This is a genomic window from Pedobacter sp. BG31, assembly GCF_042464845.1.
Classification (GTDB): Bacteria; Bacteroidota; Bacteroidia; order Sphingobacteriales; family Sphingobacteriaceae; genus Pedobacter; species Pedobacter suwonensis.
Genome location: NZ_JBHNZK010000003.1, coordinates 1 through 115,343, shown reverse-complemented (window position 1 = coordinate 115,343; position 115,343 = coordinate 1). Strand labels below are relative to the sequence as shown.

The window sequence follows — 115,343 nt, the reverse complement described above, 5'->3', positions numbered from 1 at the left end:
CCCTGAAAGTAGCATTAAAATTAGGTGCGTTATTAAACGACGAAATGCCTGAAATTAAAGTCATTTTTACACGCAAAACCGATGTAGATGTTGATTTATACAAACGTGCAGAAATAGCTAATGAAGCCAATGCAGATCTTTTTATATCCATCCACTGTAATTCGATGCCGCCAGGCAACAAACATATCAAAGGGGTAGAAACACTTGTGGCGGGCTCTCACCGGTTAAAGGAACAAGATGCAGCCATCAGGGAAAATGCCGATATTAAATTGGAGAAGAATTACAAAAGTAAGTACGATGGTTATGATCCCAGTAACCCCAGCAGTTTTATTCTTTTTTCGCTTTTAAAAAATACCTTTAGAGACAAAAGCATTAAATTTGCCAAATTAATACAGAACAGTTACATCAAAAGGGATGAACGAATGAGCCGTGGGGTTAAAGAACAGGGAGTTTTAGTATTGCAACGCTGTGGTATGCCTGCCGTTTTAACAGAAGTAGGCTTTATTTCAAATACCGAGGAAGAAAAATATATTAACTCACAAAACGGGCAGAATGAGATTGCCAGTTCTATTTTAGAAGCCATAAAAACATACAAAAAAAATATTGAGGTTAAATAACTGGCATTATAAGTGATAGTTATCTTAACTTTGGAAAAATATAAAACAGATACCAAACAAATAGTGCCGCCTTTGTGTATTTATAGGGTTTGGTACAATAAAACATTTACGCTCTTGCAAGTGAAGAAGCGATACTTCAACACTTGTAACCATTAAATAAAACACTCATGAAGATTAAGAACGAAACCAAAGTAGGTATTTTAGCTGCATTTGCCATTGCTTTATTGATCATTGGATATAACTTTTTAAAAGGAAATTCAATTTTCTCAAATGAAACTACATTATTTGCAAAATACACAAGGGTTGATGGTTTAACGGTATCAAAACCTGTACTTATTAATGGTTATCAGATTGGCCGGGTAGCTAAACTGGAACTACAGGGAGATGGTAGCATTATTGCCACCTTAAGCATCAATAGCAAATATGAAATTCCTGAAAATAGTATTGCCCGTTTAGAAGGTACAGATTTGTTGGGAAGCAAAGCTATTGTAATGTCGTTAGGTGATTCGAAAAAAATGGCCGAAGACGGATACACTTTAAATGCCAATGTTGAAAAAGGCCTGATGGAACAGGTTCAACCGGTTCAAAAGAAAGCGGAGTTAATTATTGGTAAGATGGACTCTATTTTAAGTAGTGTGAATTCTATCCTAAATCCTAACTTCCAAAAAAATGTTGATAGAAGCTTTAATAGCATAGCGGGTACATTAGCATCTTTAGAAACAACTTCTAAAAAAGTTGATGGTTTGGTTGGTTCGGAAAGCGCCCGTATTGAAGCCATCTTCAAAAACGTTGAAGGTATTACGGCCAACTTAAATAACAACAATCAAAAAATAAGTGATATCTTAACGAATATCAATACCGTTACTGATAAGTTTGCAGCAGCTAACTTTAAACAGACTTTAGATAATGCAAATAATGCAATTGCTGATTTACAAAGCGTAATATCGGGAATTAAAAGTGGAAAAGGCAGTTTAGGCTTGTTATTGAATGACGATAAAATGTATCAGAATTTAAATAATGCTTCAAAAAATCTGGATGAACTGATGATCGATTTAAAAGCTAATCCTAAACGTTATGTTCACTTCTCTGTATTTGGTGGTGGTAATAAAAAAGACAAGTAATTTAATTTTATAATTCAGGAAGCCTTGCAGTGTAAATTGCGAGGCTTTTTTGTAGTTGAAATATATTATAGTTTACTCTTTTTTACCACAGCGTACACCAAGAATAAGCACAGCGTACAAGTGAAGCGGAATGTTCATCTGTCATACTGAACGCACCGAAGGATCTTAAAAACTTGAAATAGAGGTTAATATATAGTTTCCTGTTTTTTACCACAGAGCACATTGAGAATAACTACAGCGTGCCTCCCCTTTTTGTACGCTGTGGTTGAAAAATGCTTACAGCTGAAAAGTCCTGCCCTCAACAGCTAGCTCTGTATTTTCAAAAACAGATTGCGCTTCTTCAAAAAGCATTTGCAAAGTTTTATAACGTGAAGAAAAATGCCCGATGAGTAATTTCTTGGCTCCTGTAATTTTAGCAACCTCTCCTGCCTGTAAAGCAGTTGTGTGATGCGTTTCTTTAGCCCTTTCCAATAAATCGTGCATAAAAGTAGCCTCATGATACAAGGTATTGCAATCTTTTATGGTAGCAAAATAACTTTCATCAAATAAGGTGTCTGAACAGTAAGCATAGCAACGTGGTGCATCCGCTTCTGTCGTATAATCTTCACTACGTAAGATATCGCCATTTGGCAGCTCAACATCCATTCCTTTTTTTAAGGCCGTATAATAAGCCATCGGCACCTGATCAGTCTTCTCTTTTATCAACTTACGCTGACGCTTCTTTTGCTGAAATATAAAACCGGTAGTTGGAATGCGGTGGTTTAAAACAATCGTTTTAACTGTCAGATCACTGTTTTCGAATATCTGAATAGATTGATCAGCTTCAATTGGAAAAAATTCAATCGGGTACCTAAGTACGGTATCGGAGTATTTGAACTGGATTTCCAAAATCTCTAATAAAGGCTTAGGACCAAATATCTTTATCGGTTTTATCCGGCCGTTTAAATGTAAACTGGATAACAGTCCGATTAAACCAAAGTAATGATCACCATGCAAGTGACTGATGAAAATGTAATCTATACGCGCCGCTTTAAGATTATATTTAGCCAGTTGTTGTTGTGTGCCTTCACCACAATCTATCAGGTAATATTTTTCATTACAATTTAAAAGCTGTGCGGAGGGATTCCTGTTAAATACAGGTGTGGCGGAACTGCTTCCTAAAATTGTAACTTCAAATTTCATCATGATAATATATAAAAAGCCCCGTAGATTTTAGAAACTACGAGGCCAGAATGTTATTTAAATATTTTGTTATCTATCTCCTCTAAACTCTTTCTCCAACTCCTCCATAAAGATAAAATCAGTAGCCTCGTCTATTGTATTAACAAACATTACAGATTGAAATATGTTTGATAATTCGACAATCGACGCCAGCTCATCGTTAATTCCAGTTACAATAAATAATCCGCCTGCCGATTTACAAAGCCTGTCGCCGGCAAGTAAACAGCTTAGATCCTGTGCATCATTACATTCGGTAACAGCACTTAAATCGACAACTATATTTTTAAATCCCTCTGCATTAAGCAAGTAGAATTCTGCTTTCAAACCCGGGGCATTATCATTTGTAAACTTATTTTCCTCTAACTTTAAGGTTACATATTTATCGTGTTTATCTACTGAAAATTTCATCGCTCTCTTCTCTTTATTTTACTAATGTATAAATTTCTTTCGGATTTAAAGTGTTTCCAAAGCCTTTAAAACGTTGGTTTCAATTCGGCTTGAGATTGCATCAGCATCAGCTTTTATAAAGTGCTCTCCTACAATTTTTTCATACAGTTCGATATAACGCTCCGAAATAGAATGCACAATTTCATTCGTCATTTCCGGAACTACCTGACCATCCTTACCTTGAAATCCGTTTTCAATTAACCACTTACGTACGAATTCTTTTGAAAGCTGTTTTTGTGGCTCATTCCGATCCTGACGTTCCTGATATCCTTCTGCATAGAAATAACGTGATGAATCAGGTGTATGAATTTCGTCAATCAGATAGATTACACCATCGGCCTTGCCAAATTCGTACTTCGTATCAACCAAAATCAGTCCGCTTTTTGCCGCGATTTCAGTTCCACGTTGGTAAAGCGCATAGGTGTATTGTTCTAACTGCTCATAATCTGCTACAGAAACAATTCCTTTTGCCAATATATCTTCCTTCGAAATATCTTCATCGTGGCCAACAGCAGCTTTGGTGGTCGGGGTAATAATGGGCTGAGGCAATTTATCATTTTCTTTTAATCCATCAGGTAAAGAAACACCACAAACAGACCGTTTTCCGGCACTGTATTCACGCCAGGCATGACCAGCTAGATAACCTCTGATGACCATTTCTACCTTAAACGGCTCACAGATACGGCCAATGGTAACCATTGGATCTGGCACTGACAAAACCCAATTTGGTACAATATCCTGTGTAGCGGCCAAAAACTTGGCTGCGATCTGATTTAAAACCTGTCCTTTAAATGGAATAGCTTCTGGCAATACCACATCAAATGCCGAGATCCGGTCTGATACTACCATTACCATAAACTGATCAGCTATGGTATACACATCGCGAACCTTACCTTTGTAAAAATTGCTCTGATTTGGGAAATTAAAATGGGTTTCTTTAAGTGCTTTCATGAGGCCGTAAAAATAGGAAAAAAGTAGGAAACTCCGAAGACCGGAATAGGACGACAAAAGTTGTAACAATAAAAAAGTCCGAAGTATTTCTAATGAAAGATTTAAACTTCGGACCCCAATTTCCAGACCTCTGACTTCCGGACCTAACTATTGGATATCACCGTAAGCTTTCAAAATATCTTTAACCAGTTTATGCCTTACTACGTCTTCCCCGCTTAAATAAATTATATCTATTCCTTTAATATCTTCTAAAATTCTTAAGCCATTAAACAAACCCGACATCTGCTTCTTAGGTAAGTCTACCTGGGTAACATCGCCGGTAACGATAAATTTAGCTGTTGGTCCCATACGGGTTAAAAACATCTTTAACTGCATATCGGTTGCGTTCTGCGCCTCGTCAAGTATCACAAAGCAATTATCAAGGGTACGCCCCCGCATAAATGCCAGCGGAGCAATTTCTATCGTACGGTTTTCAATGTAAAATTTCAGTTTTTCTGCCGGAATCATATCATCCAATGCATCGTAAAGGGGACGTAGATAAGGATCGATTTTCTCTTTTAAATCACCTGGTAAAAAACCAAGATTCTCCCCTGCTTCCACCGCAGGCCTGGTGAGAATAATCCGTTTAATTTCTTTATTTTTCAATGCCCTTACAGCTAAAGCTACTGCAGTATAGGTTTTTCCGGTACCCGCCGGACCAATGGCAAATAAAATATCGTTTTTAGCGATACTGTTTACCATTTTACGTTGATTTGCCGTTCTGGCTTTTACCAACAGACCGTTCGTACCGAAAACAATTACTTCCCCGCCCCCACCTAAAGGTTGTTCTGTATCTTTTTTTGCAACGCCCGAAGCCTTTGCTCCAAGTATGTTTTCTACATCATTATTGCTTAGCGAGCTGTATTTTTCGAGGTGCGCAACCAGTTGATTAAACTTCTCTTCGAAAGCCTTAAGTTCCTGTTCATCACCGAGAACCTTAACATCACTACCTCTCGCAACCAATTTTAACTTCGCGAAAGCACCTTTAATCATTTCGTAATTCTCATTGTTCGCCCCCCAAAAGTGAGCAGGATTTACGCTATCCAGGGTTAATTTTAATTCGTTCAAATTGTAGTATTTTAAAAAGTTATCGGGGTATATTAATTAAAATTTGAATATTTGCAGACGCTTAGGCCTGTACACAAGAATAAGCAATAATAATGAATTTTTAATGGGGATAATTACTTTAACAACAGATTTAGGTTCAAAAGACTTTTACCAGAGCGCCCTTAAAGGTAGTCTGTTGAGTCTGATGCCTAATGTTAATTTAGTTGATATTACCCACGAAGTACCCTCATTCAATATATCATACGCGGCCTTCGTTTTAAAAAATGCTTATCCCTACTTCCCAAAGAATACCGTACACCTGATCGGTATAGACTCAGTATATAGCGAAAACACCAAGTACATTGCCGTAAAACACAGTGATCACTTTTTTGTAGGTGCTGATAATGGAATCTTCTCACTTCTTTTCGATGAGGCTCCGGAGGATGTGGTGGAGCTGAACATTATGCAGGATTTGAAATACCTGCACTTCCCCCTGGTGGATATTTTTGTTAAGGCAGCAACGCATCTGGCCAAAGGTGGCAAACTGAAAGACATTGGTTTACCTGTAGCTGAGATTGAGCAAAAGATGCTTTTACATCCTGTTATTGAACAGAATATGATACGTGGGAGTGTAGTTTATATTGATACTTTTTGCAATGTGATTACCAACATCACCAAAGATCTTTTTACCAAAATACAGAAAAACAGGGACTTCACTTTATATTTTAGAAAAAGTGAAACGATCACGCAGTTAAGCTGGCATTATAACGAAGTGCAGGAAGGCGAAAAACTTTGCCTGTTCGGAATTAGTAACCATTTGGAGATCGCCATCAATAAGGGCAAAGCAAGTGGCTTGTTAGGCTTACATTTAGGCGATATTGTGAGGGTTGAGTTTCATTCTTAGCAAGCTGAAAGACCAAAGCGAAAATATAAAAGAAACAACTCAGATCAATAGACATTAAATTATAGTCATTTCGAGTTGAGCAAAGCGAGTGACGAGAGCCAAGTAAGTGCTCAGCGAAGCTTAATTTACTGCAGGAATTATTTTTAAATAGATTTTTAACCGCTTTTACGGGCAGGCATTCGTTTCATTCCAATCGAGATGACAAATATTTTTGGCGCTTTGTATCACCATTGAACAAATGGCTGGTGAACCATTGTACCAATCAAAACAACTTCTATCCTTTTCGCGTTTATAGCAAATGAAGAAATATGTTTACCTGCTCTCGGTTATCTTGTTTAGTCTGGAAGCTTTCGCCCAACAGGATTCTGCAGCTTATGCAGCGCAACGGGTTAAAGTAAATGCTTTGCTTCAAGAGCGAAGTACAAAATTTGGTCAATATGATGAAAGTTTAACACGACGATCAGGTATTTTTGGCTGGCAAACGAAGAAAGATATTAAAAATTCAAATGAAATTCTTCGACAAGTGGTATTGACCGATAATAATATTTTTAAGGAGTTAAAAATATTAATGGATTATAAAGACCTGCAGAATCAGCAAAAAGTGGCCGTCGCAGATCATTCTCAAGAGCGGATCGAGGCTTACATGCATACCATTAAAAAATTGCAGGATCAGAATGCACAGCTTAAAGAAGATTTAGCGAAAAATAATAAAGGTAGTCTATCAACCTACATCATTGCATTCCTGATTTTGGTAATGGCAGGCGGCTTTTATTTCTTCAACAAGAAACTACAGCGATATAAAAGGTATGAAAAAAGCACTGTTTAAAGCCCTTGTCAAAATCAACAATGCCATTTTGCCAGGTTTTTATAAAAAAGATTCAAATAAGTTAAGCAAATGGGAAAAGGCTATTATTGGTTATCGTTATTGGGTATTAACGAAAGCGTTAGATTAAAAAAGACCAATCCGAGATTGGTCTTTTTATAAGTTCGTCATGCTGATCAGATAGCTACCGGATTCATTTCAGCATCTGTTCTGAAAAGCCCCTGAACCAAGTTCAGGGTGACGGCAACAAGCTTTATTTCTTAAAATGTTCAATAATCAAAGTAGCCAGTTCTGTACCAATACGTTCCTGGGCTTCGTTTGTAGAGGCACCGATGTGCGGTGTTAACGAAATTTTTGGATGGGTTAGAATTTCAGCTAACGGCGTAGGTTCGTTATCAAAAACGTCTAAACCAGCAAAAGAAACCTGACCAGCATTAAGCGCTTCAATTAAAGCCGGCTCATCAATTGTTCCACCTCGGGAACAGTTTACAATACCAACGCCTTTTTTCATTTTAGCAAATTCTTCAGCACCTAAAATAGGCTTGTCAGCAAATGGCGTGTGCAAACTCAGGAAATCACTTCCGGTGATTACTTCCTCTAAAGAAACCGTCTTAATCGGGATACTTACTGACTTTCCACCTTGAAATTCTAATGTGATTTCTGATTCTGAAGGATATAAATCATAAGCCAGAACATTCATCCCCAGGCCTAAAGCTACTTTTGCAGTGGCACGGCCAATACGGCCAAAACCGATAATACCTATGGTTTTACCGCTTAACTCCGTTCCTTTAGCGTAAGCTTTTTTAAGGTTGTTAAACTGTGTTGCGCCTTCAACAGGCATTTTACGGTTGGCATCCTGTAAAAATCTGATACCGGTAAATAAGTGTGAGAATACTAATTCAGCAACTGACAAAGAAGAAGCAGCTGGTGTATTTACTACTGCAACACCTTTACTGCGTGCATATTCTACATCAATATTATCCATACCAACGCCACCTCTGCCAATTAATTTAATATTGGGTACGGCATCAATCAGTTCTTTTCTAACTTTTGTCGCACTGCGCACCGTAATGGCATCATAGTTTTTTAAAGCTTCAGCTAATTGATCTTGCGCAATGGTTTCCGTATCAACCTGAAAACCTGCCTTTTCTAATAATTCTTTTCCGATCGGATCAATTCCGTCGTTTGCTAATATTTTAATCATTTTATATATGATGGCACAGATTAAAACGATTACACCGATTGAATAATCATGGTAATCTTCTGCGGTTAAAATTTAAACTAATTTGCTTTTGCTTGTTTTTCTTCAAATGATTGCATGGCATCAATTAAAGCGTGTACGCTTGTAATTGGTAGGGCATTATACATTGATGCACGGAAACCACCCACACTTCTGTGGCCTTTAATACCCACAATTCCTTGCTCCTCGGCATACTTTAAAAATGGTTTTTCCAGCTCCGGATTTTCCATTACGAAACAAACATTCATTCTAGAGCGGTCTTCAACAGCACAAGTTCCTTTAAATAAGGAATTGCGGTCGATCTCCCTGTAAAGTGCTTCCGCTTTTTGTTTATTTTCTTTCTCAATTTCAGCTACACCACCTTTGGATTTTAACCAGCGTAAGTTTAATAAAGCAACGTAAATAGAAAAAACCGGAGGCGTATTGTACATCGAGGCATTATCAATATGTGATTGATAATTCAACATCGAAGGAATTTTACGGTCGATTTTACCTAAAACCTCATTTTTTACTATAGCAATGGTTAAGCCTGCCGGACCTACATTTTTTTGAGCACCTGCATAAATTAAATCAAATTTAGAAACATCGATTACGCGGCTCATGATATCAGAAGACATATCGCAAACCACTGGAATGTTTGTTTGAGGTACTTCAAAAAGCTCAGTTCCATAAATGGTATTGTTTGAGGTATAGTGGAAGTAAGCACTATCAGCAGGGATTTCAAAATCCTTTGGAATAAAGGTATAATTTGCATCCTTAGATGATGCCACTACATTTACATTACCGATAAATTTAGCTTCTTTCAATGCTTTGGTTGCCCAAACACCAGTATCTAAATAACTTGCTGTTTGTCCATCGCCCAATAAGTTCATCGGTACCATGGCAAACTGTAAACTTGCACCACCCTGTAAAAATAAAACGGAATAACCCGATGGCACATTTAATAATTCTTTTACCAACTTATCAGCTTCTGCAACAACTGCCTCAAATTCGGTTGTTCTGTGCGAAATCTCTAAAATCGATAATCCATCGTTAAAATCTAAAACAGCCTGAGCGGCTTGTTTAAACACTTCTTGAGGTAAAATACAAGGGCCTGCGCCAAAATTATGCTTCATCTTATTATATAATGTTTTATGGGCGTAAATGTAAAATTTTTAAAGCAGTTATGCTTATAAAATCGTTACCTAAAAAATTAAATTTTGTTAAAAAAAGCCTTCAAAACGATAGGTTTATTGCAGTTTTTACAATTAAACCGATTTATTTAAATTTTGCATATTTAGAGAGGTTTGACAGAAAAAATGTATCTCCGGCTTATAGAATTGAGCTTATAATTTCCCCGGCTAATTTTTTAATTTTACAATCAGCTTCAGGTTAAACTGCCTGCCTGTTAAATAATTTGGAATTGCATATTGAACATTATCTACATCTTTTAACCAAAGATACGATACTGTATTGTTAATATTCAGCATGTTAAAAACCTCGAAAAACAGAATTACGGCATTAAAATTTCTATCCAGAAATTTGGGTTTATGCAATGCTGCATCATCTAAAAAGTCTTTAGAAAAACCGATGTCTACCCGCTTGTAGGCAGGAACATAAAATTTATCCAAATACCTTGGTGTTTGCGACGGGCCTATTGGTAAACGTGAACCATAAACCGCATTGAGGTGAACTTTATAGGTTGGACTGTTCAAGAGCCTATCCTGAAAAAATATGGAGAAATTGACGCGTTGATCTGTTGGCCGTTTTAGATAACCTGGATAAATCGTGTTTCCATTCTGAACATAACTATCCCCGATAATATCTTCGTTTGCATGCATTACCGACATTCTGAAATAAGAAACCAGGTCTTTAACAAATTCGCCTCCAACGCTAAAATCAGCACCGTAAGCATAACCATGCGAAACTTCATTTGACAGGTATTTAATCCTTAAGTTATCTATTTTATATGGAATTAGCCGGTCAGAATATTTAAAATAAAACTCTGAAGTAAATTTCAACCGGGTTCCAAAACCGTCAAAAGCATAATCATAACCTATTGATGTATTATAAGAACGCTGCGCCTTTTGATTTATATTTAATATACCCGAAAAATCGCGGATGGTCCGGTACGACGGGGGCTGATGATAAATACCTGCAGTAAATCGTAATATTTTGTTGTTGGAATTTGGACGGTACGCAATTAACATTCTCGGACTGATCAGCAATTGTTTGCTTAAAGAGTTATAAGTAGCCCTGGCGCCCAATTGTAATTCCGCTAAACTGGAAAGGGAATAACTGTCCTGAATATAAGTGCTGTAATTTTTTATATCAATATTGTTTTTAACGTTAATGACAGTCTGTACAGTAATATCTTTCGAATAATTAGGCAAAATATATCCTGCAGAATCCGTATAGTTATACTCATTTAACTGATCGCCATACCTGGACTGGTCAAATTTCAGCCCCCATGAAAAAACATGACTGTTAAAATTCTGGTCAACTTTTATTTCAGAAGCAAAAACCTGAGTATTTAAACTGTTTCGGCCATAATTATAGTAACTGCCTATACCTCTGCTTTTGCTAACCTGTCCAAAGTTTTCACCATAAAAATTCTTATCTACCTCGGCAAAAACATAGCTTCCGTTAATATCGAAACGCTCGCGTTCAATGGTATTAAAATAACTGTTTATAAATTTAACCACTAAATTGGGTTTGGGCGAATAAGCAGCTGTAATGGCATTTCCAAAAGTTTGGTAATCGTCTATTTCCTGCCCGGTATAATCAACATCCAATTTCAGCGTGGTACTTAGCGTACCAAACTGTGTTTCGCGATTGGTAGGCAATAACTTAAACTGACCAATATTGAAATTGCTTAAAAAGCTGATGCTGAATTCAGGGGAAAAATCGTATTGATAAAGCACCTGCGCATCGGCATAATCAGGATTATAGCTTCCCTTTTCATCCTGCTTAATTAAAACACTGGTGTTATTCTTGTACCGCAAACCCGCCAATAGAAAACTGCGTTTAAATACCCGCTTAGTACTTAATGACGTATTTAATAAACTTGTACTCAATATGGTTTGATTACTATCTGGCTTTTCATACCGGATATCCAGAACAGAGGAAAGTTTGTCTCCATATTTTGCTTCGAAACCACCTGCTGAAAATCTCGCTTTACTCACCAGATCAGCATTGATAAAGCTTAACCCTTCCTGCTGCCCGTTACGGATCAATACAGGTCGGTTGATTTCCACATCATTAATATAAATCAGATTTTCATCAAAATTACCTCCGCGAACACTGTACTGAGCACTTAATTCATTATTTGTAGATACACCGGGCAGGGTTTTAAGCATGGTTTCAAAATTTCCGGAAACCAATGGAATGGAAGAGACATCGCCTATATTAATTGTAGTGGTATTGCTTAACTGGTTCTGTTTATTGGCAATATTGACCTGCTCCAATTCATTAATATTGGCAATTAAGCTAACCTGCCTGATAATTCGCGCACCGGAGCGCTCACTAAACTCAATTATTTGAGGCTGGTAGCCTAAAAGCGAATATTTGATACTAAATGTTTTCGATTTTGAATAAATCGTATAAACGCCAAATTCATCTGTAACGGTAGATTGTGCTTGCCCCACCACCGTTACAGTAACTTGTGCCAGGGGCAACTTTTCGTCACTATAAACTATTCCTGATACCCTAACCAAAGGTTGGGCTACAACAAAACTGCAACCGGTAACTAAAAGGAATAGAATAAGCCGAAATTTGAGCATTTTTAGTATCAAGCCGTAAGCGTATCGAGATAGAAGTATGAAGTATCAAGATAATAGTATCAAGTATCGAGATAATAGTATCGAGATAAAAGTATTAAGTATCAAGATAACTAAACCTCTTATCATTTGAACAATTTAGCAATTAAATGTTTATGCTAGTAATTAACTGTTGTTTCATTTCAGCAATCGTTTCTGTCGGATCATCTGTGGCAAAAATTGCATTTCCAGCTACAAAAGCATTGGCTCCTGCCGATACCAGTGCAGCAATATTCTGTAAGCCCACGCCACCATCAACCTCTATAATCAAGTTTTCATTTACACCCTGGATTAAAGTTTTTAAGTCCTTTATCTTTTTATAGGTATTGTGAATGAAGGCCTGTCCGCCAAATCCGGGATTAACCGACATAATTAACACCAGATCAAGATCTTCAATTACATCCTGAAGTAGTGTAACCGGTGTATGCGGATTTAAAGCTACACCTGCTTTACAACCTGAAGACCTAATTAACTGTATGGTTCTATGTAAATGCGTGCAGGCCTCATAATGAACCGTAATTCTATCCGCACCTGCCTTGGCAAATTCCTCAATGTATTTATCCGGCTCTACAATCATTAAATGTACATCCAATGGTTTAATGGCATGTTTTTTTACAGCCGCCATTACCGGAAAACCAAAAGAGATATTCGGAACGAAAACACCGTCCATTACATCAACATGAAACCAATCGGCATCACTTTGATTAATCATTTCAATGTCGCGCTGCAAATTGCCAAAATCTGCAGAAAGTATGGATGGGGCTATGATGTATTTCATTTAATCGTTTCTTAATTTTTTAATATTTTCTAATTCAATTATATCAATATGGTCTTTTGGGCGATTTGCAGCTTTCTTCGAATTAATTAATTGATTAATACGCAGAAAAGGAATTTCCAATTCATAAATTGTTGCTATAGATACATATTCTAAACACTTATCAAAACCAAATTCCTCCAAACCTTTCACAGTAGTCATGATATCCATCCGTAAACTATTATCCAAATAAAAATCCATCCAACCTGGAATAAAAACTAAAGTTTCTAAATTTTTGAAATCTCCCAAACCATACTCTTAAAATGCAGCTCGTAAATTCTGTCTGTTCTCAAGATTATCTTTAATCCAAATATCTATACGTCTGTTGTTCTATGGAAGCCATGCAAATTTGTTGCAACACCACCAATCATAATAAAACGAACATTATTATTCAGCAATGAACGCCACAATTTTAAAATCTCATCATCAAAAACATCCATTTATTATTCGATTTTTTTATGAGTAATTTTTGCAGATTTTAATATCATATTTAGCTTCATCAATCTTGCCATGGTGTGAAAACGCTCTGTATAAGTACTTGATAAGCCTTTTTTCAGTAAATCTTCTTCAGCCTTTTTATAATCAGCAATAGGCTCTTCAACGATGTGAATATCTTTTTTCATCTGTAATGCAAGTTACAAAATCATTGTTAAACAAAATAGCCATCAACAAAAAACCCTTTCAGTAACCTGAAAGGGCTTGTATTTGAGCTGCTGAAACAAGTTCAGCAAGCCGATTACCAATTAAGCTTTTGGCGCAGCTGGTTTTTCTGGTCTTGGCAATAAAACTTTACGTGAAAGTTTCATTTTACCTTGTTTATCGATGTCTAACAATTTAACTTCGATTTTATCACCTTCTTTCAATACACCGTCCATAGTTTCTAACCGCTCCCATGAAATTTCGGAGATGTGTAATAAACCATCTTTACCTGGCATTACTTCAACAAATGCACCAAACGGCATAATTGATTTTACTTTACCCTGGTAAATTTCACCTATTTCCGGTTTGGCAACAATATTACGGATACGGGTAACTGCTGCATCAATTGCCGCTTTGTTATCGGCAAATACTTCAACGATACCTTTACCGTCAACTTCTTCAATTGAGATGGTAGCTCCGGTTTCGCGTTGCATTTCCTGGATAATTTTACCTCCAGGGCCAATAATTGCACCAATGAATTCTTTATCAATAGTTAAAGAAACAATACGAGGTGCATGCGGTTTGTAATCCTCATTAGGCTGACTGATGGTTTTCTTCATCTCGTTTAAGATGTGTAAACGACCTTCTTTAGCCTGTAATAACGCTTTGGTTAATACTTCGTAAGATAAACCATTGATTTTTAAATCCATCTGGCAGGCAACAATACCATTTTCGGTACCGGTTACTTTAAAATCCATATCACCTAAGTGATCTTCATCACCTAAAATATCAGAAAGGATAGCATATTTACCCGTTTTTTCATCGGTAATCAAACCCATCGCGATACCAGAAACCGGTGCTTTTATTTTAATACCTGCATCCATCAGTGCCAATGTACCTGCACAAACAGTTGCCATTGATGATGAACCATTAGATTCTAAAATATCAGATACGACACGGATGGTGTAAGGATTTGCCTCGCCTTGAGGTAATACCTTTTTCAACGAACGCTGAGCGAGGTTACCGTGACCAATCTCGCGACGGCCAGCGCCTCTGTTTGGTCTGACTTCGCCAGTAGAGAAACCCGGGAAATTATAGTGTAACAAGAACTTCTGGTAGCCATTAAAGAAAGCACCATCAATCATTTGCTCATCATCTTTACCACCCAAAGTAACCGAAGTTAACGATTGGGTTTCTCCCCGCGTAAATACAGCTGAACCGTGTGCAGCAGGCAAATAACCCACTTCACTCCAGATCGGACGGATTTCGGTAGTCTTACGGCCATCTAAACGGATGCCTTCATCCAACAACAGGTTTCTGATCGCATCATACTGAACATCATGGTAATAATGTTTAGCCAATGCTTTGGTCAAATCGGCAGTATCTTCAGGCATGGCCTCAAAGAACTCGTTGATGATCGCTGTGAAACCTTCTTTACGCACATCCTTATTACCGCCAGCTTTAGCCACGGCATAAACTTTATCATAAGTATCAGCGTAAACCTTTGCTTTTAAATCAGCATCATGGTCTTCATGATTGTATTCACGTTTAACGGTTTTACCGGTTGCTTCGGTTAATTCAACCTGAATAGCGCATTGAACTTTAATCGCATCGTGTGCAAATTTTAAAGCTTCCACCATTTCATCCTCCTGAATTTCGTCGCATTCACCTTCCACCATACAGATGTCGTTGGCAGAACCTGCCACCATAAATTCAAGTGTTGCACGCTCTAAATCGCTGGCAAATGGATTGATTACCAGTTTACCATCAATTTTAGCCACACGTACTTCAGAAATTGGACCGTTGAAAGGAATATCAGAAACGGATAATGCAGCCGATGCGGCTAAACCCGCCAAACAATCTGGCATGATATTTTTATCAGCAGAGATTAAAGAAATCATTACCTGTGTATCGGCATGATAATCTGAAGGGAACTGTGGACGTAAGGCCCTGTCTACCAAACGGGAAATTAACACCTCATAATCAGATAATCTTGCCTCACGACGTAAAAAGCCACCTGGAATACGGCCGGTTGCCGCATATTTTTCCTGATAATCAACCGATAACGGTAAAAAATCAGTACCTGGTTTAGCACCAACAGTAGATACAACTGTTGCCAGTAACATGGTATCGCCCATTTTTACTACAACCGAACCATCTGCCTGTTTAGCCAGTTTACCTGTTTCAATTTCTACAATTCTACCATCGCCCAAATCGAACGATTTTTTTATTACATTCATTTAAAAATTATTGTGATCTGTTTTTCCTCTTTCGAACAGATCGGGTTTATATATTCGAATTTATTTATTATTTCTTAGTAAAATAGCCCCGGCGATTGCGCAAAGTCCAAAAAATGTACCTGCTCCATCGTTAATGTGAATACCTGTAAATGGTATGGATAGATATAATACAAAAAATAAAATCGCTGGTAAAAATAAAATTATTGCAATAATTTTAAGTAATCTATTTATGATCATTTTCAAATAACGTAAGAACGAAAAAAAGCCATTCCTTAAAGAATGGCTTTCGTTGATAAAATTCGCTTATTTTTGTTTAATGATATCACGAAGCGATAAAGCTTTGATGATAGCACGATAGCGCTCAATATCTTTTTTGTATAGGTAAGCCAAAATACCGCGGCGTTTACCTACCAATTTTTGAAGTGACAACTGTGTAGAGAAATCTTTGCGATTTTTCTTTAAGTGTTCTGTTAGGTGCGCAATACGGTATGTAAATAACGCTACCTGACCTTCTGCAGAACCAGTATTTGTTTCTACTTCGCCGTGTTGTTTAAAGATTTCGGCTTTCTTTTCTGAACTTAAATACATTCTTGAATAATATTAAAGCAATAAATTAATTAATTGTGGCGCAAAGATAATGCTATTTTTAATGATAAGCAAGCATGTTGTGCCAGAAATATTTATCTTTCTAAAATCCTTTTTTTTTATTTTAGATCGAATTTTAAAAACAGCTTAGCGATGCATAAACCTAAAACCCAAAATAATAATAAAATTTCACTTGATATAATTGTTGGTCTGTGCGCTATCGTAACCGGTATTTTTGCCATTATTATCACTTTATACCAAACAAGACTGCAAAAAAAACGCTGTTCAGGGGTATTGGCTTAAATAAATAGCCTCACGCTCCTCGATGATGGTTCGCATGGAATATTAATATTATATAACTTAAGCTTTCCCATTCTTCTGAAATATACAAAAAGCAAGTAATACTTGACATTGCAAATATTAAATCCCTTAATTTGCACAAAACTTCAACCTTTGGAAAAGAATCAATACAGCATATTTGAAAGCGAATTACGTGTCCGTCCGGATGATATAGACATGTTTAACCATGTACATAATAGCAAATACCTCGATTATGTACTGGCTGCCCGTTATGAGCAGATGGAAAAGTTTTACAACATGCCCTGGGAGCATTTTACCCAGCAAGGTTTGGGCTGGGTGGTCAGCCATGTGGATATCAATTTCAAGCGCCCCTTATTAATGAATGATTTAATGTTGATCCGGACAGGGATTTTAATGATGCACGATAAAGGCTGCTCGGTTCAATTCGAAATCATCAACAAAAAAACCGGAAAGGTAGCTTCGGATGGGATTTTTGATTATGTACTTATCGATTTAAATACAGGCAGAGGAACCAAAGTTAGCGAAGAAATGATTGTAGCATATAGCATATAACTTTATTAAGCCGTCCTTTCGAGCTAAGCCGGAAAATCTTTATTGTGGACTGCGCTTCAGTCGAAAGGATGAAATTCGCGAGTTCTGTGTTTCTGGTGCAAAAATCTGAAAATAAGTACTCAAAATTTGACAATAAAAATTTTTACTTATCTTTGCCAAATCAAAACGACCAGAACCATGATAGTATCTGCAATCCGTTTGAGGTTCTAAGCAACCAAGGATTCCCTCCCATTTTAGTTTAGATATGTACGCTTAATGGCGTATCATTGGTTTATACACTATTCATTATTATAATTATATGTCACAGTCTACAAAGACACCGGGCAAACTATCGGCTTTTTTCGATATTCTCGTTCAGTCTTTAAAAGGTCATGAGGTTGACTTAACTTCAATCAGCATTAAACGCGCCATTATTTTACTGGCCATTCCAATGATGTTGGAAATGGCTATGGAATCGGTTTTTGCTTTGGTGGATCTTTATTTTGTTGGCCACCTGGAAAACAGCAGTCATGCTATCCAAACAGTGGGATTAACAGAATCGGTTTTAACCATTATCTATTCATTAGCCATTGGTTTAAGTATGGCTGCAACTGCCGTAGTTGCACGGAGAATCGGCGAGAAGAATCCGGAAGCAGCATCAAAAGCTGGTATTCAGACCATTTTGATAGCCGTTTTTGTCAACATTATCATCAGTATCCTTGGTTTAATTTACGCCAAAGATATCCTGTTGCTTATGGGAGCTTCAACAGAAACAGCCGGGCAAGGTGTTGCATTCGTTCGTATTATGATGGGCGGAAGCATCATTATCGTTCTGCTATTCTTAATTAACGGGATTTTCCGTGGAGCAGGTAATGCGGCAATTGCTATGCGCAGTTTATGGATCGCCAACATTGCTAACATTGTCCTCTGCCCTGTTTTGATCAATGGTTTAGGCCCTATACCGGCATTGGGTTTAACAGGTGCAGCCATTACCACTACCATTGGTCGTGGTTTAGGCGTTACCTATCAGGTATATCATCTGTTTAATGGTAAAAATGCTTTAAAAATCCACCTTAGCCACTTTATTCCTGATTTGGAACAGGTTAAAGCCATTATAAAAATTGCTGCTCCAGCTATTTTTCAATTCGTTATTGCCAGCTGCAGCTGGGTATTTCTGGCCGAACTGGTTGCTACCACAGGTGGAGATACCGGCTCGGCAGGTTATCAAACTGCACTGCGCCTGATGATGTTTTTTATGCTACCAGCATGGGGTTTAAGTAATGCGGCTGCTACTTTGGTTGGGCAGAATTTAGGTGCGGGCCACCTAGACCGCGCAGAAAAATCGGTATTCCAGACCTTAAAATACATCGTGATTTTTATGGGCGTGGTAACTGTATTGTTCTTAACCTGTGGACATTTGTTCGCAGCATTTTTTACTGCAGATGAAAATGTGATTGCCGTTGCAGGTGAGGCTTTAAAAATTCTAAGTATCGGCTTTGTGATTTATGGAGCCGCAATGGTATTTAATAGCGCATTTAACGGTGCCGGAGATACCTGGACGCCTACCAAAATTAATGTATTCGCCTTTTGGCTCTTCCAGATTCCATTGGCATATTTTTTAGCAAAGTATTTAGAAATGGGTCCGACAGGCGTTTTCATTGCCATCCCTGCAGCCGAAGCAGGTATTGCGGTAGCGGCATTTATTTTGTTTAAAAAAGGAAAGTGGAAGAAAACGGTTGTGTAGACAGTGAAAGAATATTCGGAGATCAGATATTGTTTTCACAGGGAAACCGACCTAAAAACCACTGTCTGCAGGTTAATAAACCTGACTACAGCGACATCCTTTTTGGCAAGGTAATTTTGATAACTTTGATCTCATTTCACCAAAAAGATATAGCGAAAGGCAGGACTGACTGATGCGAAAAGCAGCTGCCTTTGTTTTTCGGATCGAACAAAAACATCTCCGCTTTAAACCGTATAAAAATTCAGGAATATCACTTTCAGTAACAACTTACAATTTCCATTAAAAAACATATCTTTGCGCAAAGATGAAGCATATACGTAATTTTTGCATTATTGCACATATTGACCATGGTAAAAGTACCCTGGCTGATAGGTTATTAGAATATACAGCGACGATTTCGCAGCGTGAAGCGCAGGCGCAATTGCTCGATAATATGGATTTGGAGCGCGAGCGGGGCATTACCATTAAAAGTCATGCCATACAAATGAACTATAAAGTTGGTGGTGAAGAATATGTTTTTAACTTAATTGACACTCCTGGACACGTAGATTTTTCGTACGAGGTTTCGCGATCAATAGCGGCCTGCGAGGGTGCTTTACTCATTGTAGATGCTTCGCAAGGTATTCAGGCACAAACCATTTCGAATTTATACCTGGCTTTAGAGCACGACCTGGAGATTATCCCGATCCTGAATAAAATGGACCTGCCAGGCGCCATGCCAGAGGAAGTTAAAGACCAGATTATTGATTTAATCGGCTGTGACCGTGACGATATTATTCCCGCTTCAGGTAAAACAGGAATGGGAATACCCGATATTTTACAGGCGATTGTTGATCGTGTTCCGGCTCCGGTTGGCGACACCGAAGCGCCATTACAGGCATTGATTTTCGACTCAGTTTTTAATTCATTCAGGGGCATTATTGCTTATTTCAAAGTGGTAAATGGCGAAATTAAAAAGGGAGACAAAGTAAAATTCATCAATACCGGCAAGGAATACCTGGCTGACGAAGTTGGTATTTTAAAACTGGATATGGCTCCGCGCAACGTGGTTAAAACCGGTGATGTAGGCTATATTATTTCAGGAATTAAGGAAGCACGCGAGGTAAAGGTTGGTGATACCATCACAACCGTTGGCAGGCCGGCAGACAGTGCAATTCAAGGTTTTGAAGAGGTTAAGCCAATGGTATTTGCCGGTATTTACCCGGTTGATACAGAGGATTTCGAAGAATTACGCGAAGCCATGCACAAGTTGCAGTTAAATGATGCCTCTATCGTTTTTGAACCTGAAAGTTCTGCTGCTTTAGGCTTCGGTTTCCGTTGCGGTTTCCTGGGCATGTTGCACATGGAAATTATTCAGGAGCGTTTGGAACGCGAATTCGACATGACCGTAATCACGACGGTACCCAACGTATCGTATGTTGCACACACCACCAAAGGTGTCGAAATTACGGTAAACAATCCGTCTGATTTACCAGATCCAAGTAAACTGGATTCGGTTGAAGAGCCTTTTATCAAAGCCAATATTATTACCAAAGCAGAATTTGTTGGTCCGGTAATGTCACTTTGTATTCAAAAAAGGGGGATTATTGTCAATCAATCCTATCTGACTTCTGATCGGGTTGAACTGGTTTTTGAAATGCCAATGGGCGAAATTGTATTTGATTTTTATGATAAATTAAAAACCATTTCTAAAGGTTATGCCTCTTTCGATTACCATCAGGTTGGTTACCGTAAATCGGATTTGGTTCGTTTAGATATGCTTATTAATGAAGAACCTGTTGATGCCTTATCTTCATTGATTCACCGCAGTAATGCCTACGATTTCGGGAAGAAAATTTGCGAGAAGTTAAAAGAACTGATTCCGCGTCAGCAATTTGAAATAAAAATTCAGGCTTCGATCGGAGCTAAAGTTATTGCCCGCGAAACATTGAGTGCCCTACGTAAAGATGTAACGGCAAAATGTTATGGTGGTGATATTTCCCGTAAACGTAAGTTGTTGGAGAAACAGAAAAAAGGTAAAAAACGCATGCGCCAGGTGGGTAACGTAGAGATTCCACAATCTGCATTTATGGCGGTTTTGAAATTAGATTAATATAGATTTGAGATGTTAGATTTGAGATTTGAGACAAAACCGTTAATCTCAAATCTAACATCTCGTATCTCACATCTCATAAATATGAAATTATTAGACGGTAAATACGTATCAGAAAAAGTTAAAGTTCAGATTGCTGAAGAGGCAGCTGAGTTTTTGAATAAAACCGGTCGCAAACCACACCTTGTAGCCATTTTGGTTGGTAATGATGGTGGCAGTGAAACTTATGTGGCCAGTAAGATGAAAAACTGCGAAAAAGTTGGTTTTAAGTCTTCACTACACCGTTATGATAACTCGGTTACCGAAGCCGAATTACTGGAGAAAATAGAGGAAATTAATCAGGACGCTGATGTAGATGGTTTAATTGTACAATTGCCGTTACCTAAACACATTGATCCCGAAAAAGTGACCGAAAAGATTGATTATCGCAAGGACGTAGATGGTTTCCATCCGGTAAACCTGGGAAGGATGATGCGTAACCTGCCTTGCTTTATTCCCGCAACTCCTTACGGCATCTTGTTAATGTTGCAGGAATACAATATCGATACTACAGGAAAACATTGCGTGGTAGTAGGCCGAAGTAATATTGTGGGCAGTCCGATGAGTATTTTAATGGCTCGTAATGCCAATCCGGGCAACTGTACGGTAACACTCACCCACTCACGTACAAAAGATTTAAAAGAGCAGGTTTTGCAGGGAGATATTGTAATAGCGGCAATTGGTAAAAAGAACTTTGTTACCGCTGATATGGTTAAACCTGGTGCCATTATCATTGATGTAGGCATTAACCGTGAAAATTCTACCGAAACCAAATCGGGTTTTAAATTGTATGGAGATGTAGATTTTGAAAATGTTGCACCAATATCATCGTACATTACTCCGGTACCGGGTGGTGTGGGTTTAATGACGATAGTTGGTTTATTGAAGAATACACTGGCTTCTGCAAGGAAAGAAATATACGTTTAAAGGTAGAGGGTGGTACGGTGGAAGGTTAAAGGTAGACCTCCCAACTGAAAAATATAGAAAGCAATTCGTTTTTGGATTGCTTTTTTTATTTAAAGACATAAAGGGTAGAAGGCGGGAAGGCGGAAGGTTAAAGGTAAACCCCACGACTAAAAAATATAGAAAGCAATTCTTTTTTGGATTGCTTTTTTATTTAAAGACATAAAAGGTAGAAAGGCGGAAGGTTAAAGGTAAACCCCACAACTGAAAAATATAGAAAGCAATTCCGTTTTGGATTGCTTTTTTTATTTAAAGACATAAAGGGTAGAAGGCGGGAAGGCGGAAGGTTAAAGGTAAACCCCACGACTAAAAAATATAGAAAGCAATTCTTTTTTGGATTGCTTTTTTTATTTAAAGACATTAAAGGTAGAAAGGCGGAAGGTTAAAGGTAAACCCCACAACTGAAAAATATAGAAAGTAATTCCTTTTTGGATTGCTTTTTTTTATTTAAAGACATAAAAGGTAGAAGGCAGGAAGGCGGAAGGTTAAGTAAACACCACGACTGAAAATATAGGAAAGCGTAGGGCGCTTTAAGATTAGATCAGCAAATTGATGTTGTTCTTCAATGCGTTAGCTAGTTTTTTTTACGTATAAAATCTTAAATTTATACGTAAATATGTAAATTTGTTTTTATAACGATAAGATAATGGATGCAAAACTCACCTTAAGCTTTAATCAGGATGTTGTTGCCAAAGCGAAAAAGTATGCAGCAGACAATAACATTAGTTTATCGCGTTTAGTAGAACACCTGTTAACTCAGGTTACCGCTAAAAAATATAAATCTTTAGAAGATTTCCCGGTTGCTGATTGGGTAAGCATGGTGGCTGAAGGTGAGGTAACATATAAAAAACCTTCAAAAAAAACGGCTAAGCAATCCAAAGATGAATTTTTTAATGCTCAGAAATAATTGATGAGGGTATTTTTGGATGCAAATGTGTTGGTTTCTGTACTAAATAAGGAATATCCTGTTTTCACTTACTCTTCGAGGATTTTAAGCCTGGCAACACATCCAAAATTTGAAATTTATACTTCCCCGATGTGTCTGTCGATTGCTTTTTATTTTGCTGAGAAAAAACATAAAACACAGTTGGCCAAACAAAAAATCGATTTGCTTTGCCAATATCTGAAGATCGCCGGCAATTCATCAAAAGGTGTATTGGATACATTATCGAATAAGAAAATACATGACTTTGAAGATGGTCTGGAATACTATGCTGCACAATCTGTTGATTGTAAATGCATCATTACAGATGATGTGGAGGATTTTTATTTCTCTGACATTGAGGTATTAAGCTGTCAGGCGTTTTTTAAAAGATATTTGCTTAATTAACATTAATCATCAAGTTCGTTACCAGAATTGTCATCCTGAATGTAATGAAGGATCTTTATAGATGATAGATTTCTCTCCCGAACGTTCGGGACTGCGCTTCAGTCGAAAGGACGAGTTTTCTTTCCCCATAAAAGTAAGAAGGCACAAAATTTATTTTTACATCTGCTAAGAAGACCTAATTTCCCTGTATACCAATGACAAATGAACTAATGAACCTGACTATCCCCACAATTTACTCCACCAACTTTCTTCAAAGCCAATATACAGGCCATCTTCACGTAATGCTGTTGGATAGATATTGATATAATCGCCCTGCCCCTCTGCTCCCCTTCCTGTTTTCAAACTGTATTCGTAACGATGAATCGGGCAAACCAGGTTTCCGTTTTTACACCAGCCACCACTAAAATGGCCACCCGCATGCGGACAATGTGATTGCGTAGCGATAATTTTATCCTCATGATGAAGTACACAAATCTGTTTGCCATTAACAGAAATGGTTTTAATGTCATCAGGATTTGGAATTTGATTGTTGTTCAAGGCTTTAAACCACTTCATACAGCTAAATAAGGGAAACAAATATCAGTATTATTTCATCTTTCTGCTAAATTTAGAAATAGAAACTGCTTCCCCATATTTTTTTTGGATATTTGCATCCTCAAAAATGAAACAGGCAATACCAGAAGACGGCACATTACTTCCTTTGATGGAAGAATTTTACACCATACAGGGGGAAGGATTTAACACAGGTAAAGCAGCCTATTTTATCCGCTTGGGCGGTTGCGATGTGGGTTGCCACTGGTGCGATGTTAAAGAAAGCTGGGATGCCGAAATGCATCCGCTTACTGCTTCGGATGTTATTGTGGAAAATGCGAGTCAATTTCCTGGTAAGGCAGTTGTAATTACCGGTGGTGAACCTTTAATTTATAACCTTGATTACCTGACCAATAAACTTAAAGAAAGAGGAATACTCACGTTTATTGAAACATCAGGTGCCTATCCCCTTTCAGGCAACTGGGATTGGATCTGCCTATCGCCTAAAAAGTTTAAAGCACCAAGGCCAGATATCACGCCTTTCGCTAACGAGTTAAAAGTAATTGTTTTTAATAAAAGTGATTTTAAGTGGGCTGAGGAATATGCGGCAATGGTATCTCCAAATTGCAAACTATATCTTCAACCTGAATGGTCCAAATCAAAAGAAATTACACCGTTGATTATTGAGTATGTAATGGCTAACCCTAAATGGGAGATCTCTTTACAAACACACAAATTTTTAAATATTCCTTAAATTAGTTTACATTAGCTTTGATACCAATGTTAATGTAATGAAATTTTGTTTAATCCTCTCCTTTAGCATACTAAGCTTTTATTGTTTTGGACAAAGTTCTCCAAATAAAAAAGCGCAGGTCTATTTTGAAAAAGCAGGTCCGTTTATTGATAAATTTGATTACTCCTCTGCTGAGCAACTATTAAATAATGCGGTAGAATCAGACCCGCTATTTCAGAATGCCTATATATTACTTGCTGGTGTTTATAAAGCTCAAAAAAAATACCAGGAAGCCAGAATGGCTTACGAAAAGGCGATATTAATTAATAAAACGGTTGCTCCCGACGTAATTTATGGACTCGCAGAAACTGTATTTGCTACGCAGGATTATATAAAAGCAAAACAACATTTTACTGAGTTTTTGGTACTGGATTCTTCATCTGAAAAAGCGAGAAGAGCAAAGAAATACCTCCTGGATTGCGATTTTGCCGATTTGGCAATAAAGAAGCCTGTAAAGTATAACCCCATAAATTTAGGTGAAGGCGTGAATACGCCTGATGCTGAATACTTTCCTGCGATAACTGCTGATGGTGAAACATTGGTTTTTACCCGCCAGGTAAATGGTAATGAAGACTTTTGGACCGCGCAGTTTAAAAATAATGCTTGGGGCCTTGCTACACCATTATCCAACAAGATAAATACAGAAAAATATAATGAAGGTGCACAAACCATTTCTCCTGATGGAAAGTATTTGTTTTTTACCGGATGTAACCGACCTGATGGCTTAGGCAGATGTGATATTTATGTTTCTCACCGTGAAGGAAAAGATTGGGGTGAACCCTATAATGTTGGTCAGCCGGTTAATTCGGAATTCTGGGAATCGCAGCCGGCTATAAGTCCTGATGGACGTACATTGTATTTTATCAGCAACAGACCTGGCGGGTTCGGGGGGTATGATATCTGGAAAAGCACCATTACCGATGATGCAAAATGGGGACCAGCCATTAATCTGGGACCTGAGATCAACACCCCTTTTGATGAAAATACTCCTTTTCTGCATGTAGATGGTAAAACACTATATTTTTCATCAAATGGTTGGCCAGGGTTTGGGAATAAAGATATTTATTTTAGCAGACTGGGTAATGATGGCCAATGGCAAAGGCCAATCAATATTGGCTATCCGATCAATTCTTTTGAAGATGAAAGCGGCTTAATAGTAAGTGCTGATGGAAATTTGGGGTTGTTCTCTTCAAATTTAAAAGTTGGTTACGGCATGCAGGACATTTATAGCTTCGGCATTCCAGAAACGGCCAGACCTTTAAAAGTTTCTTACGTAAAAGGAATTGTAAGAGACCGTGATACCAAAAAAACAATCGAAAGCAATGTGCAGGTAATAGATCTGAAAACCAATAAAACTGTTTTTGATGATTACACCGATCCCGAAACCGGTCAATTTTTAGCAGTAATGCCCATAGGGAGTAACTATCTGTTTAATGTAAATGCCGAAGGTTACCTATTTTACTCAGAAAACTTCGAACTTAAAAGTGGCGATATTAATAAACCTTACCAAATTGAAGTCTACATTGAAAAAATAAAACAAGGCGGAAACGTAACCTTAAAAAATATCTTCTTCGACACCAATAAATTTAATCTTTTACCTGCTTCTATCCGCGAACTCGACCTGCTGATCGCCTTTTTGCATCAAAATGAACACGTACAGATTGAGATTCAAGGCCATACAGATAACGTCGGTGATGATCAGTTGAATGAAAAATTATCTTTTAATCGGGCTAATGCTGTTTACGAATACCTGGTTAAAAACAGTATAGATTCAAAACGGCTTACTTTTAAGGGTTTTGGAGCCAGTAAACCCATTGCAGATAATAAAACTGAAGCAGGGAGAAAGATTAACAGAAGAACATCATTTGTAATTACGAAAATATAGCGTACTGTGAAAGGCTGTTATATTAAATGCAGGTGACCGGTAAGTAAACCGGTGTGAAAATATTCAAAGTGCAGCAGTTGTGAGGCACTTTAAAAATGGGCTTAAATTTCAAAAAAACAAAAAGAAGTAATAGAATTTAATCATTAAATATGTCTCAAAACTACGAAAACCATAAAAGATTTTATCCGCCGTTCCATTTCTTCGCGGTACCGCTAACAGTTATAGGACTGTGTTTTTCCATATATTCCTGTATTGCCATCCCTACCATCATTACGGGCTTGTTGGTGCTTGCATTTTTCCTCATTGCAATTATAGCGGTAATGGCCAGGATGTTTGCACTTAAAGCCCAGGACAGAGCAGCAAGGGCTGAAGAGAATCTACGTTATTATATTCTGGCCGGCAGTGCACTTCCAAATAAACTAAGCATCAGCCAGATCCTCGCTTTACGTTTTGCAGGAGATGAAGAATTTTTAACTTTGGTTGATCAAGCTGTGAACAATAAATTGTCTCCAAATGAGATCAAAAAAAGCATAAAAAACTGGCGGGGTGATTATCACCGGATATAATTACCCGCCTGGGATCAGGAACTACCGAAACTTCGCTTCTGATATCTTCAATATCTGATAAAAACTGCTTTTGGATTAGCTTACTGAAATCTTATTTCAATAGGTGATTTTACTCCTCTACATCAACATTTTTTACCATTAAATGCACAGCAAACAGCTTCTTACAAAATAATTTTCAAAATGTTCCGCCAATTGATACTTTTATAATATGGATAATGTAAAACCCCTACCCGATTTATCAGCAGAAGAACAGCGAGTTTTAGGCGCCTTAATAGAAAAAAGCCGCACCACACCTGATTATTACCCAATGACATTGAATAGTTTAACTGCAGCGTGCAACCAAAAAAGTTCAAGAAATCCGGTAGTAAATTACGATGAGGAAACCGTAACCTTAACATTAAACCAACTTAAAATTAAAGGTTTAATCGCTACAGCTACAGGCGGATCAAGCCGGGCAACTAAATACAAACATAATTTAGCAATAGTTTATCCGCTACTGCCTTCAGAGTTAGCAATAATCTGCCTTTTGCTACTACGCGGCCCTTTAACGCCTGGAGAAATTAACAGTAATTCAGGAAGGTTATATGAATTTGAAAGTATAGAAGAGGTTTTAGAACAACTCCAAAAACTATCGAATGATGAACCTGCCTTTGTAAAACAATTGACAAAGAAAGCAGGTCAGAAAGAGGCACGTTTTACCCATCTTTTAGGCGAACAGGCTGAAATCACCGTCGAAACAGAAACATTTACAGCACCACAAATCGATACCACTGCATTGGAAAATCGCATTGAAAAGCTGGAGTTGGAAGTGGAAGAACTTAAAGAACTGGTAAATTTGTTGATGGACAAGTAGATTAGCTTGTTCATTTGCATTAGTTTAATGGTTTTCTACCATTAGCTTTAACTAAAGTGCTTGCAGATCTTAGCGTAATCGAAGAACCTAAAAATTAATTTTCCGTACTCCTATATTTCTTTGGCAAAAATTAGGTCTTAGCGAGACGCTAAGACCAGTATCAGATTTTTTTTGAGACAATTAAGCTTCATACTTTTTAAAAATAGTACTCGCCGTGTGACCACCGAAACCAAAAGTATTGTTTAATACATAATTGATTTCCTTTTTAATCGGCTCACCCAAAACAATATTTAATCCCTTTGGAATATTTTCGTCCAGATTTTTGGTATTAATGGTAGGTGGAATGATATTATCTCTGATCGCAAGGATACTGATTACACTTTCAATTGCACCTGCCGCCCCCAGTAAATGCCCGGTCATCGATTTGGTAGCCCCAATAATTACGGGCAAACCATTAAAAACAGTATGAATACCCTGCAACTCACTTAAATCACCTAATCCGGTTGATGTAGCGTGTGCATTAATATAATCAATTTTATCCGCAGTTATTCCGGCATCTTTCAATGCTTTCGTCATACCTAAGGCCGCACCAATCCCATCGGGAGGTGTTCCGGTAAGGTGATAGGCATCCGCAGCCATTCCACCACCAACAATTTCGGCATAGATATTTGCGCCACGTGCTAAAGCATGTTCCAACTCTTCCAAAACCAAAGCACCTGCGCCTTCGCTCATCACAAAACCATCCCTATCTTTATCAAAAGGTTTAGATGCACCCTGAGGATCATCGTTGTTTTTTGATAAAGCCTGAGCGGCGTTAAATCCGCCGACAGATGACTTTGTTAGCGCTGCTTCTGAACCGCCTGCTATCATGATGTTAGCTTTGCCTAAACGGATGGTATCAAAAGCATTTACGATTGCGGTATTGGACGACGCACAGGCCGAAACCGTACAGTAATTTGGCCCACGCAACTTATGACGGATAGAAATGGCACCGGCAGCAATATCAACAATCATTTTTGGAATAAAATATGGGTTAAATCTCGGCGTTCCGTCGCCGGCATGAAACTCTTCCAACTGTGCTTCGAAAGTACCAATACCACCATTTCCAGTTGCCCAGATAACGCCGACTTCTGCCAATTCCACATCATTCATTGTTGTGAAATTCAATTCTGCATCTTTTATCGCCTGATCGCTCGAAGCAATAGCATACTGCGTAAAAAGGTCGTATTTTTTTATTTCCTTTTTCTCCAGGTATTCTTCCGGATTAAAATCTTTTACTTCACCTGCAAACTGCGTTTTAAATTTACCGGAATCAAATTTGGTAATGGGTCCAATTCCACTTTTTCCGGCCAATATCTTTTGCCAAAATTCCTCAACAGTATTGCCAAGCGGGGTTATGGCACCTAAACCAGTTACTACTACTCTTTTCATTTTTAATATTTTTTAGTCAATTCCCTTGGATAAAATCAACTGTTAATTATCCAAGAGATATTTAATATAGCAGGAAGAGCTAAACACAACCTATCGTTTTATTAAAGTTGATGTAAACCCAGGATTTACACTTAATGCCGCGAAAGTAACAATTCCAACATGGAAATCTGTCATCTAAATGGAAACAACAAGTTCTTTTGTTTTCCAACTATATCATTTTAGTGCTCAACAGCATCTATCCGGGCTTTTCGATTGGCGTTCATTACGTTTAAAGCATCAACCGGCGACTGTCTGAACAATTCGTAAATCTTGGCGGTATCACCTACCCTGATTTCAAACTCATCATTGGCTAAAGCCGCCAGGAGCTCATCGGCCACAACTGATGGCTTAATCCCATTATGGCCACCGATTTCTTTAGAAAATTCAGTATCAACCAATGGAGGCATTAATTCAAAAACCTTAACAGCAGTTTCTTCCAGACTCAATCTTAACGATGTGCTGTATGAGTGTAATGCTGCCTTACTAGCTGCGTAAGTAGGCAATGTAATACCTGGAACATAAGCTACTATAGATGAAACGTTTACGATAGCTGATATTTCCTGTTGTTTTAACACAGGCAATAACTTTTGATTAATCCTGACGATAGACAGGTAATTGGTCAGCATTTCATCCGCTGCATTTGCAAATGCATCCTGTTTTGAATCGGCTAAATTATAGAGCAGTGCCCTTCCTGCGTTGTTGATCACTATGTTTAATTGAGGAAATTCCGATTTAATTTTCTCTACCAAAAGATCTACATCATCAGCCTTACTCACGTCAGACACCACAGCGGTTACATTAGGTAATGATGCAGCTGCTGCATTTAGCCTTTCCTGGTTCCTACCTGTAATAATTACGTGGTTATCCAAAGCGGTTAACTGTTTTGCGATTTCTAAACCTATACCAGCTGTTCCGCCGATCAATAAAACGGTATTTTTTGAAGTTTTCATTTTTTATATTATTTAAATTTTTAAGATTAACAATTGCTATTTAAACCTGACAAATACCGATCGGTATATTTTAATTCAAAATTTTTTAGCCGAGGCTATTGACGTATTTTTTTAATGAATCCATGATTAAATTCCAATATGCAGGTTTCGCAGTCAATCTGGAGATCATAATTCCCCCTTCTATCATGGCAATAATGGTAAGTGCAATCTGCTCCGGATTGTGGTCTGTGTTAATTTCTTTGGAAGCAATACCTGCTTCAACCAGCTCCATAATCCTGTTCTTCCAACCAGACACCGCTTTCAGCGCCCGTGCCTTCAATTCAGGGTGGGTATCATCCGCATCAATGGCCGTATTTAAAATCGGACACCCTCCTTCTGCTACCACACCGCTAAGAAGATGTTGGTAAATATTAATATAAACCAATAATTTACCTTTTACCTCTTTTTGTCTGTTTATTTCCTTTTCTACTCTGGATACAATATTGTGTAGGTTATAATCGAAAGCAGCTAATGCTACTTCATCTTTATTGGAAAAGTTGCCATAAATACTGCCTTTGGTTAAACCTGTAGCGGCAGTAATATCATTTAAAGAAGTACCTGCATAACCCTTCATATTGAAAATGGGTGCTGTCTTCTCTACGATAAAATTTCTTGTCTTCTCTGCCTTGGTCATACTCTTTAAATTGCTGATGCAAATATATACCAATCGGTATATTAATTACAACTACTTTTATCATAGTAATCTCCTTTTACTTTATCAGAAGCTTTCCTTCAGTTCATTAATTTGCTTTAAGTTTGAATTTTGTAACTTTGACTTATGAACAAGCCAGAAACCATTGAAGATTTTTACCAAAACAAATTCAAGTTCCTACCTGATAACCTCCAGAATGGCGTAGGCCATTTTAACGTTTTCAAACTGGAAGATTGTTTAAGGAATGATCACAAACCAATGAGTTACAACCGCAGGGATTATTACAAAATCTGCCTGACGCGTGGCCATAACGTTTACCACTATGCGGACAGGAGTATTGAGATTAATGGTACGGCTTTAATCTTTTTTAATCCGCTCGTACCTTATACCTGGGAACTGGGCAGTGGCAAGCAGAATGAGGTAACGGGTTATTTTTGCATTTTTACGGAAGCCTTTTTTACCGAAAAGATTCGTGGAAACATTGGCGATCTACCTATGTTTACTCATGGAGGAAAACCAGCATATATTTTAAATGAACAGCAAGACAGGTATATCGAAGCTATTTTTGCTAAAATGTTTGAAGAAATCAATTCAGATTATGTTTACAAATATGATCTGCTTCGCAATTACATTACAGAAATTACTCATTTCGCTTTGAAAACCGAGCCTTCCGAAAATTTATTCAAGCATATAGATGCGAATTCCAGGATTACTGCTGTTTTTACGGAGTTATTAGAGCGACAGTTTCCCATTGAAACCACTACCCAAAGGTTTACCATGCGCTCCGCAAAAGACTATGCATCACAACTTTCGGTACATGTAAACCATTTAAACCGTGCGATAAAGGAAACTACGGGTAAAACCACCACCCACTACATTACAGAGCGTTTATTGAGAGAAGCTAAGGCTTTATTAAAACATACAGACTGGAATATTTCAGAAATTGGTTATTGCCTGGGATTTGAAGAACCTACCCATTTCAACAATTTTTTTAAAAAATTAACCAACCATACCCCAACTTCTTATAGGATTGTTTGAATTTCGTAATAATCAGTTTGATTAACGTAACAGCTTAAATTCATTTGCACCGTAATTTTGTCTTAACAAAAGGGATAAAACTATGGGCATGAAAAAAGTTTGGTTTATTACCGGAGCCTCAAAGGGCCTGGGATTAAGTTTAGTTCATCAACTATTGAAAGCTGGCCAATCCGTTGCGGCCACTTCAAGAAATATAAATGAACTTAAAAAAGCAGTAAATAACAATACGGAAAAATTTTTTCCGCTGGCCGTTAACCTGGCTGACGAAAAAAGTGTAGAGGAGGCGATAAAAGCAACGATTGTAAAATTTGAAAGAGTTGATGTGGTGATCAATAATGCTGGTTATGGCATTGGGGGCAGCATAGAGGAACTGACTGATGCGGAAACACGAAACAGTTTTGACGTAAATGTTTTCGGAACAATAAATGTTATCAGAGCCGTTTCACCTTATTTAAGAGCTCAACGGGCTGGCCACATCATCAATATCGCATCAATTGCGGGCATTGCCGGCGCAACCGGCTGGGCGGTATATTCAGCAGCAAAAGCGGCAGTGATTGCGTTGTCTGAGGTATCTGCAGACGACCTTAAAGAATTCGGAGTAAAGGTGACCGTGGTTGCTCCTGGTGCATTCAGAACAAGTTTTTTAACCCCCGATTCATTGATTTTGGCAACCAATCCAATTGCCGAATATGAAGAAGTGCGGGCAATACACCAAAAATACCTTAAAATGGACGGTCAGCAGATCGGCGACCCTGAAAAGGCCGCAGCAGCCATGATCTCATTGGCCAGTATGCCCAATCCACCGGTTCATTTACTCCTGGGAAAAGATGCTTTTCAAAGAGCCAACAGCAAAATTGACGCATTAATAAAAGAGTTTAACGACTGGAAAGCCATTACAATTTCTACAGATTTCGGCAATTAATCAAATGTTAATGGTGAATTAGCAATTCAAAAAGAGGCTGTATGATAACACAATTTCTCTAGAATTTGTCACGTTGAGCCTGTCGAAACGGCTTAAAAATCTTACGGATGGTCCTTCGACAGGCTCAGGATGACAATGTAATCATAATACAACCCAATTAATTTATTTCATTCTAAAAACAATATCATGGAAAATCAAAAAGTTTGGTTTGTAACAGGCGCGTCCAAAGGTCTGGGATTAACCTTAGTCAAAACATTATTAAACAACGGCCTTAATGTTGCCGCCACTTCAAGAAATTTAAGCGATTTAACAAAAGCCGTAGGTGAACACGAGAACTTTTTACCTTTGGCAGTTAACCTGACCGACGAAAGCAGTGTGGAAACTGCAGTTAGCCAAACCATCAGCAAATTTGGCCGTGTAGATATTGTGGTAAACAATGCAGGCTACGGTATGCTTGGTGCATTGGAAGAACTAAGCGATAAGGAATCGCGCCAAAACTTCGATGTGAATGTTTTCGGTTCTTTAAATGTGATCAGAAAGGTACTGCCACAGTTGCGGAAACAACAATCAGGACATATTTTTAATATTTCTTCCATAGGAGGTTTTTCTGGTAACTTCCCGGGCTTTGGGATTTATTGTGCCACCAAATTTGCAGTAGTCGGATTTACTGAATCGCTGGCTGCAGAAGTAAAATCAATGGGGATAAAAGCAACTGTTGTAGAACCTGGTTATTTCAGGACTGAATTTCTTACCACAGGCTCTTTAGCAGTGCCAGGTTCTCCTATCGATGCCTATAAAGAGGTACGTGATTCGCAGGCGGCACACCAAAACGACATCAACAACCAACAGCCAGGGGATCCGGCCAAGGCAGTTGAGGTAATTATTGAAACTTCGAAAAGCGAAAATCCACCACTTCATTTGTTCTTAGGCCCCGACGCCTATCAGATAGCCGATGCAAAAATTGCGGATGTACAAAGGGATATGGCCAACTGGAAATATTTAGCCACAGCTACCAACTTTGATCAGAAATGATTGAGAGTAGCACCTAATTGAAACAAACCTCACCGAGGATCGTCAATCCTGAGCCTGTCGAAGCATCCCTTTGGGAAGTTTCAAGAGCGTTTCGACAGGCTCATCTTGACACTGGAGATGAAAGACAGCCTATGCTGCACAGGCCGTCTTTATACCGGATGATAAAAAATTATTTTTTAGGTTTTGAACTCATGTAAAAAGTAAGCTTTCCACCGTTGGTGATATCAGCATGTTTAATCTTATGATCGGTTATCTCTTTGCCGTTCAATAAAACTTTTTCTACGTATACATTTTTCTCACTTTGTTTAATGGCCTCAACCGTAAAGGTTTTACCATTCTCCAGATTGATTACCGCCTGGTTTACCAATGGACTACCTAAGGAATATACATCGGAACCTGGTGCTACCGGGTAAAAGCCTAGCGAAGAAAACATGTACCAGGCGCTCATCTGCCCGCAATCATCATTTCCACCCAAACCATCAGCAGTAGGTTTGTATTGCATATTCAGGATGTGACGAACCTGTGCCTGTGTTTTCCATGGCTGATCGGCCCAGTTATAAAGGTATACAATATGGTGTGCCGGTTCGTTTCCGTGCACATAGCCACCAATAATACCCTCGCGGGTAATATCTTCTGTGTGTGCGAAAAACTCATCAGGCAGATGCATGGTAAACAAAGTATCTAAACGGGTAGCAAATTTCTTTTTACCACCCATCATTTCAATCAATGTAGCAGGATCCTGTGGCACAAAAAAGCTATAGTTCCAGCTATTGCCTTCAATAAAACCTTGTCCTTCGGTATCTTTCGGATCAAATTCTTTCTTAAAGGTTCCATCGGCCAGTTTCGGACGCATAAAACCCGTTGCACTATCATAATTATTTTTCCAGTTGTTAGATCGTTTGATAAACTCATTATAGACATCCATTCTATTTAATTTCTTAGCCAATTGTGCAATCGACCAGTCATCGTAAGAATATTCCAGATTATTGGAAACCGAAATGCCTGATTTTTCTGCAGGGATATAACCTTTATCCATATAATAGCCAATCCCTTCATAATCGCGGTGTTTCGCTGTGGCCACACAGGCATCTAAAGCTTTGTTTGCATCTCCGCTGTAAGTACCTTTAATAATGGCATCAGCAATTACCGAAACACTGTGGTAACCACTCATACACCAGTTATCATTGGCGTAATGTGACCAGATCGGCAACATATGCAAACTGCTCTGATCGTAATGTGCCAACATCGATTTTACCATATCGTTACTTCGCGCAGGCTGGGTGATATTGAAAAATGGATGTAAAGCACGGTATGTATCCCAAAGAGAAAAGGTCGTATAATTGGTAAACCCTTCCGCTTTGTGCACGCCCTGATCTAAACCTTTATATTCTCCATTTATATCAGTATAAGTGGTCGGGTTGATATAAGCATGATATAAAGCAGTATAGAAGTTAGTTTTATTGTCGCTGGATGTATTTACCTGGATTTTGTTTAACTCCTTATTCCAGGCGGCTTGTGCCTGTGCTTTTACTTTTTCAAAATCCCAGCCCGAAATTTCCGCCCGCATATTTTGCAGGGCATTTTCCTGGCTAACCGGCGATAAAGCGAATTTAATTTTAATCTTCTCTCCTTCACGGGTATCGAAATCGAAAAACATTTTTAACTTTTTGCCTGCAATTTCAGGGAAATTTTGTTCCTGGTTGAACTTGCCCCAGAACCCCCTGTAAGCCTGTTTAGCATCATAGCTTTTACGTCCATAGCTTTTAAAAGGTTTGGAAAAGCTCATTGCAAAATATACGGTTCGTGTTCTGGCCCATCCATTGGTTTGACGGTAACCGGTAACCAGGGTATCGTTTACCACACGAACATAGGTCCACACCGTTTTTTCATCATAATTATAAATACCAGCCATCAGATCCAAAATAATATGTGATTGATCTGATTTTGGAAAAGTATACTGGTGCATCCCTACCCTGGTGGTTGAAGTGAGTTCTGCCATAATGTTATCATCATCGAGTTTTACTTTGTAGTAACCCGCTTCAGCAACCTCATTATTGTGTGAATAGGCAGAACGGTAACCTCCTTTAGGATTTGAAGCCACACCCGGGTTTAACTGCAGCTTCCCTTGTGTAGGCATAATGAGAAAATCGCCCAGATCAGAGTGACCGGTACCGCTAAAATGGGTATGACTAAATCCCGTGATGGTTTTATCTTCGTACTTGTAGCCTGCACAATATTTGTATACATCGCCATTGTATTTTCCGTTTACTTCATAGGATAGGGTATCTGTTTCAGGACTTAACTGCACCGCTCCAAAGGGAACAGTTGCCCCGGGATACGTATGCCCCATTTTTGATGTGCCTATAATGGGTTTAACATACTGCACCAGGTTTTGCTGTGCGGATGCCATCATTGATGAAAGCAAGAAACAAGGCAGGATAACGCTTTTAGTCATATCTTTTTAAGATTAGCTTGTTGATTAAAATTCTAAGGTATAAATTTATCTCCAAATATGCATAAAGCAGACACTAAAACGTTTAAGTAAATAAAAAAATACAATCTAAGCCCGGGAAATAACCTATCCTGGCGTTAAACATGATATCCGTAAATTGCGCAGGTTTATTGTTGAACGAACAGACGCTATATGTAAAAGTGATAAAAGGGAAAGCACGTGGCGAGGAAATGTTTAGTCGCCGCTTTTTACAAGTAACTGACTTCCTCTAAATAATTTCAGCTAAATAAACCTTATTTTTGCATCCTTATATTTTTTAAGATGAGTAAACACGGTAGAATTCTGGTGGCCATGAGTGGCGGGGTTGATAGTTCGGTAGCAGCTGTGATGTTGCATGAACAGGGTTATGAGGTTATTGGATTAACCATGAAGACCTGGGATTATGCCACCTCTGGCGGTAGCAGCAAGGAAACTGGTTGTTGTTCATTAGATAGTATTAATGATGCCCGTACGCTTGCCGTAAATTATGGATTCCCACATTATATTCTGGATATAAGGGATGAATTTGGCGATTATGTGATTGATAACTTTGTGGACGAATATCTTGCCGGAAGAACCCCAAATCCTTGCGTTTTATGTAATACGCATATTAAATGGGAAGCACTTTTAAAACGGGCTAATAAACTGGATTGTGAATTTATTGCAACGGGGCATTACGCCAATATCCGCCAGCAGGATAGTGGTCGTTATGTGATTTCGAAAGGTAAAGACGAAAATAAAGATCAATCTTATGTACTCTGGGGTGTGTCTCAAGAGAACCTTTCACGTACTAAATTCCCATTGGGCAGTTTTGCAAAGTCTGAAATCAGGCAGATGGCGCTGGATATGGGACAGGAAGAACTGGCCAAAAAATCAGAAAGTTATGAAATCTGTTTTGTACCCGATAACGATTATCGATCTTTCTTAAGGCATAAAGTAGCCGATTTAGAAGATCGGGTGGCTGGCGGAAATTTCATTTTGAGTAACGGAATGGTTGTTGGCCAACATAAAGGTTATCCTTTTTATACTATTGGTCAGCGTAAGGGATTAGGTGTTGCCTTTGGAGAGCCTATGTTTGTAACACAGATCCTGCCAGAAAGCAATACAGTGGTTTTAGGTAGGGCTCATGAGCTTGAACGTGGTGAAGCTATGGTACGCAATATTAATTTAATTAAATATGCAAGCATTGAAGAACCAATGAGTGATGTGATTACCAAAATCCGTTACAAAGATGCGGGCATGTTGAGTACAATTGTTCAGGAAAAAGACAAAATGCGTGTCGTTTTCGATCATCATGTATCGGCAATTGCCCCTGGTCAATCGGCTGTATTTTATGAAGGCAATGATTTATTGGGTGGAGGTTTTTTAGTTTAATAGGTTGTCAGTTCTTCTTATTGAGCATTAATATAATAAAGTTACTCCACATCTAAACGGTCGTCATTTCTAGCGGAGTGCAACGCAGTCGAGAACCCGAAGGCTCAGCGAAGCTAAATCTGCCTAAATAGCTCTCTCTATTCCGCTGCACTTCAGTCGAGATGACGATCTTTTCTATAACGTATTTTATAACTATTCACTTCCCTTAAAAATATTAATCGATGCAGTTTTCCAGTGAATGTAACCTAAATTGCCGCAGGTTTGGGCTACAAAGTTTTCTACGTCTTCTGGCACGTCATTAACTACACGCCACCTGATTTTATATTTTGGATTATAACTGATATAAACCACTAAATCATCACTGCGTTGCCCAACGGCATGCAAAGGTTGTAAATGAATATCCTGCAGATCTGCAGCAGCATTCCTTAGTCTTTCATTCATAATTCTACCTAATGAAAGATCCGGTTTAAAATCTGTTTCGAGTATGGCTAAAACGGTAACGGTCATAGAAAAAATAAATATATCAGCAAACTAACCAGGAAAGAAGCCTTTTGTTTAAAATCATCCATTATTACATCGAATAACTGCGATGATTTTTTCTTTATCCTGTCTCTCCAAAAGCAAATCTATACTAAAAAAATTAGTATCAAAATTTATTTTTATCTTTTTTTTAGCCAATGTAATAATTATAGAAACGCATGACATGAATTAAATCGCGGTTAGTCAGTCATAGACTGCGTAAAACGACTTAAACACCTGATAGTTAGAATCCTTGACATATACCTACATTAAGCACATAAAAATTGTGTCTATGCAACGGGAAGAACTGATCAAATAAGAGAGAATTCATAGCGTTTTATTAATTGAAGACTCTTGCTAACTCGCCGCATTTCCTGAAGGAAACATGCTGGAAATCTTCAATGCTTTAAAACGAAATATTAAAACATGTCTGCCAATGCTGATATTGGCTAATAATGCGATGCGGAAGGTTTCATTAACAAACCTGCTGACCTAAACGCGTTCGCCAGCAGGTAATTAGGTATCTGGCAGCTCAGTTCAATAAAAAGTCATTAGTCCACAAATTAGTCTTTAAGTCCTAAAGCATAAAGCCCTTAGTTAAAGTTTTCATTAGCATGAAAGACTTCTATTTAATGGCGGTGGAAGTAGTGACGATAGACCGATGATCAGTGAACTAATGACTAATGCACTATCTAAATGGCTATACTTTCGATTGCTTTATCTAAAGCTAAATCCTTTAGACCGGGAATGCTTACGCCTTCTGCACGATATACAGTTACATCAGTCATACCCATAAAACCTAGAACCGCCCTAAGATAAGATTCTGTAAAATCATAAGGTTTCATCGGCCCTTCTGAATAAACACCACCAGAAGAAATAGCCAAATACACTTTTTTGTTTTTCACCAAGCCTTCAGGACCATTTTCGGAGTACCTGAATGTTTTACCAGCACGTGCAATATGATCGATCCATGCTTTTAGCGTTGATGCAATACCAAAATTATACATTGGGACACCGATTACAATCACATCTGAATCTTCAAGTTCGGCAATAGCCTCGTCAGAATGTTTTATAGCTGCTGTTAATTCTGCAGTATGATTTTCTTTAGGTGTAAAAAAAGAATTGATGTGCACCTCTTCCAAATGTGGAAACGGGGTATTGGTAAGATCGTGTACGGTTAAAGTGTTTCCGGGATTTGCTTCCTGTAACTTTTCTACAATGGCATTTCCCAATTTAATACTGAAAGATGCTTCGCCCCTGGGGCTGGATATTAGATGTAATATTTTCATTTTTTTTGCCTTTTAAATGTCTGGCAAAATTATAGATACACCGTATCAAAAAGCTATTACTATACTAAAGGATAGTGCTATCCTTTAGCATAGCTGTTTATTTTTTTTAGAAAATAAAACCTATTTACCCTGTTTACCAGATAAGGCATTGACCTGCTTTAAATGTTTTTTAAGGACGGGTAAATACTTTCCTGCATATTTTTTAACATCAATATCAGAAGATTGAGCAGCTTTTTCAAACAATGCAACAGCTTGTTGATGATCGGAAACCATCATCTCTACATAAGCTTTATCAAATGCGCCTCCACTCAGGCTGTTCAACCGGCTGATCGCATGGGTCACTTCCGCTTCTGCGTTACCTGTTTTTGGGGCTAAGCCTGTGTTACCTGCTTCGCCTCCGGCGTTCCTGGTACGGGAAGTGTCTTTCAAGTTTTCAGGAGCAGAGTCAACTCTGCCATCAGGTCTTAAACCACCTTCCGGAGTGCTCATCGGCAAGGTTACTTTTTTAAGTTTAGCTAATGCTCTCAATTCCTCATTGGCCTGGTTATGGTCATCAACCATCATATGTCCAAATGCCTTAATTTTTTTGTCAGTTGCTTTATCTGCAGCAAGCTTTCCGGTTAAAACTTCCTTCATTCCGGCAATTGCAGCCTGCTGCAAAAATTGCTCGGTAGTAATGGTATCTTGCTGACGACTGTAAGCAGTTAAAGTTGCGTAATGCCAATCGGCATTTGCAGTTGCATTAAATGAAGTAGCTGAAATGATCATTCCCACTACGGCTATTTCCCGGGTTTTAAAACGTTTTTTCATAATAGATCAGTTAAGGTATAACGCACTAATAGAACCATACCGGTAATTAAAAAGTTTGAACAACCTTATTATTTAAAACCCTACAACAATATGGTTTAAGATTTTAAATTTCTACTAAACTTAATCCATTTTTATCCTGTTCTATTATAAAAAACATAAACTATGGAAAATCAAGAAAACAACCAACCCAAAGAAGAAATTCAAAATATCGAGCAGTTCCAGATTAACCGTTCGCAGGGAAATGCATCGGAAGGACATGCTACTCCCCAACCAGATGGCGATAATGACTACACAGAAGATGAGATACCATTTGCGGATGGTGAAGGGACACAATTAGATGAAGAAATTGAGAATCCCGAAGATGATGAAGAGCTGGAAGAAAAGGATGACTACAATGAATCTGACATAGAAGAATTGGATAACGATCCTAATGCCTATGATGAGGAAGATAGCGAAATGCTATAACACATTATTATTTTACAAAAGATGCCAGACTTGCAATAGCCTGGCATTTTTTATTTAACTACACTACCCTAAACACCTATTTCATAGAGCATTAACATGATGACCTTTATGTTCAAATAATTATCCATTCACCACTTCTCCGCCATTAACATGCATCACCTGTCCGGTAATAAATGAGGAATCATCTGAAGCCAGGAATACGTAAGACGGACCAAGCTCCGACGGCTGCCCTGCTCTTTCCATTGCGGTTTCAGACCCGAATGACTTAATCTTTTCTTCATCAAAGGTAGACACAATGAGCGGTGTCCAAACCGGGCCAGGTGCCACAGCATTTACACGGATACCGGTTTTGGCTAAATTTGTTGCCAGTGAACGGGTAAAAGATGTTATCGCTCCTTTCGTTGAAGAATAATCGATCAGGTTTGGAGAAGAACGGTAGGCGGTCACCGAGGTCGTATTGATAATGGTATCGCCCGCCTTCAAATGGTTCAATGCTTCGTGGGCGAAATAGAAATAGCCAAATATATTGGTCCGGAAAGTATCTTCTAATTGCTTGTCATCGATCCCTTTCGGATCTTTCTGCGGAACCTGCATCCCAGCATTATTTACTAAAATATTAATCTTTCCAAATTTTTTAACTGTTGTTTCCACAGCTTTTTTACAAAAAGCAGGTTTTTTGACATCTCCTTTAATCAACAGGCAGATTTTCCCTTCGGCTTCAACCATTTTCCGGGTTTCTTTTGCATCTATATCTTCATCCAGGTAAACAATGGCTACATCGGCTCCTTCTCTTGCAAAATGAACAGCTACCGAACGACCGATTCCACTATCTCCACCGGTAATCAATGCAACCTTATCAGCTAGTTTGCCCGATCCTTTATAATTTGCTTTAATCACTTCCGGCCTCGGATCCATCTCTGCCTCGATACCAGGCTGTTTGTTTTGTTTAGCAGGTGTTTTCTGTGTTTTCATCGCTTCTTATCTGATTAAATTTCACTTTAACCATTAAACAAGAACATCTTCTGCAAAGTTTTAAGAACCTCTCCCCTGTAATTAAATCCAGGCTTGAGCTAAAATGAACAAATTTTATTTTGATTTCTATTGCCTTTCTAAAGGTCATCATGAAATTAAAAGGAATTTATTGATACCCTTACACAGGCGAAAATGCTTTGATTTTATTGACTGAGAATAAATCTGAACAGGAAAAACTCTATCATTATCTTTCCATCGATGCTTACCTGTTGAAAAAAAGAAATTGCAGAAGAAGCGCCCAACATTGAAATGATCTTTGTTGGTTACAAAAATTAATAATATAAAATGACCTGGAGCTAAAATATATTCCTACATCAAGATGGCACTATGCTAATTAAAAGCTTACTAAACATATCGATAGTAACAAATGTTAAGCATATATGAAGTTTATTGTATTGTCACTGTGTTTTTTCCTGTATATGCTTAACTCTTACGCTCAATATACCGATAGCACCAATTACCACATGCTGCTTACATCAACTGGTTCTATTAACCGAACCAATAACGACCGCGCTTATTTATTGAATAATGCACTTAATTTTGGACTAAAAAAGAAGAGTTTTGTATTAAATTCCACCTCGGCATGGTTGTATGGAAAACAAAACAGCAATTTAACGAACAATGATTTTTCTACTACGTTAAACTTCAACCTCTATAAAACCTTTCCGCATTTTTATTATTGGGGTTTGGTGAATTATAACACCAGTTATTCGTTAAAGTTAAAAAATCAATTGCTTACCGGCGGCGGCATCGCCTACAGCATATTAGACAAACCAAACGCATACATTAACCTGAGCGACGGCGTATTATTTGACCAAAGTAGCCTGATTGTGGGCGATAGCTATCATACTTATCGGAATTCGCTCAGAATGCAGTATCATTTTGCTATAAAAGAACTCATTACGATTGACGGAAATCATTTCCTGCAAAATTCGTTTGACAGAAACGGGGATTATATTATCCGCTCTACCACTACACTCGGCTTGAAATTACGGAAATGGATTAGCCTCACCACCGCTTTGAATTATAACAGACTCAACATTACCCGCAGCGAAAACCTGAACCTGACCTACGGGTTAACGTTAGACAAGTATTTTTAAATCGTTTTCAGTTGATCAGTCAGTAATAAATATTGATTCTTAGTTTTTAATTATTCCCTTTTATTGTCATCCTCAAACAATGAAGGATCTTTATCTATTCGCAAAACTGCTTTAGCAAGCACATCGAATTATCAATCAATAGGCCTGGGGTTGAGTATTTACCGTGTTAATTGACAGCTGAAATAAATGTAGGCATAACAAATTCTTAGATACTTTACCATTGTTGATAATTTTATAAAAATAAAACCCACTGAAATAGAACACTTAGCGTTTTTTATGGTTACAAGCGACAAAAAGAAGTTCGAAGATATGCCATCAAATGATAATTTTGTGTTATGGCAAATATGAACGTTAGAAAATCGATCCAAAATAAAATCGAATCATTAGCTAAGGAAATTGAAACCTTACAGGCAGAATTAAAAAGGTGGGAAAAAATTGCAGCTGATTATGAGATCAATTCAGAGAGTATTGATCTGATTTTATCGATCCAATTACCTGAAAAACCTGAACCAAAAACTAAAAAGATAAAATCTTAAAACATTTAGAGCAGTGACTGTATCGTAATTGGTAATTTCACCAGATAATTCGTCGGTTTAAGCAGCCTGCTGAGCTTGAAGAAGTATCAAAACGAGCCTTTCTCAGAATGATTTTTTAGATTTTTCGCGGAATAATATTTCGAAAGGGCGTCATTCCCGTGAAAACGGGTATCTTAATGCGATAGAAAGGCAACTAAATAAGTCCATATCAAAGCATTAAGATGCCCATCGATAGATCAAGCTGGCATGACAAACGTCGCCAAATTTAATGTTCTCGCCATTACTGAATCTTTTATTTCGAGACAGGCTATCTTCAACAAACTCAGCATAACAAGTGCTGCTTAATATATTCCCTGACTTTCGGTTCCTTCGCTCACGGTTTGTTTCGATAGCTATCAAAAAGATATTGAAAAATTTCAGCATGATGGTTAAAAAAGATATTGCATTACCACCTCTTCTACCCTTTCAACGGAATTCTGGTATATGGTTTAAAATTACTCCATCGCTTTTCAGTTAAAACAGTTACTTTCTTCGCTGTTCCATCGTAAACTTCCCGACTTAAGAAAGATAGTTTTTTAAACAGCTGCTTGTTATACGATTTAGTTATTCTCAAAAGCTCAAAACCCTTTCCTGCCGGATCTTGTTATGCATATACAACAAAAACAATGTATATGAAAAAGTTTATTTATGTTATGGCTATTTCCGCCCTCGCCTTTCAGGCCTGTAATGGTGGGAACAAAGATGCCAAAGAAAGTGCTGATAGTTTAAATATGGCAAAAGACACGACTACCAATGCTGCCGCTACCGGAGGAATTGCAGTAGAAGAAGCTGATGCCAAATTTACAACAGAGGCAGCTGTTGGCGGAATGGCAGAAGTAGAATTGGGAAAAATGGCCCTCGAAAAAAGCAGTAATCCGCAAGTTAAAGAATTTGCAACAATGATGGTTAAAGATCATGGTATGGCAAATACAGAGTTAATGGCGATTGCAAAACAAAAAAACATTACCCTTCCTAGTACTGTAGATGATGAGCATAAGAAAAAAATGGAAGACCTGAGCAAAAAGACAGGTACTGATTTTGATAAGGCTTATGTAAGCGCCATGGTTGATGGACACAAGTCTACCTTAAAGTTAATGGAAGATGAATCAAAAGATGGTAAAGACGCAGATCTTAAAGCTTTTGCAACTAAGACCGCACCAATTGTTCAAAGCCACTTACAAATGATCAATAAAATTAACGATAGCATGAAATAACATGCTTTAAAAGTTATCATGGGAGAAGGAACGGTATGTCGCACCTTCTCTCCATGATGATTCCTTTAAAAAGTCTTCTAAACCGGCTGTAGTGAATTACTTAATAACTACTACTTTATTCTTCAGCTTATTTCTAATTTCCGTTACATCTTTCCAGTTTTATTTAAATTATTACTAGCTTGAGTTCGATCAATAATGTGCTTTAATTTGGGTTCATTGGTACTTTGCATGAACGTTCGTCACCCTGAACTTGTTTCAGGGTCATTATAGCAAGGCGTTTTAACGAAAAAGATGCTGAAATAAATTCAGCACGACGAAACGGCTAGCGATTTGTCCTAATAAAGTTCATTAATTTTTAAATATTAATCGAACTTAGGTTAATAAGCCCATTTTTAGGCTATTCTAATTTAGAAGATTTCTCGACTTCACTGCGTTTCGCTCGAAACGACGTCCTTTACACCCTTGAAAAGAATAATTTCACTACTACATCTACAAATTTCTAAAGCTCTGGTGGCGTATGCCAATCAATAAATGATTTTCTGCTCATCATTTTCAAATAAGGATAATTTCCATTCAATTGTTTTCGCTGTTTGAGCTCATATAAAAAATGTCCACCTAAATCAACAATGATCCTCGCAGTAGCAGCATACCATACACTATGAGGCTGTTTCCAACAAAAAGAATATAAATCGGAAGTAAGTTTAATTCCTTTCAGTTCGGGATGGTAAAAGTTAAGAATTTTTGGATTGGCCAAACCCTGCATAACCTCCGCTTTCCGAACCATTGAAAGGTGATCGGAATGACAAAATTCATATCCTGATAACTTGGGATCATCAACATCGGGAAGGTGCTTCAATATTTTAAAGCCCTTAAATTTCTTACCATTCAATACCCATATCAGATTTGGATAAAAAGACTCCCTGCTGTTCAGTTCTGCAAGTGTTAGTGGCGAATTTTGAAACTCGATGGTATAACCGGATGGAGTAAATATATCTGCCCGGTGAAGATCGGAATTGGCAGCATCATAAAAGGCAACTTCCCTAAATGATGGAGGAAAAGCCAGCTTCCAATCCCGGTGCCAGGCCGTTTCCTTTCTGTAATGCTCCTTTTTAACTAATGGAATACCCGGAACCACTTCATCAACAGAAATATCTCTTCTGATTGCATTATCCATTCTCTGCATTTACAATAAAAAATCAATTAGGGAAACACAAAGTTAAACTAAAATTTTTAGTACAACAAGCCTCATTTACGCTTTATTAAACCTCAACTTATAACGCGTAAGGGACCAAGCACACAGGCTTGAGCATTCGGAATCTGTATTTTGTTAAACCGCGAAGTACGCAAAGTAATACGCCGAGCGCACAAAGATTTGGATGCATATCTTTAAAAACCTTGATCGTCGGACCTCCGACACCAGACTTCGGACTTTCACTAACCACAAAGGACACAAAGTAAAGGCACAAAGCACACAAAGTTAGGTGCCTATTATCTGAAACCCTTTCTTCTGACCTCCGACACTCGACTTCAGACTTTTATCAACTACAAAGGACACACAGTAGGGGCACCGAGCACACAAAGTTGGGCGACTATTATCTGAAACCCTATCTTCGGACCTCCGACACCAGACTTCGGACTTTTATTAACCACAAAGAATACAAAGTAAAGGCACCGAGCACACAAAGTTGGGCAGCCATTATCTGAAACCCTATCCCCGGACCTCCGACACCGGACTTCTGACTTTTAGACTCCAAACTATTCGTTAACTTTGCAGTATGACCATCCAAGAAATACAGCAGTTAGAAGATTTTTTTGCCCAGGCAGGCAAGCAGCAGGTTCCTATTTATCTGAATGAGGCCACAGTAATTACCGATTATGATCATTTTTTGGAAAGCCATCTTATGCCGCTAAAGCTCAATCCCGATGCAAAAGTAAATCAACCGCTTATTCACAGACTGAAAATGCTAAAGTTGCTGATTGAATCTAATGTTTAGGGTAGTAAAACTAAAGTAAATCACTCAACAGAATTGTTAATCTCAATCCGCTTTTGGAACTTGTAACGGACGCCCGGCAGTCCAACGCATACGGAACAATAAATAACTTCACTTACTTTAGTTTTTAAAATAAATATTTCCAACTATATTGGGCATAATTCGTTATTGATATGCATTTGCGCCTTTATTATGACTAAAAATATATTCATTGCTTCAGCCGAACCCTATACAGGCAAATCAGTAATTGCTTTCGGCATGATTAACATGTTGCTGGCTAAAACCCAAAAAGTGGGTTATTTTAAACCCATTATTGCCCAGGATGATCCTAATAAAAAGGACGAGCATGTAAAAGCCATGTTAGATTATTTTTCACTCCCGGTAAACTATGAAGATGCTTTTGCTTTTACCCGCCAGGAAATGCTCCACCAAGCAGAAGACAGTGGAGGAATTATCAATACCATCATCAGTAAATATAAAAAGCTTGAAGATAATTACGATTTTACCGTAATTGAAGGAAGCGACTTTTTAGGTGAAGGTATGGCTTTTGAGTTTGAATCGAATGCGTTAATGGCCAAAAACTTAGGTGCGCCTGTGTTAATAGTCGTGTCTGGTAAAAATAAAACGGCAAGTCAACTTTTTAAATCAGCCATCAATATCTACCGTAACTTTTTATTGCGCGATGTGCAGGTATTAGGCGTCGTGGCGAATATGGTAAATCCGGAAGAGGCTGACCGTATTAAGCAAGCTTTAAGCAATCAATTACCGGCTGAATTATTGATTGCAGTAATTCCAACCGAAACTGGCCTGCAAAGTCCGACGATGAATGAAATTACAACTGCATTAGGTGGCGAGGTACTTTTCGGCACAGAACTGCTGGATAATCAGGTTGATAATTTTGTGACCGGTGCCATGATGTTACCAAATTTTTTACGACATATTAAAGACAATTTGCTTATTGTGACGCCTGGCGATCGTGGTGATATCATTATTGGGGCACTTCAGGCGAATTTGTCAGCCAATTACCCAAAAATTGCCGGCATTGTGCTAACCGCAGGAAGTTTGCCGGATGAACCAATTATTAAACTCATTGAAGGTTTACAGACCATTATTCCCATTATAGCCGTACAAAAAGGAACTTTTGAAACCACGACCACTATTGGGGGGATCCATTCAAAAATTACTATTGAAAACAAGAAAAAAATTACGCTGGCCATAGAGCTTTTTGAAAAGTATGTAGATATCAAAGCATTGGATGATAAAATCATCACTTTTAGCTACCAGGGTATCACCCCACATATGTTTCAATATCAACTCGTTAAATGGGCCAAACGCGATAAAAAACACATCGTTTTACCCGAAGGTAACGATGATCGGATTTTAAAAGCGGTCGAAAAACTCATCACGCAGGATATTGTAGACATTACCCTTTTAGGGGATCCTGTCGAAATAACCAACAACATCAAAAGGCTCGGATTAAACCTCGACATCAATAGCTTAAAGATACATAATCCTGCCCATTCAGTTCATTATGCCGATTATGTAAATACTTTACATGAATTGCGTAAAAACAAAAACGTAAACCTCGAAATGGCCAGAGATATGATGACAGATGTATCTTATTTCGGAACCATGATGGTTTATAAAGGTGATGCTGACGGGATGGTTTCGGGTGCCGTTCATACCACTCAGCATACCATCAGGCCCGCTTTACAATTTGTTAAAACAAAGCCGGGTGTATCCGTAGTTTCTTCTATTTTCTTTATGTGCCTGCCAGAACGCGTAGCCATATTCGGTGATTGCGCGGTTAATCCCAACCCTTCTGCACAACAACTGGCAGAGATAGCCATCTCATCAGCAGAAAGCAGTGCCAAATTCGGTATTGAGCCACGTATTGCCATGTTATCTTATTCTTCAGGCACATCAGGCGAAGGTGAAGATGTAGAACGCGTAAGAGAGGCCACCGCTATAGTTAAAGCGAGGCATCCTGAATTAAAAATTGAAGGGCCAATACAATATGATGCTGCTGTAGACCCGCTTGTGGGTAAACAAAAACTCCCTGGATCTGAAGTAGCAGGCAGAGCCAGTGTATTGATTTTCCCTGATTTAAACACAGGCAATAATACCTATAAAGCCGTGCAACGCGAAACCGGCGCATTGGCCATAGGCCCAATGTTGCAGGGCTTAAACAAACCGATAAACGATCTGAGTCGCGGTTGTACCGTAGACGATATTTTTAATACTGTTGTGATTACAGCAATTCAATGTCAAGACATTTAAATATGAACATTTTAGTCATCAATTCAGGAAGTAGTTCCTTAAAATACCAGCTCTTTAAAATGCCTGAAAAAGTGCCCGTTTGCAGTGGGCTGGCAGAACGTATTGGCATTGAGGGTTCTTTTATCAAACATACCGTTTACAACAAAGGCGAAAAACAAAGCATTGAAGCGCCTGTTTTTGTTGCCGATCATGGCGAAGCCTTAAAGCAGGTTTTAGCTTTATTAACCGAGGGAGATTATGCCGTAATTGCAAGTCCTGATGATATTGCAGCTGTGGGCCACCGGGTAGTACATGGCGGTGAACATTTTTCCGGCCCGACGATAATTACAGAAGAGGTAAAACATCAGATCAAAAAACTTTTTTCCCTTGCGCCATTGCACAACCCTGTGAACTATAAATGTATTGAAGTAGCAGAACAGACTTTTGTGAACGCAAAACAGATCGCGGTATTCGATACAGCTTTTCACCAAACTATACCCGAACAGGCTTACCGTTACGCCATTCCGGAATCGTATTACAAAGAAGATGGCATTAGGGTATATGGGTTTCATGGCACGAGCCATAAATATGTAAGTGAGCAGGCGGTTACTTGGCTGGGGCAAAAAGAAAGTAAAATCATCAGTATTCATTTAGGTAATGGTTGCAGCATCACAGCTATCAAAAATGGCCAATCAATAGACACCAGCATGGGTTTCGGCCCTTTAAGCGGGTTAATGATGGGTACACGGTCCGGAGATATTGATCCATCTGTTATTTTCCATTTAATGGAACATTCCGGATATACGTTATCACAATTGAGTACGCTGGTCAACAAACAGTCTGGCCTGCTGGGCGTAGGCGGCTCAAGCGATATGCGCGACATTAGAAAAATGGTAAATGAAGGCAAAAAAGCTGCTATTTTAGCCATTAAACTATATGCCTACCGGATTAAGAAATTTATCGGGGCTTATGCAGCTGTTTTAAATGGCATAGATGCTATCGTATTTACTGCAGGTGTTGGTGAAAATGACAGCCAGATGCGGGAAGCGGTATGCTCGGAACTCGAATATTTGGGCATTGAATTAGATCAGGAACTTAATGCAACTTATAAAGGTGAATTAAAAGAGATTAGCGCTGCAACCGCCAAGGTAAAGATATTGGTAATTCCAACTAACGAAGAATATGAAATTGCCCATCAATGTTTTGGGATCATGGGCTAACTACAAGACTTCCGAAGCTTATGCAATCGTTTTACGCTTTGCCGACTTCGGAAGTCTGGCTAACTCAGGTGTTTTGCAAAACAGACAAAATGTTACCTGACGGATCTCTGAACCAGGCAATAGCCGGTCCGCCGTTTCCACGAGAAATACCTTTTTGATCGGTTTTGATCGATTCCTGATGGTAAATCTCAAACTTAACTCCTTTGGCAATCAATTCGTCAACAGCCTGATCTATATTTTCGACCGGAAAGTTGAGCACTGTAAAAGTTGCCGGAACATGATTCGGTTTTGGATAAAGCAAGATATTTGAGGAACCGGAAACCACCACTTCAATCACTCCCATTGGGTTATCTTTAACTTCAAGGCCCAATACGTCCTGATAAAATTCTTTTGCTTTCTGTACATCATCTACAGAAAAGGAGCTGAATGCTTTTGAGTTTTGTAACATAACTTAATTGTTTAATTATTTTGAAGAACGGACGGATTATTTTATCAGATTATCATGCTAATATCAACTGATATAGAATACCAATTCACTATATTAATTTTTCCATGCTCCCAACAGGCGCCTGATGATGACGATTTCAGCAATATGATAAGCATTATGATCAGCAATCTGCAAAGCTTCAGTCAAAATACGCTGCCCATCACCATGTGGTATATGGCTGTATAGGTCTGACGAATCCAAAAGCGCTATAAATGCCTGCAGATCATCATCAATTTGCCTTAATGCGTTACTCCAGGTTGATTCATCTTTTGGCGCAAGTTCTTTTGGCCAATATCCATCAGGCCATTTTGGCGATTGATGGCTTCCGTCTCTGCTAAATTCCAGCATATCCCACTGGGCAATTCTAATATGTTCTACCAATTGCCAGATGCTGTATGGCAAATGATCGGGCTTTTCACCTAAAAGATTAAAAGGCAGACCAGCTACAGCATCCTTAAACCCTACATGTGCTCCGCCCCCTTGTAAAAGTTTTTTTAATTCAGTAATCAATATTGCGGTTTCATTTTCCATCATAATGCACTTCTTTAGAAAAAGAACAATTCTCATTCTCATAGGTTTGTATAAAAATTGATTTTGGATAACAGCATTTACTTTTTAATGCATAATTCCTTTAATTTGGGTCATGAAGCGATCATTCCCCATTTTAGAAAAGTATACTTATCTGAACACTGCCAATTCTGGTATTTTATCGGAAAGCTTAGCAGAATGGCGGGTAAAGCACGACGAAACGTTTATGGCTGATGGAAGCATTTTCAGAATGGAAAATCTTGCTGTTATCGCTAACCTCAAAAATAACATCGCTACACTTTTTGGATCAAAGCCCGAAAACACCTATCTGGTTCAAAATTTTTCAATAGGCTTCAATACACTACTTAACGGGTTGGATCGAACTCATCGTTTCTTGCTATTAGCAGACGAATATCCTTCGGTAGGTTATCCCATAATGAGTATGGGTTTTGATTATCATCAGGTAACCATTGATGAAAAATTAGAGGGGAATATCATAAATGCCATTGAAAAATTTAAACCAACCATTCTGGCTTTTAGCATGGTACAATACATCAGCGGTTTAAGAATGGATGAAGACTTTATCAAAAAAATAAAAACTGCCTATCCTGATCTGTTATTGATCGGAGATGGTACTCAGTTTTTAGGCACTACTGCCTTCAATTTTAAGAAATCGGGTTTAGATGCGTTGATTGGCAGTGGATACAAATGGCTTCTGGCCGGATATGGAAATGGTTATGTCATGTTATCCGATCAGATGAAAAATGTAATCTATATAAAAAATAAGGCAGTTAGCCTACCCTCAATGCCGTTTTTAAATGAAAAAGATCCTTTATCAATGTATTTTGAGCCTGGACACCTGGATACCTTAAACTTCGGCTCCTTAAATGAGAGTTTAAATGACCTATGTGCAGTGGGTTTCGACACTATTGAAAAAACCACGCAAGCGCTCAGTAATCAGGCAAGATTAGCATTAAATTCCAGAGGCTTAGTTCCCGATTGGATGCTTGACCGAAAGTATCAGTCTGCTATCATGAGTATGCCGCTGGATCAGGAAATGGTGGATAAATTGCTGTCAGCTAAAATTATTTGTTCTGCAAGGGGCGCCGGCACCAGAATTTCTTTCCATTATTATAATACGGAAGAAGATTTAAACCGGCTGCTTGAGGTTTTAGATGACGGGCATTAATCTACCCTCCAAATGGCATCCACAAAATAATGTTTCTGATCAAAAAAGCTTTGAAGCGGCTTAAAACCCGTTTTTACTGCCAATTTATGAATGTCTTCCAAGGAATACTTTTGTGAAATTTCCATATGTATGTATTCATTTTCCGAAAAATGAATCACCTGCCGACCTATGTTCACGATCTGATTTTGTAAACTGATCAGATAACTTTTACAGGCTCCTGATGCCGGATCGTAACTGGCGTAATGCTCGAATTGATCGACGTTAAAATCACCATCTAGTTCTTTATTGATGCGACGAAGCAGATTAAGATTGAAAGACCTGGTAATTCCACCTTTATCATTATAGGCCGCAAGGATTTGTTGTGGATTTTTTTTAAGGTCAAAGCCGATAATGACGAGGTCGTTTGGAGAAAGCAATTGCTTAAGCGAAAGACAGAAACTCTCAGCATCAGCAACAGTCATATTACCAATATTTGCCCCCATAAATAGCACTACTTTTCTACGGTCAGATAGTTCAGCAGCCTTTTTCAGCATGTCAAAATAATCGCCATTTAAGCCTGTAATATCCAATGCAGGAAGTTTTTTAGGCAGATTTTCTTCCAGATCCGAAATAACATGTTCCGAAATATCAATGGGGAAATAGCTGAATTCCATTTGAGCATCCAGCAGGGATTTTAACAAATGGATAGACTTAGTGGCATCGCCTGCACCCAATTCGATCAGATCGAAAGCTGTTCCATGCGCAGATATAGCTTCAGAAAGTTGTGCAGACTGATTTTGGAGAATCTCCATTTCGGCATTGGTTAGATAATACTCTTCCATTTCCATAATCTGCTGAAATATGCGGTCTCCGGTAGCATCATAAAAATACTTGGAAAGCATAAATTTAGGTTCAGATTTTAGCCCTGCCAGGGTTTCATGAAGAAATTGCGTTTTGTTGCTGGTTGGTATTTCAATGGTAGTTGTGCTCATAACATTTTTATTTTACCAGGCGTATGCCTGTATATTGCCATCTTAAATGGGGATGAAAAAAGTTTCTATACGTAATGCGTGAATGATTTTGAGGTGTAGCGATGGAAGCGCCACGAAGTACTTTTTGATTGACCATAAACTTGCCATTATATTCACCAATGGCACCTGGCGCCTTGCTGAAACCAGGATAAGCCAGGTAAGCGCTTTCGGTCCATTCCCACCTTTCACCCCAATTAAAATGTTTCGCTGCCACTTCCCATTCAAACTCGGTGGGCAAACGCAAGCATTTCCAACTGGCATAAGCATAAGACTCATAATAGCTGATATGGCTAACCGGCGCATTCAAATCAACGGGCAAAAGTCCGCCTAAAGTATAATTAAACCATTCGCCATCCACCAGATGCCAGTACATGGGTGAGGCGATGTGGTTACTTTTCACCCAATCCCAACCTTCTGAATGCCAATAGTTAAAATTTTCATAACCACCTGCATGGATAAATTCCAAAAATTCTGCGTTGGTTACCAATGTTTTACTGATGGCAAAATCGTGCAGATAAACCTGATGCCTGTTTAATTCATTGTCGAAACTGAAACCTGTTCCATCATAACCAATTTCGTAAACCCCTGCCGGAATGTCAATCCAGCCCTGCTCATTTTGGATCCCTGAAACTTCTTTTTTATCTTTAACATAAACCGGGAATAAAGGATTATTGCCTAAAATATATTTAATATCGGTTAACAGTAATTCCTGGTGCTGTTGCTCATGATTAAAACCCAAAACCAATAATTCTTTAACCTCGTCATTTAACGGGTTAGCTAAAAAATTTACCATGGCTTCATCTACATACGCCCGGTATTGATAAATTTCATTCACACCAGGGCGGCTTAAATTGCCACGATCGGTACGGATTACCCTATTGCCAACGGTTTCATAATAACTGTTGAAAACAAAATTATAATCATCACTATATACCTGATAATTAGACGAAAACGGTTTTAACATAAAGGTTTCGAAGAACCAGGTAGTGTGCCCTAAATGCCATTTGGGTGGACTCACATCTACAACAGGTTGTACTACATAATCTTCAGTTTGTAAGGGTTCACAAACCTGTTCGGAATATTTCCTAATCTGTAAGTATTCTTCTACTAGTGTCATTAATTTTTATCCAGGTAGTTTTTAAGGTCTGTGATGGTATTAACATTCAGCGCTGTGGATTGTTTTCTCCGCATCATTAAAGCGTAAGAATTATTGAAACCAATGGGCTTGAGCCATTTGATTTTAAACCTTTTTTCAAATTCTGCACTTACATAACGGTAAGTTTTCTCTTTATCATGGGCCATTTCCTTTGCAATTAGTGGATCTGGCTGCAATAACACCAAAAGGCCTGTACCCGTGTATTCTGGATAAAAATCGATCTGATTATTCATAAGTGCGTCGAAACAGATCTTCGTTCCGCCCAGACCGGTTTTGGTGGAAACATTGTAATCCGTATAGCCTTTAATCAGCATGCTGTATATTTCAGCAAGAATATACTGCTCACCGAAAATCTTCGAACCGATCCGCACAGTGCCCCTATTTCCATTTTTAGTTGTTTTATATAAGCCCTTGCTGATCAGGAAGTCTTTAGCCACCTGCTCAGGCTGTTGATGAAGATAATCAGTTCTATAGTTCAGATCGGTCATGACCGAATCGGTAATTTTACCGGAGAGCAGATTCAAAGTTTTTTCCAGTTCCGGAAATTGTTTTAGCGCCTCATTCCTGACAATGGGCGCAGCAAAATAAGGCGGAAAAATGTTTTTGTCGTCTTTTAAGATCCTCAGGTCAAATGCCTTTAAACGTCCGTCAGTAGAATAACCGCTGATGACATCAAGTTCTTTCGCGTAAGCGGCCTTATACATCACGGCATCGCTGATCACAATGGTACGGATTTTTAAGCCATAAGTTGATTTCAATCCGAGGTCTCCATCCTGCCTGCCCATAAATTCGGGTGTAAACCCAGCTGTTAAAGTTGATCCATAAGCTGAGGGTAACGCATAAAATGCGCCTAATGCCAAAATCACCACAGGAAAAATGTACAAAACTTTCCTTAATTTTCTGACATCCATTTTTTGAACAAGCGAAAGTAAAGCATCAAGTACAATCGCCAATAAGGCAGCCGGAATGGCTCCGCCCAAAATCATGTTGGTGTTATTGAGTGAGATGCCGCCAAAAATAAATTCACCCAGGCCTCCTGCAGCAATAAATGAAGCCAATGTAGCCACTCCTACATTAATTACAGTCGCGGTGCGGATACCTGCTAAAATAACGGGCATGGCGAGGGGTAACTCCACTTTTAACAAAACCTGGCTTTTACTCATCCCCATGGCCCTGGCTGCCTCTTTAACATGTAAATCGATACCGATAATGCCCGTATAAGTATTTCTGATAATCGGTAGCAAAGCATAAATCAGCAGGGCCACAATCGCTGGTTTGGCACCGATGCCCAAAACAGGAATCATAAACCCCAGAAGAGCAATACTCGGAATGGTTTGTAATATACCGGCAACACCCAAAACCATTCCTGAAAGTTTCCGCTTTCTCGCAATGAGTATGCCTAATGGTAAACCGACGGCAATAGCAAGGGTTAAAGAAATAAAAGTTAGCCCTACATGTTGTAAGGTTTGGCTGAACAATTTATCAGACTGCCCAGACATAAACTGCCATAAGGTCTGCTGTTGCTCATTCATGCTGTTGTGCGTTTCGATATTGGTTGAATGCCGTTGTTAACTGCCCGAAATTAACGGACTTGATCGTATTGCTCGCGTCTGATACAAACAACTCATCCCTATCCTTTTTCCGTAATAATTCCATAGCATCCCAGATACTTAAACCAGCGGTTTCACTTTTTCCTTCGTAAATTATTTCTTCAGGTAGATAACACCAAATATCCTGTATATTAACCACTTTAAATTCTAACACCAATCTTTGTCCGGCAAGAAAATTCTTTGCGATATCATTTATCGGCTGGAATAATAATTCTTTAGGTGTACCGACCTGAACCACCTCACCCTTATCCATCAAACAAATCCGGTCTGCAAGCTCAAAAGCTTCCAGTACATCATGTGTCACCATCACAATCGTTTTCCTTCTCAACTCTTCTAAAGCTTTAAATTCTTTTTGGATACTGGTTCGGGTAAGATTATCTAAGGCTCCAAATGGCTCATCCATCAACAATACCGGTGGATCGGCAATCAGCGCACGTGCCAGACCTACACGTTGTTGCTGTCCGCCACTTAATTCATGCGGATACATTGCTAAGGTACTTTCCGGAAGATGAAGTTTTTCAATGAGTTCCTGTGTGCGGCTTATAATTTTTGCCTTATCCCATTTCAGTAGCTTTGGTACAAGCGCAATGTTTTCGGCAATGGTATAGTGTGGAAAAAGGCCAATATTCTGCATCACGTAACCTATTCCTTTTCGCAACACGTCTGAATCCTGGTCGGTTACATTTTTACCATTGATCAGAATCTGTCCTGTGTCGGGTTCAATTAAACGATTGATCATTTTTAATGTTGTGGTTTTACCACAGCCGCTGGTACCCAGCAATACCAGGGTTTCTCCGCTGGCTACATTAAAAGAGACTTGCTTTACCGCCTGGGTATTGCCAAATTTCTTGCTTATCTCTTTTAATTCAATCATATTATCTATCGAGTTTCATAAATAGGTTATTCAGCGATTCGGTATACGTAGGATGAGCAAAAACGCAGTACCTGATCCTGTCATAAGTGATATCTCCTTCCATGGCCATTTGCAAAACAGACATGATTTCACCGCCTTCCGAAGCCAGAATAGCTGCTCCTAAAATCTTTTTCGTCTCCGGATCTACAACCGCTTTCATCAAGCCCAGTGTCTCGTTGGTTTCTATCCCGCGTGCCACCTGCGACATTGGAATCACCGCTACTTCGTAATTTAATTTCTTTTCTTTTGCTTCCTTTTCCGAAATGCCGATTCTACCCAATTGCGGGTCGGTGAACATGCAATACGGTACCGGGCGATCCCGAATAGAATATTTGGTCCCTTCAATCAGATTACGGTAAACAATGGTGTAATCGTTATAGGCAATATGCGTAAAGGCAGGCCCACCTTTTACGTCTCCTAGTGCGTAAATTCCTTTAATATTGGTTTCCAGTTTTTCATTCACCATTACATGGCCTTTATCATCCAATTTAACACCACAATTTTCGAGTCCCAGATCAGCGGTTTGAGGTACGCGTCCCGCTGCAACCAGCACATGACTTGCCATTATATCCTTTTTAGTTTTACCGGAACGGACTGTTATATGAAGCTGTTTTTTATCCTGATCGATTTTTTCAACCTTTACATCCGTAATAATTTCGATCTTCTCATCGGTTAAAATCTCTGTCAGTGCTGAAGAGATGTCTTCATCTTCTTTTGCCAGTATACCCGTTGACTTTTCGAGAATGGTAACTTTACTACCAAAACGGCTAAACATTTGCCCAAACTCCAATCCAATATAATTACCACCAATTACCACTAAATGCTCCGGAACCGTTTCCAAATCAAGGATTGTCGTTGAGGTAAGATAGTCAATTTGATCTAATCCTGCTATATCGGGTATGGCTGTTTTTGCACCGGTATTGATAAAAATCCAATCAGCAGTTACTTTTTCTTCTCCGCCTTCATTAAGGGTAATGGTTAATTCCTTTTCTGCACTGAATTTTGCCCTTCCGAAAATAAGCTTGAGTCCATTTGTTTCGGCAATTCCTTTTTCTGATGAAGACCTGAATTGTTCTACAATATCGTTTTTTCGTTGGACAATCTTCTTAAAGTCTATTTTAACAGATCCAATATCAACGCCTAAAGCTGAAGCTTTTTTAGCCTGGTGTACAGCCTTTGCAGAGGCAATCATTGCTTTGGTCGGTGTACAGCCATCATTGATACAGGTACCGCCAACCAATCTTTTTTCAATAAGAGCTGTTCTTTTACCGGCTTCGGCTAGTTTTTTAGCCAATGGTACACCGGCCTGCCCCGCCCCAATAATTATTGCGTCGTAATGTTTCATTGATGGAATTTGTTTTGTTGTAATAATAAACTACATAAACCAATCAATGTTTGCTAATTAATGATTTATTGTTGATTAACTATTGTAGATTATTTAAAAAAGTTACAAACTATCTTCGAAAATTAGCGTTAAATGAGGTAGGTAATTAAATTGACAAACGTAAAATCCCTAACTCATGCAAACACAAACAGCAGAAAATACAAACCTTACCGTTTTTATTCAGGATGATACTTCTATTGAAGATAAAAGAGAAATTTTATTGAATGGTTTATTGGAAGATCTGAATAGCCAGACCGAGTCTTTTAATTAAGTTAGAAATAGCAGCGTGTGCTGTATTCCTTAAAATAGTCTTTCATATTAATTATGGATTTATATCAAATATTGAAATAACACATTTATTTCAGTAATCATGAAACAAATGTGATTATTTCAGGATTAATGAAACAGTTTTATTTTACAAAAGAGGATTTGGAAATATTAATTTCAGCAAATTAATTAAATAATGAAAAGATCTTTAATGACAGAATTGAGATTAAAATAACCATTAAAAAAGAAAAGGGCAAACAAATGAATGCTTACCCTTTTCAAATCTAAATTAACGCTCTCGCCACAAATGTATAAATTCTTTTCGAATCTGTATACAACAAATTTAATTACATAAAGCCTGAAGGTTATTTCACGATATGTTGTGCCCGCCGAAGGTTATCGGTTGTTTGCAAAATCTTATCTTTTAGATTTGGATTGTAACCGGGATGAGATTTTAAAAAATCCTGTACCAATTGGTTTGCTTCTTTACTGTTATAAGCAGAAAATGATGCTGCTAACCAAGATTGCGGAAAAAAGATGTCTCCTGTTTTCTGTATTTCCGCCAATAAATCCAAACTTTCTTTCAGGTAACGAATAGATGTTTTTTGCCTGATGGGATGATGCAAATAGGATAAAGCAGTGGTTACCCAGGCTTCTTTCTGGCGGTTTTTTCTATCTTTTAAGCCATTAAAAAAAAGATCTCTTTCATTAACATCCAAAGATAATGCAGGCATTAAATACATCAGCCTGTTTTTTCTGTCTTCGTTCTTAGTACGTACCAACTGTTCTTTTAAGATGGTGTTTGCCGTATCTGTTTTAAGCGCCAGCGTTAAAGCAAGTGCGCTATAATCATCTTCTAACAATTTAACGCCATCTGGCGCTGTTTGCTTCTGCCAGATATCATACATTCTTTTTCCAGCCTCAGCACTTAAATAAATATTTTGATAAGCATTGAACAAAATCTTCTTATTGTTCGGCATTTGCTGTTGCTCCATTGCGTTCCATATGGTACTCTCCATACTTTCGTACATGCTATTCCGTACTTCACCATTAAGAAAAGTCCAATAAATATTCGTAAGATATCCGGTGATCAACCTTAGGTTCATTTCATTTTTCTCAACCGCTAATCCCTGCAGTAATAAGCCTAACAGTTCGTTTGGTTTATTGTCTTTGCCCGAAAGCATATTTTCATAGGCGTTGATATAAGCCGAGGCCCGTTCTAAAGGATCTTTGATGTGAAAGAGATTTGCCATCATCTCTTTCTCAATCGGGAAAAGGCCATATCCTGCACCATTTGCATTAAATAAAATATATTGGGGTTTAGGTAAACCTTTTGCATCCACTAAATCTGTTTTAGCAGTTTTGGCATTTACCACAAGAATCTTATCACCAGTTGGGTAAACCAGCTTTACCGTAAAAGATTGCGGCCATACCCTCGGCTGTCCCATCTCACTGTTTTGGCTCAGGCTAAAATGGCTTATTTTATCTTTCTCGTATTCAATATGATAACTAAAAACCGGTCTGCCAGGTTCGTTTACCCAAACTTTATTCCAACTCAAGAGATCACTTTTACTGTGTTTGCCTAAAATGGCAATCAGATCGTTCCAGGTAGCATTGCCATAACTATATTTTTTCAAATACTCCCTTATTCCCTTTTGAAAATCGTCTTTACCCATCAATAATTCCAACTGGCGCATCATAATCGGGGCTTTATGGTAAATGATATTTCCATACATGGATCCGGCTTCCTGTAAGTTATCCAGTTGCTGCCGAATGGGATTAGCCCCCAAAGTCCTGTCCACCCCATAAGCTGCCGGATAGTGATCCTGCAAAAACTTAAGGTCGAAGGTGTTTTTTCCCATTAACTTTTCAGTAACCTTATCAGCCATAAAATTGGCAAAAACCTCTTTCATCCAAACATCATTAAACCATTTCATGGTAACCAGATCGCCAAACCACATATGCGCCGTTTCATGCGAAATAAGATTAGAACGCGAAATAAACTGATCTTTAGTCGCACCCTGATCTAAAAACAATGAAGATGCTTTATATTGCACCTCACCCGGATGCTCCATTCCTCCAAACTGAAAATCAGGAATGCTTACAAAGCCAATTTTCTGAAAAGGATATTTAATTGCTGTCCAGTCTTCCAGAAAGTCAAGGGCATCACGGTGCGCGACGAAAACAGAATCTACACTGAATTTAATCTTTGCCGAATCGGTTTCACGGTGTAGAAATTCCATGTTGTGATTTTTCATTTTCCGATTGATGAGCGTGTATTTACCGGCTGTAAACGAAAACAAATAGGTGGGCAGTTTATCAGAGCGGTCAAAGTGGTAAGTAATTGCTTTTTCCTGTACCACAGAATCTTTTTTGACCGCATTAGCCATTACTTTCCAATCTGTTGGAACGGTTAATGAAAGTAAAAAATCAGCCTTTAAATCGGGTTGATCGAAACAGGGAAAGACCGTCCTTGCATGATCAGGTACAAAAAGGGCGTACAAAAAATCTTTGTTTCTATTTAATGATTCATTGCCAGCTATGAATGCGGTTTCAATACGGTTGTTCCCAATCTTTAAATACTCCTGTTTAATTACGATATGTTCTGCCTTAAAATCGATTGCGATGTTTTTTCCATTCACTGTTACCCGCTTGATATGATCTTCATTTTGCTTAAAGTCAACTTGCAGATGGAGTAACTTATTTAATTCAAAATCAATATTTTCAACTGCTTCAATTGAAGCTTTTTGTTCAGCTGGTATCGTTAAATGAAGCTTATAGCTAATGTTACTGATTGCAGCACTTCTGGCATTTGCCAATGCAAGCGATACCCCTGGTTCTACAACTACTGGTTTCGGCTGTTGCTGCGCAAAACAGGTTGCAGCCAACAATGGTAAAGCACAAAAATATTTGACTATTGTATTCATTTTATAAAATTTATTCTCCATTTATCATTTGTATAACCGTACCATAACTCATCCAAACCATGGTTAATACCACGGCCAGACCAGCCAAAGTTAACCATAACGGCTGCTTGTAACTTGAAATAATCCTGGTTTTGTAGGCTGCAATAAGCATAATTCCCAATGCGATGGGTAAAATAAAGCCATTTATGGCTCCTACGGTAAGCAGCGTTTTAACCGGTTTTCCAACAAGGAGAAAAATAATGCAGGAGATGGATATGAAGATGGTAATAATTTCCCTGTTAAACTTTAATATCAGCGGGTGAAAACTCTTGATAAAAGAAATGGAGGTATAGGCAGACCCTACCACAGAGGAAATCCCCGCAGCCCAGATAACCACACCAAAAATTTTATACCCTATCTGGCCACTGGCCAGTTTGAAAACTGAAGCGGCCGGATTGGCCGGATCCAGCGTAAAACCTTTGCTTACTACGCCCAAAGCTGCAATAAACAATAACAAGCGCATAATTGAGGCGATGCCGATGGCACTTAACGCTCCTTTATTTACAGCATCCAGATTTTCAATACCGGTTTGTCTCGCATCGAGTAAACGGTGAGCGCCCGAAAAAGTAATGTAGCCGCCAACAGTTCCACCAACGATGGTTAATACAGCGGCAAAACTAAACTGTGTAGGGTTTACAGCCCTTAATGCTGCTTCTGCCAATGGTGGTGAGCTGGTGTAAGCTATAATCAAAGCCAGTACAATTTTAATCAGTCCCATGGTTTTGGCAAAAACATCCATCGCTTTACCAGCTTCCTTGTAAATGAAGATTCCTATGGCCATAATTGCACTAATGACAGCGCCCTGCCCTACACCAATGCCGAATAGCACATTTAGTCCTAAGCCAGCGCCGGCAATATTGCCAATGTTAAAGGCCAAACCGCCTAAAAAAACCAGGAAAGAAATAAAATAGCCTAAACCAGGAAATACCTTGTTGGCGATATCCTGTGCAGGTCTATCGGCTACGGCGATAATCCGCCAGATGTTTAACTGTGCAATAGCATCTAAAATAATGGATAGCAGGATAACAAAGGCAAAACTTGCACCCAACTGCTGGGTAAAAACGGCGGTTTGTGTTAGAAATCCGGGGCCTATGGCAGATGAAGCCATTAAAAAAGCGGCACCTAAAAGTACACTCCAATTGTATTTTGGCTTCATATTAGTGGCGCTTTAATCATAATTCCTTCTTTTTTTAGCCTTCCGGCTATCAAGCTGGCAAACGCTACCGCATGTCCACCATCACCATGCAAACAAACCGTTTCTGCCTTAACGGTAATCAGGTTTCCATTCACACTACTTACTTGCTGTTTTAAAGCAAATCCCAACACCTGTTTAACAGCATCTTCATCATTGGTAATTAAAGCATGATCTGCACCGCGCGGGGTAAGTAAACCATTGTCCTGATAACTACGATCAGCAAAAACCTCTGATGCGGTTGCAATCCCAACTTTTTCCGCTTCTTCAATCATCTTGCTTCCTGCTAAGGCATATAGCATTAAACCCGGGTCGAAATCTAAAATGGCCTGTACAATCGCTTTTGCCAAAGCAGTATCCTTTGCGGCCATGTTATACAATGCGCCATGTACTTTAACATGATGCAACTTACTGCCTGCAGCTTTTACAAAACCAGCCAATGCACCCATTTGGTATAAAGTAAGCTGATAGACCTCATTTGGCGTAATTTTCATTTCTCTGCGACCAAAGCCCTGCAAATCCGGCAAACCAGGATGCGCACCTATGGCTACCCCATTTTTTATGGCTAAACTTACGGTTTGCTGCATTACCGCCGGATCGCCTGCATGGAAACCGCAGGCTATATTTGCAGATGAAATATATTCCATCAGTTTTTCATCATTTGGCATGGCATAACTTCCAAATGCTTCCCCAATATCACAATTAAGATCGATCGTTTTCATATTTGAGTATATTTAAGGTTTATTGCCTTAGTAATCAACAACAAATCATGCTCACGTTCAAGGTAAAGTTCTTCTGCCTCATCTCTTGAAATTTCAGCAAATTCAATGGTATCACCCGGCTTAAGCTGTGCACATAAAGGCAAATCGACCGCTGCAACCTGCGCAATGCGCGGATAACCACCTGTTGTCTGGCAATCGGCCATAAGCATAACCAGATCGCCACTTCCGGTTACCTGGATAGTCCCCGGAGTTACTGCCGTACTGAGCAATTCTTTTTTAACTTTCCTTACCAATGGCTTTCCGGTTAACTGGTAGCCCATTCGGTTACTTCTTAAGTTTACGGTATAAGTGTTCGTTAAAAATGAAAGAATAGATGTTGCATCGAACCAACAGATTTCACTGGCCGGTACAACCCTGATTTCTCGCTTTTTCACAGGTAGTAAACTATTGCGCGAAATGGACCAATTCGGATAGATTAACGATCCTTCAACCAATTGCTTTAAAATTTTATTGGATATTTCGTTCAGGTTAGGTCTGCTGACCAAAACATCTGCTTTTTGCAATGCCCTTCCTTTATAACCTCCAAAACCTGCGGTAAGATACGTGCTTTTGCTTTCCATTACATCAGGCACATTCCATCCACCGGCAATAGCCAGATAGGTACGTACCCCAATTGGATTGCGGATCAATTTGATTACCGAGCCTGCTGAAAAAAACAATGGCTTTTCTGCAGGCATCAATTCACCTTGATAAACTAGAAATGCACCATCGCCGGAGTAAGAAATGAGAATGGATGTTTCCGCTTTAAATGATGCATCAGCATAGGTAAATTCAATGGTAGCACAATGATCATCATTACCAACAGCTTTGTTGGCTAAACGATGTGCCAGCTCATCCATGGCACCAGAAACAGGTACAGCCTGCGATCGGTACCGGTACCTGCCCATATCCTGAACGGTACTTAGCAGGCCTGGTTTAATGATAGTGATTTTCATATTCTTGTTTCAACATTGCATTAAACTCTTCCTGATCAACAGCTTTGAAACTCACCCGATCTCCACCCTTTAAAAGAGATGGCTGTTTACGGTTTACATCAAACATCTTTAAGGGTGTTTGGCCGATAATCTGCCATCCGCCGGGGGTTTCCATAGGATATATACCAGTTTGATTACCTGCAATACCAACAGATCCCGCTGGAATTTTAGCAGCAGGCACCTCTTTTCTCGGTGTTGACAATATGTTATCCATCCCCCCATATAAGCAAAACCCGGCACAAAGCCGATCATAAAGACAGTATATTGGCCAGCGGTGTGAATGTCGATCACCTCGGTTTCAGTGAGGTTATTGGTTTTGGCTACAGTTAATAGATCCTGCCCAAAATCACCTCCATAACATACCGGGATAACCAGGTGATGGGCTATTACATTTAATTTTTCTATTATTATCGCGGCAATTTTATTTAGATGTTCAGATACCTTTTCAAAACAATTCTCGCCGGGAAGATTGGATAATTTTACTGTCAATGGATCATAAAAAACAGTTAAGGTAGTATAAGCCGGAACAGTGGTAATCAGGCCAGAAAAAGGATTTTCTAAGAGTAACTGGTTAAAAAAGGTAATCAGATCAAGCAAATCATTATCGATTGATGTCCCAAATGTTACGGTGAGCGATTTTTCGCTCAATCCATAAATTTTCAGGGGAATGTTTGTCCCAGAATATCTTTCCTCCTTAATCATACAAAACGGAAAGATCTATTCATTAATCATCTTCATCATACCGGTAAAATAATCAAACTACCGCTATAAAAATGGCTATATATTATCAAAATCACAACAATTTCGGCAATGAGATCGCTAAAAATTGTCTGTTTGCAAAAAAATTAATAGCCAAAGCCTAATATTAGGTCATTTTTCTTTCGGTGCAAGGCCTTTTATCAACTGTAAGAGTTCCTGCTGCTCCTCAGCTTCCAATTCAATCACATTGTTAAACATTTCAAAAATTTCATCGTGGAGATCAGCACGCATTAACAGATCAATCAGGCGTACAATGGTTTTCTTTTGATCGGTATTTAAGCTGCCAAATAATTTAGGTTCCAGTTCATACAAAGCTTTAATGAAATCAACCAATGCGGTCTTTCTTAATTCCTTTTCTCTTTCGCTGCTATAAACCGGAAATATTCCATCCTGCTCATACCCTTGAATCAAGTTATTGGCATATTCTTTTAAAAATGGTTTACGCTTGCTTTTGAGGTACTCTGTTAGTGCCTTAACCAAAAACCTGTACTCCGGCGAAGATTTGGCAGCACCAAATATGGCTACCTGCCCTTCATTTTCGAAGCTCTTAAAATCGAAATCACGAAAAAAATCACTTTCGATATATACGCTATGAAAATAATCGTCGCTCTTTTTGTTTAAGGTGGTGTAATCTTTATAAATTTCTTCTCCACCGGCCAAAAAGTAGTATTTAGACAGTTCTTTATGAAGATTTTCTTTCCAGTGCACATATTTGATCTTAAAAGTAACAGAAGTATCGGGATAAAAAAGCTTGAATTCTTCTATGCTTTTAATATTGCTGCTAAAATCCAATGCTTTGCCATTTACAATAACCGAATAATTTTTGTGTTTATTCAATTCGATAAACCAGCAGAATTCGTTGATTAGAAATGGAAGTACAATGGTTTCCAGGTCTTGCTGGCTGATCTTTAAATTGGAGAAAGATACAGTGGTACCAGTTGCTCCAGCCTGGCTGGTAACGGGAGAAAAATCGGAGCTGTAACTGTTTAAGCCACCTGTACTAATGCGGATCTCGCCATCGCGAAAGCCTTGTTCTGATTGATAGGTGGTATGCCAAACGGCGTCGTGCGCAAAGGTAAAAAAGGTTAGCCTACCTACCCCATTACGCCCATGCATTTTGGAAGTATGCTTTGGTGCTACAATCTGAACGGCTTTTTCTGATTCGAAAAAAGGATCGAATTTTTGTTGTAGGCGGTCGAAATTAATTCCATAACCATTATCAGCTATGGTTAAATGATTTAAAAGACCTAATGGATTGGCCTCATAATCTAAACGGATGGTATCTGCATTGGCATCAAAACCATTCCAAATATATTCGGCAATCGCCTGTCTTTCATTATAATTTTTAAGTACCTTTTGTATTCCCTTTGAAGTGATATTAACTTTTACCGACATATTTACTAATGTAATTAGCAAATATATTATAAAATCTGATCATTAGCCTTATAATTTTGGAAAGCGCCAGGGAAATTGCTTTCAAAGTATGTGTTAAATAATTGGCCACGGGAACACATAAATCACGGAGGAGATTGAAGTTTTTCCGTGTTTTTCATGCCCGGTGGCAAACATAATGCTCAGGCATGCGTAGAAAGATGAAGGTGATTTGGAAAAAGTTAAAGGGCATTTCTCCGTGGAAAGGCACCTTTGAGGTGTTCAAATTATTCAAAGGTGCTGCATGCTTGTGTCAAAATAGGGCCGGCAAGCTCAACGGATTATGTTCAACCGAATAGATCGCTGCTTAAGTAGCGGTCTCCCCGATCGCAGGCAATAAAAACAATAGTACCCTGATCTAATTCACCGGCAAGCTTCAGCGCAGCTGCGCACGCACCGCCAGAACTCATACCCGCAAACAAACCTTCTTCTTTAGCCATTCTCCTCGCCATTAGGGTCGCTTCTTCCTGTGCAATATCCATTACCCGATCTACCCTTTTGGGATCAAATATTTTGGGCAGATATTCTTCAGGCCAACGCCTGATACCCGGAATGGATGAGCCCTCTGTAGGCTGGCAGCCGACAATCTGAATATCAGCATTTTTTTCCTTGAAAAATCTCGAACAGCCCATAATCGTTCCGGTTGTTCCCATAGAACTTACAAAATGCGTAATCTGTCCATCAGTATCCCTCCATATTTCCGGTCCGGTTGTTTTGTAATGGGCCAGGTAATTATCCTGATTGGCAAATTGATTTAACAGATAATATCCTTTTGAAACCCCTTTTTCTTCTGCATAATCCCTGCAGGCTTCTATACTCTCCAACAAGGTTACTTTTGCGCCAAAGGCCTCCATGGTTACCTTTCTTTCGCGTGTAGAATTGGCAGGCATAACCAATTCAATATCTAAATTGTACAAACTTGCAATCATGGCCAGGGCAATTCCGGTATTGCCGCTTGTAGCCTCCACCAATTTAGTATCAGGAGTAACTTCGCCACGTTCAATTGCACTTCTGATCATATTGAGCGAAGCCCTGTCTTTAACGCTACCACCTGGATTGTTGCCTTCCAGTTTGGCAAATACGCGAACGCCGGGATTTACATTCAACTTTTGAAGTTCGGCCATTGGCGTGTTTCCGATCAAATCGATTATTAATGCCATATTGTACTGTATTAATGTGTTTCTTTATAATTTCTTATGGTTATGATGGGCGAATGATAAGCGGTGGAAAATGCCGGGATACTCTCGGTAAGCCATACGTTTCCTCCGATGATACTATCGTGCCCGATGACGGTTTCGCCACCTAATATGGTTGCGCCTGAATAGATCACCACCCTGTCTTCTACCGTAGGATGGCGCTTACTGCCCGCCAGTGTTTTTTTAACACTCAACGCACCAAGCGTTACCCCCTGGTAAAGTTTAACATAACGACCAATGGTGCTGGTTTCTCCGATAACAATCCCGGTTCCGTGGTCGATATAAAAATACTCGCCTATACTGGCAGCCGGATGAATATCAATACCTGTTTTAGAATGTGCATACTCTGTGAGGATCCTTGGCACAAGCGGTATCCCAAAATTGTAAAGCATATGGGCAATCCTGTAGAAACAAATGGCATAAAAACCAGGATAGGTCCTGATTACCTCGAACCTGCTCTGTGCCGCCGGATCGCCCTCGTAAATGGCCATGATGTCAGTATTTAGAATGCGATAAAGTTCCGGTAAACTTTTGAAAAACTGGCCTGCTGCGTCTTTGCATGCACTATTTTTAAGCTGACAGCTCGCTGATATGATGTCATAAAGCTCAAGCTCCAAAGCAGCCACGTAAACCTTTAGTTCGGCAATGGTTGAAAATACCTCAGCAGAATTTTCCGGAAAAAGTACCTGAATAAGCTTTTCTGCCCATAGCGATATGACTTCATTGGGTGGAATGTTTTGTTGTTCAAGAGGATTCTTGAAAATTTGTTCAAAAAAATGGTCTTCCATAACTGCTGGCCGATCTGCTCATCGACTAAATATATAGATTTAATGGCTAAATGTAGGTTTTGTTTTTTTAAACTGAAACTACAGCCCGGATTTTATAAATAAATATGGCGGGAAAATAACAAATTAGTCTGAAATCAGGAGTCCAGAGTATTTTATCGGTTAATGCTTTGGGAGAGTGGGTTTGATCTTGTTGTTATTTATGTTAACGATTTCACTTAGAATTAATCGAGATAAAAGCCCCTGAAACAAGTTCAGGGTGACGATTTCTTGGAATAAGAAAAACGTATTATTGAAATACATGTCGTTTTAAAGAAAACAGAAGTTGTACCATAAATTTAAATTCAATCGAATTTACCACATTGAGCCTGTCGAAACGCTTTTTAAGATTGGCATCATTTAAAAAAGTCGTCATTGCGAGAAGGAACGACGAAGCAATCTTTCATATACTAGTGAGCATTGCTATAAAGATTGCTTCCCCGTAGAGTCGGGGCAGGCTGTCGGCTGAAAAAGCCTTCTTATAATGACGATCTCTCAAGGAATTTCAGCTAGCAAAATTTATCCGTCTATCATATTGATTTTTATGCATAAATCATCACCAGGGTAAGGACCTTTGATATGATGTAAGAAACCTTTACTATAGGCCTGAATCTTCCCTAAAGACACATAGCGGAGATTCTATAAAAACAGAAAGCTCCGCTATGGCAGAAAAAGTTATTTAGAAATTGCTATTGTTTCTGTTCAGATAAGAAAGAAACTAAGGAAGCCAGCTCTTCATATGACAGGGAATTTGCCAAACCTTCCGGCATCATCGAAGTTTCCATTTCTTTTCTCGACAGGATATCGCCCGTTTTAATGGTAAAAACTTCACCGGCAATGTTACGGATTACCACTTTAGCGGCAGTTTCTTCTGTAATAAAGCCCATATAGGTGCGGTCGCCTTTGGCTGTAATCATTACCGAAGCAAAGCCCTGGGAAATGGAAGCATTGGGTTTTAATATCGATTCTGCAATTTGCTCACGATTCATAATAGAACCGATCTGTCCCATAAACGGGCCTTTCATTTTTTCGCTTTTGCTTAAGCTATGGCAGGCCACACAACCCTGGCTATTGAAAATATTTTTTCCTTTTAGCGGATCGCCCTGCAATTTATTGATGGCCAACAGTACATCTTCAATAGACGATTTACCCACCTGGCCTTTTTTATTTTTGATTTTATTCAAATCAATTTTTGGTTCTTCAACTGCTGCAACCTTTTCTTCTACGTTGAATTCAGGAATATCCATCCTTTGGCGCTCATTTAAATCAACATAAAACTGTTTACCCTTCGCTCCTGCTTTGGTAGCCTCTTCCTTTATAAATTTCTCGATGATCGGAGAACCTTCCCAAGAAACGGCTTTAAAATATGGCCCGTGAGAATCGGGACGTGTACCCCACCACCAACTGGCATCATAAGCAATTTCCTTTTTATACAAACGACCTAAGGTAACCAAAATCTGCTCTTTTAACTTTTCATCTGTGGCTTGTTTATAGTTCTCAATCAGCCCATTAACCGCTTTTTCGGTATGTATATAACGTAAAGCCCAGAGTGCAAGAGTAGAATTTTCGGTTTTAACCGCAGCAAGCAGTGCATCTTCTGCCTGAAGATCAACCAATGCCCTCACCGCTAAATGCGGTAAGATGATCGCTGAGTTTGGTGTTGCATGAGGTCCTTCAGTGCCTTTTGCAGGCGCGGTAAATGAAGCGGGAACTTTGGTTTGTAAAAGTACGTTGGCTACTTCAGCTCTGCCCAAACGGTTTAAGCCAATGATAGAAGCCGCCTGAACGCGAAGATCAGCATCTTTTAAGCCCTCTAAAAAAGGTTCAACTGGTACCTTATCTATATAAATTTTACGATCAGCCAGTGCCTTTAAAGCAAACTCTTTCATTGCTTTATCTTTGGTAAATTCAATCAGCTTTGCAATACCATTTTCTTTGGTCAGCTGTGCATAGGTGTACATAGCTGCTATACGTACATCAAGTGCTAAACCCTGATCAGAAGCAACTTCTAAAGCTGATGAAACGGCTTGTTTATTGTTACGCGAAATCAATTCTTGCGAAGCTGCCAATCGGCCTACTGCACTATTCGATTTAAGTAGCTCGATTAGTTTTTTAACAGAAGTCTTTTTAACATCCGGAAAAGCTTTGTAAGTCCAGTTGTTAGGTACTGCACGAACAACATAACCTTTATTCGGACTACCAGAATAACCTGCGCCATCCCAGGCCGAAAGGTATAACCTTCCTGATCCGTCTACGTCAAGATCTGTAATTTGCGGTAGTTTTATAAATTCTTCATCTTTCTGTGTAAAGGTTGGTCCGTCAGCAGTAACTCTATGAATATAAAGCATACTTCTGCCCCAATCTGCCATCATGGGCACATGGTTATATTGTTCAGGCCAGTTGGGTTCGTCCATAAATAAAGCTCCGGTACCCGATCCTCCACCTAAATCGGCAAGTGCCGGAATAATTTCTTCGGTAAAATTCTGAAATAAAACCGGGTAACCATATTCGCCAGATTGTATATGGTGCGAGAAACGAACATTCCAGCCTCCGCCATCATTGGTATTTTCCCTGGTAAAAACATTCATATAAGGATCAATAGCCACATCATAAACATTACGTGTACCATGGGTATATACTTCCATTTCGGTTCCATCCGGACGAACGCGCAAAATTCCTCCACCCAGCATGGTTAGTTTTTTACCTGAACGATCTACCGCATCGTGGAATCCAAAATCTCCTACAGAGATATAAATCCAACCGTCAATCCCCATCCTGATGCCATTGGTGGCATGATCAGTACCACGCTCGCGGATGTATTTGGCGTTACTGATATGCTCGATGAGCGGTTTTTCGGGGCCATCAGCCTTTCCGTCGCCATCTTTATCTTCAAAAACAACCAGATTCATGCCGGTAGCCTGTTTTGTTTCTTTCGAAAAAGTGGTATGCAATACATAAACCTGGCTACCCTGTACAATAATTCCGCGTGGATTATCCACTTCGGCAAAATCCACGTGTTCGTCCATTTTGCCATCATTGTCTTTGTCAATTAATTTAAGGATATGGCCTTTGCCAGGATCTTTACCTAAAGATCCGATCATATCAACACCCACGTACACTTCGCCGGTTGGCGCTACCGCCAAACAGGCCGGGCTTGGTGTAACATCTGGTCCTGCGAAATTTGTAATGGTTAATTCAGGGGGTGATACGTGCTGTATCTTTGGTTCGCTAAAAAAGTTTCTTAATCCAAAAAAAACTAGTGTAAAAGAAATTAAGCTTAAAGAAAATTTAATCATTTGTGTGTTATTAATTCTGGTTAGTTTGTGCCAGGTAAACTTACATAAAATATAAATTCCTTATTGCCACATTTTTGTGCTGTTTTGAGATATTTAATTACTTGTATGGTTAAAATGTAGGTAATTTCTCCATAGAAATCCCAAAGTGAACTTTCTTAACAGCAAAACCTTCTTAAATGCCTGAGATCACAAGCTAAATCAATAGAAAAACTGCCAAGCTAAGTAAGCTATGGACTATTTCAAACAAACTGTGAGCATTAACATCATGTTCCGGTAAATTATTTCTAAAACAATTCGTTTTTAACAAAAATTTCGTTATATTTACTCAATTCAACATTCATAAAATCAGTACGTTATGAAAAATATCCTTTATTTCTTCCTGACTGCCCTGATCTCCTCCATTGCGTTGTTAACGACAAGGGATTCTTTTGAACCCGAATTGGTGTATAGCACGGTGGTGTTAATATGGATTCTGTACATCTGGTACCATGTTTATGCTGCTGATAAGAGGAATTACAGTGAGTAGTCCTTAAATAGTCAATTTTAAAATCCCTGCTTTAAATGGTTCGGGACAAAGACTTCTTGTGTTTAATTTTGCGATACATAAAGCCACCTGAGCGATTACAATTAGTCGATTTAAAAAATTATCAGCTAAGCAGTTAAGATCTTCCAACTAAACGATCCACACCAAGTGACAATTTTATAGAAAAATTTACGAGGAACAACCTGTTCCGGCATACCGCAGAAATGGCGAAGGTATTTCCCTTATGATGGTGGAGTGGCTGGAGAAAGATATTTAAAAAACTAAGTTTCAGCTTTTCAGCACTGTGATCATAAAAAACCACTAATGAACCGATAAACCGGTACCTGATAACACAAACTTAACACACCACACATTTCTTCAAGAAGCAGATCTTTATATCTTTAGCGATATGTACTGGTACGAAGAAGAAGTTAAACAACTGGAAAGAGCGCATCGCCTGGACCTTGAAAATCCCGGCGTTATTTTTTATGGCAGCTCATCTATACGGTTATGGAATAGCCTGGAAGATGATTTCGATTACATGAAGGTAACTAATTTAGGCTTTGGAGGCGCTACATTAGCGGCCTGCGTATGGTTTTTTGAGCGGATTATGACAGATTATAAGCCAAAGGCACTGGTGGTGTATGCAGGTGATAACGACCTTGGCGATGGCCGAAACCCGGAAGAAATATTTATATTTTTCCAGCAGCTGATGGTTAAAGTGAACCAAAGGTTTGGCCAACTGCCCTGTTATTTTATTTCTTTGAAACCCAGTATTACCCGCTGGCAAATGGCCGATCAGTTCAGGTACACAAATAACCTTATTGAGAGCGAAATTATTAAACTGAACAGCCATTGGAAATTTATCGATGTTTTTAAGAAAATGCTGAATAAAGATGGGCAGCCAAATCCTGCACTTTATGATCACGACGGTCTTCATCTAAGTGAAGAAGGTTATCGACTGTGGGCCAGTACTGTTAAAGAGAAATTAGGTTAATTATCACGCTTAATTAATATTGCAATAACATAGACGCATTAATTTTCCCAAAAAGAATTAACGCGATGAAAAGGGAATATCACAAATGGTTCAGTCAAAATCTCCAGCGGGATATGGAGCTTCTCATTTTCGGCCATGCGGGAAGGGCAGTGATCTTTTTTCCCACTCGTATGGCGAGGTTTTATGATTACGAAAACTGGGGAATTATAGCATCCCTAAATGCGCAGATTGAACATGGTGAACTTCAGGTTTTCTGTGTGGATAGTATAGATGGAGAGAGTTTTTATAACGCTGATGTATTTCCCTCTGTACGGATAGACAGGCATTTACAATATGAAAAATACCTCCTTGAAGAAGTATTACCGCTTATCTATCAAAAAAACAATGGCGATTATGTTGAAACCGCCGGCTGCAGTATGGGCGCCTACCATGCCATAAATCTGGCCATGAAATATCCCTGGTTGTTTAAAAAGGCCGTTGGCATTAGTGGAAGGTACGACCTCACCTATAACATCGGCGATTTTAGAGACCTCCTGAACGGATTTCACAGTAATGAAGTTTATTTTAATATGCCTGCGCAATACATCGCGAACTTAAACGATGCCCGGTTGTTATCAGCAGTTAGAGAAATGGAAATTATTCTTGCAGTAGGCGAAACTGATCCTTTTTTAAGGGAAAATCAACACCTGAGCAATTTACTATGGGGGAAAAATATTCCCAACCAGTTTCATACCTGGGAAAGCAACGCGCACAGACCCCATTACTGGCGAAAAATGGTACCGATGTACATTTAGCAATTTTACAAGTGCCTAATTATTTTACCGCCAGGCTAAAATATTGTTTAATATGGATCGTATCTACCGGCGTTTTCGATTTTTCAGCTGCTAAAACAAGGTGGGCATCCAAAAGCCACTTTTCTGCCGAGTTATTGAGATCTGCAATCTTAACACCTTTAACCGTACCTGCGATAGGCAGTAAATTGAAATAGTCGCATGCAGGACATGAAAAGAGATATTTCACCTTTCCGGCCTGAATATCAGCATCTGTTAGCAGAAACCTATCATCATCCTGCATTGGCACCTGCATGTAGATACTCGTTTTACTGAAGCTATTACTCTTCGTAACTGAAAAAATCCGGTATTGCCCGGTCTTAACCGTGCCTCGCTCATCGGGCATTTCCGAATAATTCACATACTCAAACCGACAGTTTCCTTCTGTACAAGGAGTTAAATTTTGCGCATCAATAGAAAATTCCACCGGGTTGTTGGTTTTCTTTTTGCATGCACTCGCAATTGCTAATCCGATCAAAAAGATCGCGGTTAATTTAAAAGCGTTTCTCATTATCTATTTTTTCTACCAATACGATTAAAATCTGGCATACGCTACAGTTAGAATATTATTTTCTAAATAAAATCAGAAACAAATACTATTTAGACATAATGAACAAACTCATTGAATTTAGCATTGTTAGTCTTTGAAAATTTGTTCTACAATTTAATATAATTGAAGGCTTTTTCTCAGAACGTTAAACCATGAGCAACCGTTATTCCCAACGGGATTGGGAATCTTAATGCAAGCGCTTTAAGTTTCCTGTGTGCAGGAGAACGGTCTTTAATTACATCAGGATAAGTTTAAATCAAAACTGGTTGTATAAAACCTGGTCTTAACATTAATTGAACAAGAAAATATTAAGTTTGCAGATAAACGGATTAACTTTTAGCACATGAAACAAGGATTATTAATCGATATGGATGGGGTGATATACAGTGGTGAGGCACTCATCACCGGAGCGGACAAATTCATTAAAAAACTGATCGACGAAGCGATCCCCTTCGCGTTTATGACAAACAATAGCCAAAGAACCCCTTTGGAAGTGGTACGCAAATTAAAGGGTTTGGGAATAAAGGTTGAAGAAAGTCATGTATACACCAGCGCAATGGCTACAGGAAAATTTCTTTCCGATCAAAATCCGAATGGTACCGCTTATGTATTAGGTGAAGGCGGTTTATTAAGCAGTTTGCACGATCATGGCATTACTTTGGTGAATACCGACCCCGAATTTGTTGTATTGGGAGAAGGCAGAAACTTTACACTCGAAATGGTTCAGCGTGCGGTTGATATGATTTTGGCGGGCGCTAAATTTATCACCACCAACAGAGATCCATCGCCGAAAAAACCAGGATGGAATAACCTTGGGATTGCAGCCACCACCGCTATGATTGAGGAAGCAACTGGCAGAAAAGCCTTTGTTACCGGTAAACCGAGTCCGGTGATGATGCGTTCGGCACGTAAATTCTTGGGCTTGGAAACCAGTGAAACCACTGTTATCGGCGATACCATGGAAACTGATATACAGGGCGGCGTACAGATGGGTTACAAAACCATTCTGGTGCTCTCGGGCATATCAAGCAAGGATACCCTGGGACATTATGCCTTTAAGCCTGATATGATTGCAAGTTCAGTTGATGAGATAACATTTCCACTAAACTGGTGGGAGAATAAATAGTTTGGAGTTGGGAGTTTGGAACTCTTAGTCCGGAGTCCTCAGTCAAGAGTCTTTAGTCTTAAACTATTTGGTAGTGGTAAAGAAGGGAGCGGAATTGGGATGTACAGGCTTAAAAAAACTCAACCGATAGTCTGTTGAAGATACAAAAGGCGTCCGGTCAAACTTAGCAACTGCATCAGCCCGATCAAACCAGTGTGATTGGGCTGAATCAATTGCAACCTGCTTATGCACCGTTATGGCCGGCGTTTTTTTATCGTTAAATTTATTTGAATTGATTAACAGCCCGGTTGCTGGTATAACCATCAATAGCGCTACGCAGGAAATCAGTCTCATATCATTTTGCTTAAATCATCTTATTATTTGGTTTGCTCTGTTAAACAAATATGATATGATGTTATTAGCTGGATGATTAGCCAGCATTATGAAATTGTTAAAATTATAATGCAGTTTTAATTCATTATTAAGTATTTAAGCTATATAAGGTGAGATGATATTGGTTTTATAAAATGGTTCGTGTTGACACGAACCATTACGATACGAACCAGGCGACTGTTTTATTATTTTACTTCCTCAAACTTCAGTACTACGCTCGTTCTGCTGGCAGTTAAAACCGGGTTGAACCCGATATTCATCAAAAAATCTCCTGTATAAATTCTGTTGGCATCAATTGGCGATTTGGTGTCTGGAAATAAGTTAATTTCTCTGATCTGATATTTCTTTGCGGCATCTAATCCATTCAATTTAATGGGATATTTACTGCTTTCACCATAACGGTAATTTACCAGATAGTTAAAAATCACACCCTTCGTTTTTTGCTCATTTACATACAACATCGAAGCGACACTGCCGGTACGCGGATCTGCCAAGCGGTATTGTTCGCCATGCCAGATAATATCCTTAACTTCATTATAGTTTTTAATAGCCTCCTGGCAAAATTGAAGTTCTTTCTCAGGTAATTTGCTAACCACAATATCAAAGCCCAGTTTACCCATCATGGCTACATCCGTACGGAATTTTATTGGTTGTTTACCCCAATCGGTTACATGATTGGAGGTACTGATTGCCGGATAGAAATAAGAGTATTCCCATTGCATAAATATCCTTTCCAGTGGGTCGGTATTATCGCTGGGCCAAAATTCTGTAAAATACTGTAGCGCAGCATAATCTACCCTACCGCCACCGCCTGAGCATAACATCATAGGTACAGTTGGATATTTTGCACGGATGCGTTGTAATACATTGTACAAACCTTTTACATAATCAATGTAAAAATGCGACTGATTTTTCTGGTGAGCGGAATAGGCATTGTAAATTACTGCATTGCAATCCCATTTAATGTAAGCCAGTTTTGGATTTCTGGTAAATAACCCATCAACTACCCCAAATACAAAATCCTGTACCTTTGGGTTCGAAAGATCAAGTTCCAGCTGGTTCCTGAAATAATATTCAGGACGGCCTGGCTGTTTCACCACCCAATCCGGATGTTTTTCATATAGTTCACTTTTCGGACTCACCATTTCAGGTTCAATCCAGATCCCAAACCGGGTACCGGCATTATCGGCTTCTTTTACCAATGAGGCAATCCCATTAGGAAGTTTCTTTTTGTTTTCCTGCCAGTCGCCGAGTGCTGCATTGTCGCTGTTACGCGGATATTTATTGCCAAACCAACCATCATCCAGTAAAAAGAAATCGACACCCAGTTTTTTGGTATCTTTAATCAATTCAGCAAGTTTCTGTTCGTTAAAATCGAAATAAGTAGCTTCCCAATTATTTAAAAGCGTTAGGCGGTTACCTTTACCATCCAATATTTTATAGTTGCGTGCCCAGTTCTGTAGTTTTCTGCTCGCATCGCCCTTCCCCTGGTCAGAGAAAGTATATAAAAATGCAGGTGTGGAAAAAATTTCACCTGGTTTTAAGCTGTAAGGAGATGCATAACTATTCATCCCTGCAATAATGCGCAGGTTATCCTGATAATCGAGTTCCAGGTCAATCTTAAAATTACCACTCCACTCTAAAGCACCGTATAAAACATTACCTGCATTCTCTTCGGCAGGTTTATCCATCGAAATCATAAAAACGGAAGGCTGAAAAAGATTGGCCCTTGTACCCAATTTGCTATCCAGGGTTTTAATGCCATGGGTAATTTCACTCTGCTCAGGCTGCATTTCCTTAGCCCAATCGCCATGGTATTGGTTAAGCCAAAAATGTGGTGATTTTAAGTGCAGGTTTGCCGAAGCATACTTATTTAATATCACCGCCCCTTTTTCATTATGCTTAATTTCAGTCCACTGCTCTATCACATCCTGCTTATAAAACGATTTGTAAAACAGGGTTACTTCAAAATTGTATACCGGGTCTTTTAACCTGATTTTCAGCAGACTTACATTATCATCTATTTTAATAACAGTATGATCCACGTACTTCAGATCAAGTGAATTATTGCCATCGGCATGAGTAACGCTAATGGCCGGTTCAACCAGGTTTCTCGAACCTGATGGCGTATAAGCCGAATTTAACTGTCCGGTATAATCTTCTGTTTGTTTGTACTGGCTGCTAATCTGTGCATATTCCTGTTTATCAGCCAGTTTTTTTCCAAAAAATATGGTGTTTACATCCTTTTTAGGATCTGCTTGCAAAACCAGCGCATTATGAGCGGTTTCGATAGGTATTATGGCCTGAGCATTAAGCTTGGTTAGCGCAAAAAGGGAAAGCGAAATCGCCAGTACCCCATGCCTCATATAACCTTGAAATTGATCTGATCTGTTCATTTGTGTTAAATAGTAATTACTGATTTTTATAGATAGAGGATTGGTTAGTTGTTAGGGTTTGACGGTAATTTTAAAGATAAGAGCATCTTTTCCGGCCAGATTGATCGTTTGGTTGTGATGAAGAGACTCCACTTTTCGGGTGATCAGGTTTTCGGCTATATAAGTATCGGTTGGCTTCAAACCAATTCCGGCAAAGTCGATATGAAAAGCTTTTGTAGCATCGCTATAATTAAATATGGCGAGGTATCTTATATTACCAGCCTGTTTTACAAATAATTGCGATGCCGATTTACCCCTGTTGCCTTCTACCGGAACAAATGCCTTTCCATTCTGCAAAACCTTCAATATTTCAGTATTGTTTAATAGACGCTGTGCGGTACCTGCCCATTTTCCGTAAATTGAAAAATCATCGCCGGTAATGCAGGTACCTGTAACAATTGCCGACAAGAACCTGGCAGCATTTTCGCCATCTGACTGATCAGAAAAAACAACATGATCGGCATCGATATAATCATAGAGGTAAGTTTGCCACCAGCCATTACTTACACTGTTTAAAGTATACTCGGTATCTTTAATGGATTTGAAGGCATCGCAGGCAATTCGCCGTACGTGTACATACCGGCCAGAAGCCAGACTTGGAGAGATGGCTGCATAAACCATCATTTTACCATCAAGCTGTTTTAACAAAAACTCCATTCCGGTTTTATAGGCCTGCATCCCTGTTGTTACTTTTGGGTCGAAAAAATGAGCAGACTCTATTGCCGCATGTCCTAAAAAATCAATCTTGATCATTTCGAAACCACATTCTTTAAATTTCTTAATTACGGATGCAATACGCTGCCGCGTGCCGGGGTGTGTAGGATCTAAAGCCCTGGCACCGTCCAGATCATGGTAACCTGCACCAACTTTTGTCCACATCTCGCCAAAAGTGTAATCTGTTCCTTCGGCTTCTCGGTTTCCACCACCCGCAAAACCCCAATCAACAAAGGGCGCCCAATAAATGCCAGGTTTTAATCCTTTTGATTTGGCATAATCAGCAAAGGCTTTAAGTTGGGCGTAATCGCCCGTTAAACCACCTTTTAAAAGCTTATCCCAATACGAATCAAGGTCGATATAGGCTATGCCACCGCTCCTGAACGACTTCAAACTATCGGCAAAAAAATCGACTACCTGCCTGGCCTTTTCTAGCGTAATTCTCTCCTGCATCACGCCCCAGCTGTTCCAGCCTACCGGAGTGGCATTATTCCACTTAAAAACAATGGGAGGTTCAGAAATCCTGTTCAGTTTGGCATAAGTTTCCATGCCCAAACGCCAGTCATCAAAAGCGCCAAAAAATACTTTTGCTGAACTCACCGAATTGCCTTTCAGGTAACCATGTGTCATTTTATCACGGGTAATACTTTCATCCGTAAAACCACAGATCGTTTGTACACTGATCTTTTTATCGACATCCATTGCAGTAATGATACCGGTTTTCCAATCACGGTGTTCAATAGAACCGATCACAAAACCTTTGCGCGACTGATTATGGTATAAAGCCGTAACCTCCGCACTTGGATTGTTCACATTTATATTTAAAGGCACGGTATGATAAGAAATAAAAGTATCGTTATCGAATGGCACGAATAAACTGGTAGGCACATCAGCATATTCCTGATTAATGAGGTTGCCATTTAAAGGGACAATGCGGTTAATGGATAAATCAGTACCAATTAATACCAAATTGATGATGAAATAATTTTTACCATTGTAAGTATAAAACACTTGTTGCATGGCTGGTAAACCAGGCTGCTTCAGCAGAAAAATGTGTTTGAACCCATCGCCAAGTCCATCATGGATAACTTTTTTACTGTAGGTTATATTTTTATAATCCTTCGAGCTAAATAGCTTTTTCTGGTATTCGGCCTGAGAAAAACCTTTTATCAACAGTTGCTTCGCACTTTCTGATACATTGAAGGTACCAGTTTTAAGATTGTAAACTATTTTACCACTCTTACCATAAGGGATAATAACGGCAGATGCCTTCGTAATGCAAAGGAACAACACACTGAAAGTGAAGAGGGCCAGATATCTGAATAAAAATCTAAAAATCATGGGTTGCTAAAGTTTAACTGAAGTTATATTGCTCAATTTTCCATTTATTTTAACTTTCACCTTTTGTGGAATTGCTGAAGCTATTTTGTAAGATGTGATTTTTCCATCTTTCCAGTTCATATCAACAGTAAAGTTACCTCTTGCCTTTAAACCTTTAATTTCGCCGAATGCTTTCCATGCATCCGGAATGGCTGGTAGCAATTCAATAAAACCATCATGACTCTGAATCAGCATTTCTGCAATTGCCGCAGTGGCACCAAAGTTACCATCAATCTGGAACGGTGGTCCGGCTGATAACATATTCGGATAAACACCCCCACCGGCTCCATAGTTGATATCGGTACGTAGAGTGGGCTTTAAAATCTCCCTGAATAGTTTAAATGCCCGGTTCCCATCCTGTAACCTTGCCCAAAATAACTGTTTATAAGCAATCGACCAACTTGGTCCATCGTCTCCCCTAACCTCAAGTGTTTTTTTTGCGGCTTCAGCTAAGGCCGGAGTCGAAGTCGGGCTGATTAAACCAGCCGGATAAACGCCATATAAATGTGAAATGTGACGGTGCTGGGGGTCGGTTTCTTTATAATCCTCTAGCCATTCCTGTATGCGCCCGTCATTACTGATTATGCCCACTGGCGGGATCGATTTTAATTTTTGCTTTAATGAGTCACTAAAGGCAGCATCAAGCTTAAGCAGTTTGGCCGCAGTAATAACATTAGTAAAAAGTTCCCTTACAATCTGGTTATCGATGGTTGGCCCCATTGAAATGCTTGCCGTTTTACCGTTGGGCAGGTAAAACGTATTTTCCGGCGACACGGAAGGAGAAGTAACCAGCCAGCCTGTTTTTGGATCCCTGATTAAAGCACTCTGATAAAATGCCGCAGATCCTTTTAAAACCGGATAAATACTTTTCAGGTATTTTAAATCGCGGCTATAAGCGAAATGGTCCCAAAGGTTGCTGCACAACCAGCCCGAACCGGCATTCGAGGCACCCCATGAAGCACTTTCTCCTGGTTCGGTAAAACCCCAGACGTTGGTAATCACGTGGGCAATCCAGCCATCGGCATTGTAATAAGCCCTGGCAGTTTTTGCTCCATGCCGGGTCAAATTCCTGACCAGTTCGGCTAAAGGAAGATTTAGTTCGGATAAATTGGCTGGCTCAACGGCCCAATGGTTCATCTGTACATTAACATCCAGGTGGTAATCGCCATTCCATGGCGTATTGATCTGGTTGGCCCATAAACCCTGAAGATTGGGTGGCAAAAGTCCGACTCTGGTACTGCTAATGCTTAGATAACGTCCAAATTGAAAAAACAAAGCGCTCAGCGAAATATCATTTTTGTAATCTTTGTAAAAACGATCCAGCCTTACATCCGTTGGTAAGTTAGCCGCTTCCCCTTCACCCAGGTTAATTTTTAAACGGTTAAACAGTTTGCCAAAGTTGGCAATATGCCTGGCCAGTTCTTCAGTATAAGCTTTCTTTTTTGCCTTCTGCAACTCATTTTTTACCCTTAGCTCAAAATCAGCATGTTTGAAGTTGGTTTCGGCAGCAACATAAATGATGATTTCGGTTGCATCTTTTATTTTGAGGATATTGCCATCACTGGTAACCGTGCCATCTTTTAGTTTGGTGGTTACGCGGCTCATATACCTCATACCCTTTCCATCGGTTCCGTTATCCAGCTGTCCGAACATCAACAGTTCATTCCCCTGAGTAGCTATAGTTGCTTTTTCAGGTCTGCTGATGGAAATGTTGCAGTTTAATTTTTTAGGCTGATCGGCAGTAATGCGGATAATCGCGACGTCATCATCAAAGCTGCAATAATACGCTCTTTTGTATCTTATGCCATTGAGTGTAAATGCTGTTGTAGCTACTGCTTTATTCAACGACAAAGTTCTTTGGTAAGCCTCAGGTTTTACGTCTTTAAGGCACGGGTATTCATAATTGAGCTGCAGATTGCCCAATGTTTGATATTTACCCCAGGTTGCCCCCCCGGAGCCCTGCCCCTTACAAACGAAATCGCGGTTGACAAGTTCCTGTGCCTCATCATTCTTCCCTGTTAATATCAACTGCCTGATTTTTGGGAGGCTTTTATAAGCTTCATAATTATTGGCATCCTGTTTCCCTCCGCTCCACAGCGCAATATGGTTCAATACAATATTTTCCTTTGTTATGCCACCATCAGGTGTCATGCCTAATTTACCATTGCCCAGGGGAAGGGTTTCTTCCCAGATTTTAGCAGGTTTATCGTACCAGAGTGACAAAGGTTTTTGCTGGGCAAAGGTATATTCACCTATAAAAAACGAGAGTAGTAAAATAATTATCAGTTGCTTTTTATACATTTTTCATTTGTGTGTTGTTGTACCCGTAATTAAAAAAGGCTTTAACCACAGATGGACATAGATAAGCACGGATTTTATATCTGTGTGCATCCTTTTCATCTGTGGTTAAAAGAATGGATCCGGTCAATTTAGATCGTCATCTCGACTGGAACGCAGTGGAATGGAGAGATCTATCTAGGTAGATTTAGCTTCGCTGAGCACTTCATGGTTCTCGACTTTGCTGCACTCCGCTCGAAAGGACGATCGAGGGTGCTTATCAAACCACATTAATAGAATCCAATTACATTTACTGTTTATTCCAAAACCTGATTTCGCTCATATTACTATAATTGCCATCCCCGGTGGTTACATGTTTAATCCTGATTCGAATATAGCGAATCGGTTTACCGCCGTTATCCAGATCTGTAGTAAAGGCATTTTTACCATCATCAGTCCTGGTCACATCTTTTAAAAGCGTCCAGCCTTTGATCACGGCTTCAGCAGGCCAGCCGCTGTTGCTTGCTGACAAGGTAGTGGTGGCGTTGGTTAAATCTGAAATGCCCCAAACCTCAAAACGATCAGGATTATTACAGCAATCGCGTCCGGTTTCTTCAATGCGGGATAAATTATTGTAGAGCCTGCCCAAATCAAAAGTAATTACATGCGGCATACCACTATTCCCTGCGCTATGAAAAATATTCGGATAACCCTGCGGGCCGACGCTCCCATCCCACAACTTACTGATACTGGTCCCCAATTCGTAGGTCTGTGCATCTCCCGGTAAATGCACTTCAGCAAAAAGTGAACGGTCGCAGAGTACATAAGTGAAAATCTGAGGAAATATCGAAAAATCAGCTACCGGAAATACGTCTAAAGCACCCTTACCCGGAATATACGATGACTTATACAATATGCTGGTTCCTGCTTTATAATCAGTAAGGGTAATGGCGGTATCCTTAGGCAAAAGGATTTTATCAATGCTGGTACCTGAAGTATTGGTGTATCTGACCACAGTATTGATATTAATGGTATCAGGCGTATTAAAATTTAACTGTACTGATCCGTTACTATTCACCACATAAGGATTTGTCGCATTATATGGTCTGTTTAATAAACCTGATTGATATAGTGGACCGAAAACCCTCACATTTCTGGCTTCAATTGGAATTGATTTATGTCCCTGCCCATCATAAGAATAAACGGTAAAGGTGTAAGTATATTCCTTTAAATTCGGGATAATTACTTTCATGGTATCAAGCGGATTATGCGTAGTGGCATTAACAATTACCGAATCTGCATTATTATTCCAATACACTACATATTTGGTCACACTCGGATCAGGACTCGTATTCCACCATAGCCCGGTTCTTAAATTGCCAGGTTTAGTTATAATATTGGCTACACGGCCCGGGTAAACAATTTCGCCATCTTTTAAATACTCTTTAAAGGCAATATCATCTTTGGTACAGCTTATGATTACCATCGCCAACAGCAGTAGCAGACCACTAATTTTATATATACTTTTCATATCTGAAAATTTATCTTCTTAGATTATAATTAACTATCGGGGATCGCCATAAAAGGCCATTTCCATCGCATGTGCAAAGGTACCGTTAGACCAAGTTGTACTCACCGAAAGGCGGATATAACGCACTTTTGGGTTGGCTAGCGGGAAGTTGAAGCTTACCCCTGCTTTTACGAAATCGTTATCGGCTGTTGTATGCGCCACAGGGGTTGCGCCTGATGGTGGATTAGGATAGTTATAATTACCCATATTGATCCAGTCGCCAATTACAGTACCTTCGGGTGCCGATAAAGGAAGCTGCGCATCACGCGGAGCAACAGCATCAGAACCCCATACCGAGAATACTTTCGGATTTCCGTGTCCGTAAGCAAATTTATCACTTCCATCGGGCCTTTCCCATAAAATGAAGCGGCTTAACTTTGCACTCACACCCAAACCAAACGTGGCAATTGCAGGCATTGCTCCGCCTGGAGCGGTATGCCAACCGTTTGAGTTACCATCAGTTTTCCCATCCCATAAATAAGGAAGATCCCAACCATAAGCGATTACACCATCAGTAGGGAGCCTGTATTGAAAAAACTTATTTCTATCCAACAGGGTTTCGAAGAAAGGAGTTATGGTTTTATAAGTCGTATCGGAAATATTCCCAAAATTATCAGTAACATAGTAACCGATTTTTTTAGGCACAGGAGCAAATCCCCTTACAGAATAAGCAATTACACCAGCTTTATCATAATGCTGATCAATTACATCGGAGGTATTATTATCACTTAGGCCAAGCAAAATAATCCCCAGATTACTTTTCGCCGGATTTGTAGCGCTGATTTTAATGCCGCCAAAATCAGGGTCAGCATTAATAGTGGGTTTTGCCAGCAAATATGGCGGAGTATCAGGATTAACCCTCACAACAACAGGATCCGATTTAACTTCTGCTCTGCTTACTGCATACAATGTAACATCATAGCCTTGTTTTTTAGCAAAGCCATCAACCATAATCGAATCAGAATAATAGCTGGATTTAGTTTCCCGGGTGGTTACGCCATTTATTTTATATCGTGCCAGCACATACAAAAGGTTTTTAGAATTTGGCAAAGTATACGTGATATAGGCACCACCGTTAAAATTATCAACTTTAATATTGCTTACTACGCCAGGCTTAGTCATATCTGAAGAAGCAGGATCGTTATAATTTTCCATTTTTTTACAGGCAGTAATACTGGCCAAAACGGAAACGATAAGGGCGAGGTAAATACTATTTTTAATATGTTTCATATCTTTAATCTTTTAAACTACCAGTAAGGATTTTGCACCAGATTAGGATTCACTACCAGATCATAACTTCTAATCGGCCATAAATAATCTTTTAAGCCGAAAACGGGGATAAATTGTGTAGTAGGACGATAATAATTAATGGCTTCGGCATTATTAATGCTCCAACCTTGTATAGGCGCTGTTAAAACTGCCTGAAGTTCTTTCCATCTTCTTAAATCCCAGCCACTCTGGCCTTCAAAACATAGCTCAATTCTCCTCTCCTGGTGTATAATCTGCCTTAAGCCATCTTTGGTATTAAATTTATTCGGATTTTTAGAAAAGTTTGTCCATGCGGATTGTACGCCTTGTAAACCAGCCCTTTGCCTAACTTTATCTATATAAGTAAATACCTCTGCAGTCGGCCCATTTACTTCGTTTAGTGCCTCTGCATAAAGTAAGTACAAACCAGCCAGCCTGATTAAAGGCAGGCGGAACGAAGATGGCTGAAAGCCGTCGTCATAAACCGAAGCATAACTAACCAGTTTTTTTGGCCAATACCCAGTAATGTTCAGCCTGATGTTATCGCTTGGCGCCGCAAGTCCGCTTCCCCTTGCAGAAACATAATACAATGGATTAACCGGATCATCCTGGTTATTCCTGCCATTGCCGAACCAGATACTTCCGTCAAAAGCCATGTCTGCATAAAAGCGTGTTTCTCGTGCAAAGTGACCCTTAATGGTTTCATACCCTTGTTTAATGTAATAACGACTGGCATTATCACCTGTTTTAACCGTGTTCCTACCCGCGTAATCCCACGTTTTATCTTCACTGATCGGCACACCATTAACGGTATAGAAAAGTTCTTGCGTACTTATCGGTGCAGAAAAGGTAGAGGGGTTAGAAAAGTTGTTTACAGCCGATTTTGCCGTAAGCCTTGGTGTAGCAAACCCCTGATAGTTAAACTCCGGGTTTGAGGCCCAGATGATTTCCGAATTCAGTTCCCATTTTTCGGTAACGGCATTCTGTACATCCAACTCTCTTTTTAACGAATCAGATAGTTTACCTACTGTGGTTGGTGATTGAAAGGTGTATAATTTAACGCCCTGTGTTTCTGCCGCAGTAATAGCCGCCTTTGCCGCATCGGCCGCTTTCTTCCATTTCTGCGCATCATAAGCAGCCGGAAATAAACTCAGGCCATCTTTGTCTTTAAAACTGATATAATCAGGATTACCATTAAAAAGCGGACTCGCTGCTGTTGCTAAAACATCAGCTTTAACCGAAAGTGCAATAACACTTGTTACCCTGCCCAATTCTGTTGCCTGACTGCTGATCACAGCAGGTAAACCCGGGATAGCTTCATCCAACAAGGAAACTATATAATCAACCGTTTCGTCAACCGGCGCTCTTTTTACACGCACTTCATCCGTACTGCTGTTAATGGCCAGATTGGTTTTAATTAACGGTATAGGCCCATACATTTTAAAAAGTACATAGTGATAATAGGCTTTTAAAAATTTGGTTTCAGCAATCCAACGCTGTTTTTCGGCAGCACCCAAATCAATCGGTTTATCAATATTTTCGAGCATGATATTACAGATCCGGATTGAACGCCAAAGGCTATAGCTACCTTCACTGCCATCCCATGCATTTAATCCAGGGTTAGCAGCAGTTTGTGTCCCCCTAAGCAGGTTGAAGCCTGTGGGGTTAAAACCCTGATAGTTATCAAGTGTATTCGAATAGATAAGTTCGGATGAAGTGGTAAAACCGGGATTTGAAGCCACATCGTTCATGCGCTGCAGGTAAGCATAACAGGAGTACAAATAATTTTCTGCTTCATTTCTGTTTCTAAATGCATAATCAAGGGTTCCCAAGTTATCAGGTGTGATATCAAGGTACTTTTTACAGGATACAACAGTGAACAACACCGTCATGATGCAACCGAGTGTAAAATATGTTTTTATCTTTTTCATTATAGGGTTACGTTAAGACCAACATTGAATACCTTTTGGATTGGATAGGCAAATCCGTTTCCGCCCTGTTCAGGATCCCACATTTTAAATGGACTCCAGGTTACCAGATTTAAGCCATTAAAATAAATACGGCAAGAATTAAGCTTGATTTTACTGGAGATGCGCTGAGGAAGGGTGTAGCCAAGTTCAACTGATTTTAGTCTCAATAAACGGCCGTTTCTCATCCACCATGTACTGGTTTGCGCATTGTTTTCGAGATCTGCCGCATTTACTGCCAATCTTGGATAAAGCGCATAAAGGTTCTGGTTTTCAGGCGACCAATGGTTGTCTGAAAAATCTTTAAGCAATTGTGTATTGCCATAAATATATTGTTGGTTGCTCGGCACAAAAGGACTCACTTTAGTTGGATCAATAAAAAACGTCATCCTATCCTGTCCGGTAAAAAATGCTGAAAGATCGAAACCTTTATATGAAGAACTGAAACCAAAACCATACACTATTTCCGGCGATTGTGGAAAACCAATGTAGGCTTTATCAGCATCGTCAATTTTACCATCATTATTTAAGTCGCGGTATTTGATATCGCCGGCTCTTGGCGGTTTGCCACCGGTTGAAAAAATCTGGGTAGGCGAATTCTGTACCTCCTTATCATCTACAAATAAGCGTTCGGCAATGTAACCGTAATTTCTGCTGATTGGCTGCCCTGTAGTATAACGGTATGCTTCAGCCCATTGAGGCTCTTCGTAATTGATGTATTTATTTTTGGCAAAAGTTAAGTTAGAACGTACCGCAAAAGAAAAGGCATTTACATTAAACTTATAATCGAGTGATAGATCAATACCTCTTGATCTGGCCTTGCCAATATTCGCGCCGATATCTGGTGAGCCAGTATTGGGATCAATAGCCTCCAAGCCTAATGTACTAGGTACATTTTTACGGATCATATAAATATTATAACGATCGTTATTATATACTTCAGCAATAATATTCATGTTTTTAAAGAGCGTAGCCTCCAAAGCCAGGTTTGTTTGCCGAGAGGTTTCCCAGGTAATATCAGTGTTTTCGTAACTGTTAATGTACACACCAGGACGCGTAACCCCACCATTATAACCAAATTGGGCATAATTACCGCCACCATTCAAGTTTACGTCAGATTGATAAAAAAAGCGTTGCGATCCGATGGCATCGTTACCTACAAGGCCAAAACTTCCTCTCAGTTTTAAGCGGTTAACGACATTGGCGATTCCACCTGTCCAGAATTTCTCGTTCGAAACAATCCACCCTGCACCTATGGTTGGAAAAAAACCAAACCGGTGGTTCTCCGAAAATCTTTCCGATCCGTTATAGCCAAAATTTGTCTCTAAAAAGTAACGGCTTTTGTATGAATAAGTTAAACGTCCTGCCAAACCTAAATTCCGGTAAGGAAGCGAATATTGTAAAGTGCGGACATTCGTTTTAGGATCTTTGGCATTATTATACAGGTTTTGCTGAGCAGTACCAATCAGTGCACCGCTAAAGGTATGATTCTGCCCGAAAGTATGGTCGTAGTTCACAGAAGCCTGTCCGTAAAGGAAAGTGCTGATGTTCGGATCTCCAGGGTAATAGCTTAAGTATTCCTGGGCGATATTGGGTGCCCCGCTGGTTACCGACGAGTTTAACCAGTTTAACACATAAGTGTTGCTTGCTTTATCATATGACCCAACATTGTAGTAAAATGGTGAGTAAGCCATCGACGAATCAAAATAAGAATACCTATTGGTACTAAAAATCGATTTGAACGAAAGACCCTCGGTAAAAAAATCGAGTTTCTGGTTAAGTTCCAATTGTGCCGACATCCGCGATTCCGTTGAGTTTTTATGTCCACGAAGCAATGCAGCATAAGGGTTATTGTATAAAATACTGTTTACCCCCGTACCACCTGTATTTCCAAATAAAATATGCTGTGCGTTTTGATTCGCAGCATCAGCAGGAAAATAAGCGGGGAATAAAACCGGACTGGTGTGCACCGCAATATTATAAAGATCGGTAGAAAAACCTCCATCAGTAGCCAACGGACCATTGTATTCGCTAAAATTACCAGATAAACGCACCACCAGTTCAGTAGTTTTGCCTAAATCAATATTGATGTTGGAACGTAACTGGTAATTACGGAATTTCACGTTATTGTCGTTATTGTTCCGTTCATCCTGGTTAAGCACACCATTATCCAGGTTGTAAGAACCTGCAATGTAATATCTGGCTACGCCACCACCGCCGCTTACGCTCATATTGGCACGCTGCGTGTTGGTCCGCTTTTTGAACAAAAGTCCTAACCAATCAACCGCGGGATAAACATATTCATTATAACCAGGGCTTTTATTAATTGTAGCCTGTGTATTGATAATCTGGTTAGGTGTAAATTTAGGATCCATTCCCCTACCAATAGAAGCTTCATTGAAAAGTTTCATATAGGTAATCGGATCAGCAAGTTCCAGGTTCTGGGTCGATTGCGAAGAAGAATTTTCCAATCGGAAACTGATTTTAGCCTTACCTTCTTTACCAGATTTGGTAGCGACCAAAATAACGCCATTTGCTCCCCTGGCACCATACAAAGCTGTAGCACTGGCATCTTTAAGGATCGAAAAACTTTCGATATCATCAACCTGTAAACGTGCAAGATCAGAACTGGTTAACTCAACATTATCGATCAGGATAAGGGGATCCTGTTTATAACCGAAAGTTGTTACCCCACGGATGAAGAACTGTGAGTTATCCTGTCCGGGCTGACCGCTGCGCTGATAACCGATTACACCCGCTATCTGACCAGAAAGCGCATTGGTTAAATTGCTGGAAGGTATTTTAAGGTTGCCCACTTTTACCGTGGTAACTGAACCTACTAAAGCTTCTTTACGCTGTTTTTGCCCCAAAGCAGTAATCACGACCTCTTCAGACAGCATATTTTCTTCGGTTAACCTGACGTTGACTACATTGGCCGTACCAACAGTTATCCTTTGTTCCCGGTAACCTACATAAGAAAACCGAAGTACCTCGCCGGAGGCTACATCAAGCACAAACTTTCCGTTATTATCCGTCTGTGTACCTACGTTAACCTTATTCACTACGGCTACGGTTACGCCGGACAGCCCGGCCCCTAATGTATCAGTAACCTTACCCGTAATGGTTTTCCTTACAGCCTGAGAATATCCCTTTTCGGGCACTAAAATCAGTAAAAATACGAGCAGCGAACCTATTGTTACCAATGCGTTTCTTACCCTGCCAGACACCGAAAGGTGCCGGTAAAACAAAAATAATTGCTTCATTTGCTAATCAGCTTTTAAATGATGAATTAAAAAATTGTAGATAGATGTTGATCGGCAGGAATTATGCCTGCACAAGATCATGTAAACCTGCCGGCCATGCTTTAACTACCGAAAGAAGGGTTTGCATTGCTGCACAATAAATGGTAAAATTTCTCATATTTTAGGATTATTTGGTTAATGAAAACTAGTTCAGCTACAGGAATGGTTTAATGTTGTTCATTTCCATTTTAAAGAACAATACGAATTAAATGGCCGCAGACCAACTATACTATCCTATACTATCCTAGTATTTCCGAATGCAATTATAAAACAAAATATTTAACAATCCAAATGGCATAATAAGAATATATAAACAACTGAAATACAGTGCTAAGCGAGCAGATAGGGAGAGAAAATTAAAAAGACAAGTGCCATCATAAAAATGAGTATCATATGATAGTAGTATCTATTCCGCCAGGGAATAATCTCAATTTTATGAGCAAGTAACAAATGGTAGGCATTTTGATTAGGGTATAATTTCGAAATGCCCAGCATCAATAAAACCGTAATGATAAATATGATGGCCAGGGTGTGAAGATAATGCAGATGGATGGAAAACACCCACTCGCTCATTACATAACAAAAAATAAAGAAAATCATTCCGATTTTTGCGGCAACGGGCGGCATCTTTTTTGTAATAAAACCAATAAAGATGATGGTAAAAATCGGCAGGCTAAAAATAGCACTGATTTTCTGCAAATACTCATAAAAACCATGTTTGGAAAAAATAATAAAAGGCGCAAAAAACACCGCAAACAATGATACCGAAATTTGAAACAGGCGTCCGGTCCGCAGTAAACTTTTATCAGTTAAAACCCGGCCCTTTCTCTCCATAAAAGGCTTATATAAATTAAGCAAAAACAAGGTACTTGAACTGTTCAGGCCTGCATTAAAGGTGGTAATGGCCGCACCAAAAAGCACACAGGCTGATAAGCCCATTAAAACAGGTGGCAATACATCCTTGATCAATAAGGGAAATACCTGGTTGGTATTGGTTAAGACCGGATATAAATGAACCGCAATTAAACCGGGAATATTGATCAGCAAGGGGCAGAGTAATTTGGCAAAGCAGGTTAATGCAATTCCTTTCTGGCCCTCCGCTAAACTTTTGGCCGCCAGTACCTGCTGAATTATATACTGCTCCATGCCCCAGTAATAAAGATTTACAATGAGCATGCCGGTAAATAGCGTAGAAAAAGGAACAGCATCCTGATTACTGCCAATAGCATTGAGGTGTTCTTTTTTGGTAGAAAGCACCGTTGAAAGTCCGTTGAAAAAATCGCCTTTCCCAAGGTAACGTAATCCATAATATGGCAACGCGATTATGAGTACCAACATGCCGGCACTCAACACCGTATCAGAAATGGTAATGGCCTTAAAACCACCCACAATGGTATAAACGGAACCGATTAATCCCATTATCCATACAAATATCCAGATACTCTCCCAATAAGAAAGGTGAAAACGGGAAAGATCGATCAGGTTGCTAAACGCAACTGCACCACCATACAGTACTGAGGGCAGCAGGTTAATGATATAACTAAAAAGAAAAATCACCGAAACGAGTGTTTTGGTCTGTTTATCGTAACGTTTCTCCAGAAAATCGGGAATGGTGCGGATACCGGTTTTAAAATAAATGGGAATGAAAAATTCTGAAACAATAATCATAGCCAGAATAGATGAAATCCCCCAGCCAATTACCGACATGTTATTGATGTAAACCGATTCGTTTTCGCCGATAAACTGATTGGCGCTGATGTTGCTGAAAAACAATGAAGCACCAATAATAATGAAGCCGTTGGTTCGGTTGGCAAAGAAAAAACCATTGACGGTTGAGCGCTGCGCCTTCCGGGTTTTGAAGTAAGAAATCATGGCGGCCAATACCGTGAACAAGATAAAACTGATAATGGCTAAGGTTCCCACGGGATGGTATTAAAGTGAATTCCTTCTGATCAGTTTATTCTCCATTACCTGCTTAATGGGCTTGAGGCTAAGTACAAACTCGGCGGCCAGGCGGCCCATGTGTGCAAAATCTATAGAAAAGGTGGTAATCCCATCAAAAATGATCTCTTTAACATTATCATCATTGTGTGAAAGGATCCCCAGATCCCTGCCCACTTTTAGCCCTTTTACCTTGGTATCCTTTAACATTTCCCAAAGTTCGAGGTTGTGTATGGTAAAATAAACCTTATCGGGTGCAATACTCCCGGACTCGTAACTGTTTTTAATCACCCCGTTAATGTTAAATTCCTTAATAAAGCGCTTAAAAGAAGTCAATACTTCGCTTGGTTCGGCAGATGATGGTTTAAAAAAGAAAACAAATTCTGAAAATTCCTTAATTCTTGGTGCCAGTTCTAAAAAAGCATTGTAAGAAGCCTTTTCAAATTCCTGAACAATGTAGGAATACTCACCTTTCAGTTTTACATAACGGTCAACGATCAACAGTTTTTCTTTTGGCAACTGTTCCAGTACATCTTTAGCCTCTTTACTTTCTATTGGTGCAATTACATATAAGCCGTATTGCCCCTTATTGCTGTTGATGATGGATTCAAAAACATTAAAATTATTATGGTGGAAATATACATCAACCTGGATGTTATCGCCTAAATGATTACGGAAATTCTGGTAAAAAGTTTCCTGAAAGGTATCGAAAGCGTAAATCAGTAAACATACTTTAAGGTGCTGTTCGGTATCATCAGTGGCTACAAAATAGCCCATCCTATTTTTAGACTCTAAAATACCCCTGTTAATCAAATCTTTATACGCTTTACCAATGGTTTCTTTGGCAAAGCCGGTTTCGCGCATCATTTCGTTAACCGAAGGCAACATATCGCCTTTGGTAATTAATTTATGATTAAGGCTATTGATAATTCCCTGCACAAGCTGTTCGTGTTTCGAGAAAGAATTTATGATGCTCAAATCTTTAATTTCATTGAACAGCTTTTCCTTATTCATGTAGCGATATTTGGTTTAATCGATTTATACGCAGTTAATTTGCCCGAAATATATAAATTTAATGGAGATAATTGATAAAAATTTAAGAATGATCGCCCATTCTACTTTATTGTCATCATTAGCTGCTTCACCAACAGAAATTATTTAAGCATTAGTGATCTGCCACATGGTAACATCCGGCAGCACCTAAACAACAGTTATTTAGCATTGGCTAAAACTTTTAGCGACGTCAAAATGTTATTTAAAAAAACAGAAAAGAACATGGGAATTTTAAGAACAGCCATTATTGGCGCAGCAGTATATGCAGGCGTAAAATATATCACGAAAAAAGATCCAATTACCGGACAATCAATCGTTGACGAATTATTAGATCGTGCTCCACAGTGGGCCGACAAAGCAAAAGGTTATACTGAAGACCTGAAAAGCAGGGTAAGTAACGCCGCTGAAGATTTGGCGAGATGAATACCTGAGAAAAATAAGGAGCCCGAAGAGGCTAAATATTTATTTCTCTGATCAAAAAGAGAGGTGGTATCATAATTTTTAATTTCACCTCTATTTTGTCATGTTGAGCCTGTCAAAACGCCTTGAAAACATTTAAGACAAGGTCCTTCGACAAGCTCAGGATGACATTTCACTTATGATACAGTCTCTTTTTGTTTTAGTGTCATGTTAACATCCGACACCACGGATCGGGTGAGATTTCGGGATTAAAAAGCATCAAACCAAAGTTTGGTGGTTAATAAGTCTGCTCCCTGACTGCTTACCGCATTTTTATAATTCTGCCCGTTTAACGATTGCTCTGTTCCGGGGTAGATAAAACGTACAGGAATTTTACCATTCAACACCGTATTTACAGAGGCCGTTAACTGTGGATAATCCAACCTTCTCTGCTCTGCCCAGGCTTCTAATCCCTGACCAAATAAGGCTATCCATTTTTGCTCTCCAATTGATTTTTTATAATTCGCAGCATTATAAACTACTCCAGATTGCCTGATGTAATCTTCAACTACAGTGCCACCAATATTATACTGTAAAAAAGATGCCCTGATGGCCTGCTTGTATAAATCGTCAGCATCTTCGGCAGTGAAACCTCTTGCTGCTGCCTCTGCCCTATCAAAAAGCAATTCTGCATAACTAAAAATTATCGCCGGAGCCTTGGCATCTAAAAAGTAAACACCAGGTTTAGAAGAATTTGCCAAACCTATTGCACTTGCTTCAGAGTTGGTAGAACCATTTGGAATCCCCACATAAACCTGCGGCGTAACGTTTTCCGTTTTACTGGCATAAACGGGTAACCTTGGGTCGTTCAGTGAAAACAGTTTATCAACAATGGTTTTACTGATCCGGTAATCATTTCTGGTTTCGAATGAAGCCGCTACCGGGTTCTGCTGAGGCGATACATCATATTTAAATATGGCATTTTCTGAATTGCTGCTGATGTAAGCACCGCCTTCTGCCTGTATTTCATCAATCACCTGTTTGGCTTTAGAAGGATCTTTATCTGCAATACGCAAGGCGATACGAAGCCTCAATGAATTGGCAAACTTTTTCCATGAGGCAATATTGTTGCTATAAATCACATCACCGGCAATCACCTTTCCTGCGGGGTCTAGAGCCGCTTGCGCCGATTTCAAATCGCTTAAAATACCATAATAAACATCTTTTTGTTTATCGTAAACCGGGGTAACAAACTGTTTTATTTTCCCTGCCTGCGAGTAGGGAACATCGCCATAAGCATCCGTAAGCAATAGAAATGTCCATGATCTTAAGATAAGTGCAACACCTTTATAGTTCGAATTTCCCTGTGCATCTCCCAATTCGATAATTTTATTAAAACCGGCAATACTTTGGGCATAGCCTGTTGACCATAGTGCGGTAAAACTACTGTTTGAGTAAATAAAACGGTCTTCTTCTGTATACTGTACCTTGGCCCATTGCTGCGCAAACAGCAAACTGGAATTCATGTTATTGGTTACGCCCCAATAGGTATCTGCTGTTGCCTTGGTAGTTCCGGTAAGCAGATAATCTGGCTGCGCAATTTCTGGTGCATTGGGGTTGATATTCACCTCATCCAGCTCTTTTTTGCATGATACAAAGGCAATTGCCAAAATGGCCAGTATATATAGTTTTTTATTTTTCATGATGGAAATATTTTAAAATTTAACATTGAGGTTGATACCATAACTGCGGGTGCTTGGATTTGATAAGCTCTCTAAACCCTGACCATTACCAGTATTAAAGGCCACTTCAGGGTCGATATCAACCGTATTGCGATGGATAATCCACAGGTTACGGCCAACAAGCGATACCGAAACGCCTTGTAAACTTAACGGACGAAGCCATTTGGCAGGCAGGTTATAGCTTAATTTCACCTCACGGAGTTTTACATAAGACGCATCGAAAATATTTGCTTCATCTATATTTCTAAAGGTTTTGTAATACTGTTGAGCGGGTAATATCTTCTCGTTACGCTTGCCATCAGCGGTTATGCCATCAAAAATAATCCCGTCATCATACACCGTAACACCTGCAGGGGCGGTTCCGGTTAACCTCACTGTTCCATTGGCTTTATTGTTACCGGGATAATAATAGGAAATACCGCCATATTCAGCTGCCCTTCCCGGAAGTGTGGAAGCCAAAACGCCGGTATAAGTTCCTGTGGCGTAAGTTCCATTGTAAATAGAACCGCCAAAACTGGCATCAACCAATACGCCTAAACTGATACCTTTATAACTAAAAGTATTGTAAACGCCCCCAATCCAATCCGGCGTGTATTTGCCCAACACCTGCTTGGTTGGATTAGTGGCAGGCGCGCCTGTAGCGTTAACAATGATATTGCCATTGCCATCTCTCAAAAAAGCTGTCCCGAACAACGATCCATAAGGCTGACCTACCGTTGCAATTACCTGGGCCGAATTTGTGGCTACTACATAATTGGTCAGCAGTTTTTCAGCATCCAGCTCAATTACACGACTCCTGTTTGCTGCAAAATTGAAATCAACATCCCAGGTAAAGGCTTTTTCAACTGGGGTGATGCCCAATTGTGCTTCGATACCTTTGTTATTGATTTTTCCGGCATTCAATAATTTCGAGCTGAAACCTGTACTCTGGCTCACATCGGCTGCTAAAATCTGGTTGTAACTATTGGTGTTATAAGCACTTAAATCAAATCGTAATCTTTTATTCAAGAAAACCGCTTCAAGCCCAAGTTCTGTAGAAGTAGTGGTTTCTGGCTTTAAGTTAGGATTCAGGTCTATAGAACCTGTGGTAAGCTGAGGATTGCCATAAAACGGCGCACTAAATACATAAGTGTTGATTAAACGGTAAGGATCTGCATCTTTACCCACTTTAGACCAACCACCCCGTATTTTTAAATAGTTAAGGGCTTCGCTTTTGATATCAAAAGCCTCTGTTGCTACAAAGCTGCCATTAAATGAAGGATAAAAATATGACCTGTTTTGTGCAGGCAAAGTAGAAGACCAGTCATTACGCGCCGTGATGTTGGCAAAAAGGTAATTTCTGAAGCCGATCTGTCCGGAAGCATAAACACTATACGATTTTAAACGTGATAAATTATTGGAAGAAACCAGGGGATCGCGAGAGTTTTTCAGGTTGTATAGCCCTGCAATGGCCAGTTTAGGCGCGCTCTGGTCGTTTTGCTCGATGTACTGTCTACGGATATTGCCACCTCCCAATAATTCTAAGCTAAAATCTTCATTTAATTGTTTATTGAAGTTTAATGTTGCGTCGGTGTTATTTTCGTTTACGGTAAAAGCACTTTCGGTATAAGAACCAAAAGGTGTTCCATTGGTACCATAGGCGATTCTAACCTTACGCCTGTCATTGTAGTAATCCGTTCCAGATCTGAAATTGAAATCAAGTCCATCGATAATTTTATAATTAAGCGCTAAACTCCCAATAATCCGATTACGGTTTTGCGACACCGTATTTTCATAAGCTACCCAATATGGATTGCTATAATAGCTATTGTTCCAGTTGAATGTTTTTCCATTTTCATCCAGATAGTTTTTCAGCTGGTTAATATCCACCTGGCGGCCAAACCAGGTAAATTGCAACATGGTACTGGTTGATCTTGAACCGCCTGTACCCGGCAAATTATCAGAACTCAACTTGCTGTAATTTGCATTAGCCGTTAAAGTTAGTTTTGGTGTTATTTTTAAAGAGGTATTTAATACGAATGAATTTTTGCCCTGTCCGGAATTAGGCACAATCCCAACCTGTTTCAGGTTATTGTAAGCAATACGGTAATCATATTTTTCGCCTGCATCTGCAACAGATATACTATTATTTAGCGAATACCCTGTTTGAAAGAAATCGCGGACATTATCAGGATGGGCTACGAACGGAACCGCTACACCTTTTGAAAAAAACTGTGGAATTAATCTGCCGTCCATTTTTGGCCCCCAGCTCTCATCTACCCCATCATTAATGCCTTTACCAGCACCATCCACATAACTGAACTTACCTTCCGATCCCTGTCCAAAAGCATTTTGATAAACCGGCAGGGTAAGCAAAGTTTCCAGTACGGCATTGGAGTTAACCTCAATGCCCAATCCTTTTTTCGATTTACCAGTTTTAGTTTTGATAAGAATTACCCCTGCGGCAGCCCTCGAACCGTATAATGCTGCTGCGTTTGGTCCTTTTAATACACTAATTGATTCAATATCCTCTGGATTGATATCTGAGATGGCATTTGCATAATCCCTTGCACCTGCAGAATTTAACTGCGAGTTATCTACCGGAATCCCATCAACCACAAATAAGGGCTGGTTATTTCCAGCTATAGAGGTTTCCCCTCTGATGACCACACGTGATGAGCCCATGCTCCCCTGACTATTGGTTACCCTAACTCCAGCTATTTTTCCAGCCAGTGCATTGACCAGGTTAGATTCTTTAGCTTCAGACAAATCTTGTCCTTTTAACTCCTGAACAGCATACCCGAGTGATTTTTTCTCTCTGGAAATACCTAAAGCTGTAACCACCACTTCATCTAACGCATTATCGCTCGATTGAAGAATAACTGAAATTGGCCCGTTTTTACTGATCTGTATTTCCTGGGTTTTAAAACCTATGTATGAAAATACTAATGTGCCCTTTTCAGGTGCATTTATCGAAAAAGCACCCTTGGCATCAGAGATGGTGGTTTGTTTGGTTTCTTTGACGAATATGGAAACACCAGGCAGTGTTTCTCCATCTGCTGATTTTACTGTTCCTGTTATGGCGGTATTTTGAGCAAATCCCGGTTGTACAGCAAAGAGCAGTAAAATAAATGCTATTGATTTTAAAAGTCTGATCATGAATATGTTTAATAATTAGTTAATAGATAAAATTTGGGCAAAACGATTCCTAACGGTGAATCACCGTCTTTTATTAAAAAATAAAATGGAATGGTTAGATCAAAAACGCCTGTTAAAATGGAACCATCCTAACAGGACTGGCGCATTCGTAAGTATGCAGAAAGGTTTACAAAAAGTGATGCAGCTCGTCTGTTTTTTTCCATTTGAATGATTTTGTTTAATACATATTTCACTTTCAAGAAAGCATTGAGGCAACAAAAAAGCACCCCCTTAAATCAGAAGTGCTCCGTATATTTTAGATAAGGATTACGCAAACAACTGACTTAACTACCCCGGATTCATCCGGGATGGAATTAGCACCATTTCTAAAAATTAGATGGTTGCTAAGGCTTCACTGGGCCATTCCCTCCGCCTTTCTTGATAAGTATTTTAAAATAACTGGGGCAAAGGTATAATTAATTCCATTTATCCTATAGTTTTTATAGATATTTATTAAAATATTTTTTCTTTGACTATTCCATCCGTATATTTGTCGACTAAATTAGTAGATTAACATACATCCCAATGAATATAAAAACCTTATTAACTGCTGCACTGGCCATATCAACCTCCATAACCTTTGCTCAGGATCAGGCAGTTTTAGCCAATAACCAACAGGCAAAGGCCAAAGAAAAAAAAACAAAGGCATTCGTTGCGCTGGGCAACTGGCGCGGTGTGGCGAAAGTAAAGGAGGGACTCGAAATTCCTTTCAATTTTGAGATCAATGAAAAAGGCGGTCAGCAGAAATTGTATTTCCGCAATGCGGAAGAAAGTTTTGAAGGTGGTGTGGTCAAACGAACAGCCGATTCGATTTTTGTTAAACTGGATCAGTTTGATAACGAACTGGCATTTGCAATAGATGGCGATCGGTTAACAGGAGCTTTACGCAAACAGGATAAATCCGGAAAACCATTAATCATTGATGCCGAACGCGAACACTATCGTTTTAAAGCAGACAGACCTGCATCAGCCGACTATTCAGGAAGCTATGATGTAATTTTTACCGCTCCAAATGGAAAAGAAGAAAAAACAGTAGGCCTGTTTAAACAAACAGGAAACAAACTAACCGGAACTTTCCTCCGTGTAACCGGTGATTCGCGCTATCTTGAAGGTATTGTAGAGGGCAATGGATTTCAGCTTTCAAGTTTCATCGGCTCCTCTCCTGCTTACTACAAAGGAACTTTCGGGGCAGATGGTACTTTAAACGGTGAGGTTTTAAGCGCAAGAGGCAGCCAGCCTTTTAGCGGGAACAAAAATAAAGATGCAGCCCTGCCTGATCCTTATCAACTCACCTACCTGAAAAAAGGATACAAAACGCTCGATTTCAGTTTCCCTGATGTAAATGGTAATAAGATTTCGTTAAAGGATGAAAAATACAAAAACAAAGTAGTGATTTTAACCATTACAGGAAGCTGGTGTCCTAACTGCGTTGATGAAGCTACTTTTATGGCTCCATGGTATAAAAAGAATAAAAACCGCGGCATAGAAATTATCGGTTTGCATTACGAGCGTTCTACTGAACCTGAATATGCCAAAAAAGTAATGGGCCGTTTCCGAGAACGGTTTGGTATCGAATACGATCAGGTTTTGGCCGGAACAGCCGATAAACAGGCAGTATCTGAATCATTGCCTGCACTTGATTCTTTTTTATCTTTTCCAACCACCATTATAATCGATAAACAGGGAAATGTGGCCCAAATCCATACCGGTTTCAACGGTCCGGCTACTGGTAAATTTTATGATGAATTTGTGAAAGAATTCAATACTGAAATTGATGCGCTGTTGAAGAAATAAGCATCATAATTCACTTCCTATATGCCATTCTGGACGAAGTGTAGAATCTTTTAATATAAAATATTAACATTGGTCGGTGAGATACCGACCAATAAAAGAAATTAATAGAATGTTCGTCATTGCGAGAAGGCTTTTTCAGCCGACGAAGCAATCTTTTTAATAAGGATAGCCACTAACTTGAAAGATTTCTTCGGCACTCCTTTACTCAGAACGATTTTTGAGATTTAGATCATTTTTTGGAAAGCAGTTGTAGTGCCTTTCGGTACCGGCAGTCCTTCTTTCCGCTTCTATCTTTTTGCTAGACATACCTCTATAATAAAAAACCGCTGCAACAAAAAGGATAGCCGCTGCAAAAAGGTTTATTAACAATGGTCTGTACAGGAAACAAAACAACGTTTCATACTTTGTTGGTTTGTTCTTAGCACTAACCGCGTCTTTAGCCCCCGGCGAAGTGGCATACCTGAAGCGGCGCGGGGGGATATAGCGAAGCACGGGAACAATCTTTAATCGTCGCGAATGGCCCTGCGCTCCAAAAAATGCATCATTATTTCTATTTAAACATTGGTCGGTGAGGCAACAAATAGGAAAACCCCAATTTGTCATTCTGAACAAAGTGAAGAATCTTTAACACAAAATATTAGCATTGGTCGGTTAGACACCGGCCAATAGAAATTCTTAAATTATTCCTTAGCTGTCATTCTGAACGCAGTGAAGAATCTTTAACGTAAAAAGGCGTGACGTTTCGTTTTTGGAAAGCAGGTGCATTGCCTTTCGGTTCCGGCAGTCCTTCTTTTCGCTTCTATCTTTTTGCTAGACATACCTCTATAATAAAAAACCGCTGCAACAAAAAGGATAGCCGCTGCAAAAAGGTTTATTAACAATGGTCTGTACAGGAAACAAAACAACGTTTCATACTTTGTTGGTTTGTTCTTATCACTAACCGCGTTTTTAGCCCCGGGCGAAGCGGCATCCCTGAAGCGCAGCGAAAGGATATAGCAAAGCACGGGAACAATCTTTAATCGTCGCGAATGGCCCTGCGCTCCAAAAAATGTATGATTTAGTCTTTGGTCGGTGAGACACCGGCTAACAGAAAAATTTAAATGAAGGTCCTTCGACAGGCTACCATTGACGTTATTTTGTAATCACCTGTTAATGAGCATAATGCGGCATCATGCATTTCCGTATAGCTAGGCCATAGCACCGTATCACCGTTCTACTTAAAACCGGCCTAATAAATTTTTCGGACTGCACTGTTCTAGCCATAGCACTGGCTTTGAAAGAAAAATTTTCAGCCGGCATTTTTTGTTACTTTTTGATGCCAAAAAGTAAGAGCCCTTCGGCGGCGGTGAGCCGAGGCAAGAATTGTGCGAAGGAAAAAACGTCAATCATATTGATTTTTATACCATAAATTACCCCTCAGGATGACAGTTTTCAGTTAATTTAATACAGGCTATCTCACATGCTTTAAAACAAACTCAACAATTGTTTTCTTTGGAACCACAACTGTAGTCGTGCGGCTGAACCTGGCAATATTGATTCCGTAAAAATGACCTTCCCAATCAAAAACAGGCGATCCACAATTGCTGGCTTGAATAGCGGCATCATGGGTAAAAATAGCATTAAAACCGTCTCTCCGCTCTGATTTCCCTCCTTCAAATTTGTCTGCCGGGTGATTGGAAAGGGATTGTCCCCTTCCGTCAAGCTTGAATGTTTTGCTCATTTTACCAGATGCATGCTCCCATTCGAAGGTAATTTCATCACCTGCCCAATATTTTAAGATTTCGGGCGCAAATTCATTCGCTTTTCTAATCATTTTTCCATTAATGCTGATGAGTTCATCGCCAACTTTTATCCCTGCTCTTTCTGCCGGGCTACCTTCTTTAATTAAGGAAAACTGTACAGGACTAGAATTGTATACCACCATGGCGCCTAAATAAGGCTGACTATTTATTTTTGGTAAGTTAAACAGCCTACTACCTAAAACACTGCGCATTACCTTGCCAGCGGGTGTCATACTATAAAGCAGTTTACCCATTTCTATTTTAAGGGTATCTGCATTGGCAAGATTCAAATCAATTCCTCCGTTTATATGCTGTTCAAGCGCAAATAAGACCAAATCATTTTCCTGATCTTTTCCAATGACCTGAATGGGAATTTTGGTTCCATTCATCTCAAATTTTGCCTCTTCTCCAGCCATCGTATTTTTACTCAGCAAAAACTGTTTTTTAATGCCGCCCGCTGTTTTAACATTTAACAAACAGGCATCAATTTGCTGCTGTTGTCCCTTAAGTATGCTTGTAATTAGGAAACAGGCATTTATAAGTTTCGGAATACCAAAATCAGGATGTAAGGCTTTTTGTCTACTTTCTTTCTGCAGTTGCGGAAACAAAGAATCGACTTCAACAAAATTCGTTTCTTCAGGAAAAGAAGTGTAAAGCGTTTCGCTTTTCAGGGCTGTCCAATAACGGCGATAGAGATCAACAGGAATTTCGAAATTCATATCTTCTGAAACATCAATGGCGCTGTGCAGCCCGATTACGCGGCCATGATAATCAAACAAAGGTCCGCCGGAATCGCCAGGTTCCATTCTACAGGTTGAGCGGATAAAACCATATTCATTTTTCACTTCTGCAACATGGCCCAATCTTAAGGTTGGCAGGGTTTGGTTCAGACTTTCGGGATAAGAAATACTGATACAAGGCTCATCTTTTAGCAAACTGGCCGAATAGCCCATCTCTGCAAACGGATATGCGCCCTTATCGGTAATTTTCATCATGCCAACATCGGGAATACCCGGGGTTTCTTTATTTTCTATTTTCCCTAGCGCCACAGCAATACATTCGCGTCCATCTGGAAAAAAAACCTTATAATTTTTACCCGGTAAAATGGTATGGGCAGCCGTCAGGATGTAACCGTCTGCGCTTACTACCACGCCACTAAACTGTGCACTTGTTCTTTGGTTCTGCTGTACATCAAAACCCCACATCCGCACGCTGGCCGGGTATGCTTTTTTAACTGCCCGGGTAATGGTACACTGAAATTTCGCTACCTGCTTCTTTTGGGCAGTAACGTTTAGGCTAAACAGCAACCCGAAGGTTGCTGTTATGGTCCTTATATAGTTATTCATTATTTTTATGATTTTGGGCGGTGGCTTAGTTGAAAATTTCCGCAAGCTTTTTGTTTAACGGTTCGCCACGAAGACCATTTCCGATAATCTTGCCCTGTGCATCTACCAGAAAACTGGCAGGCACCGCACGCACTCCATACAAACGGCCCACTTCGTTGTTCCAGCCTTTCAGGTCAGAGACGTGGATCCAGTCTAAACCGTCTTTTTCTATCGCTTCCAGCCAATTCTCTTTCACGTGATCCAATGAAACCGAAATAATCTCAAAGCCCTTATCTTTATAAGTTTGATATTGTTTCACCAGGTTCGGATTTTCTGCCCTGCATGGACTGCACCAGCTCGCCCAGAATTCAACCAATACCACTTTTCCTTTAAAACTGGCCAACGAAACGGGCTTGCCAACCACATTGTTCTGGGTAAAAAGAGGTGCTGGATTTCCGATAGCAGTGATGCCACTTGCGGCAATGCGCTGTGCCAATTCTTTACCCATATCAGTTTCCCGGTATTCTTTGTTTAATGCATTAAAAATCGGTTGAACCTTGGCCACATCTACCTTGCTTCCTGCTGCTTCTGAGAGTGCCACCAACGCGAAATAGGACGTTGGATGTTCTTTAGCAAATTGAAACTGTTTGTCGGTTCTGTTCTGAATATTTTTTCTGAAACGCAGATCTACCGCTTTCATATAGGCGGTATCTTTTTGCTGCTCGGGCGTTCCTCTATTAAAATCGATATTAACCGCTTTGGTAAGCGCCATAATGGTACCGCCAATGGCTTTATTATAGGCATCGTATTCCTGGTATACCTTTGAACCCGTAAAAACAGCATTATCTAAAGAATCTTTTGAACTAATGGTAACCTGCTCTTTACCAAAGTAAAAGTAAATCACATCACCCGTATAAACGGCCTTGTTTTTACCCGCACCAGTATGATCGAGCGCCATGCGGGCATAGGCATTACCGGAAATATGTCCGGAAAATTTGAAACTTCCGTTAACCAGCGCCACAGAATCTTCATGACTGACACCATTATCCATGTAATCGATATAGGCTTTTGCCGGTGCACCGAGCGTTCCTATTTTGCCGGTTAAACTAAAGTTTGGCGTTTGCGCCCAACTCAAAGCTGGGCATAAAAGCGCTAATAAAACTATTTTTATATTTTTCATTTGTATTTTTTTATGATTATAAATTCTATTAACTGTATAATTAATTGTAATTCAACCGAATTGGTCACGTTGAGTCTAGCTTGTAGCTTGACGAAGTATAGAAACGCCTTGTAATACATTTCCTTCGGCAAGATAACATTGACAGAATCCAATAGAATAGCCGTCATTTCCGGACCAGAGCAACGCGAAGTGCGTGGAGAGATCTTTGGAACAAATTATTGAATCAGATTTAAAAGATTTCTCCGTTACGCTACCGATGAAAAACCGGTGAGCTTCAGTCGAAATGACGATACTATTCATTTAACTTTTTCTGTCACTCATATTGATTTTTATAAAATAAATTATTAAGGGTGACCATTCTATATTTATGAGACATCCTCCAGCACAAAGATTATTTTCTAATTGCGATATCTACAGGAGCGCCTGGAATACCTTCAATTTTTTTAATCAATGCTCCGTTCATTCCTGTTGCGATATTCAAAAAAGTAACGCTTTCTTCTGTTCCTACCATTAAGCTTTCTTCATCTTCGCTAAGTTTTAACATCGAAATTGTTTTTCCGGTAAAACTGGTTACCAGCTCCCTCAACTCTTCGTTTACAGGATTATAACGATAAACTTTACTGCCACTGGCCATGTAGATAACGCCATTTTTGGCGCCACTCCATTTGGTGTTTTCATTAATCAGGTCCTGGCGTACAAATAAGCGCTTATGTTGCGGGGTAAAGGTAAATGGCCCATTAAACTGGACGTTAAACTTGAGTTCATAGATTTTACCATCTGTTCCTTTACAATAAGCAAAACAATCAGCATTGTTAAGTTGCTCCAAATGAACCAGGTCCATCCCCACATTCAACGGATCAAAAACACTGGTAGTTACTGAATATTGGGTACCAAAATACACAGGGGCGCCATACAGATTAATCCGCACAAACTGTTTTCTGTTACGGTCAAATCCGATAAAATATGTAGCAGACTGCGTGAAACTCATTACAAAAGACGGGGCCAGTTCATAATCACCATCAGCTGGTAAACCGAACATGCCGTAAGTGGCTGCCTGATCCCAGGTACTGGTGGTGCCGCCATAAAATTTGCCGTTAACAACACCCATCATTACCCCTTGCGGATGCGAGATCAGTGAACCCACTTCCAAACCATCTGGTGGCGTAAAGAAATTATCCTTTAACGTATTTGGATATTTAGGATCCTCCTGCATGGTATTGGGTTCCAGCCTGATGCCGCCGTTTTTGGTAATGATCCAATAGCCCAGCAAAGTACCACCCGTAAATGTATTCCTTAACAGGAACAAATTGGTAGGGTTTGGTGGCAAATCTTTCCCCTGCATGGCACGGTACAAACGCGCCTGTACACCACCATCTGGCTTTACAAACGAAAACTGAGTGATTCCATTTTCAATGCTTAATACGGTTGTGCCTTTGGCAAATTCAGTTCCCCCGTCAATGTAAAATTTATGGAAATACTTCATGCCGTTTGCTTTGTTGTAAACCGTAAGGCGGGCAGGATACCTTTTGGCCTGCAAACCGAAAATGATCCTTAACGCAGGGCCGGTATATAAAATATCATTCCCCTCAATTACGCTAATTCTCCATTGAAGCTCTACATTTGCTGCATCAACACCTGCTATTTTGGGTTTGATGATTAAACTGTCGCCAACATTAGCGGTGTAAACAGAATCAAGATTGGCTACTTCAGGCGCTATCGGCATATCGATATCGTAATTGCCCAGGTCTTTATGACATGCGGCCAAAGAAAGTATACCAATGATAAGGATGACTAATTTTTTAATGTTCATGTTCGTCGAATTAAATAACCTCATTACCATTTTCATCTATAAAATAATATTTACCGTTCTGCATGTTTTTTCTTAAAAGCGTTTTTTTAGCCGGATTGCTTTTATTGTAGAAGTAATAGCTATTGGTATCGCCTGGGGTCACTTCTTCAATAATATAACCTTTGGTGGCATTTTTAGCCACCCAGTTAAATGGATTGTTTAACATGGTGGTCAATAAACCGATATAATACAGGTTTTTCGGGGCATCAAGTCCATCGGTAGTAAGAAAAGTCTGCGCCGTTACCAGAATAAACAATTCGTGTTTGGTTCTTGAGTAAGGGGGTAACGGCCAGGTATCCCACCAGCCTGGTTTTTCCAATTTGGATGAGAATACTACTTTGGCCCTGATTAAGTAAGGGTTTTCGATACCCAGATCCGGCGTTCCGGTTAGTTTGATCAGTATTGAAACCGATCTGTTTTCCAGTTGCCGGTCTTTATTATAAATCACCACCGGAATATAACCTGTTCCTTTATTCGGAAGAATAGAATATTGTGGTTTCAAAGCCTCATAATGTAAGCCCGGCGTAGCGGTAGAAGAATCGGCCTCTACGCGCGCACTGAATTTGCGATCTGCATTGGTTCTGATGCCAGATAGGCGTACCGGCAGCCATACGGTATCCTGCGCCAGTGTAGGGTTATAGGCAAATGTTCTTACGATGCTGTCTTTATCTCCGTTGTAAATATCGAAGTACACATTTGCGCTATGATCGAAACGCATTTCTTCTGCTTTCTTGCAGGAAGCCAGACAAATGATTGCGAATATTAATATGTATATTTTCATAATTTTCGATTAATAAAAATTCAAATTGTTTTACCTTCCTCCATAAACCACCTCATCGTTAGGGAGAGGAAGTACAAAAATGTTATCGGAAGCCGGAATGATTACCCCGGTCTGGCCAACAATACCTCTATTTAGCCTTTTATACATGTAAAACAACTGGCCTTCTGCCAACCATTCCTTACGTGCATCTTTAAGCAGCTCTTTTAATAGGTCTTCTTCACTATTGATGGATAAGGGATCACCAATCTGTCTTGCTTCGCGAACCTGCTTAAGGTAATTTACAGCTTCGGTTGGATTACCTGCATATGAACATTCGGCAGCGATATAATACATCTCACTAAGCCTGATGGCAGGAGCCATTAAATAATGTAGGTTTGCATTTGCTTCAGCGCTTAGCGGATTTCGACGGTATTTAACAATATCATAAGATCGTGATGATTGGTTCGAGGTAGCAGACAACCAATATTTATAACGAGAGTCGCTTGCGCCAGCGGTAGCCTTTTCATAAATATAATCCGCGGCATCTTCAATCAGGTAAAAGCCCCTTGTACCACTTTGAAACCAATTATCTTTGATTTCTTTTGCAGCGCCCGGTATATACCATCCAAAAACAAGTTCCTTGTAAAGAATCCGGTCTTTTTTGGAATCTTCGAATGCCTCAAAATCACTCTTTGCCGTCCAGGGGAATTTTTTGGAGTCAATTACTTCTTTTGCATTCTGTAAGGCTTTAGCTTTATCATTTTTATAAAGATATACCCGGGCAAGCGTACCACATACGGCAAAATAATTTAAACGATGCCTTCTGTTCTGTAAAAACAGACTTGGGTTGCGCTCTTCCGTATTTTTGAGTGTATCCGTAACTAAAGGATAGTTTACAATATATCCGGCACTGCGGATCGGATCGGCCGTTAACAATTGTTTAGCCTGCTCCAGATCTTTAATAATGAAATCAATCGTTTCTGATACAGTTGAAACTGGCGTAATCTCTTTGGTATATTTATTTGCATACGGAATGCCTTTAGCGGTGGGATTTCTAAGGTAAGAAGGAGCAAAAAGACGTAATAAGTCGAAGTGCAGATAAGCCCTTAATGCAAGCGCCTCTCCTTTTACAATGGCATAATTACTGCCGCTAAAAATGTTCTTTTTTCCATCCACATTTTCCAGAATCAGGTTACAGTTTACAATTGCATTGTATAAACCAGCCCAAATTTTGTCCTTCCTTTTAATAAATTCGCCATGTTTATAGTTGTACAGCGAGGTTTGCCTGTAATCCTGACCATCGTCACGCATCGAAAAATTTTGTGCCAGTACTTCGGTTGTACCAAAGGTAAGTTCCTTGCCATACAGATCTGATTCTGTACTGCGGTTGTATACGCCGTTTATGGCTTCCATAAAACCACTTTCGGTACTGAATAAAATGGGTGCCGCGATTTCTGATTCCGGCTCAACTTCCAGCCATTTTTTGCAGGAACTCGCTAATCCTGCTATTACGATGAGGCAGATCAACAATCTAATCTTCATATTTTTATATTTTAAATCCGTTAATTAATATCGCTTAGAAAGCTGCTCTGATAGAGAAGGTTAAACTCCTGGTAAATGGATAGTTAATCCCTCTTTCTTCCTTTACCGATGACCAACGCAGTACATCATTTGCGGTTACCTGGAACATCAGGCTCGACATCGACAGTTTGGATGCGATTTTTTTATTCATATCATAAGAAAGGTTAACTGACTGCAGGTTGATCAGGTTATCAGGTTGTATGAATCTTGAGCTCACATCTGTTTCGCCGTTATCTGCTATGTTCTTATAAAAAGATAAGTCGCCGGGTTGCTTCCATTTTTCTTCAAACACCCTTTTATCTACATTATATCTTGGGTCCGCATTTTCAACCCGTTCAACCAGGGTGAGGTTATATTTATCGCCTCCGAAAAACGTTTGAAACTGTACATACAGGCTGAACCTTTTATAATTAACGGTACCGCCAAAGTAGCCGCTTACTTTCGGGTTAGGATCGCCAATTACCACATAATCTCTTTTATCATAATCGTACGTCAGCGTACCATCTTTTTTGATGTATAATTCCCGTCCATTCTCCGGATCAATGCCTAATGAGCGTACCCCATAAATGGCATTAAATGGCTGCCCTTCACTAAACCGAAGCAATGGAATCCCCCGGTAACCTCCGTCACCCGGCTTTAATGATTGCAGTTCATCTGCCCTGTCGTTGTATTTCTTTAAAGCATTTGAGATTCTGACCACCTTATTCTTATTGGTAACCATATTGGCATTCAGGTTTACCGACCACTCTTTGCTTCTTACCGCCTCAACGTTTATACCCAACTCAGCGCCTTTGTTCTCCATGTCGCCAAGGTTTTCTTTATACGACAAAAACCCTGTTGACGGTGGCAATGTAATATCGGCCAGAATATCTTTGGTAAACTTTTTATATATCCTAGGCAAAATCATTACGCGGTCTTTAAACAGCCCAATGTCAACACCGATATCCGTCATCCTGGTTTTTTGCCAGCCCAGATTTTCATTACCATAACTGTTTACATTGGCACCTATACCTGACGAATACCAGTTTCCGGTGTTATACTTATAGATGGTTTTGGATAAATAAGGATCAAATTCTACCGAACCGGTTAGCCCTGTAGATGCCTTTATCCTCAGCTGGCTGATTACTGGGTTATTCTTCAGAAATTCTTCCTGATGTACGTTCCAGCCTAATCCGAACGACCAGAACGGAGCGAGTTTATTGTTTACACCAAATTTTGACGAACCATCAATACGAACGGTCCCGTCCATCAGATAGCGGTTTTTGTAGGAGTAGTTTACCGAAAAAAATGAACCGAATAAACGGGCCTTTTCGAGCCTGCTTTGCGGTTTTCCATCTTCAGCATAACCTTTGGCAAAGCCAATGCTGGTAAAACGATCGTTGGCAAAGCCTACAGCCGTGAATTCTTTCTGATCGCGCAATTCGGTACGGGCATTCACACCCACCAGAGCATTAAAATAATTTCCACCGATCTGTTTTAACCAGGTTAACCTGATGTTACTGTCCCAATAAGTTTCTTTCATTTCCCTGTTGGTATACTCCCCTTTTTCATCAATTTTATCGGTGGTATACAGGTAATATTTATTGGCTTGCGGCGAGGTGAAGATATCATCAGAATTAGCTCGTGTAGTTACACTCATCTGCGCCCTTAACCTCAGGTCTTTTGCCACTTCTAAATCGGCAGAAAGGTTATCAATAATTTCGGTGTATTTGGATTTATTGAAACTGCTCAAATTGGCATCAAATAAAGGATTAAAAACATATTCTTTTGATCGATCTTGTTTTTCATACACGTCCGAAATCCTCATCGCCATGCCATTCGCATCTTTCAACGGATAATATGGGTTCATTCTTACATAATTGGAAAAATCGCCATATGGAGATTCGGTAGCGCCTACCTGTGTGATGGATAATTCATTTCTGAACTGAAGTTTTTTCACATTGTATTGAAAACTCATTCCACCCGAATACTGATCTCTTTCAGAGCCTTTCATGGCTCCGGGCCTGTTTTGGTAGCGAAGGTTTACATTGTAACGAAATGCCTGCGAACCGCCATCAAGATTTACAGCATGTTTATGACCTATAGTATTGCGCAGCGGTTGTGACAACCAGTAACTATTTACCCCGCCAACAACATTGGCTTTTTTATGGTAATAAATTTCATCCAGCTGATCTTGAGGCACCTGTTGTTTAGAAGAGCTATATAATCCGGCCAAAACTTCGTAATCCAGTTTTTCAGCAGCATTTAAAACCTGGTAATCGGTCAGATCTGCCGCAGTAAGATTCAGTTCGTAGTTATATTCTACACGCAGTTTACCTTCCAGTGGCGTTTTAGTGGTAATTACAATTACACCATTGGCCGCGCGCGAACCATAAATTGCCGTTGCAGCCGCGTCTTTTAAGGAGGTGACCGATGCAATCCGGTTCACGTCGAGATCAAATACTTTTTGCACGCTCACTTCATAGCCGTCCAGCATAAAAACCGGCATGTTCGCCGTTCCAAGAATATCATCTCTTCGCAGCACCTGCCCGTCACCGCTGGGCAGCGCAGAAGCTCCCCTCACATTGATTGAAGGAATCCGGTTGGGGTTTGAGCCTGCGAGGTTATTGTCAATCAGCTTAAAGGATGGATCGAATGTGCCGATGCTTTGCAGCAAATTCTGTGGATTTACCCGTCTCAGCTGTTCTCCGGATATGGTTACTGCATTACCGGTGTAGTTATCCTTTTTAATGGTTTGATAACCGGTAACCACCACATCGTTCATCTGGGTCATCTTCGAAGTAAGCTTAACGTTTAACGTTTTAGTACCTGAAACCTTGGTTTCAAATAACTCATAGCCTACATAACTGAAAACCAAAATGCTTCCATCATCAACATTGACTTTGAATTCACCTTTTTCATTCGTGATACCTACACTGGCACCGTTTTTAACCGAAACATTAACGCCGTGAAGGGTTTCGCCAGTAGCCTTATCAGCAACCACACCCCTTACCTCGATTTTTACTGCTACCCGCGTTGCAACAACCGGTAAATTTTCTTTCGGACTGATTACGATGGTTTTGTTAACGATGTTAAAGCTCAGATTTTGATCTTTTAGAGAAGCGTTCAGTGCATCGGTGAGTGATGTGTTATTAAACTCAACCGTGACCTCAGGTTTATCCTGCAGCAATTGCCCCTTATAAAAGAAAAAATAGCCTGTTTGCTTTTTGATCTCTTTAAAAACCTGTTTAAGCGAGGTTTTTCTTCGAGAGAGCGTTACTGTTTGCGAATAGGTGGCTGCCGACAAATGTAAGGCACCTGCCAATAGTAAGATTGTAGTCAATTTCATGACCAATAAAATTTTAGTCTTTACCCTCCGCATGTCGCACACGGGGTTGTAAAGGGTAGTTAATTTCATACCTTTGTTATGAATGAGGTTAAAAAATAGCAGCTGGGTTTCGAAGCAAGCTGCTTGTCCAAATTTCTACCGGAAGCGTTGCCGCGCTTTCGGTTTTTTTGTTAAGGTATTCCGTTTAAATTTCTGGTAGTTTTTCCATCATAAAGTTTAGTTAGTTTGTGAATTGGTTGGTTGATTTTTGTGGCTGTTTAAAGAAAAGCCATTCTTATTTAATCTCCTGTTATGGTTAGCACCTTGCCTCTAGCATCAATATGAACGTGGTTAAGTTCCAATATTTGAAAAACCTCCGCAAGGTTGCTGTTTCTTGGTATTTCTCCTACGTATTTTTCCGATGTAATTTTGCCCTGATAAACTACATCTATATCATACCAACGTGAAATCTGGCGCATAATGCTCTGCAGATCGTCGTTATCGAAAGCGAAAACATTATTTTTCCAGGCCATTTCTTTATCTATATCTACCTGCTCATTAAGCGATAACCTGGCACTGGTTGCATTTAATAGCGATTGCTCGCCCGGGTGTAGATTTACCGAACCCGATGGTGTACTCACTTTTACGGCGCCTTCTAACAGCGTAGTTTTTACAACAGTTTCATCTCTATAGGCGTTGATATTAAAATGCGTACCTAGAACTTCAACCGTTTGTGCCGCTGTTTTTACCCTGAAAGGACGTGCACGATCCTTTGAAACCTCGAAATAGGCTTCGCCATTTAACTCCACCAGTCTTTCATTTTTTGCAAAAGCATACGGATATTTTAATGTTGTGGCTGCGTTCAACCAAACTTTCGTTCCGTCAGGAAGATTTACCTGATATGTTCCTCCACGTGGTGTAGCAATGGTATTTGATCCGGTTACCGTTGCATTCGGGATTTCTTTAATGATGTATTCGAGCTGACCGTTTTTTGCTTTCCTGATCACAATGCCACTCTGATCCGCAATCTGACCGTTTTTAGCATCATCCAGGTTAACAACAGTTCCATCTGCCAGCGTAAGCACCGCTTTGTTTCCACCCGGAAGTATATTTTTCAATTCGGTTTTTCCTGTTAAAGGAGCAGCATTATGCCGCGTAACAAAGTATAACCCAACGCTAAAGCATAAAATGATGCTTGCAGCGACTGCAACCCATTTAACCGTAACCAATTTTAATGATTTTCGGCCACGGTTTAAGCGGTTCCAAACTTCCTTTTTGCTTGCTGCTATAAGGGAATGCTGGGGTACATTTTTTTCAAATGGTAATTGTTGATACCAATCTTCCACAACAGCCATCTCCTCCGGCGTACAATTACCTGAAATGTACTTATCTAAAAGCTTTCTAGCATTTTTTTCCATTGAAAAAGATTTGTTTGGTCTGATTAATGTATATACGGCGAAGGTATAGGCCTGGGGGTATCAGTAAATTATTTTTTTTTATATAAAGTCTAATATATTTTTACAAATAAATAAAAAAATGTAACTTGCTTACATGAGCAAGAACGCATTAACAATAAAGAACTACACGTCAGAAGAACTTAGGTCCTTGTTGCGGAAAGACGAAA

The 115,343-nt window shown here is 39.4% G+C and carries 92 protein-coding genes, 1 pseudogene and 1 riboswitch (1 of these 94 running past the window's edge); of the genes and pseudogenes, 35 read left to right on the top strand and 58 right to left on the bottom strand.

The annotated features are described in order from the left end of the window. Positions 1-617: the 3' portion of an N-acetylmuramoyl-L-alanine amidase gene (locus ACFE6N_RS05650; protein WP_378934640.1), read on the top strand. The gene continues 160 nt to the left of window position 1, outside the view; the window shows 617 of its 777 coding nt (coding positions 161-777); its start codon lies off the left edge, out of view; its stop codon occupies positions 615-617. A 167-nt stretch (positions 618-784) separates the two neighbouring features. Next, complete coding sequence (locus tag ACFE6N_RS05645; RefSeq protein ID WP_090979618.1) at positions 785-1,738, top strand: MlaD family protein; 954 nt, start codon at positions 785-787, stop codon at positions 1,736-1,738. Between the two features lie 276 nt (positions 1,739-2,014). Here the strand turns inward: ACFE6N_RS05645 and ACFE6N_RS05640 are convergent, their stop codons facing one another. The 4 genes from ACFE6N_RS05640 to ACFE6N_RS05625 all read right to left on the bottom strand — a co-directional run bounded on the left by ACFE6N_RS05640 (position 2,015) and on the right by ACFE6N_RS05625 (position 5,464). After that, entirely contained in the window at positions 2,015-2,920 is a 906-nt protein-coding gene (locus tag ACFE6N_RS05640; protein WP_378935022.1) for a ribonuclease Z, read from the bottom strand. Positions 2,921-2,989: 69 nt separating this feature from the next. Then, positions 2,990-3,367 carry an STAS domain-containing protein gene (locus tag ACFE6N_RS05635; protein ID WP_090979622.1) on the bottom strand — a complete coding sequence of 126 codons (378 nt, stop codon included), beginning with the start codon at positions 3,365-3,367 and terminating at the stop codon, positions 2,990-2,992. Positions 3,368-3,412: 45 nt separating this feature from the next. Beyond that, positions 3,413-4,357, bottom strand: coding sequence for a phosphoribosylaminoimidazolesuccinocarboxamide synthase (locus ACFE6N_RS05630; RefSeq protein WP_378934638.1), 945 nt, complete (start codon positions 4,355-4,357; stop codon positions 3,413-3,415). Positions 4,358-4,504: 147 nt separating this feature from the next. Beyond that, complete coding sequence (locus ACFE6N_RS05625) at positions 4,505-5,464, bottom strand: PhoH family protein (protein WP_378934636.1); 960 nt, start codon at positions 5,462-5,464, stop codon at positions 4,505-4,507. 103 nt (positions 5,465-5,567) lie between these two features. On the opposite strand from ACFE6N_RS05625, the gene ACFE6N_RS05620 reads away from it, so the two are divergent. The 3 genes from ACFE6N_RS05620 to ACFE6N_RS05610 all read left to right on the top strand — a co-directional run bounded on the left by ACFE6N_RS05620 (position 5,568) and on the right by ACFE6N_RS05610 (position 7,300). Further along, on the top strand, positions 5,568-6,347 hold the full coding sequence (locus ACFE6N_RS05620) for an S-adenosyl-l-methionine hydroxide adenosyltransferase family protein (protein WP_378934634.1): 780 nt from the start codon (positions 5,568-5,570) through the stop codon (positions 6,345-6,347). Positions 6,348-6,645: 298 nt separating this feature from the next. Continuing rightward, positions 6,646-7,173, top strand: a complete 528-nt coding sequence (locus tag ACFE6N_RS05615; protein WP_378934632.1) for a hypothetical protein — start codon at positions 6,646-6,648, stop codon at positions 7,171-7,173. Next, entirely contained in the window at positions 7,154-7,300 is a 147-nt protein-coding gene (locus ACFE6N_RS05610; RefSeq protein WP_378934630.1) for a hypothetical protein, read from the top strand. Before ACFE6N_RS05615 ends, ACFE6N_RS05610 begins: the two co-directional genes overlap by 20 nt. Positions 7,301-7,423: 123 nt before the next feature. Here ACFE6N_RS05610 and ACFE6N_RS05605 read toward each other — a convergent pair whose 3' ends face one another. The 8 genes from ACFE6N_RS05605 to rpsO form a co-directional block, all read right to left on the bottom strand. Beyond that, positions 7,424-8,374 carry a D-2-hydroxyacid dehydrogenase gene (locus tag ACFE6N_RS05605; protein WP_186462395.1) on the bottom strand — a complete coding sequence of 317 codons (951 nt, stop codon included), beginning with the start codon at positions 8,372-8,374 and terminating at the stop codon, positions 7,424-7,426. Between the two features lie 77 nt (positions 8,375-8,451). After that, the gene (gene serC, locus ACFE6N_RS05600; protein ID WP_378934628.1) at positions 8,452-9,525 is read right to left on the bottom strand and encodes a 3-phosphoserine/phosphohydroxythreonine transaminase; all 1,074 of its coding nucleotides are present in this window, start codon (positions 9,523-9,525) and stop codon (positions 8,452-8,454) included. A 225-nt stretch (positions 9,526-9,750) separates the two neighbouring features. Continuing rightward, a complete protein-coding gene (locus ACFE6N_RS05595; protein ID WP_378934626.1) occupies positions 9,751-12,171 on the bottom strand; it encodes a carboxypeptidase-like regulatory domain-containing protein in 2,421 nt (806 codons plus the stop codon). Between the two features lie 142 nt (positions 12,172-12,313). Further along, on the bottom strand, positions 12,314-12,985 hold the full coding sequence (gene rpe, locus ACFE6N_RS05590; protein ID WP_378934624.1) for a ribulose-phosphate 3-epimerase: 672 nt from the start codon (positions 12,983-12,985) through the stop codon (positions 12,314-12,316). Then, positions 12,986-13,270, bottom strand: a complete 285-nt coding sequence (locus tag ACFE6N_RS05585; RefSeq protein WP_378934622.1) for a hypothetical protein — start codon at positions 13,268-13,270, stop codon at positions 12,986-12,988. Between the two features lie 194 nt (positions 13,271-13,464). Continuing rightward, positions 13,465-13,644 carry a hypothetical protein gene (locus tag ACFE6N_RS05580; RefSeq protein WP_090979639.1) on the bottom strand — a complete coding sequence of 60 codons (180 nt, stop codon included), beginning with the start codon at positions 13,642-13,644 and terminating at the stop codon, positions 13,465-13,467. A gap of 120 nt (positions 13,645-13,764) precedes the next feature. Continuing rightward, complete coding sequence (gene pnp / locus ACFE6N_RS05575) at positions 13,765-15,900, bottom strand: polyribonucleotide nucleotidyltransferase (RefSeq protein ID WP_378934620.1); 2,136 nt, start codon at positions 15,898-15,900, stop codon at positions 13,765-13,767. A 303-nt stretch (positions 15,901-16,203) separates the two neighbouring features. After that, complete coding sequence (rpsO, locus tag ACFE6N_RS05570) at positions 16,204-16,488, bottom strand: 30S ribosomal protein S15 (RefSeq protein ID WP_090979643.1); 285 nt, start codon at positions 16,486-16,488, stop codon at positions 16,204-16,206. A 33-nt stretch (positions 16,489-16,521) separates the two neighbouring features. Between rpsO and ACFE6N_RS05565 the strand changes: the two genes are divergently transcribed. From ACFE6N_RS05565 to ACFE6N_RS05535, 7 genes are all read left to right on the top strand, one after another. Further along, positions 16,522-16,788: a hypothetical protein gene (locus ACFE6N_RS05565; protein ID WP_378934618.1), complete on the top strand. Its 267-nt coding sequence runs from the start codon at positions 16,522-16,524 to the stop codon at positions 16,786-16,788. A 150-nt stretch (positions 16,789-16,938) separates the two neighbouring features. Next, complete coding sequence (locus ACFE6N_RS05560) at positions 16,939-17,358, top strand: acyl-CoA thioesterase (protein ID WP_378934616.1); 420 nt, start codon at positions 16,939-16,941, stop codon at positions 17,356-17,358. Between the two features lie 298 nt (positions 17,359-17,656). Next, positions 17,657-19,081, top strand: coding sequence for an MATE family efflux transporter (locus ACFE6N_RS05555; RefSeq protein ID WP_378934614.1), 1,425 nt, complete (start codon positions 17,657-17,659; stop codon positions 19,079-19,081). Between the two features lie 304 nt (positions 19,082-19,385). Continuing rightward, complete coding sequence (gene lepA / locus ACFE6N_RS05550) at positions 19,386-21,173, top strand: translation elongation factor 4 (protein WP_090979653.1); 1,788 nt, start codon at positions 19,386-19,388, stop codon at positions 21,171-21,173. Between the two features lie 84 nt (positions 21,174-21,257). Next, a complete protein-coding gene (locus ACFE6N_RS05545) occupies positions 21,258-22,139 on the top strand; it encodes a bifunctional 5,10-methylenetetrahydrofolate dehydrogenase/5,10-methenyltetrahydrofolate cyclohydrolase (RefSeq protein ID WP_378934612.1) in 882 nt (293 codons plus the stop codon). A gap of 682 nt (positions 22,140-22,821) precedes the next feature. Next, a complete protein-coding gene (locus ACFE6N_RS05540; protein WP_378934610.1) occupies positions 22,822-23,082 on the top strand; it encodes a DUF6364 family protein in 261 nt (86 codons plus the stop codon). 3 nt (positions 23,083-23,085) lie between these two features. Beyond that, positions 23,086-23,505 carry a PIN domain-containing protein gene (locus ACFE6N_RS05535; protein ID WP_378934608.1) on the top strand — a complete coding sequence of 140 codons (420 nt, stop codon included), beginning with the start codon at positions 23,086-23,088 and terminating at the stop codon, positions 23,503-23,505. Between the two features lie 219 nt (positions 23,506-23,724). Here the strand turns inward: ACFE6N_RS05535 and ACFE6N_RS05530 are convergent, their stop codons facing one another. Further along, positions 23,725-24,060 carry a Rieske (2Fe-2S) protein gene (locus tag ACFE6N_RS05530; RefSeq protein WP_378934606.1) on the bottom strand — a complete coding sequence of 112 codons (336 nt, stop codon included), beginning with the start codon at positions 24,058-24,060 and terminating at the stop codon, positions 23,725-23,727. 106 nt (positions 24,061-24,166) lie between these two features. Here ACFE6N_RS05530 and ACFE6N_RS05525 point away from each other — a divergent pair, with 106 nt between their 5' ends. From ACFE6N_RS05525 to ACFE6N_RS05510, 4 genes are all read left to right on the top strand, one after another. Next, complete coding sequence (locus tag ACFE6N_RS05525; protein WP_090979664.1) at positions 24,167-24,790, top strand: 7-carboxy-7-deazaguanine synthase QueE; 624 nt, start codon at positions 24,167-24,169, stop codon at positions 24,788-24,790. A gap of 37 nt (positions 24,791-24,827) precedes the next feature. Next, positions 24,828-26,714 (top strand): OmpA family protein, encoded by a 1,887-nt coding sequence (locus ACFE6N_RS05520; protein ID WP_378934604.1) that lies wholly within the window; start codon positions 24,828-24,830, stop codon positions 26,712-26,714. A 149-nt stretch (positions 26,715-26,863) separates the two neighbouring features. Then, positions 26,864-27,280, top strand: coding sequence for a DUF6526 family protein (locus tag ACFE6N_RS05515; RefSeq protein WP_378934602.1), 417 nt, complete (start codon positions 26,864-26,866; stop codon positions 27,278-27,280). Between the two features lie 208 nt (positions 27,281-27,488). After that, complete coding sequence (locus tag ACFE6N_RS05510) at positions 27,489-28,133, top strand: YceH family protein (RefSeq protein ID WP_378934600.1); 645 nt, start codon at positions 27,489-27,491, stop codon at positions 28,131-28,133. 180 nt (positions 28,134-28,313) lie between these two features. Here the strand turns inward: ACFE6N_RS05510 and fabF are convergent, their stop codons facing one another. From fabF to ACFE6N_RS05495, 3 genes are all read right to left on the bottom strand, one after another. Then, positions 28,314-29,564 carry a beta-ketoacyl-ACP synthase II gene (gene fabF, locus ACFE6N_RS05505; protein WP_378934598.1) on the bottom strand — a complete coding sequence of 417 codons (1,251 nt, stop codon included), beginning with the start codon at positions 29,562-29,564 and terminating at the stop codon, positions 28,314-28,316. 218 nt (positions 29,565-29,782) lie between these two features. Continuing rightward, positions 29,783-30,553, bottom strand: a complete 771-nt coding sequence (locus ACFE6N_RS05500) for an SDR family oxidoreductase (RefSeq protein ID WP_378934596.1) — start codon at positions 30,551-30,553, stop codon at positions 29,783-29,785. Between the two features lie 85 nt (positions 30,554-30,638). Next, the gene (locus ACFE6N_RS05495; RefSeq protein WP_378934594.1) at positions 30,639-31,226 is read right to left on the bottom strand and encodes a TetR/AcrR family transcriptional regulator; all 588 of its coding nucleotides are present in this window, start codon (positions 31,224-31,226) and stop codon (positions 30,639-30,641) included. Positions 31,227-31,370: 144 nt separating this feature from the next. Here ACFE6N_RS05495 and ACFE6N_RS05490 point away from each other — a divergent pair, with 144 nt between their 5' ends. The 3 genes from ACFE6N_RS05490 (at position 31,371) to ACFE6N_RS05480 (ending at position 34,236) form a co-directional block, all read left to right on the top strand. Further along, on the top strand, positions 31,371-32,282 hold the full coding sequence (locus tag ACFE6N_RS05490; RefSeq protein ID WP_378934592.1) for a helix-turn-helix domain-containing protein: 912 nt from the start codon (positions 31,371-31,373) through the stop codon (positions 32,280-32,282). An 88-nt stretch (positions 32,283-32,370) separates the two neighbouring features. Then, the gene (locus ACFE6N_RS05485; RefSeq protein ID WP_378934590.1) at positions 32,371-33,204 is read left to right on the top strand and encodes an SDR family NAD(P)-dependent oxidoreductase; all 834 of its coding nucleotides are present in this window, start codon (positions 32,371-32,373) and stop codon (positions 33,202-33,204) included. A 186-nt stretch (positions 33,205-33,390) separates the two neighbouring features. Then, on the top strand, positions 33,391-34,236 hold the full coding sequence (locus ACFE6N_RS05480; protein ID WP_378934588.1) for an SDR family oxidoreductase: 846 nt from the start codon (positions 33,391-33,393) through the stop codon (positions 34,234-34,236). A gap of 169 nt (positions 34,237-34,405) precedes the next feature. Here the strand turns inward: ACFE6N_RS05480 and ACFE6N_RS05475 are convergent, their stop codons facing one another. Beyond that, a complete protein-coding gene (locus ACFE6N_RS05475) occupies positions 34,406-36,691 on the bottom strand; it encodes a GH92 family glycosyl hydrolase (protein WP_378934586.1) in 2,286 nt (761 codons plus the stop codon). 318 nt (positions 36,692-37,009) lie between these two features. Here ACFE6N_RS05475 and mnmA point away from each other — a divergent pair, with 318 nt between their 5' ends. Continuing rightward, entirely contained in the window at positions 37,010-38,101 is a 1,092-nt protein-coding gene (mnmA, locus tag ACFE6N_RS05470; RefSeq protein ID WP_378934584.1) for a tRNA 2-thiouridine(34) synthase MnmA, read from the top strand. 192 nt (positions 38,102-38,293) lie between these two features. On the opposite strand, the gene ACFE6N_RS05465 is transcribed toward mnmA, so the two are convergent. The 3 genes from ACFE6N_RS05465 to ACFE6N_RS05455 all read right to left on the bottom strand — a co-directional run bounded on the left by ACFE6N_RS05465 (position 38,294) and on the right by ACFE6N_RS05455 (position 40,719). Continuing rightward, complete coding sequence (locus ACFE6N_RS05465; RefSeq protein ID WP_134203646.1) at positions 38,294-38,608, bottom strand: hypothetical protein; 315 nt, start codon at positions 38,606-38,608, stop codon at positions 38,294-38,296. 704 nt (positions 38,609-39,312) lie between these two features. Continuing rightward, positions 39,313-39,909, bottom strand: coding sequence for an FMN-dependent NADH-azoreductase (locus ACFE6N_RS05460; protein ID WP_378934582.1), 597 nt, complete (start codon positions 39,907-39,909; stop codon positions 39,313-39,315). Between the two features lie 120 nt (positions 39,910-40,029). Continuing rightward, complete coding sequence (locus ACFE6N_RS05455; RefSeq protein ID WP_378934580.1) at positions 40,030-40,719, bottom strand: DUF4142 domain-containing protein; 690 nt, start codon at positions 40,717-40,719, stop codon at positions 40,030-40,032. A 162-nt stretch (positions 40,720-40,881) separates the two neighbouring features. Between ACFE6N_RS05455 and ACFE6N_RS05450 the strand changes: the two genes are divergently transcribed. Then, positions 40,882-41,184 (top strand): hypothetical protein, encoded by a 303-nt coding sequence (locus ACFE6N_RS05450; RefSeq protein ID WP_378934578.1) that lies wholly within the window; start codon positions 40,882-40,884, stop codon positions 41,182-41,184. Between the two features lie 120 nt (positions 41,185-41,304). Here ACFE6N_RS05450 and ACFE6N_RS05445 read toward each other — a convergent pair whose 3' ends face one another. Next, entirely contained in the window at positions 41,305-42,156 is an 852-nt protein-coding gene (locus tag ACFE6N_RS05445; RefSeq protein WP_378934576.1) for an SDR family oxidoreductase, read from the bottom strand. Between the two features lie 440 nt (positions 42,157-42,596). Between ACFE6N_RS05445 and ACFE6N_RS05440 the strand changes: the two genes are divergently transcribed. The 3 genes from ACFE6N_RS05440 to ACFE6N_RS05430 all read left to right on the top strand — a co-directional run bounded on the left by ACFE6N_RS05440 (position 42,597) and on the right by ACFE6N_RS05430 (position 45,105). Continuing rightward, positions 42,597-43,316: a DUF481 domain-containing protein gene (locus ACFE6N_RS05440; RefSeq protein ID WP_378934574.1), complete on the top strand. Its 720-nt coding sequence runs from the start codon at positions 42,597-42,599 to the stop codon at positions 43,314-43,316. A gap of 335 nt (positions 43,317-43,651) precedes the next feature. Then, entirely contained in the window at positions 43,652-43,852 is a 201-nt protein-coding gene (locus tag ACFE6N_RS05435) for a hypothetical protein (protein ID WP_378934572.1), read from the top strand. A gap of 671 nt (positions 43,853-44,523) precedes the next feature. Next, entirely contained in the window at positions 44,524-45,105 is a 582-nt protein-coding gene (locus tag ACFE6N_RS05430) for a DUF4142 domain-containing protein (protein WP_090979982.1), read from the top strand. 499 nt (positions 45,106-45,604) lie between these two features. Here the strand turns inward: ACFE6N_RS05430 and ACFE6N_RS05425 are convergent, their stop codons facing one another. Beyond that, positions 45,605-46,279 (bottom strand): competence protein, encoded by a 675-nt coding sequence (locus ACFE6N_RS05425; RefSeq protein ID WP_378934570.1) that lies wholly within the window; start codon positions 46,277-46,279, stop codon positions 45,605-45,607. Between the two features lie 601 nt (positions 46,280-46,880). Here ACFE6N_RS05425 and ACFE6N_RS05420 point away from each other — a divergent pair. The 3 genes from ACFE6N_RS05420 to ACFE6N_RS05410 all read left to right on the top strand — a co-directional run bounded on the left by ACFE6N_RS05420 (position 46,881) and on the right by ACFE6N_RS05410 (position 50,575). Continuing rightward, the gene (locus tag ACFE6N_RS05420; RefSeq protein ID WP_090979705.1) at positions 46,881-47,099 is read left to right on the top strand and encodes a DUF6965 family protein; all 219 of its coding nucleotides are present in this window, start codon (positions 46,881-46,883) and stop codon (positions 47,097-47,099) included. A 189-nt stretch (positions 47,100-47,288) separates the two neighbouring features. After that, on the top strand, positions 47,289-49,376 hold the full coding sequence (gene pta / locus ACFE6N_RS05415; RefSeq protein ID WP_378934568.1) for a phosphate acetyltransferase: 2,088 nt from the start codon (positions 47,289-47,291) through the stop codon (positions 49,374-49,376). Positions 49,377-49,378: 2 nt separating this feature from the next. Beyond that, entirely contained in the window at positions 49,379-50,575 is a 1,197-nt protein-coding gene (locus ACFE6N_RS05410) for an acetate/propionate family kinase (protein ID WP_378934566.1), read from the top strand. Positions 50,576-50,639: 64 nt separating this feature from the next. Here ACFE6N_RS05410 and ACFE6N_RS05405 read toward each other — a convergent pair whose 3' ends face one another. Continuing rightward, positions 50,640-51,023 carry a VOC family protein gene (locus ACFE6N_RS05405; RefSeq protein WP_378934564.1) on the bottom strand — a complete coding sequence of 128 codons (384 nt, stop codon included), beginning with the start codon at positions 51,021-51,023 and terminating at the stop codon, positions 50,640-50,642. 93 nt (positions 51,024-51,116) lie between these two features. Then, on the bottom strand, positions 51,117-51,596 hold the full coding sequence (locus ACFE6N_RS05400; protein WP_378934562.1) for a DinB family protein: 480 nt from the start codon (positions 51,594-51,596) through the stop codon (positions 51,117-51,119). 109 nt (positions 51,597-51,705) lie between these two features. On the opposite strand from ACFE6N_RS05400, the gene ACFE6N_RS05395 reads away from it, so the two are divergent. Further along, positions 51,706-52,779: an aminotransferase class V-fold PLP-dependent enzyme gene (locus tag ACFE6N_RS05395; protein ID WP_378934560.1), complete on the top strand. Its 1,074-nt coding sequence runs from the start codon at positions 51,706-51,708 to the stop codon at positions 52,777-52,779. Here the strand turns inward: ACFE6N_RS05395 and ACFE6N_RS05390 are convergent. From ACFE6N_RS05390 to ACFE6N_RS05370, 5 genes are read right to left on the bottom strand one after another with little or no spacing between them, the layout of a single operon-like run. After that, entirely contained in the window at positions 52,776-53,750 is a 975-nt protein-coding gene (locus ACFE6N_RS05390) for an L-histidine N(alpha)-methyltransferase (protein WP_378934558.1), read from the bottom strand. The two genes, ACFE6N_RS05395 and ACFE6N_RS05390, sit on opposite strands and share 4 nt — an antisense overlap. Before the next feature lie 7 nt (positions 53,751-53,757). Then, the gene (egtB, locus tag ACFE6N_RS05385) at positions 53,758-54,906 is read right to left on the bottom strand and encodes an ergothioneine biosynthesis protein EgtB (protein ID WP_378934556.1); all 1,149 of its coding nucleotides are present in this window, start codon (positions 54,904-54,906) and stop codon (positions 53,758-53,760) included. After that, a complete protein-coding gene (locus ACFE6N_RS05380; protein WP_378934554.1) occupies positions 54,906-56,477 on the bottom strand; it encodes an ABC transporter permease/substrate-binding protein in 1,572 nt (523 codons plus the stop codon). The genes egtB and ACFE6N_RS05380 overlap by 1 nt, the downstream gene beginning before the upstream one ends. Beyond that, positions 56,470-57,429 (bottom strand): ABC transporter ATP-binding protein, encoded by a 960-nt coding sequence (locus ACFE6N_RS05375; protein WP_378934552.1) that lies wholly within the window; start codon positions 57,427-57,429, stop codon positions 56,470-56,472. The genes ACFE6N_RS05380 and ACFE6N_RS05375 overlap by 8 nt, the downstream gene beginning before the upstream one ends. A 1-nt stretch (position 57,430) precedes the next feature. Further along, complete coding sequence (locus ACFE6N_RS05370; RefSeq protein WP_378934550.1) at positions 57,431-58,813, bottom strand: mercuric reductase; 1,383 nt, start codon at positions 58,811-58,813, stop codon at positions 57,431-57,433. 175 nt (positions 58,814-58,988) lie between these two features. On the opposite strand from ACFE6N_RS05370, the gene ACFE6N_RS05365 reads away from it, so the two are divergent. After that, the gene (locus tag ACFE6N_RS05365; RefSeq protein ID WP_262987370.1) at positions 58,989-59,123 is read left to right on the top strand and encodes a hypothetical protein; all 135 of its coding nucleotides are present in this window, start codon (positions 58,989-58,991) and stop codon (positions 59,121-59,123) included. Between the two features lie 361 nt (positions 59,124-59,484). Here ACFE6N_RS05365 and ACFE6N_RS05360 read toward each other — a convergent pair whose 3' ends face one another. The 9 genes and pseudogenes from ACFE6N_RS05360 to ACFE6N_RS05320 form a co-directional block, all read right to left on the bottom strand. Next, positions 59,485-62,046 carry a M1 family metallopeptidase gene (locus ACFE6N_RS05360; protein ID WP_378934548.1) on the bottom strand — a complete coding sequence of 854 codons (2,562 nt, stop codon included), beginning with the start codon at positions 62,044-62,046 and terminating at the stop codon, positions 59,485-59,487. Positions 62,047-62,056: 10 nt separating this feature from the next. Continuing rightward, on the bottom strand, positions 62,057-63,241 hold the full coding sequence (locus ACFE6N_RS05355; RefSeq protein ID WP_378934546.1) for an NRAMP family divalent metal transporter: 1,185 nt from the start codon (positions 63,239-63,241) through the stop codon (positions 62,057-62,059). Further along, on the bottom strand, positions 63,238-63,999 hold the full coding sequence (locus ACFE6N_RS05350; RefSeq protein WP_378934544.1) for a 5-oxoprolinase subunit PxpA: 762 nt from the start codon (positions 63,997-63,999) through the stop codon (positions 63,238-63,240). Before ACFE6N_RS05350 ends, ACFE6N_RS05355 begins: the two co-directional genes overlap by 4 nt. Continuing rightward, entirely contained in the window at positions 63,996-64,994 is a 999-nt protein-coding gene (locus ACFE6N_RS05345; protein WP_378934542.1) for a biotin-dependent carboxyltransferase family protein, read from the bottom strand. The genes ACFE6N_RS05350 and ACFE6N_RS05345 overlap by 4 nt, the downstream gene beginning before the upstream one ends. Then, positions 64,975-65,735, bottom strand: a pseudogene (gene pxpB / locus ACFE6N_RS05340) (5-oxoprolinase subunit PxpB). Before pxpB ends, ACFE6N_RS05345 begins: the two are co-directional and overlap by 20 nt. Positions 65,736-65,903: 168 nt before the next feature. Then, complete coding sequence (locus ACFE6N_RS05335; protein WP_378934540.1) at positions 65,904-67,187, bottom strand: ATP-binding protein; 1,284 nt, start codon at positions 67,185-67,187, stop codon at positions 65,904-65,906. Between the two features lie 323 nt (positions 67,188-67,510). After that, positions 67,511-68,383, bottom strand: a complete 873-nt coding sequence (cysM, locus tag ACFE6N_RS05330; RefSeq protein ID WP_378934538.1) for a cysteine synthase CysM — start codon at positions 68,381-68,383, stop codon at positions 67,511-67,513. A gap of 11 nt (positions 68,384-68,394) precedes the next feature. Further along, positions 68,395-69,207 (bottom strand): serine O-acetyltransferase EpsC, encoded by an 813-nt coding sequence (epsC, locus tag ACFE6N_RS05325; protein WP_378934536.1) that lies wholly within the window; start codon positions 69,205-69,207, stop codon positions 68,395-68,397. A 725-nt stretch (positions 69,208-69,932) separates the two neighbouring features. Then, positions 69,933-72,539: a hypothetical protein gene (locus tag ACFE6N_RS05320; RefSeq protein ID WP_378934534.1), complete on the bottom strand. Its 2,607-nt coding sequence runs from the start codon at positions 72,537-72,539 to the stop codon at positions 69,933-69,935. A 355-nt stretch (positions 72,540-72,894) separates the two neighbouring features. On the opposite strand from ACFE6N_RS05320, the gene ACFE6N_RS05315 reads away from it, so the two are divergent. The 3 genes from ACFE6N_RS05315 to ACFE6N_RS05305 all read left to right on the top strand — a co-directional run bounded on the left by ACFE6N_RS05315 (position 72,895) and on the right by ACFE6N_RS05305 (position 74,853). Next, on the top strand, positions 72,895-73,065 hold the full coding sequence (locus ACFE6N_RS05315; protein WP_159435178.1) for a hypothetical protein: 171 nt from the start codon (positions 72,895-72,897) through the stop codon (positions 73,063-73,065). A 406-nt stretch (positions 73,066-73,471) separates the two neighbouring features. Further along, positions 73,472-74,059 (top strand): SGNH/GDSL hydrolase family protein, encoded by a 588-nt coding sequence (locus tag ACFE6N_RS05310; RefSeq protein WP_378934532.1) that lies wholly within the window; start codon positions 73,472-73,474, stop codon positions 74,057-74,059. A gap of 65 nt (positions 74,060-74,124) precedes the next feature. Next, on the top strand, positions 74,125-74,853 hold the full coding sequence (locus ACFE6N_RS05305) for an esterase family protein (protein WP_378934530.1): 729 nt from the start codon (positions 74,125-74,127) through the stop codon (positions 74,851-74,853). Between the two features lie 19 nt (positions 74,854-74,872). On the opposite strand, the gene ACFE6N_RS05300 is transcribed toward ACFE6N_RS05305, so the two are convergent. Continuing rightward, positions 74,873-75,400 carry a hypothetical protein gene (locus ACFE6N_RS05300; protein ID WP_378934528.1) on the bottom strand — a complete coding sequence of 176 codons (528 nt, stop codon included), beginning with the start codon at positions 75,398-75,400 and terminating at the stop codon, positions 74,873-74,875. A gap of 382 nt (positions 75,401-75,782) precedes the next feature. Between ACFE6N_RS05300 and ACFE6N_RS05295 the strand changes: the two genes are divergently transcribed. Continuing rightward, the gene (locus ACFE6N_RS05295; RefSeq protein ID WP_090979750.1) at positions 75,783-76,565 is read left to right on the top strand and encodes an HAD-IIA family hydrolase; all 783 of its coding nucleotides are present in this window, start codon (positions 75,783-75,785) and stop codon (positions 76,563-76,565) included. A gap of 63 nt (positions 76,566-76,628) precedes the next feature. On the opposite strand, the gene ACFE6N_RS05290 is transcribed toward ACFE6N_RS05295, so the two are convergent. From ACFE6N_RS05290 to ACFE6N_RS05245, 10 genes are all read right to left on the bottom strand, one after another. Continuing rightward, positions 76,629-76,898: a hypothetical protein gene (locus ACFE6N_RS05290; RefSeq protein WP_378934526.1), complete on the bottom strand. Its 270-nt coding sequence runs from the start codon at positions 76,896-76,898 to the stop codon at positions 76,629-76,631. 224 nt (positions 76,899-77,122) lie between these two features. Then, positions 77,123-79,333 carry an alpha-galactosidase gene (locus ACFE6N_RS05285; RefSeq protein WP_378934524.1) on the bottom strand — a complete coding sequence of 737 codons (2,211 nt, stop codon included), beginning with the start codon at positions 79,331-79,333 and terminating at the stop codon, positions 77,123-77,125. A gap of 51 nt (positions 79,334-79,384) precedes the next feature. Then, positions 79,385-81,427 carry an alpha-galactosidase gene (locus ACFE6N_RS05280; protein ID WP_378934522.1) on the bottom strand — a complete coding sequence of 681 codons (2,043 nt, stop codon included), beginning with the start codon at positions 81,425-81,427 and terminating at the stop codon, positions 79,385-79,387. Positions 81,428-81,433: 6 nt separating this feature from the next. After that, positions 81,434-83,767, bottom strand: a complete 2,334-nt coding sequence (locus ACFE6N_RS05275; protein ID WP_378934520.1) for a glycosyl hydrolase family 95 catalytic domain-containing protein — start codon at positions 83,765-83,767, stop codon at positions 81,434-81,436. A gap of 286 nt (positions 83,768-84,053) precedes the next feature. Further along, a complete protein-coding gene (locus ACFE6N_RS05270) occupies positions 84,054-85,274 on the bottom strand; it encodes a DUF4998 domain-containing protein (protein ID WP_378934518.1) in 1,221 nt (406 codons plus the stop codon). 33 nt (positions 85,275-85,307) lie between these two features. Further along, positions 85,308-86,543 carry a DUF5000 domain-containing lipoprotein gene (locus ACFE6N_RS05265; protein WP_378934516.1) on the bottom strand — a complete coding sequence of 412 codons (1,236 nt, stop codon included), beginning with the start codon at positions 86,541-86,543 and terminating at the stop codon, positions 85,308-85,310. Between the two features lie 17 nt (positions 86,544-86,560). Beyond that, positions 86,561-88,492, bottom strand: coding sequence for a RagB/SusD family nutrient uptake outer membrane protein (locus ACFE6N_RS05260; protein WP_378934514.1), 1,932 nt, complete (start codon positions 88,490-88,492; stop codon positions 86,561-86,563). Further along, positions 88,492-91,791 carry a SusC/RagA family TonB-linked outer membrane protein gene (locus ACFE6N_RS05255; protein ID WP_378934512.1) on the bottom strand — a complete coding sequence of 1,100 codons (3,300 nt, stop codon included), beginning with the start codon at positions 91,789-91,791 and terminating at the stop codon, positions 88,492-88,494. The genes ACFE6N_RS05260 and ACFE6N_RS05255 overlap by 1 nt, the downstream gene beginning before the upstream one ends. Positions 91,792-92,160: 369 nt before the next feature. Further along, positions 92,161-93,753 (bottom strand): solute:sodium symporter family transporter, encoded by a 1,593-nt coding sequence (locus ACFE6N_RS05250; protein ID WP_378934510.1) that lies wholly within the window; start codon positions 93,751-93,753, stop codon positions 92,161-92,163. A gap of 9 nt (positions 93,754-93,762) precedes the next feature. Then, entirely contained in the window at positions 93,763-94,785 is a 1,023-nt protein-coding gene (locus ACFE6N_RS05245) for a GntR family transcriptional regulator (RefSeq protein WP_378934508.1), read from the bottom strand. A gap of 234 nt (positions 94,786-95,019) precedes the next feature. Between ACFE6N_RS05245 and ACFE6N_RS05240 the strand changes: the two genes are divergently transcribed. Beyond that, positions 95,020-95,247: a YtxH domain-containing protein gene (locus tag ACFE6N_RS05240; RefSeq protein ID WP_378934506.1), complete on the top strand. Its 228-nt coding sequence runs from the start codon at positions 95,020-95,022 to the stop codon at positions 95,245-95,247. 245 nt (positions 95,248-95,492) lie between these two features. Here the strand turns inward: ACFE6N_RS05240 and ACFE6N_RS05235 are convergent, their stop codons facing one another. Together ACFE6N_RS05235 and ACFE6N_RS05230 are read right to left on the bottom strand one after the other, a co-directional pair. Next, on the bottom strand, positions 95,493-96,926 hold the full coding sequence (locus ACFE6N_RS05235; RefSeq protein ID WP_378934504.1) for a SusD/RagB family nutrient-binding outer membrane lipoprotein: 1,434 nt from the start codon (positions 96,924-96,926) through the stop codon (positions 95,493-95,495). Between the two features lie 12 nt (positions 96,927-96,938). Further along, complete coding sequence (locus ACFE6N_RS05230) at positions 96,939-100,103, bottom strand: SusC/RagA family TonB-linked outer membrane protein (RefSeq protein ID WP_378934502.1); 3,165 nt, start codon at positions 100,101-100,103, stop codon at positions 96,939-96,941. Between the two features lie 320 nt (positions 100,104-100,423). Further along, positions 100,424-100,530, bottom strand: a riboswitch (SAM riboswitch). A gap of 137 nt (positions 100,531-100,667) precedes the next feature. Between ACFE6N_RS05230 and ACFE6N_RS05225 the strand changes: the two genes are divergently transcribed. Beyond that, complete coding sequence (locus tag ACFE6N_RS05225; protein ID WP_378934500.1) at positions 100,668-101,936, top strand: peroxiredoxin family protein; 1,269 nt, start codon at positions 100,668-100,670, stop codon at positions 101,934-101,936. A 1,450-nt stretch (positions 101,937-103,386) separates the two neighbouring features. Here ACFE6N_RS05225 and ACFE6N_RS05220 read toward each other — a convergent pair. The 7 genes from ACFE6N_RS05220 to ACFE6N_RS05190 all read right to left on the bottom strand — a co-directional run bounded on the left by ACFE6N_RS05220 (position 103,387) and on the right by ACFE6N_RS05190 (position 115,137). Then, entirely contained in the window at positions 103,387-105,063 is a 1,677-nt protein-coding gene (locus tag ACFE6N_RS05220) for a trypsin-like peptidase domain-containing protein (RefSeq protein WP_378934498.1), read from the bottom strand. 25 nt (positions 105,064-105,088) lie between these two features. Then, complete coding sequence (locus ACFE6N_RS05215; RefSeq protein WP_378934496.1) at positions 105,089-106,222, bottom strand: redoxin domain-containing protein; 1,134 nt, start codon at positions 106,220-106,222, stop codon at positions 105,089-105,091. A gap of 391 nt (positions 106,223-106,613) precedes the next feature. After that, entirely contained in the window at positions 106,614-108,032 is a 1,419-nt protein-coding gene (locus ACFE6N_RS05210; RefSeq protein WP_378934494.1) for a PKD-like family lipoprotein, read from the bottom strand. Between the two features lie 10 nt (positions 108,033-108,042). After that, positions 108,043-108,852: a DUF4843 domain-containing protein gene (locus ACFE6N_RS05205; RefSeq protein ID WP_378934492.1), complete on the bottom strand. Its 810-nt coding sequence runs from the start codon at positions 108,850-108,852 to the stop codon at positions 108,043-108,045. A 30-nt stretch (positions 108,853-108,882) separates the two neighbouring features. Continuing rightward, on the bottom strand, positions 108,883-110,373 hold the full coding sequence (locus ACFE6N_RS05200) for a RagB/SusD family nutrient uptake outer membrane protein (protein ID WP_378934490.1): 1,491 nt from the start codon (positions 110,371-110,373) through the stop codon (positions 108,883-108,885). A gap of 34 nt (positions 110,374-110,407) precedes the next feature. Beyond that, entirely contained in the window at positions 110,408-113,740 is a 3,333-nt protein-coding gene (locus tag ACFE6N_RS05195) for a SusC/RagA family TonB-linked outer membrane protein (RefSeq protein WP_378934488.1), read from the bottom strand. A 278-nt stretch (positions 113,741-114,018) separates the two neighbouring features. Beyond that, positions 114,019-115,137 carry a FecR family protein gene (locus ACFE6N_RS05190; protein ID WP_378934486.1) on the bottom strand — a complete coding sequence of 373 codons (1,119 nt, stop codon included), beginning with the start codon at positions 115,135-115,137 and terminating at the stop codon, positions 114,019-114,021. Between the last annotated feature and the right edge of the window lie 206 nt (positions 115,138-115,343).

Coding starts and splice junctions, on each gene's coding strand:
- ACFE6N_RS05645 (WP_090979618.1), top strand. CDS start 785: ATGAAGATTAAGAACGAAACCAAAGTAGGTATTTTAGCTGCATTTGCC.
- ACFE6N_RS05640 (WP_378935022.1), bottom strand. CDS start 2,920: ATGAAATTTGAAGTTACAATTTTAGGAAGCAGTTCCGCCACACCTGTA.
- ACFE6N_RS05635 (WP_090979622.1), bottom strand. CDS start 3,367: ATGAAATTTTCAGTAGATAAACACGATAAATATGTAACCTTAAAGTTA.
- ACFE6N_RS05630 (WP_378934638.1), bottom strand. CDS start 4,357: ATGAAAGCACTTAAAGAAACCCATTTTAATTTCCCAAATCAGAGCAAT.
- ACFE6N_RS05620 (WP_378934634.1), top strand. CDS start 5,568: ATGGGGATAATTACTTTAACAACAGATTTAGGTTCAAAAGACTTTTAC.
- ACFE6N_RS05615 (WP_378934632.1), top strand. CDS start 6,646: ATGAAGAAATATGTTTACCTGCTCTCGGTTATCTTGTTTAGTCTGGAA.
- ACFE6N_RS05610 (WP_378934630.1), top strand. CDS start 7,154: ATGAAAAAAGCACTGTTTAAAGCCCTTGTCAAAATCAACAATGCCATT.
- ACFE6N_RS05605 (WP_186462395.1), bottom strand. CDS start 8,374: ATGATTAAAATATTAGCAAACGACGGAATTGATCCGATCGGAAAAGAA.
- serC (WP_378934628.1), bottom strand. CDS start 9,525: ATGAAGCATAATTTTGGCGCAGGCCCTTGTATTTTACCTCAAGAAGTG.
- ACFE6N_RS05595 (WP_378934626.1), bottom strand. CDS start 12,171: ATGCTCAAATTTCGGCTTATTCTATTCCTTTTAGTTACCGGTTGCAGT.
- rpe (WP_378934624.1), bottom strand. CDS start 12,985: ATGAAATACATCATAGCCCCATCCATACTTTCTGCAGATTTTGGCAAT.
- ACFE6N_RS05580 (WP_090979639.1), bottom strand. CDS start 13,644: ATGAAAAAAGATATTCACATCGTTGAAGAGCCTATTGCTGATTATAAA.
- pnp (WP_378934620.1), bottom strand. CDS start 15,900: ATGAATGTAATAAAAAAATCGTTCGATTTGGGCGATGGTAGAATTGTA.
- rpsO (WP_090979643.1), bottom strand. CDS start 16,488: ATGTATTTAAGTTCAGAAAAGAAAGCCGAAATCTTTAAACAACACGGC.
- ACFE6N_RS05555 (WP_378934614.1), top strand. CDS start 17,657: ATGTCACAGTCTACAAAGACACCGGGCAAACTATCGGCTTTTTTCGAT.
- lepA (WP_090979653.1), top strand. CDS start 19,386: ATGAAGCATATACGTAATTTTTGCATTATTGCACATATTGACCATGGT.
- ACFE6N_RS05545 (WP_378934612.1), top strand. CDS start 21,258: ATGAAATTATTAGACGGTAAATACGTATCAGAAAAAGTTAAAGTTCAG.
- ACFE6N_RS05540 (WP_378934610.1), top strand. CDS start 22,822: ATGGATGCAAAACTCACCTTAAGCTTTAATCAGGATGTTGTTGCCAAA.
- ACFE6N_RS05535 (WP_378934608.1), top strand. CDS start 23,086: ATGAGGGTATTTTTGGATGCAAATGTGTTGGTTTCTGTACTAAATAAG.
- ACFE6N_RS05530 (WP_378934606.1), bottom strand. CDS start 24,060: ATGAAGTGGTTTAAAGCCTTGAACAACAATCAAATTCCAAATCCTGAT.
- ACFE6N_RS05525 (WP_090979664.1), top strand. CDS start 24,167: ATGAAACAGGCAATACCAGAAGACGGCACATTACTTCCTTTGATGGAA.
- ACFE6N_RS05520 (WP_378934604.1), top strand. CDS start 24,828: ATGAAATTTTGTTTAATCCTCTCCTTTAGCATACTAAGCTTTTATTGT.
- ACFE6N_RS05515 (WP_378934602.1), top strand. CDS start 26,864: ATGTCTCAAAACTACGAAAACCATAAAAGATTTTATCCGCCGTTCCAT.
- ACFE6N_RS05510 (WP_378934600.1), top strand. CDS start 27,489: ATGGATAATGTAAAACCCCTACCCGATTTATCAGCAGAAGAACAGCGA.
- fabF (WP_378934598.1), bottom strand. CDS start 29,564: ATGAAAAGAGTAGTAGTAACTGGTTTAGGTGCCATAACCCCGCTTGGC.
- ACFE6N_RS05500 (WP_378934596.1), bottom strand. CDS start 30,553: ATGAAAACTTCAAAAAATACCGTTTTATTGATCGGCGGAACAGCTGGT.
- ACFE6N_RS05495 (WP_378934594.1), bottom strand. CDS start 31,226: ATGACCAAGGCAGAGAAGACAAGAAATTTTATCGTAGAGAAGACAGCA.
- ACFE6N_RS05490 (WP_378934592.1), top strand. CDS start 31,371: ATGAACAAGCCAGAAACCATTGAAGATTTTTACCAAAACAAATTCAAG.
- ACFE6N_RS05485 (WP_378934590.1), top strand. CDS start 32,371: ATGAAAAAAGTTTGGTTTATTACCGGAGCCTCAAAGGGCCTGGGATTA.
- ACFE6N_RS05480 (WP_378934588.1), top strand. CDS start 33,391: ATGGAAAATCAAAAAGTTTGGTTTGTAACAGGCGCGTCCAAAGGTCTG.
- ACFE6N_RS05475 (WP_378934586.1), bottom strand. CDS start 36,691: ATGACTAAAAGCGTTATCCTGCCTTGTTTCTTGCTTTCATCAATGATG.
- mnmA (WP_378934584.1), top strand. CDS start 37,010: ATGAGTAAACACGGTAGAATTCTGGTGGCCATGAGTGGCGGGGTTGAT.
- ACFE6N_RS05465 (WP_134203646.1), bottom strand. CDS start 38,608: ATGACCGTTACCGTTTTAGCCATACTCGAAACAGATTTTAAACCGGAT.
- ACFE6N_RS05460 (WP_378934582.1), bottom strand. CDS start 39,909: ATGAAAATATTACATCTAATATCCAGCCCCAGGGGCGAAGCATCTTTC.
- ACFE6N_RS05455 (WP_378934580.1), bottom strand. CDS start 40,719: ATGAAAAAACGTTTTAAAACCCGGGAAATAGCCGTAGTGGGAATGATC.
- ACFE6N_RS05450 (WP_378934578.1), top strand. CDS start 40,882: ATGGAAAATCAAGAAAACAACCAACCCAAAGAAGAAATTCAAAATATC.
- ACFE6N_RS05445 (WP_378934576.1), bottom strand. CDS start 42,156: ATGAAAACACAGAAAACACCTGCTAAACAAAACAAACAGCCTGGTATC.
- ACFE6N_RS05440 (WP_378934574.1), top strand. CDS start 42,597: ATGAAGTTTATTGTATTGTCACTGTGTTTTTTCCTGTATATGCTTAAC.
- ACFE6N_RS05435 (WP_378934572.1), top strand. CDS start 43,652: ATGGCAAATATGAACGTTAGAAAATCGATCCAAAATAAAATCGAATCA.
- ACFE6N_RS05430 (WP_090979982.1), top strand. CDS start 44,524: ATGAAAAAGTTTATTTATGTTATGGCTATTTCCGCCCTCGCCTTTCAG.
- ACFE6N_RS05425 (WP_378934570.1), bottom strand. CDS start 46,279: ATGGATAATGCAATCAGAAGAGATATTTCTGTTGATGAAGTGGTTCCG.
- ACFE6N_RS05420 (WP_090979705.1), top strand. CDS start 46,881: ATGACCATCCAAGAAATACAGCAGTTAGAAGATTTTTTTGCCCAGGCA.
- pta (WP_378934568.1), top strand. CDS start 47,289: ATGACTAAAAATATATTCATTGCTTCAGCCGAACCCTATACAGGCAAA.
- ACFE6N_RS05410 (WP_378934566.1), top strand. CDS start 49,379: ATGAACATTTTAGTCATCAATTCAGGAAGTAGTTCCTTAAAATACCAG.
- ACFE6N_RS05405 (WP_378934564.1), bottom strand. CDS start 51,023: ATGTTACAAAACTCAAAAGCATTCAGCTCCTTTTCTGTAGATGATGTA.
- ACFE6N_RS05400 (WP_378934562.1), bottom strand. CDS start 51,596: ATGATGGAAAATGAAACCGCAATATTGATTACTGAATTAAAAAAACTT.
- ACFE6N_RS05395 (WP_378934560.1), top strand. CDS start 51,706: ATGAAGCGATCATTCCCCATTTTAGAAAAGTATACTTATCTGAACACT.
- ACFE6N_RS05390 (WP_378934558.1), bottom strand. CDS start 53,750: ATGAGCACAACTACCATTGAAATACCAACCAGCAACAAAACGCAATTT.
- egtB (WP_378934556.1), bottom strand. CDS start 54,906: ATGACACTAGTAGAAGAATACTTACAGATTAGGAAATATTCCGAACAG.
- ACFE6N_RS05380 (WP_378934554.1), bottom strand. CDS start 56,477: ATGAATGAGCAACAGCAGACCTTATGGCAGTTTATGTCTGGGCAGTCT.
- ACFE6N_RS05375 (WP_378934552.1), bottom strand. CDS start 57,429: ATGATTGAATTAAAAGAGATAAGCAAGAAATTTGGCAATACCCAGGCG.
- ACFE6N_RS05370 (WP_378934550.1), bottom strand. CDS start 58,813: ATGAAACATTACGACGCAATAATTATTGGGGCGGGGCAGGCCGGTGTA.
- ACFE6N_RS05365 (WP_262987370.1), top strand. CDS start 58,989: ATGCAAACACAAACAGCAGAAAATACAAACCTTACCGTTTTTATTCAG.
- ACFE6N_RS05360 (WP_378934548.1), bottom strand. CDS start 62,046: ATGAATACAATAGTCAAATATTTTTGTGCTTTACCATTGTTGGCTGCA.
- ACFE6N_RS05355 (WP_378934546.1), bottom strand. CDS start 63,241: ATGAAGCCAAAATACAATTGGAGTGTACTTTTAGGTGCCGCTTTTTTA.
- ACFE6N_RS05350 (WP_378934544.1), bottom strand. CDS start 63,999: ATGAAAACGATCGATCTTAATTGTGATATTGGGGAAGCATTTGGAAGT.
- ACFE6N_RS05345 (WP_378934542.1), bottom strand. CDS start 64,994: ATGAAAATCACTATCATTAAACCAGGCCTGCTAAGTACCGTTCAGGAT.
- ACFE6N_RS05335 (WP_378934540.1), bottom strand. CDS start 67,187: ATGTCGGTAAAAGTTAATATCACTTCAAAGGGAATACAAAAGGTACTT.
- cysM (WP_378934538.1), bottom strand. CDS start 68,383: ATGGCATTAATAATCGATTTGATCGGAAACACGCCAATGGCCGAACTT.
- epsC (WP_378934536.1), bottom strand. CDS start 69,207: ATGGAAGACCATTTTTTTGAACAAATTTTCAAGAATCCTCTTGAACAA.
- ACFE6N_RS05320 (WP_378934534.1), bottom strand. CDS start 72,539: ATGATTAAATTTTCTTTAAGCTTAATTTCTTTTACACTAGTTTTTTTT.
- ACFE6N_RS05315 (WP_159435178.1), top strand. CDS start 72,895: ATGAAAAATATCCTTTATTTCTTCCTGACTGCCCTGATCTCCTCCATT.
- ACFE6N_RS05310 (WP_378934532.1), top strand. CDS start 73,472: ATGTACTGGTACGAAGAAGAAGTTAAACAACTGGAAAGAGCGCATCGC.
- ACFE6N_RS05305 (WP_378934530.1), top strand. CDS start 74,125: ATGAAAAGGGAATATCACAAATGGTTCAGTCAAAATCTCCAGCGGGAT.
- ACFE6N_RS05300 (WP_378934528.1), bottom strand. CDS start 75,400: ATGAGAAACGCTTTTAAATTAACCGCGATCTTTTTGATCGGATTAGCA.
- ACFE6N_RS05295 (WP_090979750.1), top strand. CDS start 75,783: ATGAAACAAGGATTATTAATCGATATGGATGGGGTGATATACAGTGGT.
- ACFE6N_RS05290 (WP_378934526.1), bottom strand. CDS start 76,898: ATGAGACTGATTTCCTGCGTAGCGCTATTGATGGTTATACCAGCAACC.
- ACFE6N_RS05285 (WP_378934524.1), bottom strand. CDS start 79,333: ATGAACAGATCAGATCAATTTCAAGGTTATATGAGGCATGGGGTACTG.
- ACFE6N_RS05280 (WP_378934522.1), bottom strand. CDS start 81,427: ATGATTTTTAGATTTTTATTCAGATATCTGGCCCTCTTCACTTTCAGT.
- ACFE6N_RS05275 (WP_378934520.1), bottom strand. CDS start 83,767: ATGTATAAAAAGCAACTGATAATTATTTTACTACTCTCGTTTTTTATA.
- ACFE6N_RS05270 (WP_378934518.1), bottom strand. CDS start 85,274: ATGAAAAGTATATATAAAATTAGTGGTCTGCTACTGCTGTTGGCGATG.
- ACFE6N_RS05265 (WP_378934516.1), bottom strand. CDS start 86,543: ATGAAACATATTAAAAATAGTATTTACCTCGCCCTTATCGTTTCCGTT.
- ACFE6N_RS05260 (WP_378934514.1), bottom strand. CDS start 88,492: ATGAAAAAGATAAAAACATATTTTACACTCGGTTGCATCATGACGGTG.
- ACFE6N_RS05255 (WP_378934512.1), bottom strand. CDS start 91,791: ATGAAGCAATTATTTTTGTTTTACCGGCACCTTTCGGTGTCTGGCAGG.
- ACFE6N_RS05245 (WP_378934508.1), bottom strand. CDS start 94,785: ATGAATAAGGAAAAGCTGTTCAATGAAATTAAAGATTTGAGCATCATA.
- ACFE6N_RS05240 (WP_378934506.1), top strand. CDS start 95,020: ATGTTATTTAAAAAAACAGAAAAGAACATGGGAATTTTAAGAACAGCC.
- ACFE6N_RS05235 (WP_378934504.1), bottom strand. CDS start 96,926: ATGAAAAATAAAAAACTATATATACTGGCCATTTTGGCAATTGCCTTT.
- ACFE6N_RS05230 (WP_378934502.1), bottom strand. CDS start 100,103: ATGATCAGACTTTTAAAATCAATAGCATTTATTTTACTGCTCTTTGCT.
- ACFE6N_RS05225 (WP_378934500.1), top strand. CDS start 100,668: ATGAATATAAAAACCTTATTAACTGCTGCACTGGCCATATCAACCTCC.
- ACFE6N_RS05220 (WP_378934498.1), bottom strand. CDS start 105,063: ATGAATAACTATATAAGGACCATAACAGCAACCTTCGGGTTGCTGTTT.
- ACFE6N_RS05215 (WP_378934496.1), bottom strand. CDS start 106,222: ATGAAAAATATAAAAATAGTTTTATTAGCGCTTTTATGCCCAGCTTTG.
- ACFE6N_RS05210 (WP_378934494.1), bottom strand. CDS start 108,032: ATGAACATTAAAAAATTAGTCATCCTTATCATTGGTATACTTTCTTTG.
- ACFE6N_RS05205 (WP_378934492.1), bottom strand. CDS start 108,852: ATGAAAATATACATATTAATATTCGCAATCATTTGTCTGGCTTCCTGC.
- ACFE6N_RS05200 (WP_378934490.1), bottom strand. CDS start 110,373: ATGAAGATTAGATTGTTGATCTGCCTCATCGTAATAGCAGGATTAGCG.
- ACFE6N_RS05195 (WP_378934488.1), bottom strand. CDS start 113,740: ATGAAATTGACTACAATCTTACTATTGGCAGGTGCCTTACATTTGTCG.
- ACFE6N_RS05190 (WP_378934486.1), bottom strand. CDS start 115,137: ATGGAAAAAAATGCTAGAAAGCTTTTAGATAAGTACATTTCAGGTAAT.